General features: G+C 53.3%; 75 protein-coding genes. 44 read left to right on the forward strand and 31 right to left on the reverse strand.

The window, feature by feature from the left end:
• From IG627_RS15985 to IG627_RS16045, 13 genes are all read right to left on the reverse strand, one after another.
• Nucleotides 1-352, reverse strand: a 352-nt coding sequence (locus IG627_RS15985; protein ID WP_193193439.1) for a TubC N-terminal docking domain-related protein, incomplete at its 3' end; no start/stop codon positions are given.
• On the reverse strand, nucleotides 349-8,577 hold the full coding sequence (locus IG627_RS15990) for a non-ribosomal peptide synthetase (RefSeq protein ID WP_193193441.1): 8,229 nt from the start codon (nucleotides 8,575-8,577) through the stop codon (nucleotides 349-351). The genes IG627_RS15990 and IG627_RS15985, both read right to left, overlap by 4 nt.
• A 127-nt stretch (nucleotides 8,578-8,704) precedes the next feature.
• Nucleotides 8,705-9,682: a TauD/TfdA family dioxygenase gene (locus tag IG627_RS15995; protein WP_193193443.1), complete on the reverse strand. Its 978-nt coding sequence runs from the start codon at nucleotides 9,680-9,682 to the stop codon at nucleotides 8,705-8,707.
• 172 nt (nucleotides 9,683-9,854) lie between these two features.
• Nucleotides 9,855-26,204 (reverse strand): non-ribosomal peptide synthase/polyketide synthase, encoded by a 16,350-nt coding sequence (locus IG627_RS16000; protein ID WP_193193445.1) that lies wholly within the window; start codon nucleotides 26,202-26,204, stop codon nucleotides 9,855-9,857.
• A 37-nt stretch (nucleotides 26,205-26,241) separates the two neighbouring features.
• Nucleotides 26,242-27,840: an MBL fold metallo-hydrolase gene (locus IG627_RS16005; protein ID WP_193193447.1), complete on the reverse strand. Its 1,599-nt coding sequence runs from the start codon at nucleotides 27,838-27,840 to the stop codon at nucleotides 26,242-26,244.
• Between the two features lie 72 nt (nucleotides 27,841-27,912).
• Nucleotides 27,913-28,917, reverse strand: a complete 1,005-nt coding sequence (locus tag IG627_RS16010) for a sulfotransferase domain-containing protein (protein WP_193193449.1) — start codon at nucleotides 28,915-28,917, stop codon at nucleotides 27,913-27,915.
• Nucleotides 28,889-30,682, reverse strand: coding sequence for a cyclic peptide export ABC transporter (locus IG627_RS16015; RefSeq protein ID WP_193193451.1), 1,794 nt, complete (start codon nucleotides 30,680-30,682; stop codon nucleotides 28,889-28,891). Before IG627_RS16015 ends, IG627_RS16010 begins: the two co-directional genes overlap by 29 nt.
• 1 nt (nucleotide 30,683) lies before the next feature.
• The gene (locus IG627_RS16020; protein WP_193193453.1) at nucleotides 30,684-33,161 is read right to left on the reverse strand and encodes a penicillin acylase family protein; all 2,478 of its coding nucleotides are present in this window, start codon (nucleotides 33,159-33,161) and stop codon (nucleotides 30,684-30,686) included.
• Between the two features lie 108 nt (nucleotides 33,162-33,269).
• The gene (locus tag IG627_RS16025; RefSeq protein ID WP_193193455.1) at nucleotides 33,270-34,481 is read right to left on the reverse strand and encodes an aminotransferase class V-fold PLP-dependent enzyme; all 1,212 of its coding nucleotides are present in this window, start codon (nucleotides 34,479-34,481) and stop codon (nucleotides 33,270-33,272) included.
• A complete protein-coding gene (locus tag IG627_RS16030) occupies nucleotides 34,472-35,773 on the reverse strand; it encodes a phenylacetate--CoA ligase family protein (protein ID WP_193193456.1) in 1,302 nt (433 codons plus the stop codon). Before IG627_RS16030 ends, IG627_RS16025 begins: the two co-directional genes overlap by 10 nt.
• A gap of 225 nt (nucleotides 35,774-35,998) precedes the next feature.
• Entirely contained in the window at nucleotides 35,999-36,718 is a 720-nt protein-coding gene (locus IG627_RS16035) for an ABC transporter ATP-binding protein (protein ID WP_193193458.1), read from the reverse strand.
• Nucleotides 36,719-36,756: 38 nt separating this feature from the next.
• The gene (locus IG627_RS16040; RefSeq protein ID WP_193193460.1) at nucleotides 36,757-38,013 is read right to left on the reverse strand and encodes an HlyD family secretion protein; all 1,257 of its coding nucleotides are present in this window, start codon (nucleotides 38,011-38,013) and stop codon (nucleotides 36,757-36,759) included.
• A gap of 76 nt (nucleotides 38,014-38,089) precedes the next feature.
• Complete coding sequence (locus IG627_RS16045; protein WP_193193462.1) at nucleotides 38,090-40,510, reverse strand: ABC transporter permease; 2,421 nt, start codon at nucleotides 40,508-40,510, stop codon at nucleotides 38,090-38,092.
• A 1,144-nt stretch (nucleotides 40,511-41,654) separates the two neighbouring features.
• Here IG627_RS16045 and IG627_RS21320 point away from each other — a divergent pair.
• The 5 genes from IG627_RS21320 to IG627_RS21330 all read left to right on the forward strand — a co-directional run bounded on the left by IG627_RS21320 (nucleotide 41,655) and on the right by IG627_RS21330 (nucleotide 43,583).
• On the forward strand, nucleotides 41,655-42,227 hold the full coding sequence (locus IG627_RS21320) for a hypothetical protein (protein WP_377483178.1): 573 nt from the start codon (nucleotides 41,655-41,657) through the stop codon (nucleotides 42,225-42,227).
• Nucleotides 42,228-42,263: 36 nt separating this feature from the next.
• Complete coding sequence (locus IG627_RS21325) at nucleotides 42,264-42,617, forward strand: hypothetical protein (RefSeq protein WP_377483175.1); 354 nt, start codon at nucleotides 42,264-42,266, stop codon at nucleotides 42,615-42,617.
• On the forward strand, nucleotides 42,604-42,816 hold the full coding sequence (locus IG627_RS21205; protein WP_319024590.1) for a hypothetical protein: 213 nt from the start codon (nucleotides 42,604-42,606) through the stop codon (nucleotides 42,814-42,816). Before IG627_RS21325 ends, IG627_RS21205 begins: the two co-directional genes overlap by 14 nt.
• A 123-nt stretch (nucleotides 42,817-42,939) precedes the next feature.
• Nucleotides 42,940-43,314 carry an ATP-binding protein gene (locus IG627_RS21210; RefSeq protein ID WP_377483208.1) on the forward strand — a complete coding sequence of 125 codons (375 nt, stop codon included), beginning with the start codon at nucleotides 42,940-42,942 and terminating at the stop codon, nucleotides 43,312-43,314.
• 161 nt (nucleotides 43,315-43,475) lie between these two features.
• Entirely contained in the window at nucleotides 43,476-43,583 is a 108-nt protein-coding gene (locus IG627_RS21330; protein ID WP_193193464.1) for an antitoxin Xre/MbcA/ParS toxin-binding domain-containing protein, read from the forward strand.
• Nucleotides 43,584-43,955: 372 nt separating this feature from the next.
• Here the strand turns inward: IG627_RS21330 and IG627_RS16065 are convergent, their stop codons facing one another.
• The gene (locus tag IG627_RS16065; RefSeq protein WP_193193466.1) at nucleotides 43,956-44,639 is read right to left on the reverse strand and encodes a spermine/spermidine synthase domain-containing protein; all 684 of its coding nucleotides are present in this window, start codon (nucleotides 44,637-44,639) and stop codon (nucleotides 43,956-43,958) included.
• A 136-nt stretch (nucleotides 44,640-44,775) separates the two neighbouring features.
• On the opposite strand from IG627_RS16065, the gene IG627_RS16070 reads away from it, so the two are divergent.
• Entirely contained in the window at nucleotides 44,776-45,573 is a 798-nt protein-coding gene (locus tag IG627_RS16070; RefSeq protein WP_226865286.1) for an alpha/beta fold hydrolase, read from the forward strand.
• A 156-nt stretch (nucleotides 45,574-45,729) separates the two neighbouring features.
• On the opposite strand, the gene IG627_RS16075 is transcribed toward IG627_RS16070, so the two are convergent.
• On the reverse strand, nucleotides 45,730-47,586 hold the full coding sequence (locus IG627_RS16075) for a cation:proton antiporter (protein ID WP_193193468.1): 1,857 nt from the start codon (nucleotides 47,584-47,586) through the stop codon (nucleotides 45,730-45,732).
• A 272-nt stretch (nucleotides 47,587-47,858) separates the two neighbouring features.
• On the opposite strand from IG627_RS16075, the gene IG627_RS16080 reads away from it, so the two are divergent.
• Both IG627_RS16080 and IG627_RS16085 read left to right on the forward strand, forming a co-directional pair.
• Nucleotides 47,859-49,247, forward strand: a complete 1,389-nt coding sequence (locus tag IG627_RS16080; RefSeq protein ID WP_193193470.1) for a glutamine synthetase family protein — start codon at nucleotides 47,859-47,861, stop codon at nucleotides 49,245-49,247.
• A gap of 450 nt (nucleotides 49,248-49,697) precedes the next feature.
• On the forward strand, nucleotides 49,698-50,201 hold the full coding sequence (locus IG627_RS16085; RefSeq protein ID WP_193193472.1) for a DUF4124 domain-containing protein: 504 nt from the start codon (nucleotides 49,698-49,700) through the stop codon (nucleotides 50,199-50,201).
• A 191-nt stretch (nucleotides 50,202-50,392) separates the two neighbouring features.
• Here IG627_RS16085 and IG627_RS16090 read toward each other — a convergent pair whose 3' ends face one another.
• Nucleotides 50,393-51,604: an acyltransferase family protein gene (locus IG627_RS16090; protein WP_193193474.1), complete on the reverse strand. Its 1,212-nt coding sequence runs from the start codon at nucleotides 51,602-51,604 to the stop codon at nucleotides 50,393-50,395.
• A 150-nt stretch (nucleotides 51,605-51,754) separates the two neighbouring features.
• On the opposite strand from IG627_RS16090, the gene IG627_RS16095 reads away from it, so the two are divergent.
• From IG627_RS16095 to IG627_RS16125, 7 genes are all read left to right on the forward strand, one after another.
• Nucleotides 51,755-52,666: a LytR/AlgR family response regulator transcription factor gene (locus IG627_RS16095; RefSeq protein ID WP_193193476.1), complete on the forward strand. Its 912-nt coding sequence runs from the start codon at nucleotides 51,755-51,757 to the stop codon at nucleotides 52,664-52,666.
• A 171-nt stretch (nucleotides 52,667-52,837) separates the two neighbouring features.
• On the forward strand, nucleotides 52,838-55,003 hold the full coding sequence (locus IG627_RS16100) for a TonB-dependent siderophore receptor (RefSeq protein ID WP_193193478.1): 2,166 nt from the start codon (nucleotides 52,838-52,840) through the stop codon (nucleotides 55,001-55,003).
• 81 nt (nucleotides 55,004-55,084) lie between these two features.
• The gene (locus IG627_RS16105) at nucleotides 55,085-55,354 is read left to right on the forward strand and encodes a hypothetical protein (protein ID WP_193193480.1); all 270 of its coding nucleotides are present in this window, start codon (nucleotides 55,085-55,087) and stop codon (nucleotides 55,352-55,354) included.
• 2 nt (nucleotides 55,355-55,356) lie between these two features.
• Nucleotides 55,357-56,979 carry a PepSY-associated TM helix domain-containing protein gene (locus tag IG627_RS16110; RefSeq protein WP_193193482.1) on the forward strand — a complete coding sequence of 541 codons (1,623 nt, stop codon included), beginning with the start codon at nucleotides 55,357-55,359 and terminating at the stop codon, nucleotides 56,977-56,979.
• A complete protein-coding gene (locus IG627_RS16115; RefSeq protein ID WP_193193484.1) occupies nucleotides 56,976-57,344 on the forward strand; it encodes a DUF3325 domain-containing protein in 369 nt (122 codons plus the stop codon). The genes IG627_RS16110 and IG627_RS16115 overlap by 4 nt, the downstream gene beginning before the upstream one ends.
• A gap of 120 nt (nucleotides 57,345-57,464) precedes the next feature.
• Entirely contained in the window at nucleotides 57,465-58,004 is a 540-nt protein-coding gene (locus tag IG627_RS16120) for an NlpC/P60 family protein (protein ID WP_193193486.1), read from the forward strand.
• Between the two features lie 82 nt (nucleotides 58,005-58,086).
• The gene (locus IG627_RS16125; protein ID WP_193193488.1) at nucleotides 58,087-58,473 is read left to right on the forward strand and encodes a DUF2750 domain-containing protein; all 387 of its coding nucleotides are present in this window, start codon (nucleotides 58,087-58,089) and stop codon (nucleotides 58,471-58,473) included.
• A gap of 81 nt (nucleotides 58,474-58,554) precedes the next feature.
• On the opposite strand, the gene IG627_RS16130 is transcribed toward IG627_RS16125, so the two are convergent.
• Together IG627_RS16130 and IG627_RS16135 are read right to left on the reverse strand one after the other, a co-directional pair.
• Nucleotides 58,555-61,710, reverse strand: a complete 3,156-nt coding sequence (locus IG627_RS16130) for an efflux RND transporter permease subunit (RefSeq protein WP_193193491.1) — start codon at nucleotides 61,708-61,710, stop codon at nucleotides 58,555-58,557.
• A 3-nt stretch (nucleotides 61,711-61,713) separates the two neighbouring features.
• Nucleotides 61,714-62,778, reverse strand: a complete 1,065-nt coding sequence (locus IG627_RS16135; RefSeq protein WP_193193493.1) for an efflux RND transporter periplasmic adaptor subunit — start codon at nucleotides 62,776-62,778, stop codon at nucleotides 61,714-61,716.
• A gap of 123 nt (nucleotides 62,779-62,901) precedes the next feature.
• Here IG627_RS16135 and IG627_RS16140 point away from each other — a divergent pair, with 123 nt between their 5' ends.
• The 6 genes from IG627_RS16140 (at nucleotide 62,902) to IG627_RS16165 (ending at nucleotide 67,463) form a co-directional block, all read left to right on the forward strand.
• Nucleotides 62,902-63,513 carry a DTW domain-containing protein gene (locus IG627_RS16140; protein WP_226865288.1) on the forward strand — a complete coding sequence of 204 codons (612 nt, stop codon included), beginning with the start codon at nucleotides 62,902-62,904 and terminating at the stop codon, nucleotides 63,511-63,513.
• A 44-nt stretch (nucleotides 63,514-63,557) separates the two neighbouring features.
• A complete protein-coding gene (locus IG627_RS16145) occupies nucleotides 63,558-64,481 on the forward strand; it encodes a polysaccharide deacetylase family protein (protein WP_193193495.1) in 924 nt (307 codons plus the stop codon).
• A 36-nt stretch (nucleotides 64,482-64,517) separates the two neighbouring features.
• Nucleotides 64,518-64,847: a hypothetical protein gene (locus IG627_RS16150; RefSeq protein ID WP_193193497.1), complete on the forward strand. Its 330-nt coding sequence runs from the start codon at nucleotides 64,518-64,520 to the stop codon at nucleotides 64,845-64,847.
• 46 nt (nucleotides 64,848-64,893) lie between these two features.
• Nucleotides 64,894-65,817 (forward strand): alpha/beta hydrolase, encoded by a 924-nt coding sequence (locus IG627_RS16155; RefSeq protein WP_226865290.1) that lies wholly within the window; start codon nucleotides 64,894-64,896, stop codon nucleotides 65,815-65,817.
• Between the two features lie 34 nt (nucleotides 65,818-65,851).
• Nucleotides 65,852-66,556 carry an alpha/beta hydrolase gene (locus IG627_RS16160; protein WP_193193499.1) on the forward strand — a complete coding sequence of 235 codons (705 nt, stop codon included), beginning with the start codon at nucleotides 65,852-65,854 and terminating at the stop codon, nucleotides 66,554-66,556.
• Between the two features lie 136 nt (nucleotides 66,557-66,692).
• On the forward strand, nucleotides 66,693-67,463 hold the full coding sequence (locus IG627_RS16165; RefSeq protein WP_193193501.1) for an SIMPL domain-containing protein: 771 nt from the start codon (nucleotides 66,693-66,695) through the stop codon (nucleotides 67,461-67,463).
• A gap of 105 nt (nucleotides 67,464-67,568) precedes the next feature.
• On the opposite strand, the gene IG627_RS16170 is transcribed toward IG627_RS16165, so the two are convergent.
• Entirely contained in the window at nucleotides 67,569-68,210 is a 642-nt protein-coding gene (locus IG627_RS16170) for an SOS response-associated peptidase family protein (RefSeq protein ID WP_193193503.1), read from the reverse strand.
• Between the two features lie 396 nt (nucleotides 68,211-68,606).
• On the opposite strand from IG627_RS16170, the gene IG627_RS16175 reads away from it, so the two are divergent.
• From IG627_RS16175 to IG627_RS16220, 10 genes are all read left to right on the forward strand, one after another.
• Nucleotides 68,607-69,956: a site-specific integrase gene (locus tag IG627_RS16175; RefSeq protein ID WP_193193505.1), complete on the forward strand. Its 1,350-nt coding sequence runs from the start codon at nucleotides 68,607-68,609 to the stop codon at nucleotides 69,954-69,956.
• Complete coding sequence (locus tag IG627_RS16180; RefSeq protein ID WP_193193507.1) at nucleotides 69,956-70,879, forward strand: hypothetical protein; 924 nt, start codon at nucleotides 69,956-69,958, stop codon at nucleotides 70,877-70,879. Before IG627_RS16175 ends, IG627_RS16180 begins: the two co-directional genes overlap by 1 nt.
• Before the next feature lie 172 nt (nucleotides 70,880-71,051).
• Complete coding sequence (locus tag IG627_RS16185; protein ID WP_193193509.1) at nucleotides 71,052-71,264, forward strand: helix-turn-helix transcriptional regulator; 213 nt, start codon at nucleotides 71,052-71,054, stop codon at nucleotides 71,262-71,264.
• An 8-nt stretch (nucleotides 71,265-71,272) separates the two neighbouring features.
• A complete protein-coding gene (locus IG627_RS16190) occupies nucleotides 71,273-73,192 on the forward strand; it encodes an AAA family ATPase (RefSeq protein ID WP_193193511.1) in 1,920 nt (639 codons plus the stop codon).
• 856 nt (nucleotides 73,193-74,048) lie between these two features.
• Nucleotides 74,049-74,393, forward strand: coding sequence for a hypothetical protein (locus IG627_RS16195; protein WP_193193513.1), 345 nt, complete (start codon nucleotides 74,049-74,051; stop codon nucleotides 74,391-74,393).
• 3 nt (nucleotides 74,394-74,396) lie between these two features.
• Complete coding sequence (locus tag IG627_RS16200) at nucleotides 74,397-74,975, forward strand: hypothetical protein (RefSeq protein WP_193193515.1); 579 nt, start codon at nucleotides 74,397-74,399, stop codon at nucleotides 74,973-74,975.
• Entirely contained in the window at nucleotides 74,975-75,235 is a 261-nt protein-coding gene (locus IG627_RS16205) for a hypothetical protein (RefSeq protein ID WP_193193517.1), read from the forward strand. Before IG627_RS16200 ends, IG627_RS16205 begins: the two co-directional genes overlap by 1 nt.
• Nucleotides 75,217-75,687, forward strand: coding sequence for a hypothetical protein (locus IG627_RS16210; RefSeq protein ID WP_193193519.1), 471 nt, complete (start codon nucleotides 75,217-75,219; stop codon nucleotides 75,685-75,687). The genes IG627_RS16205 and IG627_RS16210 overlap by 19 nt, the downstream gene beginning before the upstream one ends.
• Nucleotides 75,688-75,792: 105 nt before the next feature.
• Nucleotides 75,793-76,098 (forward strand): hypothetical protein, encoded by a 306-nt coding sequence (locus IG627_RS16215; RefSeq protein WP_193193528.1) that lies wholly within the window; start codon nucleotides 75,793-75,795, stop codon nucleotides 76,096-76,098.
• Nucleotides 76,099-76,297: 199 nt separating this feature from the next.
• Nucleotides 76,298-76,507 carry a hypothetical protein gene (locus IG627_RS16220; protein WP_193193530.1) on the forward strand — a complete coding sequence of 70 codons (210 nt, stop codon included), beginning with the start codon at nucleotides 76,298-76,300 and terminating at the stop codon, nucleotides 76,505-76,507.
• Between the two features lie 144 nt (nucleotides 76,508-76,651).
• On the opposite strand, the gene IG627_RS16225 is transcribed toward IG627_RS16220, so the two are convergent.
• Complete coding sequence (locus IG627_RS16225) at nucleotides 76,652-77,557, reverse strand: hypothetical protein (protein ID WP_193193531.1); 906 nt, start codon at nucleotides 77,555-77,557, stop codon at nucleotides 76,652-76,654.
• Nucleotides 77,558-77,734: 177 nt separating this feature from the next.
• The gene (locus IG627_RS16230) at nucleotides 77,735-78,622 is read right to left on the reverse strand and encodes a dienelactone hydrolase family protein (protein WP_193193533.1); all 888 of its coding nucleotides are present in this window, start codon (nucleotides 78,620-78,622) and stop codon (nucleotides 77,735-77,737) included.
• 358 nt (nucleotides 78,623-78,980) lie between these two features.
• On the opposite strand from IG627_RS16230, the gene IG627_RS16235 reads away from it, so the two are divergent.
• The gene (locus tag IG627_RS16235; RefSeq protein ID WP_193193535.1) at nucleotides 78,981-80,768 is read left to right on the forward strand and encodes a C1 family peptidase; all 1,788 of its coding nucleotides are present in this window, start codon (nucleotides 78,981-78,983) and stop codon (nucleotides 80,766-80,768) included.
• Nucleotides 80,769-80,814: 46 nt separating this feature from the next.
• Here the strand turns inward: IG627_RS16235 and IG627_RS16240 are convergent, their stop codons facing one another.
• The 3 genes from IG627_RS16240 to IG627_RS16250 form a co-directional block, all read right to left on the reverse strand.
• Nucleotides 80,815-81,483 (reverse strand): DNA-3-methyladenine glycosylase I, encoded by a 669-nt coding sequence (locus IG627_RS16240; protein WP_193193537.1) that lies wholly within the window; start codon nucleotides 81,481-81,483, stop codon nucleotides 80,815-80,817.
• Between the two features lie 72 nt (nucleotides 81,484-81,555).
• Nucleotides 81,556-82,428, reverse strand: coding sequence for a MaoC/PaaZ C-terminal domain-containing protein (locus IG627_RS16245; protein ID WP_193193539.1), 873 nt, complete (start codon nucleotides 82,426-82,428; stop codon nucleotides 81,556-81,558).
• A 116-nt stretch (nucleotides 82,429-82,544) separates the two neighbouring features.
• Nucleotides 82,545-83,366, reverse strand: a complete 822-nt coding sequence (locus IG627_RS16250) for a metallophosphoesterase (protein ID WP_193193541.1) — start codon at nucleotides 83,364-83,366, stop codon at nucleotides 82,545-82,547.
• 198 nt (nucleotides 83,367-83,564) lie between these two features.
• On the opposite strand from IG627_RS16250, the gene IG627_RS16255 reads away from it, so the two are divergent.
• From IG627_RS16255 to IG627_RS16265, 3 genes are read left to right on the forward strand one after another with little or no spacing between them, the layout of a single operon-like run.
• Nucleotides 83,565-84,095: a helix-turn-helix domain-containing protein gene (locus IG627_RS16255; RefSeq protein WP_193193544.1), complete on the forward strand. Its 531-nt coding sequence runs from the start codon at nucleotides 83,565-83,567 to the stop codon at nucleotides 84,093-84,095.
• A complete protein-coding gene (locus IG627_RS16260) occupies nucleotides 84,092-84,823 on the forward strand; it encodes an AzlC family ABC transporter permease (RefSeq protein ID WP_319024588.1) in 732 nt (243 codons plus the stop codon). Before IG627_RS16255 ends, IG627_RS16260 begins: the two co-directional genes overlap by 4 nt.
• Nucleotides 84,816-85,163: an AzlD domain-containing protein gene (locus IG627_RS16265; protein WP_193193546.1), complete on the forward strand. Its 348-nt coding sequence runs from the start codon at nucleotides 84,816-84,818 to the stop codon at nucleotides 85,161-85,163. The genes IG627_RS16260 and IG627_RS16265 overlap by 8 nt, the downstream gene beginning before the upstream one ends.
• A 32-nt stretch (nucleotides 85,164-85,195) precedes the next feature.
• On the opposite strand, the gene IG627_RS16270 is transcribed toward IG627_RS16265, so the two are convergent.
• Nucleotides 85,196-86,572, reverse strand: coding sequence for an SLC13 family permease (locus IG627_RS16270; protein WP_193193548.1), 1,377 nt, complete (start codon nucleotides 86,570-86,572; stop codon nucleotides 85,196-85,198).
• A gap of 244 nt (nucleotides 86,573-86,816) precedes the next feature.
• Here IG627_RS16270 and IG627_RS16275 point away from each other — a divergent pair, with 244 nt between their 5' ends.
• From IG627_RS16275 to IG627_RS16285, 3 genes are all read left to right on the forward strand, one after another.
• A complete protein-coding gene (locus IG627_RS16275) occupies nucleotides 86,817-88,166 on the forward strand; it encodes a Na+/H+ antiporter NhaC family protein (RefSeq protein ID WP_193193550.1) in 1,350 nt (449 codons plus the stop codon).
• 83 nt (nucleotides 88,167-88,249) lie between these two features.
• A complete protein-coding gene (locus IG627_RS16280) occupies nucleotides 88,250-88,834 on the forward strand; it encodes a DUF4231 domain-containing protein (protein ID WP_193193552.1) in 585 nt (194 codons plus the stop codon).
• A gap of 20 nt (nucleotides 88,835-88,854) precedes the next feature.
• Nucleotides 88,855-89,376 (forward strand): TrmH family RNA methyltransferase, encoded by a 522-nt coding sequence (locus IG627_RS16285; protein ID WP_193193554.1) that lies wholly within the window; start codon nucleotides 88,855-88,857, stop codon nucleotides 89,374-89,376.
• Between the two features lie 7 nt (nucleotides 89,377-89,383).
• Here the strand turns inward: IG627_RS16285 and IG627_RS16290 are convergent, their stop codons facing one another.
• Both IG627_RS16290 and IG627_RS16295 read right to left on the reverse strand, forming a co-directional pair.
• Nucleotides 89,384-90,682, reverse strand: a complete 1,299-nt coding sequence (locus IG627_RS16290) for a type II toxin-antitoxin system HipA family toxin (protein ID WP_193193556.1) — start codon at nucleotides 90,680-90,682, stop codon at nucleotides 89,384-89,386.
• A gap of 2 nt (nucleotides 90,683-90,684) precedes the next feature.
• Nucleotides 90,685-91,029: a helix-turn-helix domain-containing protein gene (locus tag IG627_RS16295; RefSeq protein ID WP_193193558.1), complete on the reverse strand. Its 345-nt coding sequence runs from the start codon at nucleotides 91,027-91,029 to the stop codon at nucleotides 90,685-90,687.
• Between the two features lie 346 nt (nucleotides 91,030-91,375).
• Here IG627_RS16295 and IG627_RS16300 point away from each other — a divergent pair, with 346 nt between their 5' ends.
• The 5 genes from IG627_RS16300 to IG627_RS16320 all read left to right on the forward strand — a co-directional run bounded on the left by IG627_RS16300 (nucleotide 91,376) and on the right by IG627_RS16320 (nucleotide 97,393).
• Nucleotides 91,376-92,419, forward strand: coding sequence for an XdhC family protein (locus IG627_RS16300; RefSeq protein ID WP_193193560.1), 1,044 nt, complete (start codon nucleotides 91,376-91,378; stop codon nucleotides 92,417-92,419).
• A gap of 7 nt (nucleotides 92,420-92,426) precedes the next feature.
• Nucleotides 92,427-93,002, forward strand: a complete 576-nt coding sequence (locus IG627_RS16305) for a nucleotidyltransferase family protein (protein ID WP_193193562.1) — start codon at nucleotides 92,427-92,429, stop codon at nucleotides 93,000-93,002.
• On the forward strand, nucleotides 92,999-93,487 hold the full coding sequence (locus tag IG627_RS16310) for a (2Fe-2S)-binding protein (RefSeq protein WP_193193564.1): 489 nt from the start codon (nucleotides 92,999-93,001) through the stop codon (nucleotides 93,485-93,487). Before IG627_RS16305 ends, IG627_RS16310 begins: the two co-directional genes overlap by 4 nt.
• A complete protein-coding gene (locus tag IG627_RS16315) occupies nucleotides 93,487-95,730 on the forward strand; it encodes a xanthine dehydrogenase family protein molybdopterin-binding subunit (protein WP_193193566.1) in 2,244 nt (747 codons plus the stop codon). The genes IG627_RS16310 and IG627_RS16315 overlap by 1 nt, the downstream gene beginning before the upstream one ends.
• A gap of 76 nt (nucleotides 95,731-95,806) precedes the next feature.
• Nucleotides 95,807-97,393: a PQQ-dependent sugar dehydrogenase gene (locus IG627_RS16320; protein ID WP_193193568.1), complete on the forward strand. Its 1,587-nt coding sequence runs from the start codon at nucleotides 95,807-95,809 to the stop codon at nucleotides 97,391-97,393.
• 121 nt (nucleotides 97,394-97,514) lie between these two features.
• Here the strand turns inward: IG627_RS16320 and IG627_RS16325 are convergent, their stop codons facing one another.
• The 4 genes from IG627_RS16325 to purL form a co-directional block, all read right to left on the reverse strand.
• Nucleotides 97,515-97,838, reverse strand: a complete 324-nt coding sequence (locus tag IG627_RS16325) for a TfoX/Sxy family protein (RefSeq protein ID WP_193193570.1) — start codon at nucleotides 97,836-97,838, stop codon at nucleotides 97,515-97,517.
• 10 nt (nucleotides 97,839-97,848) lie between these two features.
• Nucleotides 97,849-98,199, reverse strand: a complete 351-nt coding sequence (locus IG627_RS16330) for a DUF1801 domain-containing protein (RefSeq protein WP_193193572.1) — start codon at nucleotides 98,197-98,199, stop codon at nucleotides 97,849-97,851.
• Nucleotides 98,200-98,302: 103 nt separating this feature from the next.
• Nucleotides 98,303-99,034 carry a carbonic anhydrase family protein gene (locus IG627_RS16335; protein ID WP_193193573.1) on the reverse strand — a complete coding sequence of 244 codons (732 nt, stop codon included), beginning with the start codon at nucleotides 99,032-99,034 and terminating at the stop codon, nucleotides 98,303-98,305.
• Between the two features lie 168 nt (nucleotides 99,035-99,202).
• Nucleotides 99,203-103,072 (reverse strand): phosphoribosylformylglycinamidine synthase, encoded by a 3,870-nt coding sequence (purL, locus tag IG627_RS16340; protein ID WP_193193575.1) that lies wholly within the window; start codon nucleotides 103,070-103,072, stop codon nucleotides 99,203-99,205.
• Between the two features lie 423 nt (nucleotides 103,073-103,495).
• Here purL and mltF point away from each other — a divergent pair, with 423 nt between their 5' ends.
• Nucleotides 103,496-104,974 (forward strand): membrane-bound lytic murein transglycosylase MltF, encoded by a 1,479-nt coding sequence (gene mltF / locus IG627_RS16345; RefSeq protein ID WP_193193577.1) that lies wholly within the window; start codon nucleotides 103,496-103,498, stop codon nucleotides 104,972-104,974.
• Nucleotides 104,975-105,137: the final 163 nt, after the last annotated feature.

A 105,137-nucleotide genomic window follows, 5' to 3' on the forward strand; every position in this document is an offset into this window, starting at 1 on the left:
TGGGCAGATTGAGATGGCCTGTCACCTCAAACGCCATCGGCATGTTGTATTCTGGTGAACCACCCTGCAGGTTATCGATAAACCAAAGGCGTTGTTGGGAAAAACTGAGAGGTAGGTGATTACAGTCAACAGAGTTAGGTTCGGCTCTGGTAATGGCCTGTATTGACGGCATCCTGTCTGTTGCAGATATTTCTTGTAAAAACGCAATGATGTCAGGCTTACTGCTAACAAGTTTTTCTCGAAGATCAGCAGTTAATGCTCCTTTCGGAGCCTTCACTTTGAGGTCGCCGTTCTCATGCCATAGCTCTATTCCTTTGGTATTTAATTCATTGATTAATGCAAAAGTCGTCACAGTGAAAATTCCTCGAATTCACCTTCAGTGAGCTCTGCTTTTAACGAGAGCTTTTCATGCTGCGCTTTAATAGCCTGACAAACTTCAGACACTCTAACTATGGTATTAGCGCTAAACAATGCTTTCAGGGAGACCTTTATTCCCAGTTGGCTTTGAACTTTCGAAACCACCTGAATAGCCGACAAAGACTGCCCACCTAGTTCAAAAAAGTTGTCATTTACCCCGACGTTTTCCGGGTCGAGTTTTAATACCTCACTCCATATAGCCACCAGCTGACGTTCGGTTTCATTGCGCGGTGCAACGTAGTCGGCATCCGACTCAGCACTCACTTCCATTGCTGCCAGTTTAAGCTGATCGACCTTACCATTGGGCGTCAATGGAATGGCCGCCAGGCTCAAATACAAAGCCGGTATCATATGCTCAGGTAAGTTTCTCCGAAGGTGTTCTGTCAGCTGCGCATTACTTAGTTTCACGACCTCACCCTCTTTACTGTCCTTGGCAACATAACAGGCCAATAACTGCCTCTCAGCCTCCGGCCCTTGGGCTACAATCACACAATCCCTGACGTCAGGATGGCGTTTCAGCTGACTCTCAATCTCACCAATTTCAATACGGAAGCCACGAATTTTCACCTGCGAATCAATACGGCCCAGGTACTCAATCGTTCCGTCTTCCTGCCATCGAGCCAAGTCCCCACTTCTATACAACTTACTTCCAGGCGTAAACGGATTAGCAATAAACTTCTCTGCAGTCAGCGTCGGTTGATTGAGATAGCCCCGAGCCAGACCGTCCCCGGCAATATGCAACTCCCCGGGCACTCCCACTGGTACAGGCTGTTGATACCGGTCAAGAATATAAACCTGTGTATTGGCAATCGGTGAACCTATGGGTAAGGAGCTTATTCCTTCATTTAATCCGTCTGATACCACATAACAACTGGTAAATGTAGTGTTTTCTGTTGGGCCGTAACCGTTAATAAAGATACTGTCTCGAGAGTGCTCTAAAAATTCTCTGGCGGTTTCCACCGGTACCACATCACCACCAGACAGTAACACCCGGAGACCGGCCAGCTGCGTCACATTCTCTTTTACAAGCAATTGGAAAAGTCCCGACGTTAACCATAATACGGTTACATCATGTCGGCCTATCAGTTCACCTAAACGGTTAACAGCATCCTTGCCAGGAGGTGCAACCACTAATTTCCCGCCATTTAACAGGGGCGCCCAGATTTCCAGGGTGGCAGCATCAAAGGACAATGAGGCAAACTGTAAGAAGGTATCTTCCGACGAGACAGCCATAAAGTTAGTGTTCTTCACCAGACGGTTGACCGCCTTATGGCACACCATCACCCCCTTGGGTTGGCCGGTGGAGCCAGAGGTATAAATTACATAGGCTAGGTGACCTGAATTCACGTCCTGAGCCAAAGTCACGCCTGCGACCTGAAAATCTGAAGCTCGCTGCTCAATCTCAGGCCACTGCTTATCCAGCGCTATCAGTTGCGTGTCCTTCGCCACCAGCTCTGTCAGCTTAGGTATCAGTGCTTCCTGAGTCAGCACTATTGCCGACTGACTGTCAGCCAGCATGTAGGTCAGACGGTCCTGAGGATAATCCGGATCCAACGGCACATAAGCCCCTCCGGCCAGCAATATCGCCAGTATGCCTACTATCATCTCCAGTGACCTATCAACACTCACTCCTACCGTAGCGTCGGGAGTCACACCCAGAGATTGCAGATATAGCGCGAGCGCGTGGCTTCTGTCGTAAAGCAGCTGATAGCTGATGGATTCGTCTTCAAAAACCACTGCGGTCTTATCCGGATAACGCGCTACCTGCTCCATAAAGAGGTCATGGATACACTTATCCTCAGGATATTGAGCTTGGGTGGCATTAAAATCAGCAATAACCTTTTGCTTTTGCTGTGCTGTCAACAAACTTATGTCTTTAATTAATGCATTAGGCGCTGCCAACAATTGCATTGTCAGCCTCTCAAACTGCTCTGCGAGACTACAGATAGTAGATTTGTGGTAGTAATAACTATCCCAGGTCAAGGAGATATCCAGTGTCTCACGAGAGACTGCTACTATCGATAAGGGATAACTTGGGGCTTCATTACTAATGAAATCCTTAACCAGACTGTTCGCTTCAGAGATTTTTTGTACCGGATAATTTTCGTAGACAAACAGGGTTTGGAAAAGGTCATCATTGGCAATACTTCCTAATAACTCCTGGATATGAGACAGTGGGGTAACTTCATAACTTAATTTTTCTGACTCTCTGCGCTGCATCTGCTTCAGTTGCGCCAACAAGCTATGCTCTGCTTCAAACCGAATGCATGTTGGAGTGGTATTAATACACAGTCCAACGATCTGATCACTGTGATTAATATCAAGTATGCCACTGCGCCCCGAGCTAACACTGCCAAAAGTTACCGATTTATTGCCGGTGTGAAGGTGCAATAACAAGCCCCAAATAAATTGCAAGACTGTATTCATGGTCAGCCTGTGCTTTTTGATGAACTTCTCAAGCTGAACCGTGTCTTCCCTGGATAGGCTAAAACAGGTTGTCTCAAAAAAATTCCTTTCCTTAGTCTCCGCTAAACTGCTCTGCTGAGGTGACAGGTGCTTCATCGGTAAAGGAGTTCTTTGTTCATAATGGCTTAAATAGTTGCTCCAATATAAAGTTTCCTCCTCATAGTTACGGTTGAGTAATGTTTGGACATAGGCACCATAAGCAGGGCTTTTTGGCAGATGATAACCCTGCCCACGAATCAATGCTTGATAGAGCTTAAACAGATTAGAAAGAACAATATTCTGAGACCAGCCATCCAACATAATATGGTGTTGTTCAAACAGTAAGTAACTGGTCTCATGCCCTGTGAAAAGACTCATACGCATCAATGGCCCCTGTTGTAATCTGATGCCTGAGCGCTTGCTTTCCTGCATCCAGAGTTCACAAGCAGATTTAAGTTCCGAATCTTTTTTATCAGTCCAATCCACCTCGGTGATCTCTACATCTACCTGCCTGAGAATAACCTGTAAGGGCGTATTGCTGTTGGCAACATCATCGATAACAACCCGCATCCGAAGGGCATCGTAATGGTCCACTATTAACTGCCAGGCATGTTGCAAAACCTTAGTATCCACTTGTCCATTAATACCAATTGCAACTTGCGTCAGATACATTCCTTTATTGTCTTCTGTCTGGGAAAATAATGTTTCAAATAGGATGCCGGACTGAAGAGGTGTTAATGGATACATATCCTGGATATTATCCAGCGCCAGTTGCTGTTGTTGCTCCAACACAGGCATAATTTCGTCGAGCTGCTCTAACGAGGCTTTTAATAGTGGGAAATCGTCTGGTGTATAACCAAGCCTTGGCGCATCGCCGCAGTGCTCAACTATTGCTTCCAGCATGTTGGCAAACTTGTTTTGCCACTCAGAGATGGTCTCTCCTAGCCAGGCTTGAGGATAACTAAAATTGAACGACAGTTGATCAAAGACCACCATTCCGTTTATGGTCACCAGTTTGCTGACTTCCCGGTTTCCCGAACTATTTGCGCCGGTGGGGCTTTCGCTAAAAGCAAAATGTTGTTCGGATGCTTTGGTATTCTTTGGCTGAAAATCTCCTAAAAAGTTAAATAGCACCTGTCCTTCTGGCATCTTACCGCTTGCCGGGTGCTGATTTATATAACGGAATATTGGATACCCTACACCTTTATTGGGGATGGCATGCAATGCGTACTTAACTTCCTTAATGCTTTGTCCAATATCACCCGGATTGGACAAAGCAAGGCTCACAGGATATAGGCTGGTAAACCAGCCCACTGTCCTGGTGATATCAACGCCCGGATATATTTGCTCACGGCCATGCCCTTCCACATCAATGATCAAGCTCCGGCTACCTGTACTTTGGTAGTAACTCAAAATTACTGCGGTAAGCAATAAATCATTGATGTAAGTGCCATAAGCTTGATGGCATTGTTTTAGCAATTTTTTTGTCGTCGCTTTGGACAAACGCACATTGGTGTTCTGAATATCTCGCTGACAATAGCTTTTGGAAGTAAGGAAAGGGTTAACGGAAATTTCAGCCGCTGCCTTTGTTTTTTCGCTTTGCGCAATCCAGAATGCAAGATCTTCTTGCCCCTCTTCAGTATCGTACCAGAGTGCCAGTGAATCCACCCAATTACGATAAGAGCTGCGTTTCTGCGCTAACTTTAGCGTCTGATTACTTTGCTGCTGGCTGATTAGCAGGTTTAAGTCTTCCAGCATAATTCGCCAGGAAACGCCGTCAATAATCAGGTGATGGATGATAATGGCAAGTTGATCACCTTCGTCGCTAGTAAAATACGCCCATCTTATCAAAGGACCATTTTCCAGATCCAGACTGGCCTGCAGCTGTTCACAAACTTCCGTAACATACTCTACAACCGTTGCATCACATCGGCTTTCAACTTCAAAACAGGCGATACCCAGCATATCAGTCGAAATCTGATCCTCACCGAGATACTGCTGCTGCCAACTCTGCTCATTTCGGGTAAATCGAAGTCTCAAAGCGTCGTGATGTCGCGCCAAAAAATCCACTATTTCTCGGAGGCTTTCCTCTGAAAGGCGGGTATTCAGGTTAAGTAGCACTGATTGGTTATAGTAATGGGTATCCGTATGACTATGTCCAAAGAAGTGCTGTTGAATGGGACTTAACGCTACATCGCCCACCAGAATCCCGTCTTCCTTTATAATCTCTTTTGATTTACTGGTTTCACAATTTTGTAACAGTTCAGAAATACTCTGGTAATTGAACATATCGCGGGTATCGAAGTGAATTCCCTGCTCAATGGCCTTGGCAACAATCTGAATGGTTTTAATAGAATCGCCACCCAATTCAAAGAAGTTATCACTGATCCCGATCTTCTCTATCTCGAGATCCAGTACTTCAGCCCATATAGCAACCAATTTTCTTTCAGCCGCATTACGCGGCGCAAGGTAAGCTTGGCTTGACTCCAGGCTAACTTCCATACTTGCTAATGCACGGCGATCAGCTTTACCGTTAGAGGATAGTGGAATTGCACTAAGACTCACAAAGGCTGCTGGCAGCATAAAGTCAGGCAAGGTTTGTTGAAGATGGGCTCTTAAGTCTTCGTGTGCCAGATCGACAACCTGGCCTTCATCAGTATCCCTCGCCACATAATAGGCAATGAGTTGTTTATTACCTTCCTGACCCTGAGCTATCACGACACTGTCTTTTATCGCAGGAAAACGATTCAACTGCGCTTCAATCTCACCAAGCTCAATCCTGAAACCCCGAATTTTAACTTGAGCGTCGATTCGCCCTAAGTATTCGATATTACCATCATCCAGCCAACGGGCTAAGTCTCCACTTTTATACATGCGAGAGCCTGGATTAAACGGATTTGGAATAAATTTCTCAGCCGTGAGCTCGGGGCGATTGAGATAGCCCCTGGCCAGTCCGTCACCCGCTATATGCAGCTCACCCGGGACCCCCAATGAGGTCGGGTTGTTATAGTGATCCAGGATGTAAATCTGAATATTCGATATGGGCGTACCGATGGGAACCACTGAAGACTCTAACAACGCACAATTATATGCTGTGACGTCTATTGCCGCTTCTGTTGGTCCATATAAATTATACAATAACGCCTGTGGGAATTTTTTTCTGCAATCATACACAGCCTGACTATCTAACGATTCCCCACTACAAAAAATTCGTCTAACGCTACTACAATTGGTTTCTGCATGACTCAAATAAACATGAAACATGGACGGCACAAAATGCAATGTAGTAATATTTTCTTGATTTATTAGATTCTCCAAATATTGAGCGTCTTTATGGCCTCCAGGTTTAGCAAAAACAACCGAGGTTCCCGACATCATTGGCCACAAAAACTCCCAAACAGAAACATCAAAAGTAAATGGCGTTTTCTGTAATACAGTATCTTTTATACTAAGAGGATACTGCTGTTGCATCCAGTAAATTCGATTTGTAAGTGCCTGATGCCCTACCATCACACCTTTAGGTTTACCCGTAGAGCCAGAAGTATAAATTACATAAGCCAAGTGATCGGGTTTAACCGCCTGCTGCAGTTTGACTTGTTGATCTTCCAAATTAGCAGAGCAATCAGTAATCTCTACCCATTGCGCATCTAGCGCAATGAGCTGTGTATCTTGTGACACTAAAGAAATCAGCTTCCACTTGAATTTCTCTTGAGTTAGCACAGTAGTAACATGACTGTCTTCCAGCATATAAGTCAGTCGGTCGTCTGGGTACTCCGGGTCCAGCGGAACATACGCACCTCCAGCTTGCAATATGCCCAGTATACCCACCATCATACTCGGCGACCTTTCTAAACATAATCCAACCAGACTATCCGGTTGAACACCCAGGCTTTGTAGGTAAATCGCCAACGCATGACTCTTCTCATATAGCTGCTGATAACTCAAAGATTCATCTTCATACACCACAGCAGTTCGATCAGGATGAACTGCCACTTGCTCCATAAACAGTTCATGAATACATTTTTCTCTAGGATAATCAGCTCGAGTATAATTGTAGTCTTTCAGTAATTTTTGTTTTTCTTCCTCTCTTATAAACTCTATCTCACTAATATTAGCCCCAGGCCTAGTGGAGATAATCTGGCTTATCGCTCTGAAGTTCTCAACGAGACGCTCAATAGTTTGTTGTTTGAACAGTGTGGTCCTAAATTCAATTGAGCCATCTAACCCTTCGGGTGTTTCATTAAACTGAAGAGTAATATCGAATTTACTAATAGGCATATCGAGAGGGTAAGCGCTAACTCCTTTTCCCAGCGCATCCCGAGGAGTGTTTTGTAGGATAAACATGACCTGAAATAATGGACTAATCGCAGCATTTCGGTGGGGTTGCACTAAGTCTACAATTTTTTCAAAAGGCACGTCTTGATGTTCAAAGGCTTCCAGACAGGTTTTTTTTACACTGGAAAGGAGAGAAGAAAAAGTAGCACTCCCGTCTACCTTGTTTCTTAACACCAGTGTATTAATAAAAAGGCCGATTAAACTTTCTGTTCCCTCATAGTGGCGATTAGCAACAGGCGTACCTATGCAAATATCTTCCTGATTACTGTAACGGTAGAGTAATATCTTAAAGGCAGTTAAAAGCACCATAAACAACGTGCATCCCTCTTGTTCTGCGATGCTTTTTAACTGCTTAGTAAGTTGACCATCGAAACTGAATAAATATTTGGCCCCTGAAGAGCTTTGCACAGCGGGTCTTGGAAAGTCAGTTGCAAGATTGAGGCTCTCAGGCACACCATCAAGTTTTTCTCTCCAGTAAGTCAATTGCTGCTGAAGAATGTTCTCCTCTCCTGCCTGGACATAACTCAAGTCGCTCGCGTTATGATCCGCACTTAACCATTTTCTTTGCCATATGCTGTAATCAAGATACTGAATAGGCAATGGTGGTAATTGTGGTTGCTTGCCTTGTCGAAAAGCCTCAATTATCGACACAAACTCTTTAACCATGACGCCCATAGACCAGCCATCACTGATAATGTGATGTATATTGAGTATAAGGACGTGCTCATAGGAGGTAAGCTTACAAAGCTTAACTCTGAGAAGGGGCCCTTTAGATAAATCAAAGGGAGTTCTTGCTTCTATTTGGCAAAGCCTTTGGAATTCCTGATCGCGTGCCTCCTCGGATTCAACGTGTCTCAGATCAACGCATTCCAACATGAAGGAAACGTTTTCAAGAACCAGTTGTTGCGCCTTTCCGTTACTACTGGGAAAGATAGTTCGCAAATTCTCATGACGAGTAATAATCACGTTAAACGCTTGTTCAATCTGGCTAATGTCGAGTGTCTGGCGTGCTCTATCGCCATCAACCTCGCTTCGGATGGAGACAGCAATAGGAATATTGTAGGTAGCACTATCGGGATCCAGTTGATCAATGAACCAAAGCCGTTCCTGGGCGAAGCTAAGAGGGAATTGATCTGAAGATTCATCATCCGCGACTCTGTCAACGAAACTCCCCCTTTTGACTGGCCGGATGGAGGGAGGCTGTCTTTCTCCTGAAGCCTGTTGCAAAAAAGCAATCAACTTTTCCTTATTGGCAATCAGCTCATCACGGATTTCGTCCGTCCAGGTTCCTTTAGGCGCTTTGAACTTAAGTTGCCCATCTTCAAGCCACAGTTTTATACCTAGAGTATTCATTTTTTTTATAAACGTCACCATTGGCATAATTTGAAGTCCTTAAGTTCTTATTATCTTACTCAGTGTTTATACAGGTTATATTCAACCAGGCCAGACCGGGCTCGCCTTATACTATTTTGCTATTTTCTTTTCTGGGGTCGGAACCTACATTACTTTAGGACATTGCAACCAGGATCTTACGATCTCCGGAATAGGGGGCTCGCCCATGAGCCATTAACATATTATCTATGATTAACACATCTCCTTTCCGCCACGGAAAATATACGGTCAGTTGTTTAAAGGCATTTCTAATGCTGTCTAATACCTCATCAGACATTTCACTACCATCGCCAAAGCAAGCGTGTTGTGGTAACTCATCTAGTTTCCCTCCGCACATATCTACCATGGCTGCATAATAATCAGGTGGATGATTGGAAGCATGAAACTGATCTGCTTGATTGAACCAGACCTTTTCTTTGGTTACAGGATGAGTTGCGACGCCTAAGCCCAGTTGCATGGTTCTTAAGCCTCCGTCTTTCTTCCACTCAAAATCGATATTGGATTTTTTACAAAATTCTGTGACTTCATCTTTGTCCTGAGTTTCAAAAGTATCCTGCCAGGACGCGCCAAAAAAACCAGTGCCATCGTGCAAGTTTCGGATATAGGTGACCTTACGTTGTTCGAACATCTCGACAACTTCCGGATCCAGTAGCTGCAGGATCTTACGGCCATCCGCAATCAGTGTATTCCCATATTGCTCAGGCGCTGTAACACAACAGAAAAACAGATGATCCGGCCATTGGTCAGTGTAGGAAAGCTCATTGTGCAAAGAAATGAAGTACTCTGGAGGGTATTCAGTGGAAGTATAAATTCCCGTTGATAATTTGGTCCTGGGGGAATTCCCCCCGGTATAGTCCAGCAATCCAGATGTCTTAAACTGTTGCAGGGACTCATCAAAGCGCTCCACCGTATCTACACCAAAATTACGAAGCCATACTGCGCCATGAACTAGCAATTTTTCCTTAAAGAAATCGTTATTGGCCTGCTTCCATTCTTTTAACTCGGATAACCTGAAATCGCCGGGTGGCCCTTCAGCCTCAATGATAAAAGGGGATCCTGCCAGTTCGTTGTAGATTTTCGTCGTAATTGACATTTAAACGTTCTCTATTTGATTTATCTTAATCCAGATACGGCCGTCGTGTGTTTGTTCCAGAACGGAAAGTCAAAATAAAATTTCAACTTTCCTCATCCTGGATGAGCGTCTTCACTTTAGGACTTACACTAATTGGGCTGATACTCCGTAGCGGCTATTCCCAGCGCCAACCTCAAAGAGCACCCGCAACAAACTCATCTTCATCGATCGCTTCCTCTAAGGGTTCTTCTAACTGGTTCTGAGCAGTTTCAATAAACCCTGCCGTGCCACTAATCGTTTTCAAGTTAAAAAGAGCCTGCAGTGGAAGAGAAATTCCAACTTCCCTCTTGAGCTTGGAAACCAGCAAAACAGCCAATAATGAGTGTCCACCCAGGCTAAAGAAGTCATCATTCACGCCTATCTTTTCAGGCGCCAACTGTAAGATTTCAGACCAGATGGCCACAAGTTTCTCTTCCAGCTTGTTACGTGGCGCAACATAAACCTGGCCAGATTCCAGACTGATATCCATCTGCTCTAACTTGCGCCGATCAACTTTGCCATTTGGCATCAGTGGAATAACCTCTAAGCGCACAAAAGCTGCAGGTAACATATATTCAGGCAAAGATTGCTCCAGCCAGCTTCTAAAATCATCGTTGGATACTCTGATTGCATCGTCTTTAGCTACATAATATGCAATCAGTCGCTTATGACCGTTGTCCCCTTGCGCAACAACCGCACTGTCTTTAACTTCCAGATGCTTTTCAAGGCGCGACTCAATCTCTCCTGTCTCAATACGGAAACCCCGAATTTTAACCTGGGTATCGATGCGCCCCATGTACTCAATATTACCATCATCTAACCAACGTGCTAGATCTCCAGTCTTATACATGCGAGCTCCCCCAGCGACTTGCCCTGTAACAAAGGGGTTAGGGATGAACTTCTCTTCAGTCAGTTTAGGACGATTGAGATAACCTCTAGCTAAACCATTACCAGCAATATGTAATTCGCCAGGAACCCCCATCGGAACCGGATTATTTTTGCTATCTAGGATGTAAACCTGGGTATTATTCAGTGGCTTTCCTAAATAAACACTTGTCACTTTAGCAGTATTTAAATTAGTCAACTCCGAGGATGAGATCTTCGAAATTGTCGTTTCAGTGGGCCCATAGTTGTTAAATACATTACAACCAGGGTTCAGCACGTTGACTAAATCCACGATATTCTTTGTTAAAGGTTCCCCCGCAAAAATTAGAGCTTTAGATACTGTCAGTATTTTCTCATCTGATACTTTGAACATCTCAAAATGTGATGGTGTTACTTTCATGCAATCTATCGGCTGGCGATCCATATAGCTGTGCAGTTCAATCGGATTATTGACATATTCATTAGAGAATAGATGCAACGTTTTGCTAAATAGCATCGGAACATACAATGCCAAATTGCCTAAATCTGAGGAAAAGCTGGACACCGCACCAAAGGTGTTGCAATGATGCAAATTCATTCTCTCAACGACTGAATAGCAATAGTCAACAACCATTCTATGTTCAATCATTACTCCTTTGGGTTTCCCTGTAGAACCCGAGGTATAAATGACATAGGCTAAATTAGCCGGCCCAACGTCTTCCCGTAATTTTATGTCCTTAGCAATTAATTCAATAGTGTGATCTGCGCCGAGGCTACCATTATCATCTAGCGCGATGATCTGAGTGTGTTCGTTGACTAATGCCTTTACTTTGCCTTTAATACAATCTTGAGTAATGACTATGCCCGCTTGGCTATCTTCAAGCATGTAAGCCAGCCTGTCTTCCGGGTAGTCCGGGTCTAGCGGCACATAAGCGCCACCAGCCTGCAATATTCCCATTATTCCCACAATCATTTCCAGAGACCTTTGTGCACAGAGCCCAATTAAGGTATCTGGTTTCACTCCCTTCGATTGCAAATATAAAGCTAGCTGACAACTTTGATCATAGAGTTGTTGGAAAGTAAGCTGCTTAAATTCATGTTCACATGCGTTTCCAGGTAGTAATGCTTCTACAACAGCTATTTGATTAGGATTCTTCACTACCTGTTCAGCAAATAGCTGGTGAATAGTTTTTTGATTAGGGTATCCTGACTGGTTGTCATTATATTCTACTAACAGCCTATGCTTCTCTTCCGCTCCCAGAAAATCCAGATAGCAGATCTTAGTCTCTGGCTCGGCAACGATAGAGTTACATAACGCGATAAAGTGGGTCACCATACGCTCTATTGTCTGCTGCTTATATAGTGCCGTTTTGTAGACAATCATGCCCTCCAATCCTTTGGGGGTTTCTGTGAAATGTACGATTAGATCAAACCGACTCGAATTGACTTTCAGTGGATAGTCTTGGATATCTTCTTCGGATAGATCCATTGGCACATTATGTAAGACAAACATAACCTGGAATAGCGGACTAATACCGACAGTTCTTTCCGGCTGCACGAGATCAACTATTTTCTCAAAAGGCGTATCTTGATGTTCATAGGCTTCTAAACATGTTTTCTTTACCTGTGCCAGTAGAGACGTAAAAGAATCTTCGCCTTCTATTCTGTCCCTAAAAACAAGTGTGTTGGCGAACATCCCAATCAGGCCTTCGGTTTCTTCATTCTGCCGATTTGCAATGGAACCACCGAAACAAATATCCTCCTGTCCTGTGTATCGATAGAGCAACGACTTAAATGCTGCTTGTAGGGTCATATAGAGCGTACAACCCTGTTTTTCAGTTAACAACTTCAGCTCATTGGTTAGTCCAGCATCGAGCCTAAACACTTCAGTGGCGCCGGCAAAGTTTGGTGTATCCGGTCTTGGGTAATCAGTTGCCAGATTAAGTCGTTCTTCAACACCAGTCAGTTTGTCTTGCCAATAGTCCATCTGCTTCTGGAGTAGCCCGCTTTCTTCCATATACTTTCTCTGCCAGATACTATAATCCAGATATTGGATAGGTAACGGTGGCAGAGCAGGCGTTATCCCTTGCTCAAAGGCTGCCATTATTAGCCGGAACTCTTTAATCATGACGCCCATTGACCAGTTATCACTGATAATATGATGCATATTGAGCATAAAAATATGCTCATTCTCGCAGAGCTTTATCAATTTACCTCTAATCAGCGGTCCCTGGCTTAGATTAAATGGAGTAGAGGCTTCATTTTGACAAAGCTCTTGAGCTTCCTGATTACGTGCTTCTTGGTTTTCAATCCAACTCAAATCAACGGATTCAAGTTTGAAATCCAATTGGTCTAAAATCACTTGCTGAACGTTACCATCAACACTAGGGAACACTGTACGTAGATTATCATGTCGGGCAACAATTAAATTAATTGCCTCCTCTACCCTGTCGATTGTCAAGGGATGCTTTGCATCACTTTTGATAGTAACCGCACCAGGATTATTGTAGTTAGCACTACCGGGGTCTAGTTGATCAATGAACCACAAACGTTCCTGTACATAGCTGAGAGGTAGAGATTCTTTCCCCTGCTCCACCAATTCAGCTCGATCAGCAGGCAATATCTTTGGCAGCTTACCTTTTTCTGAATTTCGAATTAACTCAGCTAGGCCGGCGATACTATCCTTTTCAAAAAGCGATCTCAGATGCAAGTCTACTTTAATTTGGCTTCGGACCTTGGTAACAACTTGAGTCGCCAACAAGGAATGTCCACCAAGCTCAAAAAAGCTGTCATTTATCCCTATTTTTTCAGATTCCAGTGTCAATACTTCAGCCCAGATCCGGATAAGCTGTTTCTCTATGTCGTTGCGCGGAGCAACGTAGGCTCGAACTGATTCCAGATTCACGTACGTATTTTCCAGCGCGAGACGATTCACTTTTCCGTTTGGCGTCAACGGGATTAAATCTAGTCTGACGAAGGTTGCCGGCAACATATACTCAGGTAAAACCTGCTGAAGATCTGATTTAAGATCATTGTGATTTATCTCTACAGGCCTACCGCCATTGGCATCCTTAGGCAGATAGAAGGCAACAAGCTTTTTGTTCCCCTCCTCTCCATGAGCAACAACCACACTTTCCTTGATTTCAGGATTTCTATTTAGTCGGGCTTCAATCTCACCAAGTTCAATACGGTAACCCCGAATCTTTACTTGGTGATCAATACGGCCGATATACTCCAAACTACCATTGGAGCCATCAATCACTGCAGACCAGCGCACTAAATCGCCAGTTTTATACAAACGTGACTCACCGTCGACCGCGAATGGGTTATTAATAAACCTTTCAGCCGTTAGCTCTGGTTTATTGAAATAGCCTCTGGCCACACCCGCGCCACCGATATAAAGCTCCCCTGCAACACCGACAGGAACCTGATTCAGGTGCCTGTCCAAAACATAGAACTTAGTATTTGCAATGGGTGCCCCCAGAGAAATCCTGCTTTCAATTCTTTGGGTGGCGGACCACACTGTCGTCTCGGTGGGGCCATACATATTCCAAAGTTCAACGGACTTAAGCCCCATTAAAGCATCTTTTAGATCCTCAGTTATCGCCTCACCACCACAAAGTACTTTCACCTTTTTTTGCGGCTGCCAGCCGTTATTTACCAACATTTTCCAGGTAGCAGGGGTTGCCTGCATGATAGTGATACTATGTTCTTGTAGCAAAGCCTCCAAATCATCCGGTGACGTTACCGCTTCATTTGCGGTGATCACCACACGTCCACCAAAAGATAATGGTAGATACAATTCCAGCACATGAATATCAAATGACAGTGACGTTACCGCCAGTAAAGTATCTTCAGAGGTCATCCCTGGCGCTTTTTGCATAGAGAACAGGAAGTTAGTAGCGTTCCGATGCTCAACCATGACACCTTTTGGATTCCCCGTTGAACCCGAGGTGTAAATCAGATAAGCCAGATTGCAGGATGTGAGCGCCAAACCCGCCTTCGGCAGATTGCTATCCTGTAATTGGCTTAGTTTAGAAGCGAAAACTGCATCATCCAGACAAATGGCCTGCTCAACCGCAAGCAAAGATCGCATGTTTTTATGGGTAATGACCCATTTAACCCCTGAGTTTTCCACCATGTGGTCTAAGCGAGCTTTTGGATAAGCTGGGTCCATTGGCAGATATGCCCCTCCCGCTTTCATAACGGCAAGGGTTGCCAACAACGTATCCATTGAGCGCTCAATACAAACGCCAACTACAGAATCAGGCTTAACTCCCTGAGCCACCAGATAGTGAGCTAACTGATTAGCGCGGCAGTTTAACTGTGCATAAGTAACCTGTTCCTGTCCAAATATTGCTGCGACAGCATCAGGTTGTTGTTGTACCTGTTGCTCGAACAATTCATGGAGACATTTCTCGTGTGGGTAATCAGAATCTGTATCGTTCCAGACAGACAGCCGGTGTTCATGATCTGGACTGAGCACTGCCAACTCACCAACAGACTGCGTGAATTGGCCTGACAGCATCTTTAAAATCAACTCAAACTGCAATAGAAAACTGGCGACTGTATCTGAGTCAAACTGTTCATGGCGATAGCCAAGTTCAAAACTGAGTTGGCCATTTAAGTTCTTGCCTTCTGGCAACACCATCAAGGTTAATGCGTAGTTTGTTCTTTCTTCATTCTTGATATCAGAAACAATTAAATCTGAACCTGCAACTATGTTCTGGATCTCCTTATCCACAGGATAATTTTCAAAGACGACCAGGGTATCAAAGAGATTACGCTCCTTGCCACCAGATTGACCTAACGGGCTCAGACTTTGGATTTCAGAAAGCGGCAAGTATCCATTTTCAGCTCGGTCAATGCTGGCCTGATGTAAGTCGCGTAACCAGGTACCTATATCTTGTGCCGGGTCAATATTCACCACAACCGGAAGACTGTTGATAAAGAGCCCTACGATTTGGTCAACGTCTTTGAGTTCTGGAGGGCGCCCTGAAACCGTCTCGCCGAAGACCACTTGCTGGTCACCATTGTGTTGGTGAATTGCATACGCCCATGCAGCCTGGACCAGGGTATTTAGCGTCACCTGATGTTGTCTTGCCAGAGATTGTAGCTCCGCAGTCATTACTGACGTCAGGCTTAAAGTTTGTTTAGCTGGTCCAGCTACTTCACCATCAAATACGTACTCGAGATGAATTTGGGTAGGCGATTCGATGCCCGCCAGAGTGTCTTTCCAGAAAGCCCGCGCTTTTTCTTTGTCCTGCTGTTGCAACCAGGCAATATAGCTTTCATAGGCAGGTGCTGCAGGCAACACCGAGGCCAGTGAGCCCATATTTGAATTATTGTAAGCCACCTTGTAGATGGACATCACTTCCTTCATCACCAGCGGCAATGACCAGCCATCAGATAAGGCATGATGGTTTGACCAGATTAAACAATGGTGTTGCTCAGAGAAAGCAATCAGGGCAACCCGCGTCAATGGCACTTGATGCAGGTCGAAACCTGATGCTCTGTCCTCCTGTAGAAAACGGGTTAATTTTGTCTGCTGTTCTGGTTCACTGAATTCAGACCAGTCGAAATGGGTAAAGGGCAGTGCCACTTCTGGTAGCACGATTTGATGGCTATGATCTTTAACAAACACAGTACGAAAAACGTCATGACGACTGATCACCGCTTGCCATGCCTGTTGCATAGCAACAGCATTCAGCGGGCCTTCGATATCAACAGACAACTGGGTCAAATAGGCAGAAATATCCATGCTGCTGTGGAACAGCATGCCTTGCTGCATGCCGGTTGTCGTATAGAGCTTTTCCATATCAGGCCATGCCTGATACCACTCATCTAATTGCCCCTGATTAACCCGGCTTAACGGGAAATCCACCGGCGTGACACCACCGGCTTCTTCGCTCTGGCAATACTCGATGATTTCGTATAGCGCTGATTCGATACCCTGCACCAGAGACGCCATTGTTTCGTGCTGATATTGCAAAGTATTAAATCGTAATGAGAAGCTTAGCTTTCCTCCCTTCACCATGCCATTCAGCTCAATCATATGGTCACGCTGACGAGCTAAGCTGACATCGTCTCCAGAAGACTCAGGTGCTTCCTGGAACGGACTTTCATTGCCAACAACCTGATCAAATTGCCCCAGGTAGTTAAACAGGATCTGCGATACGCCTTTAGTCTGATTATAGGCTACCCGTTGGGTATCGTCTTCTAGCACCCGTTGTAGCAGACCGAAACCAATACCATTGTTTGGTACGCTTCTTAACTGCTGTTTGACAGACTTGATCACAACGCCTAATGAGGCAGCTGAGGGTGAGGATAACGTTATCGGGAACACGCTACTGAACCAGCCTATAGTCTGGGTTAAATCTAACGTATTTGTTAGCTCTTCACGACCATGACTTTCCAGATCTATGCGGAAGACATTGCTACCCGTCCATTTATGCAACGCTAAATAAAGTGCCGACAACAACAGGTCATTAACCCCGGTACGATACGCCGCATTACAGGAGTTCAACAAAGCCTGGGTTTCTGTTTCTCTTAATTGGAACTTAAGGATGTCAGCGCTAGCTAAACGATTATCGACAATACCTTCATGATCGACAGGTATGGCCGGCACCGGCTCCTGAGATTGCGCCAGCCAATAGTCTTTCTCTGATTGCAAAATCTCGCTGTTGGCATATTCCAATAAGAAGTCGCCCCACTGTTGGAAAGACGAGGTTTTTGGCGCCAGCACCATAGGTTGCTGTTGTTGCCACAGCTCAAATGCTGAAGCCATATCCTGGAGCAAGATACGCCAGGAGACACCATCTACAACCATATGGTGCATCGTCAGCAACAGACGGCGATGTTCAGCCTTGCCGTCAAACAATACCGCTCGAAAAACGTCAGCATCAGTAAGGGATAAGCCTGCCTTCTCCTCAGTACCACGTTTTACCAGCTCAGCCTCCCAGGCATCACCATCTAACTGACTGAGATCAACTTTCTTAACAGCACGCTCTGCAAGCTGCTCACTAAATGGGATATACGTCGCGCTACTTCCTGCTACGCATAAACGCAGCACGTCATGGCGTTGATATATTGAGGAGACGATGCTCTGCAAAGCATCTATCGAGAACGCTTTCGGTAATGTTAGGAGAACAGATTGGTTATAATGATGTTGGTCAACCAAATCGCTGGACAAAAACTCCCTCTGAATCGGAATTAAGGTCTGCTCACCAGAAATAGCCTGCTGTGGTGCCACAACCTGAATTTCTGAATTTACCAAAGGGGCAAGCTTTTCTATCGTCTGGCTTTCGAAAATCTGCCTAGTTGTCAGCACCAGGCCCTGTCTACCAGCCTGAGTTACTACCTGAATAGCGAGGATAGAATCACCACCAATGGCAAAGAAGTTTTCTGTAATACCTACTTTTCTAAGCTTCAGAAGGTTTTGCCAAATTTCACATAGTTGCTTTTCAATATCCGTTTTAGGAGCAATATACTTCTGTGACAATTGTGTCGGTACGGCCCTGGCCTGTAAAACTGCACGATCAACCTTGCCGTTCGGCGTTTTTGGTAGTTTATCCAGAAGCACGAACGCCGAAGGTATCTTGTGATTCAATAGCGTCTTTGTCAGTGCAGTTTGTAATGCCTCGCGGAACTCTGATTCATCAAGACCTTTCTCGTTGTAAAAACTTTCGCAGCTTGCTTCATTAGCCACCACATAAGCCACTAAGTGTTGCGTAATTTGAGCAGGATCAAGGGCTTTTGCCAGTACCACTACTTCAGACACCAGTTCACTAGCCACAATAGCCGATTCAATCTCGCCTAACTCAATCCTAAAGCCACGAATTTTAATTTGATGATCAAGACGTCCGATATACTCCAAGACACTAGGTTTGCCATCTTTTTTAGCAAGGCAACGCACAAGATCGCCCGTTTTATAAAGGCGTTGTCCCTGTTGGAAAGGACTCTCAATGAATTTTTCTCTGGTGAGCGCCGGAGCATTATGATAACCGCGGGCCAGGTTTTCACCGCCAACGTAAAGCTCACCGATTACACCTGGGGAACAGAGCTGTAAATTATTGTCCAGTACGTATAATTCGGCATGGGGAACAGTCGTGCCAATTGGAACCGTGCCACCTGCGTGATGTGTACATTCGTAAAAACTACTCCAGACGCAGGCTTCAGTAGGGCCATATTCATTGAACAATCGACAATGTTGCCAAGCTGAATTTACTTGGTGTCGTTCTACCAGACTCTGCTCACAGGATTCGCCCGCAACAATCACAGTTTTCAGGGCGTCCCCCGGCTGCAGTTCTGCCATCAGTATGGTTTTATAGACGCTGGGTAAAGTTAAGAAGTGGCTGATCCGCTCCTCTGTCAGCAAGGTCTCGAAGGATTTAAGGTCAAGGCCCTGTTTAATGTCCAGAATGCAAAGCTTGCCGCCTGCCACCAAGGTCCAGAAAATACCTGCAATAGAGCTATCAAAAGCAAAAGAAGAGAACAGCGCAAAGCCTTCCGGAGACTCCTGATAAACCTCAAAGCGAGATAATGTTGATTGTGCCAGTGCTTTGTGTTCAACAGTTACCCCTTTTGGTAATCCTGTAGACCCTGAGGTATAGATCACATAGGCCAAATTATGTAACGTTAAACCAAGTATCTCTCTGTCAAGGTTTTCCTCATCATAATCCCCTAAGAAGCGGTCCCACAATTCTTCATCAAGAAGTAGGATTTGCAGATCCTCAAATGGTAATTCCGAAAGTAACTCTGCACTGGTAAGCACGATGTCAATTCCAGAGTCATCCAGAATATGTTCGATGTGCTTTTCCGGATAATCCGGATCAATTGGCACATAGGCCGCACCTGCTTTTAAGATTCCCCAGATTCCAATCACCATTTCGAGGGAACGCTCTATACAGAGCCCCACCAGCGTATCAGGCTTGACCCCTTTTTCCACTAGACAGTTAGCCAACTGATTGGCTTTGGCATTTAACGCGTGATAGCTGATTTTTTCGCTAAACTGCCCAGACTGTTCAATGACAGCAGCAATACTATCCGGATTCTTTGCAACCTGCTGCTCGAACAATTCGAGGATAGAAATGTCTTTCTTATCTACCGTTTGCGGGGACCATTTTGACCAGGTTAACAGCTCATCAATTTCTTCATAGGATAAAGACGGAAGTTCGCTCACCTTCGCTTCTGGCGTTTTGATAATGCCTTTTAGCAACACCTCAAAGTGAGTAGACATACGCTCTACTGTTCCAGCATCAAACAAAGCTGTCGCGTATTCCCAGTCCAGTTTAAGTCCGCCAGCCTGACCGTCTTGCTCCAATTCGTAGATATCGACACTTAAGTCATGCAATGCCACTGAATGAGATTGCTCAATTTTATGAGCGGATATTCCCGGCAAATCGAACCAGCCTTGTTGGTTATTCTGCAAGGCGAATTTAACTTGAAATAATGGTGAATAAGCGAGATTACGTTCCTGCTTCAGTTCATCTACTAGCTTCTCAAAAGGTAACTCTGTATGTTCGTAAACATCTAGCAAATCATGTTTACTGCGTCGCAATAAATCCGAAAAACAGGGGTTACCAGAGAGGTTGGTCTGTAACACAACACTGTTAGTGAAAAAACCCACCAGGGGGGCTAGCTCTGCCTGCTTACGATTGGCGACAGGTGATCCGATGACAACATTCTCAGAATCCTCAGTGTTATCGCCGTTGTGAGAATGCCTGGCTAATAAAATAGCAAGTGCAGTTTGCAGCACCATAAAAGGCGTGGTATCCGTTTCTCTTGCGAGATTATATATGCCTTCCTGGACCTCTGCGCTGATAGTCTGGAGATGATGGGCGCCTTCATAGTTTTGCACTGGTGGTCTTGGACGATCCGTCGCCAAACTATGAACTTCCGGTAAATTCCGTAAGCGTGTTTTCCAGAAAGTAAGATGGCGATTCAACACCTTGCCCTGGAACTCATCTTTTTGCCATTGCGCATAATCACCGTATTGAACCGTAATCTCTGGTAATTCCTGTTCCGGTGAACGATATAAGCGGTTAAATTCATCAAATATAATACTGACTGACCAACCATCAACAGCAATGTGATGCATAGTTACCAGCAGAACATGGGCATCATCAGCCAGTTTCAGTAACTTTACCCTAATCATGAGATCGCGGCTGAGGTCAAAAGGTCGCGACGATTCTTCCGCAATGTTATCGGAAATGGCATCATCTTGTTCAGATTCTGACAAATCGGTTAAATCCAGACATAGCATCGCAAAATCCCAGTCTTTAGAAACCTGCTGAATGGCTTCCCCAGAAACTTTGGTCTGAATGGTAGTTCGCAGTACGAGATGACGCTTAATAATGGATTTAAAAGCTGCGCTCACGGCAACAGTATCCAGCTCACCTGAAAGCCGGAACGCCTGGCACATATTGTATTGGTTAGTGCCACTTTCAATCTGTTCTATCAGCCACAAACGCTGTTGTGCAAAAGACAAAGGCGTTGGATTATCGCCGACAGCTGGAAGAATCTCGGACACATCCTGCCTGACGGATTCGTCAACAATACTCGCCAGTTTTCTAACCGTTTGCGAAGAAAACAAGTCGCGGATGGGGACTTCTACCTGCCATCGTTTGCGGATCATAGACACCAATCGAGCCGCCAACAGAGAATGACCGCCTAAATGGAAGAAATTACTCTTGACACTGATATACTGATTTTGTTCTACCTCCAAGTTTAATAGGTGCTGCCACATTTGGCATAGTTGCTTTTCAGTTTCCGTGATAGGTGCGACGTACTCCGATCCCACTGTAACTTGTGGTTTAGGCAGAGCATTACGGTTAATTTTACCATTTGGCGTAAGTGGGATTTTTTCCAGAGTCATAAAGACCTCTGGCACCATATATGCCGGCAAGATCGCTTCAACGTGTTCGGTTAGTTTTTGCTGTAGGCGTTCTTCAATATCAGTACTGTTGCTGGTCACGTATGCTACCAGAATAGAAGTACTATCTTCTGTCCAAACCTGCGCTACGGCATCAATAACGTCTGATTGCTGTTTTAATGCTGATTCAATTTCTTCAAGTTCTATTCGATGGCCCCGTACTTTTACCTGAAGGTCAGCGCGGTGCAGGTACTCTAAGGTTCCGTCATGCAACCAACGAACCAGATCGCCAGTTTTGTATAGTCGAGTATCTGAGAATGGACTCTGTACAAATCTTTCCGCAGTCAACTCAGAACGATTTAAATAGCCTCTCGCAACACCCTCACCGCCGATATATAATTCTCCGGCAACGCCAACAGGCACCGGGTTGAGGTGACTGTCCAATACGTAAAACAAGGTATTAGCGATTGGCCCACCTAAGGAGATCGTATTATCAATCTTGCGGGTTGCTGACCAGACTGCGGTTTCGGTGGGGCCATACATATTCCAAAGCTCAAGCGATTTTCGCGCTAATAAGGACTTTTTAAGATCTTCACTTAGCGCTTCGCCACCACACAAAGCTTTTATATTACTATGTGGTTGCCAGCCATTATTTACCAGCATTTTCCAAGTGGCGGGTGTCGCCTGCATCACTGTCACTTCATGCTCAACCATTAAGGTTGCTAGTTGCTCAGGAGACATCACATCGTCGGATGATGCGAGCACCACTTGGCCACCAACTGTTAACGGCAGATACAACTCCAGAACGTGGATATCAAAAGACAGCGACGTTACGGCTAGTAAAATATCTTGCTGTGCCAAACCTGGTTCAGTTTGCATCGATTTCAGGAAGTTCACAGCATTTCGGTGTTCCAGCATAACGCCCTTTGGCTCGCCGGAAGAACCCGAGGTATAAATCAAATAGGCAAGATTTTTCGACGTCAAACCGAGGCTTTCTTTAGAGAAATTGGTATGCTCCTGTTGCATTACCTCGGCAGATAGAGTTTCCTCATCTAAGCAAATGCTTTGCTTTAGCTTAAGTTGCTCTGCCAAATGCTTTTGTGAAATGATCCACTGCACGCCAGAGTCTTCAATCATATAATCTAATCGCGCCTTGGGATAGCCTGGATCCATTGGGAGATAAGCACCACCTGCTTTCATAATAGCAAGCGTCCCTACCAGCATTTCCAGAGAACGCTCAACACAAATGCCCACTACGGCATCTGGTTTGACCCCCAGTTGTACCAGGTAACGTGCCAATCGGTTAGCGCGCTGATTTAACTGTTCGTAAGTTACAACTTCGTCGCCAAATGCCACAGCGACCGCATCAGGTTGTGCTTCTACCTGCTGTTCAAAAAGTTCGTGGATACAGTCGTCTTGCGGAAATTCTGTAGCTGTATCATTCCAGCCATTTAGTATCTGTGAAGACTCTTCCTTCCCAAGCAGTGGTAACTGGCTCACTTTGGTGTCAGGTGCTTTGATAATACCCTGAAGCATCACTTCAAAATACCTGACCATGCTTTCAATGGTGGACTGCTTAAAGATGTCTGTAGCGTACTGCCATTCCATTTCCAGCCCGTTATCGCTCTCCTGCAATGTTAGTGTAAGGTCATACTGGGTAGAGGAACTAGTTGGTATCAGATGTCTCACTTCAAGGTCGGGCAGGCTCAATGTATCTATTTCCCGACTTTGCAGGACCAACATCACCTGGAATAACGGACTGTGGCTTAGATTTCGCTCGGGTTTTAGCTCATCGACCAACTTTTCAAAAGGTAATTGCTGATGCTCATACGCGGCAAATGTCCGCTCTTTGCTTTGTTTCAATACGTCGATAAAGGCAGGATCACCGGACACATCGGTACGGAGTACAAGGTTATTGATAAATAGACCAATTAATGGCGCGACCTCTGCCTGTTCTCTATTGGCACTAGGCGAGCCTATTACGATATCGGTATCACCTGAATAACGGCTTAGGAAGCTGGCAAATGCTGCATTTAACAACATAAATAACGTCGCCTCGTGCTTTCTAGCGAGGCTGCGCAATCCTTCCTGAAGCTCTCCAGGAAGAGTATGGTAAACTGAGGCTCCTTTAAAAGTCTGTACAGCAGGTCTGGCATGGTCTAAGGGTAAACCATGGACAACAGGTAAATCACTTAAATGGGCTCTCCAATAATTTAAGTCCTTTTGTTGCAGACCATCCGTCAGCCATTCACGTTGCCAGTGGGCGTAATCTGCGTATTGAATTTCGAGTTCGGCAAGCGGGCTGCTCGAGCCATAAATCTGTGCTGTGTACAGCGCGTTAAGCTCCTTGGTCAATACACCCAAAGACCAACCATCTGCAGCAATATGATGCACAGTCAGTAGCATAATATGAGACTGGGGATTGAGCTTTAATAACGAGACTCTTAGCATTAAATCTTCGGCAAGATTGAAGCCTCTTGAAGCTTCGTCGTTACTAAGAGCATTAATTCGACTTTCCTGTTCATCCTTAGGGAGGTTCGTCAGGTCAATAGTAGGTATATTGAACGCAACGGTTTCCTGAACTTTCTGGTACACCTGCCCATCATGCTCATTGAAGGTGGTTCTTAGTGCCTGATGGCGGGAAATAATATCTGTGAAAGCCTGGCATAGGTAACTTTCATTGAGCTCACCGTAAAGGCTTAAGGAGAATGAAAGATTATATTGGGCTTGCTCGGGTTCGAATTGATTCACAAACCACATTCTTTCTTGGGCAAAAGAAGGTAATGAGGTAACAGCCTTAGCAACAGGATTAATCTCCGGAATCTCTCTGGTAGAGGCTTTCTCAACAACCTTTGCCAGCCTACGGATTGTACTAGCCGTGAAGAACTCGCTGATAGACACTTCCACCAGCCATTTTTTTTGGATCTGAGCGATTAACGTGGTGGCCAGCAGGGAGTGGCCGCCAAGGTTTAGAAAGTTGTCTTCCACACCAATGCTATCCAGTCCAAATACTTCCTGCCATAAAACACAGAGTTCTGCTTCCAGTTTCGAAACAGGCACTGTAGTTTTACCATACTGCTGATTGCTTTGTGGCTCTCCTTTTTGGGCACAGTACAGGCAGTCAATATCTTTAGCTAGATAACGATCTTTCGATAACGAACGTTGAATTTTTCCGCTGGATGTTCTGTTTATTCTCCCCGTTTTTAGAAAAAGAATATCTTCCAGCACTACTTCAAATTGTTCGAAAACGGCTGCCTTAATGATTTCACTGGCGTTCGCATAATCAAAGTCTCTCGTTTCATTACGACTGACTTCCAGCAGTAAAACGGCATTACCATTCACTTCAAATGCCGCCGCGCCATTTTGATTTAATCCCGGATAGACGTTGTAAGCCAATTTTTCAAAATCCTGCGGATGGAAATTTCGGCCCTTAATAATGAGTACATCTTTTATCCGCCCTGAGATATACAACTCACCGTCAAGAGTAAAACCCAGATCACCGGTACGAAGATAACTCTGATCGTCATTTTCCAATTTAAAACCAAAATTGGCTTTTGTTTTCTCCTCATCATTCCAGTAACCTTGAGCGAGGCTTGGACCAGCAAACCAGATTTCACCCACCTGACCATCCGGTACCGCTGTCAGAGTCTCAGGGGAAACAATCTTAAGCTGATGTTCCGCCTGAACATGACCATGACCTACAAGGATTTGTTGTTTTTCTAGGTCTTCCCGGACTTCCGCCTTGCCTTTTTGTAGCTCGTCACTACCGAATGGGTTAGCGGTATATGGCGCATTGTGAGTACCACCACAAATGAAGACTGTCGCTTCTGCCATTCCATAAGCCGGGAAAATGGCTGATTCTTTAAAGCCAACTCGCGCATAGCGGTCACAGAAACGCATCAACGTATCGGCGTCAACAGGTTCCGCCGCATTAAACGCAATGCGCCAGGTTGAGAGATTTATCCCTGATAACTGATGTGACTTAATGCGCTCAAGGCAGTGATCAAAAGCAAAGTTCGGTGCGCCACAAATGCTGGCTTTGAACTCAGTAATAGCCTTAAACCAAGCTAAAGGATTCTTAATAAATCGCACAGGAGCCATTAAGACGGAATGTGCCCCCAGGAAAATAGGTAACAACAGGGTATTAACCAGTCCTAAATCGTGGAATAAGGGTAACCAGTTGCAGAAAACATCCTGTTCATTGCAAAGGGTGGCCTGTTGTAATGTCCTCAGGTTAGCGATGATATTACCGTGAGAGACCACAACTCCTTTCGGTGTACCTGTGGAGCCTGATGTGTATTGTAAAAACGCAATCTGATCTGCTGTAGGCTGGATAAGGGGGATGCTTGTATCAGGGTTTAAGAGTTTTTCAAATCCCCTGACAGAAAATGGCGATATTTCTGCTTCCAGTCGCTGTTTTAGCGTATCGTTAGTAAGTACCAAACCCGCTTGGCAATCATCAATCACCGCTAACACGCGACCTGCGTGTTTTTTACTTTGAGGTGGGTATAAAGGCACAGCGACAACACCTGCATACAAACAGCCCAAGAAGGCTTGAATATATTCAAGACCAGGTGGGTACAACAAAACTACTCGAGAGCCTGCTTCCGCCTCTGCCGACAGGGACTGCGCGATTGCCCAGGCTCTTTGGTGCAGCTCCTTAAAGCTTATCTGCGATTGTTCATCATTATCTTCAATGAACGTGAATGCGAGGCTGTCTGTTTTAGAGTTAGCGTGAGCTTCAAGAAAGTCCTGAATAGTTTTCATCGGTATACCTTAGCTACAATTATTTTTATTTTTTGTGTTATTTAAGATGGATGGTTTTTTTACAAAACAGCATTTCTGCTGGAACATCGATCTGTTTACAGGCCTCGAGGAACTTTGTTGATTCCTGAACCTGTCTGGAATCTTCTTCATGCTCAAGTCCGTTGAAGTATTTAAAACATTTTTCCAGCCCAATCGCATAAACACAAACGTGCTTTGCATTGAAGGCTTCTACCATCGGCACAGCCTGGTCGCAATCAGAGCCGTCTAAGCGTCTTGAATTTTTAATAGCTTTAGGCACCTTTTTGGTATGCAAAGCACCATAAGCCCATGTGTATGGCGCACCAACACATTCCATACCAATGGCCAGCACGTCCAGGTTATTAAATATTTTGCCCAATTGCTCGTATAGATTGCCGTCCGGATTAGATGAGTCAGCGCCAAAAAAGCACTTCTTGCCATAGGCTTCCACATACCAGGCGGTTTTTGAGCGAATATTCAGATCGCCATGTTCACCCAGAAAAGGCAAGCTGACAATTCGGCCGTCAGGAATTTCAATTTCTTCAAGATCATCCACTTCCATCACGTCAAAATTCAGTTGCTGCAACATCAGACGCAATGAAGGATCTGCCAGCGTTCCACCATTGTTTTTTGGCACGACGACCTTTTTCGTTTTGTAGCGTAACTGCAATAGCGTTTCGATGTTGGCGTGATCCATATGAGTGTGAGTGATGAGAATATAATCTATGGTTTCAGGCAACTCGCTATAGCCAATCATAGTATCGTCATCATTGTATTCACGGGAGGCAATGATGGGATCTACCATGATGCTCACATCTTTTGTTTCGATTAGAAACCCAGCATGTCCGGTATAGGTCAACCTGACGCCTTGCCTTACCGGGACATGGTTTAAGATTGGTTTTTCCGTGGTAAACAAATCTCTGTAAAACAAACCTCCAGACTGCTCATAGTCTTTTAATAATTCGTCGATCTCTGCAGATGAGATTGGCTTTTCCCTGGCACGAAAAATCGTATCAACAATTGGCGCATTGAAATCAGCCTTTACCTGTAGGTGATTTTCGTCAGGTAAACGCGGAGTGCTCAGCACAAATGGTCGCTCCCCAACTTTGGAAAGCAGTCCAAAAGAGAGGCTTTGCAATGTAGGTTTGTAATAGGAACTTTTATACATCAAAGGTTCAATGATGCGATATGAAGGGCGGTGCTCCATATCCATAAAAAGCTCAACACAACCTTTGAGTGGGTCAGGTACTTCCGCGTAAAGATACTCGATACTTTCGCCACTGGTATGATTGTAGAGCAACTCATCCAGATGTTTGACTGCATCTGATAGCTCAATTAAGTCACCGCATTTGTTATCAAGTTCATCTATCAATTCCTGGATGTCGCTGACCTGATCTTCCGTACAATTCAAAAATTCACCACCAGTTAGTACCGACTCCTTTGAGGCAACGATATGTAATTTGTAATTTTTGACAAACGATTGCATGATTCGTCGATGAGTATTAACTATATGCCTCGCGCCGGTAACCGGAGGCAGTAAATATGGCCATGCATACCAATTATTCAATAAAGGCTCAAAGTATACTTCTGATTTAAGATAAAACTTTTCACTCTTCATTTTTAACTATTCTCTATGCATTCAAAAATAGGTAAACCCGATACCCCCTGGAAGCGGGCACCTGCTTGTTTATTACCAGTCGAATTCAAACCCTATTAACTTAAATAATTTTTTATTGTAAGGTTGATAAAACTTTGCAAGCTTTGATTTGGTTTTTGGATCTGGAGGCGGCAACTTAATTGGATTCTCGTTTGTTTTTTTGCCGTACTCTGGAATACTAATAACCGGAATCCCTAGAAATTTCTGAATTTTCTCGAGTACTGGTTGTCTATCCTGAAAGTATTCAGCGACATCCAGAACCAGTACATTTTTCCTGCCGAAGCGATTGATCCATTGTTCAACGGCTTTGTAGTAGATTCCACTTTCCAAGACCTGCGGTCCACAAACAGTTTCCATCTTAATACTTGGGAATAAATCAAGAGCACGTTCAATATACTTTGAATAATCTTGAAAATACGCCATTTTCTTGTTCTGTTTGAGCCGGCTTCCCCCAACAAAAATCTCCCACTTCCAATATGAATATGCTCTAGCAACGGGGTCTCTTAGAGTGATGATGACTTTACAATCTGGGTTTACATCGTGAAGTCTTTCTAAGACCTTTAGATTACTCAGCGTCGGTTCGAGATAACCACACCTTGCTGGCCCGACAATATTCCTCTCTAGATTTTTTTTCTCTTTCACAGTCGGATAGTACAAACGCCAATCTTTGTTCGCGTACAACCTTAGCTCTTTTGCCAGAGGATGCAGAATATTTGGATGAAGCAATAGATGACTTACCAAATCACTAGATCCACTTTTACTGGGGCCGGTCATCACATAGTCTGGCGCAATACGCTTCGCCGAAAGAAGTTTTCGCGCCAACACTCTCCATTTAGGCACAGAGCCAAAGTAATACGAAAGGAACTGATACTCGATTCCGGCTTTTATCAATCGTGGAAGGTGATGGAATAACGATTTATCGGAAAACTTAATCCTTCTAAATTCCGTAGAAAGTTCAAATGCCTTAAAGTATTTGGCCAGTTCTAAATCACTTTTTAGTTCTTCTTTATTAGATAACACCATCTGCTTCCTGGCCATGGTTCTCGATAGATGACTCTGAAGTTCCAGCACCAACTGCTGAATGTGCCTGCGATAATTGCACATTTTCCCCGGTGACTTCCTCTAGTATTTTCCCGTTTTCCATTTTCACCAACTTGTCGGCCAAATGAAAATAGCGATCGTCATGAGTGATCACGATAACCATCTTGTTGCGCTTTTTTAACTCGGGCAGAATGTTGTAATAAAATATCTCTTTAAAGCCAGGATCCTGGTCAGCCGCCCACTCGTCAAAAACATAGATAGACCGATCTTCAAGGTATGTGACTAACAATGCTAAACGTTTTTTCTGTCCCGCAGATAGATCGGTACTAGAAAATTCTCCATCCTTAATAGTCACTTTTCCCTCTAAACCTAATTGTTTCAGGCTGAGCACCGCTCGAGCATCCAATTCTTCGGATGAAAGACCAAATAGCTTAGTAAAAAGATAGAAATCAGAGTAAATGGCAGAGATTTGCTGGCGACAAGCTTGCCGATTGTCATCATTCACAACTTGATCGTCAAAATAGACATGGCCTTTCTCTGGTATGTAATGGAGGGATAATAGTTTTGCCAAAGTGGTTTTTCCTGATCCGTTGCCACCTACCAAATAAGTCACATCTCCGCGATGAATCGTTAAATCAATGGGGCCAAGATGAAACGCATGATCCTCACTTTTTAAACCGGAATAAGTATATTCCACGCCTGTCACCCTCAACTGCTGACAATCAGCCACCTCAGTTACTTTTCCTGAGGCCTCAATTGGCATTTCACTTAACAAGGCGTCTAATTTTCTTGCGCCAACGCGTGCCATTATTATGGAGCTCATTAAGTTCATAACTGTCGAAACAGGGCCCGTAAGATAAAGCAACACCATTACCACGCCTAATAAGCTTTGCTGGGAAAGCACATAATAATTAGCCATTACGTAAGTCACTATCCCGATAGCAAAAAAACTTATCAGAGTCCCGTAATTCATACCTAAACTCAAAAGAGTTCGTCCGTGTTTTTGCGCAACACTAAACCTATGTTCAAAGCTGTGGATATTCTCTGTCAGGTAAGCGTGTTGTCTGTGTTGATTTAGCTTCAACTCTTTAGCACCATACACGAGCCCTCTCATTCCTTCCTGTATACCATCAAAACTATTTCGGGCCTTGGACATATACTTCCGTCCAAATAGTAAAGGAATTCTGTATGTTAGTGCTCCGAATACAATAACCCAGATAATGAATAGGAATACTTCCAACTTTAAATAAATTAAAAAACCAAACATTCCAAATATCGTGGTAGAAGCAACCAAGATATTCGGCATTACCGAAGCACCCACTGATATCTGGCCAATATCATTATTTAAAGCTGTCAATAAACGTGATGGCCCAATCTGTTCCAACTTTTGAATAGGCAGCTGTATAATTCTCGCATAGAGCATCTTTCTTAGCCCTACAGTTGCATCTATAGAGCTTTGGGCAATCAATGATTCAGATATTACCCGGCAAAGGAGGACAAACATAACAACAGAGAAAAAGAATAAAGCCTGAGCGGGATTCGATATTTCAAATACGCCTAATAGCCAATAAGAAGACGAAAATTCAGGTTGCATCAATCGACTGAGTTCGGGCTGTAAAGACAATAGTATTAGCGGGACTATGATCGCGTATGCCAACCCGGCAAGAGAACCAAGTAGAATGGCAAAAAAGATTTTATTCGGGGATGTCGAACTTAGGAGACCAAACAATCGTATCGATGACTTCGTATTGTTTTCGACCACTTTATGGCTCCTTCTTCTCACGCGTCTGCTTTGCTGGCTCTAGTTTCAGTATTGACAGTGACTCCGAATCTTCAATAGCCTTGATATGCATTGGCCATAACTTTAGCTCCTTAAAGGGCAAAATATTATCGTCGTAATGCCTACTTATGATATTGCCACTCTGACCTGTATCGTTAATGAAGCCACTATTACTCCAATCATTTAAGTCGATTACCTGTCGAAAGTTGGCTGTTGTGTTTACTTGATATCCTTCATCGTCTAAGTAGGCCCAATTAGCACTATTTATGGAGAAACGATCCCCTCCTTTGCCGATAGATCGATTAAAAATAAAGTCTAAAAATTGGATATTAGTAAATGCCTGATGCGTGTAATTAACTGTGAGCACCTCGCCCCATGAGGTATCGGTTCCAATTTTTCGATCTATTTCCTTTATAGCTTCATCTAATGCACTCAAAGCTAGATCTTCGCATGTCTCATGTATGTTTGTATCAATCCTATCGCACCAATCGAACTGAAGGTCCTCGGCTTGATTGATAACACGCGAAATAAACTTTGGATTTCGAAGGCCAGTGAGAAATTGCAGTCGATTTGCACGTTCTTCATGTAATACACTCCCTCTTAAATCATCTCCGATTAATAATCCACGGAAATGCCTCAACCAAACCAAATAAATAACAGCTTCCGTGCTGTCAATGGATAGTGATCCTTCCCACTCTTTCAATCGGGTGATCGTAGCTCGCTGTGCCGATGTTGTAGGAGTTAAGTTTTGTAGGAATGTAAGTAATTCTTTTACTTGTAAACTTTCGGTATTCCCTTGTAGTTCGATAAAATCTTGAGCCGTCAGCTTCCGGCCATTTTGTATATGGTCTTCTAATTTTTGACTAATACCCTCGAATCGATAAGGAGCAGCCCAGAGATGCGAGACCATAAAAGGATAGTCTTCAGAATGGTTTTTGTTATTCGAGTTAGCAATGTATCCTTTATCAGGGTTTATGGTCTGCGGCGTTAATTCCAATGGAATATATCCTTCCCAGTCATAGTTTGACTGCCAGCCAGGTACGGGTAACCTGCCATCACTACTAGTTCGAATGGGAATCTTACCTCCCGCAAATAAACCTATATCTCCATGTACATCAGCATAAATGAAATTACTCGCTGGAACCGCATAGCCTTTAAAAGCTGACTTAAAGCTTGACCAATTTTCTGCATAATTAATCTTGAGAAAACTCTGATACGATTTGTCCGAGTCATCAAAACCAGTCCACCTTAGCGCTAAAGGATGCTCAACTCGCCCAATAGCATCACTTACTAATGGACCGTGTGTGGTTCTACGAACTTGCCACTTAATCGGTGGAATTGGATCAGTTAAAAACCCAGGAAAATCGGATTTTACATGAATTAGCTCCTCTTCAACCTTCATGTCTAACCACTGGCCATCTACTTCATATTGATTGTCATCTAACGGATTTGTGCGTACAACATAAATATCTTGCACATCTGCGATCATATTAGTGGTACCCCATGCTATGGATTCATTCCGTCCAGCCAGCACTACAGGAATTCCAGGAAAAGTAGCTCCAGAAACATGTAGCCGATCCCCCTGAATTTCAGCCAAATAAAACATTGTCGGAATTTGAACGAGTAGATGAGGATCACTTCCCAAAAGCGGCCGACCGCTTTCAGTAAATCGACCTGAAACGGCCCAAGCATTACTACCTAACGCGTTGTCAATAAATCCAAATCTACGCTGAAGTTGATCATTTTGTGCCAATAGCCCTAGCTGGGTTTGCCTCTCTACGAGTCCTGTAACTTTTATAGTAGAGTTGGCTTTCGCATTGACGTCCGGGAACATTTCAAACGCTTTAGCTACTCCAATCTCTTTAACTAATAAATCGAGCGCGACTTCAAAATTTAAATTGTTTCGCCCTAGATTAAAGGCCATCCATTTTGAGATTAGAAGCGAATCTGACGGCTGCCAAAGTTCGGGTTCCGTATCATGTATATAAAATTCGATCGGTAGTATATTACCTTCATTTATCCACGCATTGACGCCATTCGAATAAGACATCAAAGCTTCACGCGCGGCCAGATCTAAAGATTGCAAATCGGATTGGGCAGCATGTGAAAAACCAAGCGTTCTCATAAACTTATCACTTTCCAGTGACTCTCGCCCCTGAATCTCACTTAAGCGGCCCTGAGCTAATCGGCGATTGAAGTTCATTTGCCAGAGGCGGTCTTGTGCGTGTACGTATCCTAATGCAAAGAAGGCATCCTGATCCGTATCTGCAACAATGTGTGGAATCGCTCGCTTATCACGAACGATTTTTACAGGCGCGGTCAGTCCTTCATGATAAATTGATCCACTTGATTTGGGTAGACTTTGCAACAGAATTCCATATCCCACACCACAAGCGAGCATGATTGGGAGGAAAATCCAAGTTAGTAAACGTGATATAGTTGGGTAAGAACGCGCTAACATTTCGTGTGTTCCTTGTTGCTACTGGTTCTATTTTCGAACAATTTCTTAAATATTATTAGAGAAATTTATGCGTTCTTGATTTCAAGTTATGATCTGAAATAATTTGAGCTATATTCCAAGAAAAGAAACCAGTTCATCAAGTGATAGATAAAATCTTTCGATCTCTTCTTTCGTATTATAGATATAGGAAGAAATCCGTAGTATTTCTCCACCCATTTGGTTATCGACTACAGGCTGAGCACACATATGGCCGGTTCGGCACATGATGCCGTATGAGTCGCTCAGCGCTCGCGCGATATCGGACAAGTCATCGCAACCTTTGATTCTCAGGCTACCAATAGCACACCGATTCTCAGTTGTTTTTGGTCCTAAAATCTGAAGGTAGTCCCTATCCATAGCGCCTCTGATAATGGCTGCTGCTAACTCTTTTGTGTGTTCACGGGAGTCCTGTTCACTGATCTGATTCAAATAGGATAGAGCTGCCCCCAAACCCAACGTGGCGGCAATAGGAGGCGTTCCAGCTTCAAACTTATGTGGTATTTTGCGCTCTTGAGAACCTTCAATATCCACCCAGTCAACCATGCCTCCGCCTAACATAAGTGGACGTAGCTGATCGAGCATCTCACTTTTTCCATACAAGCATCCCACACCTGTGGGCCCTAACATTTTATGTCCTGAAAATGCTAGAAAATCGACTGGAATCTTTGATACATCTATGGATAGGTGTGGATGGGGTATAGACTGAGCGGCATCGACAATGACAATAGCGTCACAAGCTTCTTTCGCAGCTATCGCCATTTGTTTAATGGGTGCAATGTTTCCCGTAACATTTGAACAATGAGTAAGTACTACAGCTTTCGGCTTCAACTTCAACAATTCGAAATAGTGCTCAAGATTGATTCCACCATCACTATTGAGGCTGACAAGTTTCACATCAGAAACTCTTCTCCAGGGAAGTAACTGAGCGTGGTGAGAGTCAAGAAAACCAACTACAACATCTTCCGACTTTAGATTTAGGCCCTGAGCTACCAGGTTTAATGCTTCAGTGGTTCCTTTAGTGAAGACGATTTCGTTACCATAAGCTCCCAGATACTGGGCGATCGAATATCTAACTCGTTCATAGGCATCAGACGCCTCCTCTGAAAGATAATATTTTCCTCTGTGGATATTCACACCGTTCTGGGAGTAATATTCTGAAATGGCGTCTATCACCGAATGTGGCTTTAACGAGGTTGCAGCACTGTCGAGATAAGTAATACTCTGCCCGTCAATCTTACGAGCCAGCACAGGAAAATCTGCTCTACATTCCGCTATACCCATGACAATTCTCTCCTTTTCTCTTCTAGAACAGCGACACTCGACATACAAGAGATAAATTTTCCTCCTCGATCAGCAGGAAGGTACTGTGTTGCAGAGCATATAACGTTTTTGGTCTTCAATACTTCCTGAAGATCTCGAGTAAGGTTAATTTCCTGTTGCTGTGTCCATGCCTCATTACGTAAATATCGAAACACAAACTCACCTTCTTTGATCTGATTCATCTGATACATATCAATCCATGGTGCTGGTCCGACAACTTCATCGATTTCTCTCGGGGTCACCACTGAATGGTCCGACAACCAAAGCACATTTTTTACTCGACCTTCAGCGCGTGCCGATGGAGCTGGATTACCACATGGACACTCACTTCCACTCAATCGATACAGGTCTCCAGTTGCATAACGAATATGTGGAGATAATTCATCGCCAAGTGTGGTAATGACCAACTCTGCAAGCTCTCCCGGCTCAGCCGGTCGACCATCACAAATAAACTCAAGGTAATAGTCTTCGTTATTCATATGTTGATGCCCATGTGGACATTCAAAGCCGAGGTATCCTAACTCTGACATTCCGAGCATATCGGCAAAAGCTACATCCTCTCCAAAACATTCTTTTATCTGGCGTCTGGCGACCTGGGTACAAAGGGTATAGCCAGACATGATGCAGAAACCTTCTGTTTTATGAGGTGAGCGACCAGCCTTCTTCATGGCTCTTATCAAAAACGCAAAGTGGGTAGGGTCAACAAACAATAAATGAGGGTCATATTCTTCAATTTCGTCTAGCGCCATATTTACCATGTGTTCAGGTGTTGTGAGCAAATCGTGGTAAACAGGAAGTACCAGTGTTCCATCTGGTAGCATCCGGCTTTCCATTGTGCTATTTGGATTAGCACATTCAACGTCGGAACAGTTGGGGGCGGCAAATCGACAGGTTCGTAATTTTAATCCGGGCTTCCAGAGCGATGAAAATTTTGGATTTACAGATATACAACTAGCCTGACGACGGGCGAGATCATATGAAAGAACAACACTAACCAGTCTATCTCCTTCTGTGCCGGAGCTTTGGAAACGCATAACATATGGGCTTTTAAGATTGTATCCAGAAGCGATAACTCCGGCAGGGAAGGTCTGGCGGTAATCCTTTTTAACTGTTGGTGGAATTCGGGCTACGTCTGTGAGTGTTGCTATATCTTTAGGATTCAGCCCGGCCTTCTCAAGGTGCTTACGGAAAAAACGAGTGTTCTCGTAAGCATAAATTATTTCATTTTTTACTTGTTCAAACTTCCAGTTCATTACCTAAATCCAATATGCCCGAATACTTTTTTGAGATATAACTTACCCTCTGCACTTACCTCAGTGCAAAGAACATACGTGTTTACAAGGAAATTGCATGGTAAATCACGACTACCATGCGATAGTGAGTAATTAAGTACTAGTATTGAGTATCATTGTTTGTACCAAGGCAGCGATAATTTAGTTTTCATATCATTTAACGCTTGAATTGAGAAAACAGTGATATCACGCATTCAATAGATGCTTACTTTCTTGTTGTATCGGAGTTGATGATATTTCACCATCCAATAGCTTTAGCTGTGTACGGGCTCTACATGCATATTGTGATTCATGTGTCACCATGCAGATGGTTGTACCCTTTCGGTTCAGCTCATCCAAGAGGTCCATGATTTGGTCACCTGTGGTTGAATCTAGGTTTCCAGTCGCTTCGTCAACCAGCAAGATCGCTGGATCAGCAACTAGTGCACGTGCGATGGCAACACGTTGCTGTTGCCCACCAGAAAGTTGATTAGGTTTGTGTTGAATACGATGACTCATGTTAACTTTGTCCAAGCAATTTTTGACACGTTGCTCAATTTCTTTTACGCTGAGCTTGTCACTTCTGTATCGAAGGGGAAGTGCAACATTGTCAAAGACTGATATATCATCAATAAGATTAAAAGACTGAAAGACAAAACCAATCTTTTTGCATCTGATTTCAGCCGCCTCATCAAGTGATAGATTAGCTACATTCATGTCTTCAATTATATATTCACCTCTAGAAGGCATGTCCAGTAGGCCAAGGATCGATAATAGGGTAGATTTTCCACACCCGGAAGGCCCTGAAATTGAAACATAGTCACCGGTTGAAATAACCAAGCTTACGTTCTTTAGTGCGTAAGTTTCCATTTCTTCAGTTTCAAAAACTTTAGATATGTTTTCCATTTTAATTTTTATATCGGCCATGGTGCGTTTCTCCCCTACATATAATCGATTAAGTTTTCTTAAGGTTTGATAGCCAGCGTAGATTCGGTATTCGTTAAATTAGATAAATCTGAAATAATAAACACATCATTCGTACTCGCACCGGATAAAATTTCTATATAATGACCTGATTGCCGGCCAAATTCTAGTGTCTGGAGTTGTGCAGTGGAGTTTGTGTTATCCAAGCGGTATAGAGACATCTCACTGTATGGTTGAACGTTGGCAGGACGCTTGATGTAAAAAATTTGCTTTAACGTGTCTGCACTAATTGTTGCATCTACATTTAGCTGCGGTCTCGCACTAACCGGTAAATTAGCCGGCAATGAAATTTCGACCTCGACAGTATTATCCTGCACGATAGGATCAATGCGCGTAACCGTACCCGGAATTCGGTCTTGCCGGGTGTCAATCATGGCAACTTGGCCGACTGCCACCTGTTGTACCTTACGCTGAGGAACTCTGATTAGGGCAATCAGATCAGTTGAACTACCTATCAAGGCAATTTCCTGCCCAGGCGCTAGACTTTGACCAAGCCCCACAGACAATCGCTGCAACACACCTGTGAAGCTCGCTTTGACGACAAGACTATCTAAACGAGACTGGGCAATATTCAACTCGCCTTGCTGTTGCTTAAGCCGCTCCTGCTGGATATTGACAGACTCTTCATGCACAAGCTTCAGCTGCTCAATGCCTCGTTCAAGTATCTCGATACGCTTTGCCAGCTGATGTTCTTCCAAAAGCGACTCCTGATACACGAGCTGAGGGACGATGCCTTTTTTAACCAGCTTTTCTTCCGCTTCACGTTTTAGTATTGCCGCCTCATAACGAGCGTTCATTTCCGCAAGAACTGCAGTTTCGCCCAGAATCTCACGTTGATTATTTAACTTTAATTGACGTAAATTAGCATTAGCCTGAACTAGCCCCTGCTGTGCACTTTCTAATTCCTGCATCAGCTCAGGATTTTCCAAACGTACGATAACGCTTCCACTAGTGACCTCGGCCCCCGGCTTCAGTAAAATCTCCTTTACTGTGGCCGGAGTTAATGACGTTAAAAGCTGCTGTTTATTCGAGCTTAAGACCCCATAGCCCTCAGTGATAACTTCCAGATCTCCCCTCTCAACACGTTCAAACAGAATATCGCTCCGAGATACTGATACTGTACTGGAGGTAAATAGCATCCATGCAATCAAAATTATAGCAAAGACTGATACTGCTAAAAAAAACTGATACTTTCGTATGAGAAGCTTATTTTTTGACTTCTTTTTAATTACATCCATTTACCATAGGTCCCTAGTTGCCTTACTCGATCAGCAGAGGCTAAACCAATTTGAAATAGTCCAAATTTTCAAACTACTAACTTCCTCTGAGGGAATGGATTGGTCGGGCATTGATAATGGTGCGCAATGGCCAGTAGCAAGCAAAACATGTCATGAGAGTTATTAGTACAATAGTGCAAACAAACAGTGGGATAAGCTGCGCATTAATATAATTGACCAACTCTGCTGAAAAACCTAGATATAGCGCGAACACAATCACAAAACTAATAACAAAACCAATTGCCATTGACCCAACATTGTCTTTTACAACCAAATGAATCACATCCTTCCGTTGTGCACCAATGGCTAAGCGAGTCCCTAATTCAAATCTACGCATCTGGGTTGCATAGGCGAGAATGCCATACAGGCCGATTGCAGCCAGGAAGAAAGTCAACAGCGCCAATACAGAACTTGTAATTGCCGTTGTATACTGAGTGAATAATAACTTGTCGCGTTGGTCATCCAAGCTCTCTAGTTCCGATACGAAAAATTGACTACCAATATCTTGTACTATAGTTGCTGCTAACTCGCGAGATACAGACTGGTTAGATTTCAGCTTCAGTAAAAACTGTGGCCTGGAGTCTGCCATTGGCAGGTAAGCCCGCATTGGAATATCCCTTTCTGTCGGCATTTTCACACCTTTTACGACACCGCTTACGGTATACACGACATTTGCTAGCGATATTTTGGCACCAAGCACACTGCCTTCAGAAGCCAATTGTTCGGCGTAAGTCTCATTAACAATGATCAAGTTATTTTCATTTCTATAATCGGATTCGCTAAAAAAATCCCCCTGTGTCAAGGGTTGCTCTATTAATTGAAAATACCGGTCATCAATGTACTTGGTTCGCACCAACGAACGCTCTTGCGTGCCCTCAATCCCTTGATTGATGCGCCTCGCTGCACCAAGTGGAAGTACAGACTGAGACACATCATCAACTTGTGGTAATGCCAGCAATCTTTCTTTGAGTTCGAGCAAAAGTGATTTACTTTCCTCGTGCGACATATCACTTGCAGAGTTTATTTTTAAAGTGAGAGCAATGATATTTTCGGTTCGAAAACCAAGTGGTTCGTTGATTATTTTCAGTGAGTCTCGCAGCAAACCTAAATTCACAAACACAATCAACGTTACGATACTAACTTGAGAAATAATCAGCCATCGCCGAACCTTGTTTGAGACCTGAATACCGGTGCCCTTACCACTGGACTGTAAAGTATCATTAAGTGCACGATAATTGATCATACCTGCACTTATACGGGCAAAAAACAGCCCAAGTAAAAGTGCAATAAGAAGCGCACAGCTAAGAGTGAAACCATTAATTGCTACCTCATCGACACGTGGCAATCGTGATCCCAAGTAGTGCTGTAGTAATGAAAAGCCTCCACTTGCAATTAGGAGAGCAAAGATCGTAGATATAAAGACCAGCAAACCAGACTGAGCAAAGAGATTATGGAATATATGTTGCTTACGTGCTCCTAGCGCAGCCTGGATGGCCAGCTCTCGTTGCTGGTCCGCAGTGCGCGACATAAAAAGATTAGTAATATTTGCACAAGCGATAAGAACTAACCCTGCAATGCCAATCAAAAGCAACAAAACTGTATTTCTACTATCACCTAAAATAGCATCCTTGAATGGCTGTAATTCAAGCTCTAGTGTCCAGTTTTCGAAAGCAGAATCATTGACATTTTCTCTCCAGAAACTATTAAAAGGAATCGTCAGGTCTTGCTCGATCTGGGAACTGCTAAATTTACTATCAAGCCTCCCAACCAAACGTGAACTCACGCTAAACGACCCAAAACTCTCTCTACGAGGAGCATCAAGAGTATTGAAATCCCAGGGCAGAAAGATGTCAGTTTTCACTCCGATACCAGCGAGCTGGGGCTCAATGAAACTCTCAGCCAGTACACCAACAACTTTGAAGTTGGTGCCTCCTAGAGTAACAGTCTCCTGTAAGATATCGCTGTTACCGCCAAATTCATCCTGCCAAAAATCGTAGCTCAAGATTGCCACTGGGTTATAGCTATCTTTCTCTTCGGTTCCTTCAAACGTACGCCCGATGGTAACCTTACTATTCAGCAGAGAAAACCAGCCTGGCGTTACATACGTGCTTCTTACGCTAGGCTGTGTCGGCTGTGAGCTGAGGACCCCATCTTCATAGCGAACTAATGCAGACTGAGAGAACACATTTTGGTTTTCAAAAATTTGAATCAAGCTAGGATAACTATAAGCACGTGCAATCACGCCTTTATTCTTATCAACTATAACTGAGTTTAGTTGATACAAATTCTCCTGGTCGGGGTAAGGCAGAGGTTTGAAAGTCACCACATAAGCTAGAGTAATAATGCATAGCAAAGCACCCAGGGCAACTCCCAATGTGGCCACCACCGTTAGCAAAAATCCTTTCTTGCCATTAAGCCCAGCCCATGCTTGCTTGAGCAGATAGACACCATAGCTCATCGAGTTATTCCTATCTTTATTATTCAAATTAAAAACTTATAAAACCAACGTATTACAAACTGGTTTTCAGACTAACTGATCACAATAGCGACATGGGTAACTTGGGCGAATTACAGGAGCTACTCCACATTTCCGCATGACTTCCCCCCTGAAATGGCGGAGCTACTCCAGCCCTTCGGAATCTATTTAAGCGATTCATCGTGTGCGGATTCTGCTTGGTAAATTTCCACGATTCACTTGCAGCAAAGTAATGATTCCCTAACTAAATTTTTTTTATTTTTCTTAACACCATGACCCACCATGGCTGAACGTTCACGCTAGCACATAATTCATCCTCAAACAAGCCCATCAAAAACGCCCTCCATGAATTAAGTCACACTTTTTCGTTGAAAGCAGCAGGTTTGTCTGTTCTGAGAATGCCGAGCTTCTTTGTAGACAGTTGGCTCAGTGCGATTTCTTGTCCGCAACAATTAATTCGAAAATCTTCTGAATGTCAATTACACCGCATTACACTTCTGACTTTCAGTTGCTGAGGGCGATTCGCGAACACAAGACTTTTGTTACTTTGTATCTGTTAATGGCCATCTAAACTGACCCGCTTCGGCCAGTAATTTTGACCTACCCCAGGTGGCCCCCGGCCACCATATCCTGTAACCCTCCCCACCTTAAAAACAGCCAGGGGAACGATCATTGAAGGAGCGGGTTGTGATTTACAAAATCAAAGGCCTGCACGATAGGGGCCAGAGACTCTCAATCCGGGCCATTGCCCGGGAGGTGACCCCTCCTATAATACCGGCCGCAATTACCTCGCCATGGACGAGGCCGCCATCGATGTGGCTCAAGCCAATCCGCCTCGCACCAAGCGGCTGGACGAGCACTGCGACTACTGATTCATCAGCTCAAGGCTTACCCAAATTCAGTGCAGCCAAGCTGGCTCGCCATTTGCGCGACAAGGTCGGTGCCTTCCCCGCCTCCGAGGGTAGCAACTGCCGCTATGTCCACGCCCTGAAGCAGAAAGTCGCCGCCGGTCAGTGACGCTACTACGAGCCGGTGTTCGACGCCGTCCCCGGCGTACAGTGCCAGCTAGACCCCGGTGAGCTTCACGGAGTCTGGGAGGGGCGACCAGGAGCGTACGCTGCACTTCGTGTTGTTTGTACTTTCCGGCTCGCGCCTGATGTATGTCGGCCTGTCGTTCCAGCCGCTGGACACCGAGACCTTCATCCAGCTGCACGAAGAAGCCTTCCGCTACTTGCGTGGCATTATCAAGGAGTCCATCTACGACCAGACCAAACTGCTGGTGATCGATGAACAGTACCGGGAGCTGAACCTGAATCAGCGCTTCCACCGATGCGCCACCAGTGCCGGTTACTGTATCCACGCTTGCGTTGGCTACGGCCCCGTGAGCAAGGGCAAGGTGGAAGCCGGGATCAAAAACGTAAAACAGGATGCCCTCTACGGTGGGAGTTTCGCCGATAAGGTCGTCGTGTGCGCGACCTGTACGACTGGCTTGCGGCCGCCGCCAATGCTCGCGTACACGGCACCACTGAACGCACCCCCCTGGCAACAACACTTCGACACCGACGAGCGGGCGCAACTGCGCCCGCGCCTGATGCCGGACAGCCTGCTGCGCAAGCCGCCGGCCACCGACACACGACGGGCTGCCAAAACTGGGCTGATCACTTGGAAAGCCAACAAATACTCCATCCCAATGCCATGACGATAAGCGCAGGTGGGCGTCTAGGGGCGGGTCGAAGTGCTGCACCTCCACGATCTGGAAACCGGTGACGAGATCGCCCGCTATCGTCTCTGCCATGAAAAACGTCGTATCATCAAAAGCAACCACCACTACCGCGGTCCAGCACAGCGTATCACCGACCTCGAAAAGGCCTTCGGTGACCTGATCCTTGGGGAGCTGGCCACGGCGCTCTGTCGCCTGCTCAAGGAATCCTCACCGCGGATCTACAAAGACCTGTTGAAAGCCCACGGCCTCACCGATCCGGATCGCCTAGCAGATCTGCTGCAACACTCCCGGCTCAACGGCAGACCTGAGTGCGTGCGCCCAACATGGCCGCCCCAGCGGACAGGAGGTGCCCTTGCGTCTGCTTGAATGCACCACCGCACAGTACCGATCCCTACGTCTGACCGCCCCCAACGGCCTGCCGAACCTACTCGCGGAAGCGGAACAACAGGAGCTACACTACCTGGACTTCGCCCAGCGCCTGATGAATTACGAGATCGCCGTGCGCTCCGTACGCGCATCGAGCGCCACCTCAAGCAGGCCCAGTTCCCGGCGGAGAGGCCGCTAGAGAGCTTCGACTACCGGCACAGATCACCATCAACAAACGCCAGGTGGACGCCCTGGTGGACTTCAGCTCTATCGACCAGCGCCATAACCTCGTGTTCATCGGTCCAACCGGCGCAAGGCCCCTCTGGCCATTGGCATTGGCCAGAAAGCGAGCCAGGCAGGCTTCAAGTTCCTGTTCCGCACCGTCCTGGCACTGATCCATGAACTGGAGCTGGCGGAAATGAAAGGGGAGCTGAAAAAGCGCCTGACCCAGCTGGTGAAGTACGACGTACTCGTTAGCGATGAACTAGGCTACTTACCCATGACCCGCCAGGCCTGCAACAAGCTGTTCCAGCTAATCAACAGCCTGTATGAGTACAGCTCAATCATCCGGAACACCAACAAGGACTTCACCGCCTGGAGTAAATTCTTCCACGATGACAACGTGGCTGCGCCATTATCGACCTGGTCATCCACCGCTCACACACCTTTATGCTGGGAGGAGAGATCTATCGACTAAAGCAAAAAAAACCAGTTAGACCGCACCGGGAGGGTCAATTTTATTGGCCGATGGTGGGGCAAAATAGATGGCCATTGACAACAGGTAATGAACTCCCGCAGTCCGATCAAAACCGTGAACATAAGGAGGTGTGCACGATGTTTGATGTTTGAACAGCCGTCTTGCGAGTATTCGATGATGTAGATAAAGCTAGGGGTTGGGTCCGAACTGTCGTACCTGCTTTAGGGGGCGCACCAAGCACCCTGCTCCTCTCCGAACATGGGCGCTAAGAAATACTAGATGTACTAAATCGAGTCGAGCGAGCTGACTTTGCCTAAAAGGTAGTAGATCCGAAAGGGGCCCACTGAAAATCTATTGTGGCACTGGAAAGTCAATACACCAGATACTAAGTTTTTCACCGGCGTCTCCGCGGTAAGTATCCAGGAAGTGGCAATCTCCCATAACGGCAGGCATTGGCACGTAGGAATGCCCCATATACACAGAGTCAATGCCCTCGATCTTGAATGGACGAATAGCAGAGGGGTGAATTGCTGCTACGATTTCAGGTTCAGCCAATGAGGCTCCGATTGACCACGCATTATCTAAGAGATGCCAAAATCTTGATCTGACGCATCCACTCTCATATCTCGGCTTATTGCGCATCACGCGGCCGATTTCTTTGCCAGAAATATTGTATGTCGCGCACCCTTGCCCGGGCGCTCGCGCACTGTCTTGACCTCAACTTCAAAGCCGGTCTTCTTCAGTCTGTGCACGTACATGCTGTCGGGCCCAGCCGACCACACCGCCAGCATGCCACCCGGCGTCAGGCTGTTGTAGATACAGCTGGTGCCGTCGAGGGAGTAGAGCCAGTTGTTGTCGCTGTGAGTCAGCCCCTCGGGGCCGTTGTCGACATCCAGCAGCACGGCATCATAGTCACTGTCGTGCTGTTCCAGTAGCTCACGCACATCACCGATATGCACGGCGCAGCGGCTGTCGTCCAGGGGCCGACCGGCGCAGGCCCCCAGAGGCCCGCGGTTCCACTCCACCACCTCGGAGATCAGGTCGGCGACGATGACCTTTGCATCAGGCGGCAGTACTTCGAGGGCCGCGGCCAGCGTGTAACCCATGCCCATGCCGCCCACGACCACCCTGGCCTTTTTGTGCTGCTTCAGGTGGGCGCAGCCCAGCAGCGAAAGCTCCCGCTCACTGTTAAAGCGGCGACTGTTCATCAATTCGCCACGGGGGCCGGAGAGGGAGATGGAGAACTCCTGGTCGCGCTGGCGCAGTTTGAGCAGGCCGCCGTTATTGGGAATCTGGGCGGTACCGAGTTCGATCCAGGGTTTCATGACGCTTACTCGCAGTGGCGCTGGGGAAAGGGCGAGCAATGTAACATAAAGCCTCGCTGATGGAGCGGGCTCTAGGTCTACTATCATTCACTTCTAGCCACACCATTGACCTGCCCTGCTTAGAGGTGCCAGAGTAATGCCGAAAACCCCCATCAATGGCGTTGATCTCTACTACGAGTGCCACGGCAAGGGCCAACCGCTGATGCTGGTCGCCGGTCTCGCCAGCGACTCCCAGAGCTGGTTGCCGATGCTGGAAGCGCTCTCGCGACACCACCTGGTTATCGTTCCGGACAATCGCGGTGCCGGCAGAACGGTGCCGCAGGATTGCGAGAACAGCATCCGGCATATGGCCGACGATTGCATGGCGCTGCTCGACCACCTGCAGCTGCCCTCCGCAACCCTGCTCGGGCATTCAATGGGCGGCTTCGTGGCACAGGATTGTGCCATCCGCTATCCCGCGCGCGTGCCCCGGTTGATTCTGGCCGCCACCGCGCCCTGTAATTCCGAGCGGAACAATATGCTGTTTCGCGACTGGGCCCGCTACCTGAAGTCGGGTATGGACCCCGAACAGTGGTTCCGGAATCTCTATTACTGGATATTGTCCGGGCACTTTTTTGAAGACCGGGAAACATTGAAGGGGGCATTGCGGTTTGCATTGGACTACCCCTGCCCGCAGAGCGAAACGGCCTTCGAGAAGCAGGTCGAGGCCATCGCCGCATTCGACTGCCGGGACAGGCTGGAGGATATTCAGGCAGTGACGTTGATCATCTGTGGCAAGGAAGACCTGCTTTTCCCACCGGAAGTCAGCATCCGTGATTTCCAGGCGATCGGAAATAGTAGTATCAGCGTTATCGAGGATGTGGCGCACTCCATACCTATGGAGAGCCCCGGGGCGCTTGCGGATTGTATCCTGCAGTTCCTGGACGATGACTGACTGCAACGCACGGCACTGCGCTCGGTGCCACTCCAACCCCCTGGAAATACGATGGTCCCGGTTTGCGATAACTGCGGAGGTCAGTACCCGTAGGCGCTTTTCCCGAGCACCTCCGGGTGCGCTACCAAGTAAGGTGGGCGACGGGCTACTTCTACACTACCCCAGCGAAACCTCCCCGTCCGGCAGTGGCGCGCCGTCCGCGGCCTTCTCCGCCCCCTCCTCCGGCGCTATCAGGCTGACGACCTGCCAGCCGGCCTCGAGCGCAAATTCGTGCGTGACAGTACAGATATGGATCTTGCCCTGCGGGCCGAGCGCATAGAGTGGCGTGGCGCGGTTGCCGTAGGTTTCCCGGTAGTCCTCGATGGTGAAGGTCTCTGTCAGGCCCGTGGTCCTGATGGTTGCCCCCTTCGCTACCAGGCTGGCGAGGCGACTGTAGGTGGCGCTCTCGGAAAACAGTGCCAACTTCCTTGCGTATTCCTCCGATACCCGGTGGCTGGCCCGCCCCTCTTGTGCGCCCTGGCTCAGCCCGAACACCGAGCCACCGCCGAGTAGGTGCTCGAAGTGGTAGGTCACCAGCGGGTTCAGCTGCTTGTAGGGTGACAGCACCAGCACCTTGCCCACCGCGGAAAGATCCAGGGTCAGGCTGGCGTGCTCCGAGATAGGATTGCCGTAGTAGGTGGGAATGCCTTCCATGCGCGCCTCGCGTATGGCGTCCCAGTTGGTATCCGCAATGATAACGGGAACCTCCTTATCCACCAGGTCTTTTGCCAGCAGGCGCGCGAACCTGCTGCCGCCGAATATAAGGTAACCGTTGGGATAGGGAGCGCGGACGCCCAGCAGTTTGGCAATGGTCTTGGAGGTGAGGCTCTGCAGGACCACGGTGGCAATAATTACCAGAAACACCATCGGCACCAGCAGCTCGGAATTTACCAGCCCAAACGACTCCAGTTTCAGGGCAAACAGGGCGGACACCGCGGCGGCGACTATGCCCCGCGGCGCAATCCAGCTCAACATGGCCAGCTCGCGCCAGTTCAAGCCCGACCCGGGTGATGACAGGAACACGGACAGCGGCCTGGCGATAAACATGATCGCCGCCAGCACCACCAGCGCGCCCCAGCCCAACTGCGCCAGCGTGAACAGCTCCACCCGCGCCGCCAGCAGTATAAACAGTGCCGAAATCAGCAGTACGCTGAGGGTTTCCTTGAACTCGAGAATATCGTCGACATCCAGGCCCTTCATGTTCGCCATCCAGATACCCATCACGGTCACCGTGAGCAGGCCGGATTCGTGGGACATCAGGTCGGAGGCGGCGTAGGCACCGAGCATCAGGGTGAGCACCGCGGTGTTGCGCAGGTAGTGCGGTACCCAGTTGTTCCTGAGCAGCGTGCCGAGGAAATACCCCATCAGGGAGCCGAGCCCAAAGCCGATGGCCACGACCTTCAGCAGAATCACCAGCGTATGCTCGAAGGCACTCTGCGCGGCGACAACATACTCGTACACGAGGACCGCCAGCAGCGCGCCGATGGGATCGATAACAATGCCCTCCCAGCGGAGGATATTGGAGATACGGGTGTTGGGGCGCACCGAGCGCAGCATGGGCACTATGACCGTCGGCCCGGTGACCGTGACAATGGCCCCGAACAGCGCCGCCAGCTGCATGGGCATGCCGAGCACATAGTAGGCGGCGGGCGTGGCGACCAGCCAGGTCACCAGCGCGCCCAGCGTACACAGGTTGCGCACCATGGTGCCGTGCCCGGCGAGATCGGAGAGCTTGAGTGTCAGCGCTCCTTCAAACAGGATAATCGCCACCGCCAGTGAAACGAGCGGGAACAGCAGGTCGCCGAACAGGGCATCGGGGTCGAGTACGCCGCTTATGGGCCCGAGGGCGAGTCCGGCCAGGAGTAACGGCAGTATCGCCGGCAACTTGAGTCTGTACGCGAGATACTGACATGCAATCGAGACGATGCCCACCATCACCAACAGGGCCATTGGGTTAGAGAGAATCTGTTCCATAGTGATGAGCAGCCGATTGCAGTTTGTATGGGGGCGCGCGTATAAGTTAGTGAATCGCCACTGAAATTCAGCGCCTCGGGCATGGTAGCACGCGATACTTTACGAGTGCCCTCTCCCGCTTGCCACTGCACTCAAGCGCGCCTGCCCGGCAAAGCGGCGCAGACAGCTGGAAGTTGTCGTGGGCACCGGCGCCATTGCCCTGTAAGATTGCCTTTGCCAGTGGCCTCTCTGTGGGGCCGGGGCCTTCATCAAATCCCTTTGTCGGAGTCACCATGAGTCAGTCTGATCGTCGTTCCTGGCTGGACAATTTACCCGCGGCCTTCCAGGCCTACCGCAATGGCCGCAGACTGGATGAAGTGGAATGCATAGTTCCCGACCTAAACGGTATGTCCCGCGGCAAGGCAATGCCAGTGAAAAACTTCTCACCGGACAAACCCATCTTCCTGCCGATTTCCATTTTCTACCAGACCATCACCGGCCAGGATGTGGAGATGGACATAGTCAACCAGTGGGCCGAGAGCGACATGGTACTGGTGCCGGATATGTCGACGGCGATGGCGGCCCCCTGGGCCAAGCAGCCGACGCTGCAGATCATCCACGACCTGCAGGATTTCGACGGCAGGCCTGTTTCCTGTGCGCCGAGGAATATCCTCAAACACGTTATCGGCCTGTACGAACAGCGGGGCTGGAAACCGGTAGTCGCGCCCGAGCTGGAGTTCTACCTGACCCAGCCGAACACCGACCCCAACGAGCCGATACAGCCACCGGTCGGTCGCAGCGGACGTTCCGGTACGGCGCTGCAATCCTACTCCATGTCTGCCGTCGATGAATACGGACCGGTAATCGACACCATTTACGACTATGCCGAGGCCGCCGGCCTGCATATCGAATCGGTGATCCAGGAGGATGGCGCCGGGCAGGTGGAGTTCAACCTCACCCACGGCGACCCGCTGTTACTGGCCGACCAGGTCTTCTATTTCAAGCGCATCATCAAGGAGGCCGCACTCAACAACGGCATCTTCGCCACCTTTATGGCCAAGCCCATGCGCGACCAGCCCGGCAGCGCCATGCATGTGCACCAGAGCGTGGTGGATATTGCCAGCGGGCGGAATATTTTCTCCGATGAGCGCGGCAATGCGACCGACCTTTTCCGCCATTTTATCGGCGGCACCCAGAAACACCTGATCGAGGTGATGCCGTTTATTGCACCGAACGTCAATTCCTATCGGCGCTTTGAATCGGCGGCCAACTCCAGTGCGCCGACCAACCTCGCCTGGGGCCATGACAACCGCGCCACGGGATTGCGGGTGCCGCACTCGGGCGCCCAGGATCGCCGCCTTGAGAACCGCGTGATCGGCGTGGACACCAACCCCTACCTGTCGATTGCGGCGAGCCTGGTTTGCGGATACCTGGGGATGGTGAACAAAATTGAACCGGGCGCGCCGGCAGAGGGTGAGCTGGATGACGAACAGCAGGCGCAATCCTACATTCCCACCACCTTCGACGAGGCACTGCGTATTTTTGAGGATGCGGATGAGATTCACCAGGCGCTCGGCGGGGACTTCTGCCAGCTGTATGCGGAAGTCAAAAAGGAAGAGCTGCGCCAGTTCCACCGGGAGATATCACCGTGGGAACGGGAATACCTGTTGCTGAATGTGTGAGGGATTTCTTGGATACTACATTGTACCCGCAGGCCATGCCCAAGCAATACACTCGATCAATAGCATAGGCGCTTTCAGAGCGATTCTTAAACCAGACATATTTGATGCCGACTCCAAATTCATGTATGAATGGTATTACTAACGGAAGCGCCCTCAGTGATAAGGGCTCCCAAGGCGCTGTAGCCGCCAGCCATGAGAAAGGCGAACTACAGGTTTTTCAGATAGAGCGATGAGTAGTTACTGAACCGTTAAGAAGTCCAACAGGATACGCAAGCCGACAGCATAGGCATACTCAACCATTGGCCCTGCGGTCCCGGAATTTTGTATCAGCTGGCACAGAAATCTAAGAGTGACCAATTCCAACATAGAACAAATAAAATTTCTGGTAGCCAGCAACTGCTTGATGAACAATCCCATCTGAAGTCAATTAACAGATACTCTATAAATCATATGGAACAGGTTAACAGGATATTATTTCGCATGCTTCTTGCCTCATTTATGCTCGTAGCTGTTGGGGCAAAATCAGATATCTATTCATGGGTAGACGAGGACGGAAAAAAGCATTTTGGTGATAAGGTTCCGAAGAAGTACCAGAATCAAGCCAACCCTGTTGCACTGAGTGTTCACAAGCCGAGCAGTGAGGAAATAAAGGCTGCGGAAGACCGATACAGGGAATCCAGAAAGGTAACGAGAAGAATCGAGCGTGGCCGGAAAGCGGCCGATCTTCAGCGGCAGCTACCGGTACTGCCAAGCAGAAAGGCGAAAACAGAGACAGCCCCAAAAACACAATTCCAGGACGAGCACGAGCAAAAATTGGCAGAGTACAATGAAAGCGTCAAGTGCTTTGAACTCTGCCGAGTTGAAATTCCAAAATTCCCATCCGGAACTACCTTCGATATGTCCTATTGTGGACACTGCAAGGATTTACCCAAGCCGAAGAGGGATCCTGACTAACATACACTCACGCGCAGAGTATGAAGATCAATGGAATGAAGGGGGCGACAAGACGTAGAGGAATAAAGTGTGTAGCCCCCTGCCACTACTTTCTGGATGCCTTGCATGATGGTTGCCTGGAAGCAGAAGCGGTACAGAATCGTCTCTTTAACCAGGTTTTAGTCACTGCCCCGATCACATGCCTTAAGAGATCAGTGAGCGAGCACCGGCCTCTGCGCCGTTTCCCGCCCCCCGCCGACGGACATGCCGCACAGCCAGCGCAATATATTCACCCGCTGAATTACTGCGTAGCCACCGATACATCCCGCCACCGTCAGCACCAGCAACACCAGCGCCTCTAGCCCGATTGGCAGCACAAAGGGTTTCAGCCACCAGGCGAAGACGATAATCAGTGTCTGGTGCAAAATGTACCAGGGCAGTATGGCCGGGTTGCTGTAGCGCAGCACCGGGCTCGGGCGGTTCAGGTAGCGACCGGCCAAGCCCACCACGCAGAATATCCACGCCCAGTGATTCAGGGCCACCAGGGTGCCGACGATAAGCCGCGTGCCCAGGTGCGCCTCGAGATCGGCCTCCAGGTTCGGGAAGGCGCCGTTGCGTTCGGCCAGTATCAGCAGGTAGCAGGCGACACCCAGGCACAGGAAGACCCGGCGCCGGTCAATCACAAACTGCCACCAGCGCGGCTGCAGCGCGAACAGGTAGCCGAACACGAATACCAGAAAGTAGCGCCCGTGGTTGTACCAGTCGTCCAGCAACGCGTGGGTCGACGGGAAGCGTGCGCGCAGGAACAGCCACACCAGCATCAGCGCGAGTACCACCGCGGCAATGACCACCAGCGGCGGCAGTCGCTGCAAGCCCCCGCCCTGTGCCAGCCGCTGTAGGGGCCCGCTCAATAGCAACAGCAACAGGCTGTACAGCCACAGGTAGGGCAGGAACCAGAGGTGATTCCAGGTCAGCAGGCCGATGGGCGTGTGGTGCCCGGTCAGCAGGTCGGTGCGCGGGTTGATGTACTGGGCCCAGAAGCGGAAGTAGCCCGGCTCTATCAGGTCCTGGCTGAGCGCCTCGAAATACACCTGGGGCACGACTATCACGAACATGCCGAACAGCAGCGGCACCAGCAGGCGCCGGCTACGCAGCCGGGCCAGGTGCAGGCTGTTTGCGGAACCGCCGCCCCGCCGCTGTGCCAGGGCCAGCGCCATCGCCGAGATAAAGAACAGCAGCGACATGCGCCAGGGCGAGGTCAGCATCATCAGGTTCTGCAGCCACACCGAAGTCTGCTCGCTCTTGATATGCCAGCCCCAGTCGGCCACGTAATACATGCCCAGGTGGTACAGAATCAGCACCGCGAATGCCAGGGTGCGCAGCCAGTCGATATCGTATCGACGCTCAGTGCCGGGTTGTGTCATGATTTTGCTCCGTCGTTTTTACGTTGGCGGCATTCTGGCAAAGCAGTGCCCGGCGGGGCGCAAAGGAGGCCATACCGCCCGGTCCCGGGGACAAGCGGTGGCATACGGGGATGAAATTACACCGGATAAGGGAGCGGTGACAGCAGCGAGATGAGCAACGGATACCAGAATCAGGCGATTGAGCGGACGACACCACCGCTCACCCGGTGGATCGAGCGGTTTGACCGGCACCGGACGCTGTACATCTATCTGGCGCTGGCCTCCCATATTTTCATCAGCAACACCATCAATGCGCTTTCGGTCTGGGCAGATCACAACCGCGGCGGCGCTGCCGCTATCCAGTTGTGGGAGCCCTTCGCCTGGGAGTACACCAGTGCCCTCAGCGTCTTCGCCCTTTTTCCATTCCTGCTGCTCGCCTTCCGGCGCAGTCCGCCACGCCTGACCCATATCGGCCGGCAACTCGGCTGGCACCTGCTCGCAACCATCCTCTTTGCCGCGGCCCATGTCTCCCTGATGGTGCTGCTGCGGGAGCTGCTATATGCACTCGACGGCGGCAACTACGACTTCGGGCCCTGGCTGCCGGAGTTCTGGTACGAATACCGCAAGGACGCCTGGGGTTATTTCAGCTACTTCTGCGTCTACCACGTATGCCGCCTGGCCTACGGCCGCCTGAAGGGTGAAGCCAGTCTGATAACGGAAAGTGAACCAGCGGCGGGGGCGGCGACAACACAGACGGTGCCGGAACACTTCCTGGTCAGGAAGCTCGACAAGGAGTTCCTGGTGCGAGTAGCGGATATAGACTGGATCGAATCGGCCGGCAACTATGTCAACCTGCACAGCTGTGGGCGTATCTACCCCCTGCGGGGCACCTTGACCAGTATTGCCGAGCGCCTCGCCCCGGCTGGCTTCAGCCGCATTCACCGCGGGCTGGTGGTCAACCACAACGCCATCGAACATATCAGTCTCCAGTCCAGCGGCGACGGCGAGGTGCAGTTGCGCTGCGGCAAGTTGCTGAACCTGTCGCGCAGCTACCGGGATACTTTCAAGCAGGCGCTGGCCTGACCGGTGCCAGGGTAAAAGGGCGGCCGAATACAGACACCAGCAGGCAGCGTCCGCGGCTTGACCAGCCCCCAGGCAATTCCACGTTTGTGTCCCCGGACTGCCGTCCCGCCTTGCAAACGATAAACATTCTCATTAGTATCCGCACCCTAACACCAACCAGGGGGATACAGGATGTACAGCACATCACCCAATCGCGTTCCGTTTGCCCGCCGGGGTCTCGCCACCGCCATCGTTTGCGCCGCTGCCAGCCCGCTGGCCCTTGCCCAGGCTGCAGAAAACAGCAGTGTCGACAGGCAGGAGCCAATCGAGGAAGTGGTGGTGGTCAGCCGCTACATCACCAATGACCGGCTGGATACCGCTACCGGCCTGGGACTCACGCTCTACGAAACGCCGCAATCCGTGAGTGTGGTCACCGCGCAGCGCATCGCCGACCAGGACCTGGACTCCCTGACCGACGTGGTGAACAACGCAGCCGGCGTGTCCGCCCGGGCCCAGGACAGCACCCGCCACACCTATTCCTCCCGCGGCTTCGCCATCAACAATTACCAGGTCGACGGCATTCCGATTTACTGGCAACCGGGCGGCAACGCCGGCGAAACCCAGTCGGACATGAGCCTGTATGAGCGTGTGGAAATCGTGCGCGGCGCCACCGGCCTGCTCACCGGCGCGGGCAACCCGTCCGCGTCCATCAACCTGGTACGCAAGCACGCCGACAGCAAAGAATTTACCGGTTCACTGGACGTGTCTGCCGGTCGCTGGAATACCTACACCACCACGGCCGATATCAGCACGCCGCTCAATGCGTCCGGCTCGGTGCGCGGCCGCTTCGTCAGTCACTTCCAGGACGGAGAGTCCTTCCGCGACCTGGCGGAAGAGAACAAGACCGTGTTCTACGGCGTGATCGACGCCGACCTCACCGAACAGACACTGTTGCGTGTTGGCGCCAGCCGCCAGGAGAACGAGCCCAGCGCCTCCACCTGGGGCGGACTGCCCACCTGGCACGCGGACGGCAGCCGCACCGACTGGGACCGAAGCAAGACGCTCGCCGCAGACTGGACCTCCTGGTCCTCCACCGTAGAGCACTACTACCTGGATCTGGTGCACGACTTCGGCGACTGGCAGGCCAAGTTCAGCGTCAACAACAACATCAACGCCTCCGACCAGAAGCTGCTCTACCTCTACGGCACACCGGACAGGGAAACCGGCTTGGGTATGGGCGCCTCTCCCCGCAATGCGGCCACCGAGCGCGACCAGACCAGTGTCAGTTTCCAGCTGAGCGGCGCCTACACGCTGCTGGGCCGCGACCACGAATTGACCCTGGGCGTCGTGGACCACAAAGACGACAGCTTTGCGACTTCCCACGCGCGCAGCGAAATTGCCGCTGTGGGCGATTTCAATAAGTGGGATGGCAGCTACCCGCAGCCCACCTGGGGCGAAAACAATGTCGATATCGACCAGACCACCGAGCAGTTCGGCGTTTACGCCGCGACCCGCCTGAGCGTTACCGACGCCTTCAAGGTCATCCTCGGTGGGCGCGTCGCCGACTGGGAACAGAGCGGTCTCTACTACGGCACACCGCAGGAATTCGGCGATGAGGAGGTATTTATTCCCTACGCCGGTGCAGTCTATGCGATCGACGACCAGCACAGTGTCTACGCCAGCTACGCGGAAATTTTCCAGCCGCAGAACCTGCAGGATCGCTACGGCAACTTCCTCGACCCGATTACCGGCAAGAGCAAGGAGCTGGGCCTCAAGAGCCTGTTCTTCGACGGCGCCCTGCAGACCACCGTGTCCGTATTCGACATTTTGCAGGATGACCTGGGTCAGCCCGACGGCAATTTCCCGGTGCCGGGTATCGACAACAGCCAGGCCTATTACGCCGCCGAAGGCGCCGGCAGCCAGGGTTACGAACTGGAAGTGGTGGGCGAGCTGATGCCCGGCTGGGACCTGAGCTTCAGCTACACCAACTTCGACGCGGAAGACGCCAACGGCGAGGCGGTCAACACCAGCCAGCCGAGCGAATTGCTGAAATTCTTCACCACCTACCGCTTCTCCGGGGAGCTGGACGGCCTGACACTGGCCGGCGGTATCAACTGGCAGGGCCGCAACTACACGGATACCACCAACCCGGTCACCGGGCAGCCGGAGCGTCTGCAACAGGATGCCTACAGCCTGGTGAGCCTGATGGCCCGCTATCAGTTCACGGAGCAACTCTCGGGCCAGCTCAATGTGCACAACCTGCTGGACGAGGAGTACTACAGCCAGATCGGTTTCTACAACCAGCTGGAATTTGGTGAGCCGCGCAACTTCACCGCGTCTCTCAACTACCGTTTCTAAGCGGTTCCACTTCCGATCCGGTAAACGGCCCCGACACCCGGGGCCGTTTTCCATCCTTCCCCATTCAATCGAGCTGCAACCATGGGTTTACACGGTTGGCGACTGGTTTCACTGATTGGCGCCGCCCTGCTGGGCGGCTATCTGCTGGCGACCTCTGCAGGAATATTTCTCGGCAGTATCCTGCCCCATTCCCGCAGCGAGGCGACGCTGATCGCTAACCTGCTGAGCTTTGCCATCTACACCGGCGCCATCATCTGGGTATTTCATCTGCGCAAACCGGGCGTCGCCTGGCTGGCTCTTTCCCTGGCCAGCGCCGCGCTGTCGCTCGCCGGCCTGGCACTGAGAGGATAAGGATGGCCACTCAAAATAATACACCCGAACCCAGGGGCGGCTTCCGCCAGACAATGGCCTGGCTGCACACCTGGGCCGGGCTCAGCCTCGGCTGGCTGCTGTTTTTTATGTTCGCAACCGGCACCGCCGGTTATTTCGATACCGAGATCGACCGCTGGATGCAGCCGGAACTGCCGCCGGCACAGATCAACCGGGACAGCCACCGCAGCGCTGCGGTACTGCTGGAAAAGTTGCAGGCGGAAGCGCCGGGGGCCGACCAGTGGCTGCTGTCCCTGCCCACCGATCGCAACCAACCCTACGCCGGTGTTTTCTGGCGCGGTGCCGACATCGAGGCCGGGGCGAGTGCCGCTGGGGGCAGACACCTTGTCGACCTGAACAACGGCGATACCCTGCAGGCCCGCGAAACCGGCGGCGGCCAGAAGCTCTACCAGATGCACTGGCTGTTGCACTACACCAAGCGCGCCTACTCGGATTGGATTATCGGCTTCGCCACCCTGTTTATGCTGGTGGGGCTGATCACCGGCGTGATCATTCACAAAAAGATCTTCAAGGACTTCTTCACTTTCCGGCCGAACAAGGGCCAGCGCTCCTGGCTGGACGCCCACAATGTGCTCAGCGTGATCACCCTGCCCTTCCAGTTGATGATCACCTACTCCGGCCTGATTTTTATGGGCTTTTCCTTTATGCCGCTGGTCGTCGCCGCCCAGTATGGCGCCGACGGCCGCAGCCAGTTTTTTGATGAAGTGTTCAGCCCGCCGGGCCTGGTGGAAAGCGCCGGCGCGCCCGCATCCCTGGCACCATTAACGGGACCGATTGACGAAGCCGAGCGCCGCTGGGGACAGGGGCGTATCCGCAGCATCGATATCCGCCACCCGGGCCACAGCAACGCGCGCATCGTCATCTCAGAGGATACCGGCCGGAGCGTCGCCGCCGGCGCGGGGCGCCTGATCTTCGACGGCGTCAGCGGCGCTCTGCTGCACGATGCACCCTCCGCCTCCTCCACCGCCAAGGGTGTGCGCGATGTGTTCCTCGGCCTGCATGAGGGGCTATTCGCCCCGCCCGCAATGCGCTGGCTGTATTTTTTCTCCGGCCTGCTGGGCACGGGCATGGTGGCCACCGGGTTGATCATCTGGTCCGTCAAGCGCCGCCAGCAGGCCGCCCGGAAAACCGGCAGCGCCCGGCGCGGGCTGGTACTGGTGGAAAAACTCAATGTGGGGACCCTGGCCGGCCTGCCCGCTGGCATCGCCGCCTACTTCTGGGCCAACCGGCTGTTGCCGGCCGATCTGCCGACCCGCGCCGACTGGGAAGCCCACGCCCTCTTCCTTACCTGGCTGGCCCTGCTGATACACGCGGCACTGCGCCCCCGTCAAAGCGCCTGGCGCGAACAGCTCTCCCTGGCCGCGATGGCCTTTGCGGCCATACCGCTGATCAATGCGCTCACGACCGATCGGCACCTGGGGCACAGCCTCGCCTCCGGCGACTGGGTCTTTGCCGGCTTTGACCTGACCCTACTCGTCATAGGGGCACTGTTCGGCTGGGCGGCCTGGTTTGCCGGCCGCGGGGCGCGAAAGGCCCGCAAAGCCCCGGCAACGGTTTCGCCCGCGGCCATCGGAGAGGCATCGTGAGCGCGACCGCAACATCCCTGCCGTCGCTGTGCCTGCTCGCACTGGCCGCATTCGCGAGCCTGTACTTGGCCACACAGCGCCGCAATCTCCGGCTCGTCCGGGACATAGACCTGCCGCGGTGGCACACTCCATTGCGCTGCCTGGGCTGGGGCCTGCTGGCTACTGCCGCCGTCACGGCGGTAATCACTGGCGGCTGGGGCCCGGGACTGGTCGCACTATGTGGTGCACTGACCCTGGCGGCCTTTGTCGTAATCGGCCTGGCTAGCTACAGGCCCGAGGGACTGCTTTTTGTTCTGGCGATGGGATGCACCGGCGGATTCTGGGCTCTGGGAAAAATAGTGGTCAGTGGTATAGGCGCCGGTTAACTGCAGGGGGGCAGGCCAGACGCCAGCAATCAGGCATTCAGTTGCCAGTCAGGTTGAAATTGGTACTCTGCCCCTTCGACTGACTACTCGATACGCAGGCAACTGCGCCGGGCATATCGCATGAACAAGCAACTGCTGTTGATTCAAATCGTGCTCCTGGCAAGCACAGCAGCAGGCTGCAGTCTCGCCCCCTATCAGCCCACCCGGTCCACCAATGAATCCACTCTGCCTGAAACCCAGTCAGCAGAGCGCACAGATACCGACCCGGTAATGGAGCGGATCTACGCTCAGTACCGGGAATGGAAAGGCACCCGGTACGCACTGGGAGGCCTGAGCAAGCGGGGCATCGACTGCTCCGGGCTGGTATATACCACTTTCCGCGATCGGCTTGGCATTCGTCTTCCCCGCACCACCGAGTACCAAGCCAGGGCCGGCAAAGCCATCAAGCGCAGCCAGCTCCGCGCAGGGGATCTGGTGTTTTTCAAAACCAGCCGCAAAGTCAGGCATGTGGGTATCTACCTGGAAGACGACCAGTTTTTTCACGCATCAACTTCAAAAGGCGTAACCATTTCGAGGCTGACCGATTACTATTGGCGGGACAAATACTGGCATGCGAGAAGGCTGGACCTGGATACCTACCCCGCGCCGATGGAAAAATAGCGCCCCATACAGGCTGCGGCGCATGAGATCGGAGGTCCCCCGGCCATGGCGGGCACGCTCCCGGACCAAACAGAATCAAGCAATGAATAATGACGAACTACAGGCCATACTCGGCCTCGACACCGAAGACCGCTTTGAGTATTTCCTCGACCTGGTGGGTGAGGAGAGAGAGGTATGGATACTGGTAAACAGCCAGGAGCACTTCCTGAAACTCCATTCCGACGAGCACGGCGGCTTCGAGTACCTGCCGGTGTGGCCCGCGGCGGAATTCGCCGCGGCCTATGCCGGCGACGACACCGAGCTCAAGCCGAGGAGTATCCCCCTGCCCCAATTCCTGAAACGCTGGCTTCCGGGGCTGGACAGGGATGGTATCGAGATAGGGATATTCCCGGGTGGGGATAAAAGTGTGTGGATCACCGAGCCGTCAGACCTGGAGCAGGATCTCCGCGACGAGCTGTCCCGCTTCTGAAATAACTGCAACGCCCCCTCGACCAGAGGGGGCCAACGCGCAGTCCCTTTTCCTGCAGCCCCCTTTTCCTGAAGCCCCAGGCTATCGCCCCGCGGCCGCGCGCAGCTCTTCATCGAGCCTGTCACTTTCCACCGAGCGCGGCTTGTGGAAGCGCCCCAGCCCCAGGTACACCACCGGTGTCAGGTAGAGCGTAAACAGCGCCGCCAGCCCCAGGCCACCGAACATGACCCAGCCGATGGCGGAGCGCGCCTCGGCGCCGGGGCCGCTACTCAGGATCAGCGGCAGGCCGCCGAGCACGGTGGACAGCATCGTCATGGCAATGGGCCTGAGGCGCACCTGCGCCGCTTCGGTGACCGCATCGTAGACACTGTAACCGCGATCCCGCAGCTGGTCGGCAAACTCCACCAGCAGGATACCGTTCTTGGCCATCAGGCCGATCAGCATGACCAATCCTATCTGCGAGAATATATTGACCGTGGTGTCGGTGAAATACAGGGCGTAAATCGCCGCGGCGAGGCCGAAGGGCACGGTGATCATCACGATGACGGCACTGCTGATACCCTCAAACTGCGCGCACAGCACCAGGAATACCACCAGCGCCGCGATGGCATAGGTCATGGCCACTTCCTGTGAACTCTCTTCGAGGGAATCCGCCTCGCCCAGGAAGACGATGCCGATATCCCCCGGCAGTATTTCCCGGGCCAGCTGGCGCAGGTCATCCACGGCACTGGCCAGCGGGTAGCCGGGCTCCAGGCCCGCACTGATTTCGATGGCGCGACGCTGCCCGTGGCGATCCAGTTCCGCGGCGACACTCTCCTCGCGCAGGGTCACCATGCTCGACAGGGGCAGCAGCGCGCCGCTGTCGCTTTTCACGTAGAGGTTGACCAGGTCTTCCGGGGAAGACACCGTGGTGTTGGCGGTTTCCAGCATGATGGGCACCGCCTGGTCGCCCACATTCAGGTCCACCACGTCGAGCCCGTCGACCACGGTGCGCAGTGTGGTGGCGATATTGTCCAGCGACACGCCCAGGTCCGCCGCGCGGCGGCGGTCGATTTCAATCGACAGCTGAGGCTGGGTGGGGCGATAGCTGATATCCGGCTGGTGGAGATGCGGCAGGCGGTCTTCGATGGCCCGCGCCATCTGTCGGGATGCGGTGTAGATGCGCGCGTAGTCATTACCCACCAGCGCCACCTCGATACCGCCGCCACCGCCGCGCAGGGACAGGCTGTTGGGGCTGCTGACCCGAATACGCGCACCGGGAATGGATTGCAGCGGGCCGAGTATCTCCTCGGTCAGCGCCTGCTGTGAAACGGCGCGCGCATCCCAGGGCGCCAGCGGCAGTGTGACGCGGGCGCGGTTGGGGTCGTAGCGGCCTATCTCGGTGAGAATATCGCTGCCGTCGCCGCGGGCCACCAGGGGCCGCACCACGTCTTCAATATATTCCGCCTGGCGGCGGATATAGTTCTGGCCAACGCCGTCCGGGCCCGTGGCATCCACACGGATCACACCGCGATCTTCCGGGGGCAGCAGCTCCTTGCCCAGTAACAGATAGAGACCGCCCGCCCCCACGGCGAGCAGCATGGCCACGGCAAAACTCAACCAGCCGTGGCGCAGGCAGGCGACCAGACTGCGCTGGTAACCGCCGGCAATGCGCGCGCCTATCCGCGCAAGGCGATCGTACACGGGGTTCTCGCGCGCTGCGCTGTGGTCGCGGGTGATTCTCGCGGTCAGCATGGGCACCAGGGTCAGCGCCACTACCGACGACAGTGCCACCGCCGTCGCCAGTACCAGGCCGAATTCGCGGAACATGCGCCCCGCGGTGCTGGGCAGCAGGGCGATGGGTACAAATACACTCACCAGAACCGCCGTGGTGGCCAGTACGGCGAAGATCACCTGACGCGTGCCCAGTACGGCGGCGGCGCGGGCGCCCAGCCCCTGGCCGCGCAGGCGCTGGATGTTTTCCAGCACCACGATGGCATCATCCACCACCAGACCGGTGGCCAGCACTATGGCCAGCAGCGTGAGGATATTGATGGAAAAACCCATCAGCCAGATACCCGCCAGCGTGCCCACCAGGGCAATGGGGATGGCGGTGCTGGGCACCAGGGTGGTGCGGAGATTGCCGAAGAAGAGCCAGATGGCGGCGATGACGATCAGCACCGTGTAACACAGGCTGGTGACCACCTCTTTCACCGACCCCTTGATAAAGACCGCGCGATCTTCGGTGACGGTGATCGAGAGATTGTCGAATCGCTGGTTGAGGGCCTCGACGGCCCGGCGCACACCGGCGCTGATCTCGATGGTATTGCTCTGCGCCTGGCGCACGACACCCAGGCCGATCACCGGCCGGTCGTTCAGGTAGACCAGCGACTGCACATCTTCCGGACCGAAAGCCACATGGGCGATATCGCCGATGCGCACGTCGCCATCGATAATGATGTCGCGGATCTGCTCCTCAGTCACCGTCGACGCGTCGGTGCGCACCAGCAGTTGCTGGTCTTCGGAATTGAAACTGCCCGAGGGCACGTCCAGCGGCGCCTGCTCGAGCGCATCGGCGACGTCGCTGACGGAGAGCCCGAAGCTCGTCAGGCGCAGTGGGTCCAGCACCACGCGCAACACCCGCTGGCGCTGGCCGTTGATGGGCACATCGGCGACGCCGGATATCGAGATCAGCTCGGGAATGATGTCTTTTTCGATAATGTAAGTGAGTGCTTCGTCGCGCAGGCTGTCGCTGGTGACCGCCAGGTGCATGACAGGCTCTGGCCGGTCGGCCGCCTTGACCACCACCAGCTGTTCCACGTCGTCGGGCAGTTCCCGTTCGGCCTGGCTCACGGCCTCGCGCACGTCGGCCGCGGCGGTGTCCAGGTCTACATTGGAATTGAACTCGATATGGATGCGGAAATTGTTTTCCTCACTGGAGGACTCGATATGGCGAATGCCGGAGACCCGCGCCACGGCCCCCTCGACGATACTCGTCACTTCCGAGTCCATGGTCTCCGGCGATGCGCCGGGCATTTCCCCGCGCACGGACACTATCGGCACATCCACGTCCGGCAGCTCGCGCACCTCCACCGCGCTGAAAGCGGCGATACCGGCGATGGCGATCAACAGGTTCAGCACCAGCACCAGCACCGGTCGGCGGATCGCCATTGAGGCCAGGTCGGCCCGACCGGCCTGCTGCGGGGCGCTGCCTGTGGAACTGTCCGCGGAACTGGCGGCGGTATGCTTGTCACTCATGGCTTACAGCTCCGCAAGGCTGCTGACCGGCAGCCCCTCGCGCATGCGCTGGGTGCCCTCCGTCACCACAGATTGCCCCTCGCCCAGGGGCGAATCCACCAGTATCACCCCCTGCAGGCGCTGCACGACGGTGGCGGGCACCCGCTTCGCCGCGCCCTGCTCCACCGCCCATACAAAGGCACCGTCGTTACCCCACTGCAGTGCCACTTCCGGCACCACCGGATAGCGTCCGGCGACCATGGTCAGGGTGACGCGGAAGCTCATGCCCGGGCGCAGCCGGTCTTCGCTGTTGTCCACCCGCGCGCGCACGGCGAAGGTGCGTGTCCGGGGATCGACACGGCTGTCGATATCCAGCACTTCTCCCCGATGTTCAGGACTGCCGTTGGCCCAGGTGGAAACCGAGACCGCCTGTTGTTCCTCTATCTGCCCGAGAAACAGTTCCGGCACCTGGAAGGTGACCAGCAGGCTGGTGCGATCATCGATGGTGGTAATCGCCGTGGAAGGGGCCACCTGGGCACCGGGGTCTAGATCGGTGATGCCGACAAAACCGTCAAAAGGCGCCTCCACAGAGCGGTAATCCAGTGCCACCCGGGCCCGGTCGAGGTTGAGTCGGGCGCGCTCGACCGCACTGCGCGCGTCGTCCAGCGCGCTCTCGGTAATCGTGCCCGCGCCCTTGGTGCGCTGGTAGCGGCCGTGCAATCGCTCGGCGTCCTGCAACTCGACCCGCGCCAGCTCTAGGGCCAGGCGCTGGTCGCGGTCGTCCAGGCGCACAATGGTCTGGCCGGCCTCGACCCTGTCACCGGTCTTGAAGGCAACCTCCACGACTTCGCCGCTCACCTCCGGGTAGAGCGTCACGCTCTTGCCCGCCCGCGACGTACCCACCGCCTGAATCTGCACCCTGCGCGGCTGCCAGGTCACGGCCTCGGTCACCACCGCCTGCGGCGTGGACACCGAACGCGCCGAAACCGCGCTTTGCTCCGATTCGCAACCGGCGAGGAGGCTCAGGACGGCACAGACAGCGCCAAAGACCGCGCCGCGGCAGAAATGCCCGGATATTACTGCTTTCAAGGTGACTCCAGTCTACTCGAGGTGTCGATGCCAAAGGGGATGCTCCCAAGCTTACTGGTTCGCATTTGCGATTGCTATTGAGCGGGAATGCAAGACGCGTAAAGATATGTAACTTCCATTGCCATGACACTGATAACGCGCTCGATCGGCTCCAGCGCCGAAGTCGCGGCGGCCGACAGCAGGAACAATACATTGCCTCAAAAGTACCTCCGCACTGGCCCCAACCAATCCGGCGGGGGATTGAAAATCACCCTGCTCACACACCAGCGCGAACTCGACCGCAAGACCAATACCGGCGCGCTGGCCCTGCAGCTCTGCGGCGACCTGGTGGAGCGCCGGGTCTGGGCGCGCCGCGAACCGGACCGGGCACTGCTGGACAGCATTGAACGCGGCGAAGCCGCACTGGTTTACCCCACTGCGGAGTCGACACCGGCCCCGCCGGAAGACTTTGCACAGCTGATACTGATCGACGCCACCTGGCAGGAGGCGCGCAAAATCTATAACCACAGCCCCTACCTGCAGACTGCACCCCGCGTGTCCCTCGAATCCGCCGCCTCCAGCTACCGCCTGAGACGCAACCAGCCGGATGGCGGCCTGTGTACCGCCGAGTGCGTGATCGAGATATTGCGCAGCCACGGCGAGGACACTGCGGCGGAGCGGCTGGAAGCGGCCTTTATGGAGTTCAACCTGGACCCCGGACTCAAGGCTGACAAGGGTAGGCATTCACCCGAATAGCCTTCCCTGTACAATACCGCGATACCAATAAAAGCGAGCCGACCATGCGCTGCAAAACCGCTCTGGCACTGCTGCTGGCCTTCTCCTCGATTGCCCAGGCGAAAGAGCTGGCAATCACCTTCGATGATGCACCCAGGTCAGCCAATGGTTTTTTTGATGGCCCCACACGCGCAAAGACGCTGCTGGCAGAGTTGCAGAGGCACAAGATAGCGCAGGTGGCCTTTTTCTCGGTGAGCCAGAAGCTGGACCGGGAGGGCATGCAGCGACTGCAGGCCTACAGCGACGCAGGCCATATCATTGCCAACCACACCCATTCACACCCCGACTTCAACCAGCTGAGCCTGCTGGAATACACGGACAACGTCGACAGAGCCGACGAGCTGCTGAGTGACTTCCCGACTTTCAGGAAGTGGTTCCGCTACCCCTATCTGAGAGAGGGCGATACCCAAGTCAAGCGGGACGGCATGCGGGCGTATCTGCAGGAAAACGGCTACCTCAACGCCTATATCACCCTCAACAACTACGACTGGTATATCGAAACCCTGTTCCAGGAAGCGATCGAAAAGGGGCTGCATGTCGATATGGAAAAACTGAAAACTTTCTATATCGACGTAATCAGTGCGGGCGTAGACTACTACGACCAGCTGGCCGTGACTCACACCGGGCGCTCCCCCAAGCACATTTTACTCTTGCATGAGATGGATATTACCGCCCTATTCGTCGGCGACCTGGCCGATGCACTCAGGTCGAAAGGCTGGCATATCATCACCCCCGAACAGGCCTATACCGATGAGATCGCCGGCTACCGGACACAGGGCGTGATGAAATATAACCCTGGCAGAGTGGGCGAAATCGCCCGCGATAAAGGGCAGAAATCCAGGCTGTGGCACGAAACCCTGGATGAGGGCTACCTGCGCAAACGCTTTAAGGCCGAAGTTTTGGAGGAGAAAGAATCCGCGGAGTTTTGAGCCGCGCCATAGCTTGACTGATTAAGGAGACTACAAATGGAATTCATTATCCTGCTGATCGTAATCGTGGCCGTGCTGGTGCTGCCACTGAAAATGGCCGCGGCGATGCTGGGTGCACGCAATACCGGTGCCTTCCACTGCCTGTTCGCGCTGTTGTTGGCGGTCATTATCCAGCGCTTTGTCGGCGGCCTGATTCCCGGGGTGACCGAGGAATACGGCATGCTGATCACCATACCGCTGGCGGCCATCGCCTATATGCTGGTGCTGGGAACCGGCTTCCTGAAAGCCGTACTGATCGCCATAGTCCAGGGTCTGATACTGATCGGCGCGACCCTGCTGCTGGGCACTTTGCTCGCGGCGGTCTAATCACCCCTTCCCTGCCAATAATTCCAGCATCAAAAAGGAGGCACCCTTGAAAAAAAATCTCATGCTATCGCTCCTGGCACTGCTTCTCGCCGGCACTCTCGCAGGCTGCCACTCCGGCGAGAGTCCAGGCGAGAGTGCAGGCGAACAGGAACGGGGCGGCCAGATTCCGCTGGACTTCCTGCCCGCACTGTATGGGGACTACTTCAAGCTGGATTCCCGGATAGTCGGGCGCCCCTACCATATCTATGTGCGCTTTCCCGAGGGCTACGACGAGACTTCGGACAGGCGTTACCCGGTGATCTACCTGCTCGACGGCGACTCCATGTTCCCTATTCTCGCCGCCAATCATCTGTTCCTGCACTACGATGACCAGATACCCGAGGCGATAGTGGTAGGCGTCGCGTACGGCTCCTTCGATCCCAGCATCAACTATCGAGATGTCGATTTTTCCACAGTGAGTGCCGATAGAGAGCGCAGCGGCGGTGCCAAGAAATTTCATCGTTTTCTCGAGAAAGAACTGCTACCGGAGGTGGAAGATCGCTATCTCACAGACCCGGAAAGACGTATTCTTTACGGACAGAGCCGCGGCGGCTTTATGGTGCTCTACTCTGCGTTCATGTATCCGGATCTGTTCTGGGGCAGAATCGCCGGCAACCCGAGTTTCCTCCCAAACAAGGAACAGTTCTTCGACAAGCCGGCTGAGGCAACCCGCGACGACCTGACTCTGGCTGTCGCCAGTGCGTCGGACGACCGATATCAGATAAAGATAACTTACGCCCTCGACTGGCACGATAGTTGGAAAGAGCGCAGCAACGCCCCCTGGTCAATCAGGTTTTCCACCATACCTGGCGCCACTCACGCGGCCAACAGCACGGACATTTATCGCTTTGGCCTGCGGCAGATTTTCGCTGAGGAAATTCAGTCGGCTCGCGGAATGGCCGCCGAGGAAGCTTCCGCTTCCGCGCACTGAAATAATTCGTTGCGGCCGGCGTATGGCAGGGCGTATGTCCAGTGCGCATCGGGAAGCCAGCCGTTTACTCAAGGAGAGTTCATTGAAAAAGTTACTCGCGCTCCTGTTTTCAGCCGGGTCATTGGTCTCAGTGGCGGAAACCGTCCCATCGATGGCAGAGATCCCCGTCTCAGCTGAGAAGCCCTATGTATTCTTCTACCACGGCGCCATTGCGGAGGGCACCAGGGAAAACCCGGTCTCGGAAAAGTACGGCGAATACGATTTCCGCGGCCTCAAGCGGGCCCTGGATTCGGACGATAACTACCTGATCGCCGAAATCCGCGAGAAGAACGTCAGCGTCGAGAAGCATGCGAAAAAGCTGGCGGAGGTCGTATCAATGCTACTTCGCAAGGGCGTTCCAGCGGAGAATATCAGTCTCGTCGGCTTCTCTCGAGGCGGTGGCATCGTCGCCACGGCGGCCGGCCAACTCGATAATCAGGACATTCGCTACGTCCTGCTGGCCAGCTGCCCAAAGAAGACCGACACCCCACACTGGCCGCCTTTCCGGGGCAGGCTGCTTTCAATGTACGAAAAAGACGACCTGTTGGCGGGCTCCTGTGCCTTTCTCACCGAGGGACCCCGGACGGTGAACGAATTCAAGGAAATTGCACTGGAATCAGGTCTCGGCCACGGCGAGTTCTACCGCCCGCAGGAGCGCTGGCTGGAGCCCGTGCGAGCCTGGATTTCACCAGGCAATTGAAATGCACTTCTCTCGCAACAAATTAGGCGCAAATCTCTTGGAACGGCAGTCACGGTTCCGAGACAGAGTTTGTTACAGCAGCTCAAACAGTAAGCTGCGGTCAATAATCAGCTGATTGCAACAAGGAAAATGCAATATGAATAGGTTCCTTCTCGCCCTTTTGGTCGCACCATTGTCCAACCTCTGCGTTGCGACACCCGAAATAAAAGGCACACCCCAGGACCTGCGCGGCCTCCTTTATCCGACAGCCAACACCGTCACCATCCACGGCAGTGCCGAAGAGAAAGCCTATTCTGACCGCGCCATCGTCAGCCTGGTGGTCACCACCGAGGATAAACAACTGGCCGACGCCATTGCCGGCAACAGCACTTTGCGCGACAAACTGACTCGCGCCCTGAGTGGCGCCGGCATTCCGCAAGAGGACATCAGGAACTCCAAATTCTCTTCCTCCCCCCAGTACAGCTGGCTGGGCAAGGCACCGAGCAGTTACAAAGTCATCAACCGCGTGGCGATCACTATAGAAGAAGAGGGCCAGCTGGAAGCCATAGCCCGCCTGGCCGACCAGAATGAGGAAGTGGAACTGTCGGATACCTCTTTCGAGCATTCGCAGGAACAGGCATTCAACAAGAAAGTAAAATCCCAGGCCCTGGCGCGTATCATGGAGCAGAAGGCGGATTACGAGCAGGTACTGGGCGTAAAACTGAGTCCTATCGGAATCCGCACGAGCAACATAGGCCACCGGGCAACCCGAGGGGCCATGGCTCTGGAGGAGGTGATCGTTACCGGTGCGCGCAGAGCGCGGGATGACTACGCATCGCAATCACTCGAGTCATCGGCACGGGCATCGTCATTTGACGAAATCCAATACGAGGCCGAGTTGTTGGTGGACTTCAAGATCCAGCCATAAGCAACAGCCAGGTGATCATGACCGCCACCGGTCAAATTGGACATAATAACCTGCGCGCCCGTAAGGGCATGCTTCCCGCACACCTATTTACTTGCACCCGGACAGCTAAACCCGCACAGGCACCCCGATATACTCGGTGCCCATTGCCCTTTTTAGCGGCCGCACCATCAACCGCGCCCCGCCCAGGGCCGTATGCGGGTGCAGGTGGGGCTCGAAAGCATCGGTACCCTCGCCGCCGCCCAGCCACTGCTCGACAAATCCCGCATCCGCCGGCGCTATCATCGGAAAGCTCTTCTCGTGAAATTTGGCTGTGTCCGGGTGGGCGGCCAGGGTGATGATGGCACAGCTCAGCAAATCGCCCCAGGTCTTGTAGAGGCCGCAGAAAAAGAAGGGCCGGCCGAAACTGAATTCCACCGGATTGTCGCCGCGCTGGCTCTCCACCCAGGCGGTCGCCGGGATCAGGCAACGGGATTTTCTATACTCGGGGCGCTGGCCCAGCTTCTTCCAGTTGCTGTTGATGGACCAGTACTTTTTGTGGGGCTTCCACTGTCCCCCCACCTTCTCCAGGTATAGATGCCAGATGGCGCTCTCGACCTCCGGAGCCCCGTGACGGGCCGTCACTATACTGACCTGGGAGGTCGGGCGCCGGCGGCGGCCGAAAATCATACGCTGAGGGTGATGGACGCCGTACTCCTCCAGAAAACGCTCGACGCCGGCGTCGTCATTCACATCGAAGACACTGCACAAGTTTCCCCGCCTCTCATTGTTGAGGAAAGCATTGCAGAAAGAATAGCAGTGAATCTGTGACCGCCACCGACACTGGTGCACGCACCGGGAGCCTCTGCCGCCGGCCGGAGCCACGGCGAAAATACTCAATGCATCAAGCGAGATTGCGCTCGAACAACGCCAGTAACCGCTCCCAGGCGCGCTGCGCCTGCTGCGGGTGGTAAACCGCAGAATCCGTCGGGCACCAGCCGTGCACGCGTAGCACATACTCCCACCTATCGCCACCCATTCGCACATAGGTAAATTCCTTTTATTATCAGTCACTTAGCACCTATACTTGTTAGGTGGCGCCTTGTGGGGGCAGGTGGCACCATACTAAACCCATTGCACAGGCTTTGCACCGAGAGGAAAACAGCCATGGCCGACACTACACCGGCACCCGGGGGGAAGCGGGGCGCTGCCAACAAGGTAAAATTGACTGATCACTATTTACGCAACCTAAAGCCAAAAGCGTCCGGTCGGTACAAGGTATGGGACACCGACAACCCGCGCCTTGTGGTGGATGTACTAGCATCTGGGAAGAAGGTTTTCCGCGCGTACTATTTGCACAACGGCAAGCCAAAGTTCTTCACGATTGGTCCCTACGGAACCGTCACCCTTGCGCAAGCAAGAAAACATGCCGGTGAGATTCACTCCAAAACTATTAGCGGTAGTGACCCCATAGAAGAGAAGCGGCAAGCCGCGAAGCAACAAGAAGCCGCGAAGCAACAGGCCGAGCTTAGTAAACAACTTGTTCTGAAAACCTTTTTGGAAGAAGTTTATGAGCCATGGGCAAGGGAAGACCAGGGTCTAAAATCTGTAAGCCATACCCTCAAAAATATACAACGGGATTTCTCATGGCTACTAGATCAGCAGATGGATAGCCTACAACCTGAAGAAATTGATAAATGGAAAAAGAGGGAACTTGAAAGGGGGTTATCAAAGCATTCTATTAACCGCCGCCTCAACTCACTCCGGGCGCCCTACTCCATGGCATATAAGAAACGATACCTTCAATTTAACCCCCTGAGCCAAGTTGAGAATGTAAAGGCACGAGAAAATAAGCGGGTTAGACATCTATCCGTAGATGAAGAGGAAACTTTACGCAAGAAATTGAGAGAGCGCACGGAACAGCAAACCAAGAGCCCTAAGCCAAGCTTCTCCTACTATTTGGAGCCAATGGTATTATTAACCCTGAATACTGGGATGCGACTAGGGGAAGCTCTTCAGCTGGAATGGAAAAATGTAAACTTTGAGCAAGGTATAATTACCCTTACTGATGACACAACCAAATCTAAAAAGACCCGTCACATTCCAATGAACGACGAGGCGAAACAAATCCTAACGGATTGGGGTAAGAATCGTACCCGGGGTAACTTGGTATTTCCCAGCCCGAGAACAGGCAAAAGGATGAATAAGATTAATAGCTGGCTTCCGTTTATTCGAGGCACCGGGATAGAAAATTTTAGGTTTCATGATTTGCGTCATACGTTCGCCAGTAAATTAGTCATGAGGGGTGTTCCTCTCTACGACGTTAAAGAATTGCTTGGCCATGCAAAATTAGAAGAGACTGAGCGTTACGCGCACTTATCTCCGGAACACCTTAAAAAGCACGTCCAGAAGCTGAACAAAAAACAAACCCAACCGGGCGCACTGGAAAAATTATTGAAGAATGCTACGGAAGAGCAGCGGCAAATGATTGCGGCGATACTAATGGAGGGAAAATAATGGAAATTGGAATATGGAATGATATTGAATCTATCAATGTGCAGCGATTGATAGATTTATACCTACCATCGCCAGAACAAGCGTTTTTGAATAAATTCACTATTAATGGGGTTATTTATTCAGCAATGAATCCGGGTGAAACCGCAAAACTTAAAAGAATAGTTGCACATGCCTACCACAAACGAGCTGAAGCAATCTGCGAATATTTATTAAAACACTCAGGTAATCCAACAAGTGAAACTCTTCACTTTGGGCCACCAAACGATGACGACGAAGAACGAGGTTATTCAATATCAGCCACTTACCGCGCGCTTGACTTTGAATTTTATGCTGAATTCTTTAATCTTGATATTAGATATAAAAACCTTACCCAAAAACTTGTCAAAGAAAATACAAGCAATTTTATATGGGAACAGTTTATTATCGATTGCGCACACGAAATAACAAATGGATTCAAGGGGGATAAATTACCCCTAAATGGAACTGAAATAGAATGGCTGCAAAAACAATTTATTAACCGCAGAAAACAAGGATTGCCGATAAGTAAAAATCTGCAAGACTTCGTAGATGAGGATGCAATGCGCAGCTCTACCAAAGAAAAATGGCCGACTGAATCTAGGGGGGAGTTAAAACCCTATTACCTTGTTATCTACCTATTAAGCAAAGCGATAAAAGAACACAACAAAAAATATCCGAGGGATAAATTATCACTAAAAGATTTCAAGGGAAATATACCGCGAGCTAGCCCGGACGAACCGGGCACGAAATCCAAAATAGTTGATCGGATAATCCAGACCATTAACGATTGGCAAGTGACTATGAGTGTACGACGCACCAAAGGCGGCACCCACAAACCGTACGTATCTCTAAAGGACTGCGTAAAGCGCTACTTAGAGGAAACCGGCGCCACCATGCAGCAATAGTGCCCGCCGCTCTCCCGCAATTACTGGCTTTGCGGGCGCCCGGGGTAACTGTACAAAGCCCGCACAAACTGTGCCGCGCAATTTGTGCACTACCCCCATAACGCCGCACAAAAATCCAACCCCGCCCCCGCCATGCTGTACCTGTAAGCCCGCAACCCAACAGGTACACAACATGGAACCCCGCTTTCTAGACACCAAACAAGCCGCTCAATACCTGAGCCTGTCCGCTGTCTGGCTCAACGAATTACGCATCAAAGGTGGTGGCCCGAAATTCTACAAGCTCGGTCGCGCTGTCCGCTACAAGGTGGAAGACCTTGACGCGTGGGTAGAAGAACGCGAACCAGTTTCCTCACTCGCAGAGTATTACAGCAAAAATGATAAGTGAGCGCGCAGATGGATGCAGTAACTCTAAAGAAGCTGAAAAGCGAAGAGCGCTGGCTTTTATGGAAGACCATAGATGGTAAGAAAATCCCCTACTACACCAACGGAGACCCCCGGGGGCGAATAGGCAATAAGGAAATTAAAATTGACAGTCCGGAAGATCATGACCGGCTTGTTGACTTTAAGACGGCACAGAAATCCTATCGCGATAGCAAGGGTAAGTATTCCGGCATCGGCCTTGCGATATTTAAGCCGCTGATTGGCATTGACCTGGACAAATGCTATACGGAAGACGGTGAACTGATACCGCAAGCGGCAAACATTGTTGAGCGCGCCGGTAGTTATACAGAGAAATCACCCAGCGGTAAGGGAGTTCATATTCTCTGTTTTGGCTATCCCGGCGGGCATACCAAAAAGCCAACTCACGACGGCTACGAATATGAATTCTATTCTGGTGGTCGGTTCTTCACTTTCACTGGTGAACACGACAAAGCCAGCCCACCAGACCTCAAATGGGTAGACCTAAACAAATTCCCGGAGCTGTACCCAAACAGGGAGCAACCACTACCGGGCGCCCGGGGGGAGTGGAAGCCTGAGGACTACGACACCGAGGAAAACCACTACAGAGCGGAACGGACGCTTCAAATAACCTGCAATGCGGCCAGAGAGGCTAAAGCTGGCGGCGGTGGATGGCCCTACACAGAATCTCGCTCCAACACACTTAACAAATACGGGCATATCGTCGGACAGTTTATTGCAGCCGGCTTACTGGACGAAGAAGACGCCAAGCGCCAGGTAATAGAGGCAGCAAAAGAAAACGGCGAACCGCTACCCGATTCTGAAATTGAACGGAATCTAGAAAGTGGATTAAATGCTGGTAAGGCCATAGGGCCGCCCGACGACCTAGATATGAAGGGGGATAGCAGCTCTAAACGCAAGCCTTTGCGATTGATAGCAGTCAGCGACCTGATACAAAACATTCGGCCTGTGGAGTGGCTAGTGGAAGGGTTTATAGAGCAGCAGTGCCTCGCACTTATGTTCGGTGACCCCGGGTGCGGCAAGTCCTTCATCGCCGTGGATATCGCCTGCTCTGTTGCTACTGGTAGGCCGTGGTTCGGAAGGAGAGTCAGCGTACCCGGGGGTGTAATCTACATCGCCGGTGAAGGGCTCAGCGGCCTGACGCGCAGATTCAAGGCATGGGAAATCTATCGTCAGTCTCCCCTGGATACCGCGCCACTATACCGAACCGAGAGTGCGGCCGACTTAACAGATAAGAAAAATATAAGAACCCTGATTACCGAAATCCGCAATAGTGACATAAAACCCTCGCTCATCATTGTGGACACAGTAGCGCGCAACTTTGGCACTGCCGATGAGAATGACACCGCGGCGATGAACGGCTTTGTGAACAACATGGACATGCTAAAGGATGAATTCAGCTGCTCCGTGCTATTGGTACACCATAGCGGCCACAGTGAGAAAAGCCGTGGGCGCGGGTCTTCAGCGCTGAAAGCGGCGCTTGACGCAGAGTACCGAGTTGAGAAGCAACAAAATGGTTTTATCCACCTACATAACACCAAGATGAAAGAAGCTGAACTTGCACTGCCCATGACGTTTAGACTTGAAAGTGTGATTCTAGATTGGGATGGCGACGATGATGCAAGTTCGGCAGTTCTGTTAGGAAACAATGGCGGGGGGACATTTTTAGATGAGGATGGTATGAGCCTAACAGCGAAGGAAAAAGAAGTAATCGCAATTGTTGAAGAGTGTGCGGATTTTGGAGAAACGCTAACAGTAAAAGACTTGAGAGCCGAACTTAAAGAAAATGGTGGTGATAAGTCTAATATCCATAAGATTGTAAAACGCCTACTTGAAAAAGGGGTTATTGCAGAAAATTCAGATGGGAATTTAGAGTTACGGCGCCCGGGGTGAGATTTTAAAAGCAAAGGTGGTAGTGGTGGTAGTACCACCGCAATTACCACCACTACCACCGGTCATTTAGGGTGGTAGTGGTGGTAGTGCCCCTAAGGGGACTACCACCCTACCACCTGACCTGACCCAAAATTTTTATTTCTGAAAATTCACATTCTGAAATCCCCCGGGTGCCAATTGTTCGGATTGGATTTTCTGCTAATTGCGGTTGGCTCGGTTGTTCTGCCAGTCGCTCCCCTGGTCAACCCCCGGGTGCACTCACTACCCTGCGCCGCTACCGCCAGCACACAGTCCCCCACACGCCCTATTGCCTACCCCACTCCACTCCCTACCCCAGCAACCGACAGCAAGCCGACTGCGCCGATCGCTGCTGGTCGTTAGGGGGAGTGGCAATGCCTACCTACTGCCCCACCCCCTAAACCGAGCCAGCGGTCCGCATATCGGCTGGTAGGATCGTTGGGCACTGGTGGCGGGTATACCGGGCGTCGCCGTGACCGACCACAAGGCCGATACGTGGTCCGCTGTTGGCAGTTAGGGGGTAGGGGTATGCCGTAGGGCGCCCTGGTCTGTGGGCGCTGTTGTGGTGTCCCACAGGCGTCGCTTCTGTAGCACGTCGTTCTTGCAAAACTAATACGGCGGGCACAGTAGCTGCCGCCTGCCATGCCATGTAACTCCCTGCCCCGCAAGGATTAGCGCCTATCTAATGGGCGAAAACCGCCGATCGTACAAAGGGGGTGTAAAAGCCACCGGAAACCAGCTATCGGGTAATTTGTGCACTACCCCCACAACGCCGCACAAAAATCCAACCCCCGGGCGCGCACACTTACCGCACCGACATAAACCACAGGAAACCCAGATGCATTCGTTCAAGCGAGCCGAGCAGCTCATTTCCGACCAAAGGGAAAGAGCCGAGGAAATAAAGTCAATTGAAGCCGCCTTGGAATCCGCCCTCTCTCGGGTAAGGAGGCGAGCCAAGTTGGATAAACAGGAAACTGAAGAATTGCTGGAGGAGCTGAATAAAAAAGCGAACCCCGACATTATCGATAGGTATGGAAATGATGTTTCTGGTCAGGTTCAGGCGAAAAGATACATCGCTGAAATTAAAAATATTATCAGAGTCTATGGTGTGGCTCATTCTGCGAATAAGGCCGACAGCACTGTCGTGAGCCCTTCAACTCACAAGTTCATTAACAGAGGTTAAGGCATGGATATCGAACGTGAACTAGAAAGGTTGCGCAACTCAAAGGACGAGTTGACTTCATCAACGATAGAAAAACTGAGCGACCTTGAAAAGACCCACTTAAAAGGAGAGGCCGAGATTTGCGCAGATCATAACAACCTCCGGGAGCAAGTTGTTAAGCAGCTGACCGATGTTAATCAACGCATAGATGATTGGTTTTCATCTGATGAGTTTATGAAAGTTACGGACCCGGAAATGGTTCAGTACGACTCCGAAGTTCGCGCGGAACTATCTACGGATATGCAGTGGTTTCCAAAGATGGGATGTGATGTGGTTCGGTTTAGCGCATTCGATTGGAACCCCAAGAAAGCCAGAGCCGCACTTCGACAAGACCCGGATAAACATCTAAAGATTGTACATTTCATGCCCCAAGATATAGAGAGTCTGCGTGAAATCGCCATTGAGGACATGGACCTGGATAGCGAAATCAACGACCTGTGTGACGAAAGAAACAGCCTGCAAGAAGTGCTTGACACTATGGGGCCGGAGAAATCAGTCGGCGAACATGACTTTCTAGCTTTGATTCTTAAGGAGATCCAGTAATGAGTAATCAGAAATACTTTTTCACTGATCGGGGAAGGCTGATAGAAGGTGACGAGTACGACATTGATTTTACCCCACTCTTCAAAGAGCAACTGGAAGAAAAGTGTCGAGAGAAAGGTTTGACCGAGGAAGAATTTGAAGAGAAGTACGGGCACATCTTCGCAGACACCACCCCGGGCGCACCGCAACAGAACCCGTCCCAGGTCGCCCGTCAAAAATTTGTTGAGGATATGCGCAAGGCATGGCGAAAAGAGAGTTAAAACGCAACAGGGCCGGTCAGTTCGTCAAGGGTAATACCGGTGGTGGAAGGCTCCATAGAGCAAAAGTCACAAAGGACGCTGTTCTGAGAGCACTACGTCGCAAGGGTATGGATGAGAATGACTGGTATGACTTTGTTCTCAAGCAGGCTTACAACTTCAATGACAAAACCTGCCTGGACCTGATTAATGGAATCATGTTCCAGAAATACAAACCGGAACAGAAGCCAATCGCGTTCAAGATAACCGGCGAAACCCTAGTGGAAAAGGCCGAAAACATTCTGGATGAAGTTGCGCGGGGCCGCCTATCCATTGAGAACGGAACTCAACTAATCCGTAGCCTTAAAGAACTGGGTAGCCTTATAGAGTTCCACGAACTTTCAGTAAAGATAGATCAACTGGAAGAACAATTGCGGAGGTATCATGAAGAAGCGCAAAATCGTGAAGACTGGTAATCCTCCACAGAAACCAAAGCTGTATAGACCAGACCGCCACTTGAATACGGGCAAATATGGCTTACCGATGAAACAACTTCGCACTGGCGTAAAGAGGAAATAGTAATGGAACACGAGATTGATGCAACCAGAATCAACAGATATCTGAAATGCGCCAAACGTATATTTACAGCTGAACTAATCAAAGATGACGACGATATCCCATGGTCAGAATTTGAGAAACAAATCATCAAGGACGATACACCCCTAACCAGAAGGGATGAAAAGCTCATCGTTTTTGTTGCTCAGATGCTTGAGAAAGAACTTACCTTGGCGCTCTCAAGAGTTGAAGAATTAGAAAGCGCAATGGAACGGATGCACGAGCGCATTAATGAGCTGGAGCTGGCCAAGTGTCAAAAAGGCTCGCGCTAAAAAGGTTATCGGACCTTGAGTCGCAACTCTGCGAATTGAGCGCTTCCATTCCTGAAGAGGGGGAGCGCGAAATTTCCATGGAAGAGTTCCACGCTTACTATAAGTGGTCCGCCAGCAACCCGGGGGCATACTATAAAAAAGATCCAGACCTTCAATGGGACGTAGACTATTTCTTTGAGAAATTTAACAGGGACTTCTGATGGGAGATGTCATCACATTCCAGCCCAAACGACGGAGTCGCAGTCTTGCTGAATTCCATGCTTACTGTGAATGGGCCGCTAAGGAGCTTTGGACAGAGGGTAACTACAATCCCGAGACCGGGGAGTTTTATAAATTTGTGACCTACAAGAAAGACCCGCATCTACAGCAAATAGCGGAGCTGTTCTTACGCGAATTGGAAATTGGTTGATTCGCGCCCGGTGGGTGAGCCGGTCTCTTCGGTAACCTTTAATCCCCCGAAGGGATTACCAGTTAAGAGGCACCTACCGGGCGCATCCGTCACCTGGGTGAGTGGTGAGGCAGCCGGGGCAGACCGGCAACTTCCAATTGCAATTCAATATAGAACAGCCACTGCCTCGTAAACTGAAAACCCTTTCATCTCACAATATTTTTCCAGACTTTCCCTAAAGCGTATCTTGAGAATAAGGAAATCTGGAACAGCCTTTCCGTCAACCACCCCCATAGAATCTTTTAAGTCAGAGTCAAGCATTTTAAGTATCTCACCAATATTTTCCCTCCCCTTCTCAGAGGCCCAAAGGTTTTCCAAACTGGACATTACTGAAGCCAAGGCTCTTTGCTGACTATTCAGGCATCCACGGGTTAGATCAGCACTATAAGGGTATTCTGTTTTGCAGATATTAAGCAGTGCATTAGAAGCTGATAACTTGCGAAGGCTGCCTACTGTTTCTAAGTATACTTCGGAATCAGGGAGCGGGCTTTCCTTTTCCAGCTTAACCGGCTTAGAATTTTTCTGAGTAATTCTCTCTTCCCTTTCCATTGCCTCGAAAACTATTTTGTCAAGCGCCAAGTTGTAGTTTTTAAACAGCGAGTGGTTATCAGATAAGTCCCGCGCGCATTCATCGATAACTTCGTAAAATGTTTTCCTGATATAGCTAGAGCGCCTCTTCGGGTAGATTTTTGATTCGTAATCAACGGGCAATTCCCTACCGGTTTCAAGAATTATTTTGCAGGTTAATGGAAAAGCACTTACCCCATCACTCCAATGACCGTCAATAACCCCTACCCGCTGCTGTTTCTCGTGCAACCCTACAAATAGCGACTCTCTTTTTATTTCTGGATCAGCGTCAGAAAATACCGGCTCTGTACCAAATGTGAGCTTTAGGAAGTATTCTTCGTAGAGGGAATCTAGCTGCTTTTGCGCCTCTTCACGGGATGGAGTAAACAAGGCTACAGCACTGTTACAAAAAAGCAGCAGAGATAAAAGTAATAACTTTTTCATAGGAATTGTTCGAATTGGTTTGTAAGCGCCCGGGGGTAGGATATTCGATACTGAGCCAATTGTAGCCGCTTACTCGCCACCGGGCGCCAATGTAGGTCGCAGTCGTCGGACCAAAGGGGAGATTTCAGCAAAGGGGAACCCGGTCAAAACCTTTGCACAGGCTTTGCACGAGAACCACTAACCCAAGTGACGTTCGAACAGTGCCAGCGCCCTATTCCAGGCATGGCGGGCCTTTGCGGGGTTATGGACCGCGGAATCCGTCGGGCACCAGCCGTGCAGCGTTCCCTCGTAAACCTCTATTTCAGCCGGTACTCCGGCACTGTCGAAGGCCTCGCGTAAAGCGACCTTGGCCTCGGGATCCCGCTCGTCATCATTCTCCGCGATTGCAACCAGGAAGCCGGCCTTGATTTTAGGCACCAGGCGGTGTGGACTGTCTTCACCATCGGTCACCAGTCCGCCTCCGTGAAAGGAGGCGCCGGCGCCGATACGCTCCGGCATATCCGCAGACAGGCGGAACGCATAGGATCCGGTCATGCAAAAACCCATGGTGCCGATTTTCTTGCTGTTATCCACCGAGGGTTGCCGATCGAGAAACTCGACGAAAGCGCGTCCATCCACGACACTGGTTGCCGGCGACAGGGTGCCGGCCAGCTCTTTCGCCCTGGGCCAGATCTTCTTGCGCAACTCTGGATCTATCGTCTTCGCCTCGTCGGGAATCAGCTGCGCCCTGGTGGTGCGGTAATAGGGATTGACCACCAGCACCGAATAGCCGGATTCCGCCAGCCGCTTGCCCATCTGGCGAAAGGCCGGGCGCATGCCGAATATATCCGGCCACAGGATAACCCCGGGATGCCGCCCCTCAGCCGGGTGTACGAAATAACCATCGGCCTCACCATCTGGCGTCGGCACTTTTACCTTCTCTTCCACCACGGCTTCCGCCCGCGCCCCTATCGGCAATACCGCCGCCAGGGCCGCCCCCAGGCCCGCCTTACCAAAACTGCGGCGGGTTATGCCACGGCGGCGAAAATAGGATTCCACATCGTTGTTGGTCAAATCATCACACATTGTCCGGTCTCCTGAGACTCTTCCCACACGGTTAGCTTCTTTTTTTGGGGCTTCTCGCGCATGCTCCACCCCCAGCGGCTGGCCCAGTCTGTTTATAACAAGTGCTGACTGCATGGGCCAGAGCCGGCAGCAGGAATGGGCCTAGCATCGACGGTGAAATCAGGGCGCCTTTGGGCATACCGGTACCGTTTGCGGCGTTTTGGCGAATCTGACAACTGCTTTAGCTTCGGCTTTTTTAGAGGCACCAGAATGAACTCCTGCTGTCGGCAGACTCTTGGAGGCACGATTCAGATCAATTACTCTCAATGGCACCCAAAACCCGCCGGACACAGGGGCCAATATCAACAGGGACAACAGCATGGAAGAGCCGAAGACGCAATTTGATGTAGTCGGTGATGCACCCGACCTCCGCGACCGTTATTACGAGCCCCGCCTTTCCCCCCTGCCCGCGGAAATGCACCCGCCCCAGGACCTGATCATCCTCGACCAGGGAGAGGACGGGGCCTGTACCGGGTTTGGCCTGGCAGCGGTGATCAATCGGCTGTACCAGCAGCAGAGCCAGGATGCAATGGTCAGTCCATGGATGATTTATCATATGGCGCGCCGTTACGATGAGTGGCCCGGTGAGGATTACGAGGGCTCCAGTTGCCGCGGCGCCATCAAGGGCTGGCTGAATTCCGGCGTCTGCCACGACTCCCTGTACGGCAGGGACGACGGCGACACACCCAACTTTGATCAACTCGAGGATGCAAAGTCCCGCACCATCGGCGCCTATTACCGGGTGCGCCCGGAAATTACCGAGATGCACTACGCGATTCGGGAAACGGGCATCATCTACGTTTCCGCGACCATTCACGAAGGCTGGTTCAAACTCCGCAGGAACCACGCCGGTGAATTTGTCATAGCTCCCAACAAACATCAGGTGGGTGGGCACGCCTTTGCGATTGTCGGATATAACGCAGACGGCTTCTGGGTGCAGAATTCCTGGGGCAGAGACTGGGGCAGCAATGGGCTGGCGCTCTGGCCCTACGAGGACTGGCTGGATTCAGTCTACGACGCCTGGGTGGTACAGGTGGCTCTGCCCACGCCGCAGATATTCGACCGGCTGCGTCGGGCGGGCACCCAGTCCAGCGCCAATCTCGCCGCTGCCGGCACCCCGAGTCGCAATGAAATCTGGCGGCACTTCGCCCACTTCGACGACGGCAGCTTTCACGATCACGGCAAGTACTGGAGTAACGAGACTCACATCCGTGCAATAGCCGACAATTTGCGCCAGCACAGAGACAGTTTCGACCACCTGCTGCTCTACGCACACGGCGGGCTCAACAGTGTAAAGACTTCGGCGCGTCGCATCGGGGCGATGAAGGAGATCTTTCTCGAAAACCGCATCTACCCCTTTCATTTCATGTACGATACCGGCCTTCTCGAGGAATTGAAGGATGTGCTGTTTGGCAAGTTCTCCCGCGCCGAACGCATTGCCGGCGGTATCCGCGACTGGTTCGACCGCCGCATCGAGAATATGATCCGCATCCCCGGCCGGGCGGTATGGCGCGAGATGAAGCGCGGCGCTACCAGGCCCTTCGAGCGCCAGGACAGCCACGGTTCACGCACACTGAAGCTCCTGCTGGAAACCGTCGCCGACATCGGTGACAAAAAGGTACACATTGCCGGACACAGCACCGGCGCTATATTGCAGGCACACCTGCTGCAGCGCTTGTTCAAAGACAACTTATTCAACAGGGTGGCCAGCTGCTCCCTGTTCGCCCCCGCCGCCAGCTATGAGGTCTACCACCACATGTATCGGCCGCTGATCAAGAACGGTCGCGTCGCGGAGGCTACTGTCTACAACCTTTCGAGCCAGCAGGAGGAGGACGACCATGTTGCCGGCGTTTACGGTAAATCCCTGCTGTACCTGGTCTCCAATGCCTTTGAGGATCAGCGCGGCGAGGCATTGATGGGCATGAAGGTCTTCAACGACAGGTTTCCGATGGGTGACGTCACCCTGCGCTACAGTCCGTCCTCTGCTACGGCCAGCAGCTCTCACGGCGGCTTCGACAATGACCCGGTGACAATGAACCACCTACTGCGCCGGGTTCTGGGCAAGAAGCCGCGGCGACTGTTTACTGCGAGCGATCTGCAGTACTGAGTGGCAAGGATAACGGCTGCGCGAGTGCGCAATTCGCTGGAGCCGGTTACCCGATCGAAAATGCCAATATCTGACTTATCTCGTTCAGGCTGCGCCCGCTCTGTGTCTGCCAGCCAGTCATGGCCTGCTGCAGCGCGGCCCAATCCTTTTTCGACGAGGGCGACTTCTGCACTACACCCTCGCGGACCAGCGCCCGCACCATGTCGTTGGAGAAAACCAGCGTATCCACCCCCATGCGGCGCAGGAACACCTGGGCTGACTTGCCTCCCAGCCTGTCGCCGCCCTTCTGCAACCCGCGGAGATTATCGGCGTAGCTTTCACTGTTCCAAACGGCAAAATAATTGCCCAGTCCGCCGTGCTCTTCGGAAAGTCGCCAGAAAAAGTCTGCGTTCAGCTGGATGGACTTGGTCTTTTTCCAATGGCGAATCATGCCGTCCCGCTTCAGCAGTTCTTCCAGCGCCTCATCGGACAGGAAACGGCAGTAGGACAGTTCAAAGCCTTGGAAAATTTCTTCTATGCGCGGCCACTTGCTGTCTACCACCTTCCAGTTGAAGCCGGCCTGGAATACGGCCCTGGAGGCCTCGGACAACCAGCGGTTGTCGGGGACTTTGCGGAGGTTGGCGGCGGACTCTGGTCTGGTCAGGCGCGCCTGCAGTTCTGATTTCCCACCAAACCGCTCAATGACTTTTTCTTCTATTTCTTCAAAATTCCGCATGGCTTTCCTGTAACAGGTATCAATCAACCGGGCCAAATGCATAAATCACGCTGCCGGTGCACCGACGGCGAATCATAGAGGTTCAATCGTACCCGCCAGGTGCGGTTTTTTACCCGCGCCATCTTTCACCTGGAATTCAACGCGCCCGCCCTCGGTCACGCAATACTGGAACTGCACGTCAGACGGCAGCAGTATCGGCAACTTGAAGAAAACGTCTACCTTGAATGGCCCGCCGGGCAGCAGGCTGTCCAGCTGCGCCAGGCTGCGCGCCTTGGTCCACATGCCGTGGGCTATGGCGCGGCGAAAACCGAACAGCCGGGCAGTGATTGCGGACAGGTGAATCGGGTTGCTGTCGCCGGAGACGCGGGCATAGCGGCGGCCGGTATCGGCGGGCACATGCCACCGCGTCACTGAGACAGGGTTAAATTCCCCCTTTCTTCTTTTTCCGGCGACCCTGACCGCCGATCTGCTCCCCCTGCCGCGCCGCAGCATGGTGGTCACACATTCCCAGGCCAGCTCCCCTCCGATGGAGACCCGCGTGTGCAGATCGAATTCCAGCCCCTTGGGGGCGGGGCGCGGGCCGCTCAGGCTGCAGTCGATATCGAGCAGCTCTCCGCCGCCGATGCCCCGGTATTGGGTGATGCTGTTGCGCAGGTGCACCAGTCCCAATACCCGGAAGGGAAAGGCATCGGAGACCAGCAGTTCCATATGCAGGGGTGCGGCCAGCACGAATGGATAGGTGACCGGCAGGCTGTCGCCGGCGGGAAAACCGCACAATTTGCGATAGGCGCTCAGGGATTTTGCGTCGACGCGCCTGCCTTTCAGCACCACCCTGCCCAGCTCGCGCTCCTCGGCCGGCGGCTGCCCGGACTTTCTGGCGGTGAGGGCGCGCAGGTAGTAGGACGGGACTGAGGGCGCGGATTTCAGTTCAATTGTCTTGGACATGCTTTACCTTGAAACGGCAGGCTCGCTACAGAAACCAGTTGCCGGGATAAGACCGGTCGAACTGGATTCTGGCAGAAAGGTGTTGCTATTTGTACCCGGCTGCCGCCCGAGAACCCCTATTGAAACTGGGGGTTGACACAGACGATACTCAGCGTCTCACCCGGCTCCTCCCGATAGGTGTCCAGGAAGTGACAGCTGCCCACATGAATAGCCGCGGGCACATAGGTGTGCCCCATATACACGGCATCCATGTCGGAAATATGAAAGGGGCTCAGCCGCTCCGGGGATGCCCGGGCCACCCACTCCTCGCCCGGCTGGCGGGACAGCAAATGGTCGGCGAGACTCTGCCGATTCTCTTCCGACACCAGAATGTCACTGTAGAGCATGGATACCAGGCCTCTGTTCCACAGAAGCTGTTTCGCCACGCAGTCGACGGCCTGATCGGAAAGCGAAATACCGGATTGCCACAGTGCATCGATGGAATCCAATTGCTCAGTCACCCGCCCCCAGCTGCTACCGGGCACATTGGCGTGAACCAGGCCGGCGCGCCCCGCGCCGGTATCCATCTCTATCGCCCAGGGCCAGGAGCGCACCCGGTCGACTGTCTGTGCCTGCCGCTCTGCGGGCAGTCGGTAGAACCATTCGCCCCCATTCATCCGGTGCAGCAGGTCAGCGCCCGCATCTTCCAGGCCCGCGATCATCATCGCCTCGTGATTGCCGATCACGCTGAAGCAACTGCGCTGGTCGACCATTGAGAGCAGGTCCTCGCTGTCGGGCCCACGGTCTACCAGGTCGCCGAGAAAGAACAGGCGGTCGATGCCCGGATTGAACTGGATGTCCTCCAGCTGTCGCCGCAGCTGGGAGAGATGGCCGTGCAGGTCGCCGACCACAAGGTCCCTGCCCTTTGTATTCCGACGCACCTTGAGCAGTGTGGCCATCGGGCACCTCTGCAAACTTCCCGCCCTGTAACAAGCCTAGCCCTGCATGCCAATCGATAGCGAGCTCGACCTAAATTCCGGTGTCGTCGATACCACACCACGGATTGATTAATTTGCCATCCGCGCGTGATAAACGGTTGACACGCAATCGTTCCTTATATAGAACGTTCTCTATATAGAACAACCGGATACCCCCCTGTGGACAAACCCTCTCTCGATACCCTCGGGCGCCATCTCCAGAGTTTGCGGCTGGACCGCGGCCTGTCGCTGTCCCAGCTCGCCTCGGACGCGGGTATGGCCAAGTCAAACCTGTCGCGCCTGGAGCAGGGCAATGGCAATCCGACCCTCGACACCATCTGGCGGCTGGCGGCCCGCCTGAACGTGCCTTTCGGGAATCTGGTGGCGCCGATCAGTGTCCCCGTCGGGGACGAGGGGGTGCAGGTACGACTGATTGACCAGGGCAAGGACACTCCGCAAGTCGATGCCTACTGGATGTCCTGCGCCCCGGATACGCTGCGCGAGGCGGAAGCCCACTCTCCCGGCACAAGCGAATCAATCACCGTCATCAGTGGTCAACTCGAGGTCGGCACTGAGGGGAATATAAAACGTCTTTCCGCCGGGCAAAGTCATACCTTTGCCGCTGACCAGCCGCATGTTTACCGGGCCGGTGACACCTGGGCCACTCTGCTGGTTACTATCGTCTATGCAAAGGAAGGGGAAGCGCCGTGAGTTCGCAGACCGCAGTATCCAGAAATTACCCGTGGATGGTCGGGACCCGCGATGCCATTCCCCTGTTGGGCGGCTATATACCCGTTGCGATTTCCTTCGGGCTGATTGCGGTACAGGCCGGTTTCAGTATCTGGGAGACGGTCTTCATTTCGACCCTGATCTACGCCGGCGCCTCCCAGTTCCTGTTCGTGGCGATGGTCGCTTCGGGTGCACCACTGTGGTTGGTGGTGGTGATGACACTGCTGATCAATGCCCGCCATGTCGTTTACGGTCCAAACCTGGCCCCCTGGCTACCGGTGAGCCGCTGGTGGCCGTGGCTGATGCACGGGCTGACCGACCAGATCTTTGCCCTGGCCCACACCCGCCTCCCCCAGCTCGCGGCGGCGGAACGCCTGGGCTGGTTCACCGGCGCCATGCTGCTGGCCTGGTTCAGCTGGATCGGCGGCACAGCCCTGGGCGCAATAGCGGGCGAGGAGCTGACAGAGCGCTGGCCGCTGCTCGGAGACGTTATGCCATTCGCCCTGCCGACGCTGTTTCTGGTGCTGCTGGCACCGCGCTTTAGCTCCAGGCTTTGGTCCATAACACTGGGATTCACCATTGTGGTTGCACTGCTGCTCAAAGTGAATGGGCTGCCGAACGCCGCCATTCCCCTGGCTGCGCTGTGCGGAGCACTGATTTTTTACGCGATGAGAACCAATATCGCGGCGGGAGGAAGACGGGATGGATAGTGCAATCTGGATAGCCTTGCTGGCGACGGCTGCCGGGACTCTCTTTATGCGTGCACTGCCACTGTTATGGATGCAACGCCACCTCGATCGACAGAATGATAAAAGCACGGTTGAAGCCATGCCGGTCTGGCTCAGCGTGCTCGGCCCGACGATGATCGCCGCAATGTTCGGGGTGTCGCTGGTACCGACGACAGCCACTCCGGCATCCTGGCTGGCCACCGCCTGCGGTGTGCTGGTGACGCTATTTGTCTGGTATCGGACCAGGTCCCTTGGTTGGCCGGTTTTTGCGGGTGTGGGCACCTATGGTGCGGTGATATTTCTGGCGAATATCGCTTCCTGACGGGCCGCCGAAAAGTCATTGCCTGCAACCAGCTAAACCAGTAACAGCCAGCTCATTCCGGCAATGACCAGCGATGCGATCACGCTGAGCACAGCGCCCTCGCGCACCATATCCTGCATGCGCACCTTGCCGGTGCCGTAGGCAATGGCGTTCGGCGCCGTGGCCACCGGCAGCATAAAGGCGCAGCTGGCACACATGGCGGCGGGGATCATCAGCACCATGGGATCGAAGCCGGCGGAGCTCGCGGCAACGGCGAGTATCGGCATCAGCAGTGTCGCGGTGGCGGTATTGCTGGTGATCTCGGTCAGGAAGGTGACCGCCAGGCACAGCAGCACCAGCATCAGCCACAGGGGCATGGTGGTGAGGAAAGAGAGGCCGCTGCCGAGCATGTCGGAAAGCCCTGAGGCGGTGAAACCCTTGGCAATGGCGATACCGCCGGCAAACAGCAGCAGCATGCCCCAGGGAATATTCTCCGCAGTCTGCCAGTCCAGCAGGCGCCCGCCCTTACCGTTCGGTACCAGGAACATCAATACAACGGCCCCCAGGGCCACGGTGCTGTCGCCGGCGGCACCGATGCCGAGCCAGTCGCTCCAGCCGCCGAAGGGCTCGTTGCGGGTCACCCAGAAGAGTATCGCGATGGCGAAGACTGCCAGGGTGCGGATCTCCTCGGGGCGCCATGCACCGACGGTGGGCGGCTCTATGGAGCTGTCCAGGTGGACATTGCGCGTCAACCACAGGGCCATAATCGGCAGCGTCACCAGCACCACGGGCAGGCCTATTTTCATCCACGCGACAAAACTGAATTCGCGCCCGGTCACCTCCTCGTAGATGCCCATAAAGATCACATTGGGCGGCGTGCCCAGCGGGCTGCCGACGCCGCCGAGACTGGCCGCATAGGCGATACCCAGGATCAGGGCGATATTCAGGCGCTGGCTCTTTGCGCGGGACAGTATCGCCAGGGCGATGGGCAGCATCATCAGCGTGGTGGCGGTGTTGGAGATCCACATACTGAGCAGACCCGCCGCCAGCATAAAGCCCAGCACCAGACGCCGGCCACTGGAGAGACCGACCAGCTTCAGCATAAAGAGGGCCAGCCGTTCGTGCGCGCCGCTCTTCTCCAGCGCCTTCGACAGCATAAAGGCACCCATCAACAGCAGTATCACATGGCTGCCGAGTGACGAGGCCACCAGCTTGTGATCGGCCACGCCGGCGAGCGGCAACAGCACGAAGGGCACCAGCGAGGTAGCGGGAATCGGCAGCGCCTCGGTTATCCACCAGATCACCGTCAGCAACGTGATCGCCGCGGTAATGGCCGGGGGATGGGCCATGCCCAGGGCGGTCAGTGCGGCGTAGAAGGCGGCCCCAAGCAGCGGGCCCAGGACAATAAAGTGCTGCCGCGCTAACGACATCGGCGATTCCCCCGTCAGACACCGGGCCGCGAACGGCCCTTTATTATTTTGAATTCAGTTGTCAGCGCATTTTACGCAGTCGGGGAGATGTTGGAAGCGCAGTCCGAAAAACACAGGAAAAGTGCAGCGGATTTTCTTATAACTGATACCCGCAAGCACTTAACAAAGAATTATTGGTTACCTTCTGGGCGATCCCTATAATCCGTCCCCCTTTCCGCCCCAGTCTTTAGTCGAAGTTGTATCCATGACCAAAGCCTCGCCCCTGGCACTGCTGCCACTATTGCTGTTCCTGGCCCTTTTTGTCGGCAGCGGCCTCTGGTTTCAGGCCCGGGGCGTGGAGATGGCCTTCTACCAGATCTCCGCCCCGGTCGCGATACTGCCGGCCATTGCCCTGGCGCTGCTGCTGGCCCGCGGCTCGCTGAACGGCCGTATCGAGACCTTTATTCGCGGTGTGGGCGATCACACCATCGTCACCATGGTGCTGATCTACCTGCTGGCCGGCGGCTTTGCCAGTGTGGCCGGGGCCGTCGGCGGTGTTGAGGCGACGGTGAATTTCGGCCTCAGCGTGATCCCCCCCGCCCTGGTGCTGCCGGGGCTGTTTGTGATCAGCGCCTTCGTCGCCACTGCCATGGGCACCTCCATGGGCACCGTTGCCGCAATCGCACCCATCGCGGTGGGCGTCGCGGACGCGGCCGAGTTGCCGCTGCTGCTGACAATCGGCACCCTCGTCGGCGGAGCCATGTTCGGCGACAACCTGTCGATCATCTCCGACACCACCATCGCCGCCACCCGCACCCAGGGTGTGGAGATGCGGGACAAGTTCCGCATGAACTTCCGCATCGCCCTGCCGGCGGCACTGTTGACCATGGTTTGGCTCTACTACCAGGGTATCGGGCAGGACACAGCTGCCCAGGTGAATGCGCCCGGGGACTACCAGCTGATTCGCGTGCTGCCCTATATGGCAGTGCTGGGCCTGGCGGTAATGGGCGTAAATGTACTGCTGGTACTTTTTGCCGGCATACTGCTGGCCGGCGCCATAGGCCTGGGCCTGCAGCCGGACTACAGCCTCGCGCAGCTGTCGAAAGACATTTATGCCGGCTACACCGGCATGCAGGAGATACTGGTACTGTCCCTGCTGATCGGCGGCCTCGGTGCCATGATGAAATCCGGCGGCGGCCTCGCCTGGCTCGCCAGTGCGATCGATCGTCTCGGCAGCCGGGGTGAGCGGAGCCCCTGCACCGGCGAGCTGGGTATCGGTGCCGCAGTGGCCTTGACCAACGCCTGTACCGCCAACAACACCGTGGCCATATTGCTCACCGGCGGTCTGGCGAGGGATATTGCCGACCGCTACGACGTCGATCCGCGCCGCAGCGCCAGCCTGCTGGATATTTTCTCCTGCGCGGTGCAGGGCCTGCTACCCTACGGCGCCCAGGTGCTGCTGGCCTCATCCCTGGCCGGCGTGTCGCCGCTGGAGCTGGCGGGCAGTATTTACTACTGCTGGCTGTTGGGCGCCGCCGCGCTGGCATCCATCTTTGTAGGCCTGCCGCAAAATCTCGGCCGGCTTGCCGAGCGCCCCGCCACAGACCTCTCCTGATATTTTCATCGGCCCTGTACATCTCGCCGCCAATCGGCAAACTATAGCTCCGATAGTCTGATGCCGACGGGCCGAATGGATTCATGAGCAATATCCCCAACACGATAGAAGTCCTGGAAAAACTGCGCTGGAACGCCCACCTGTGCAAACACAGCCACTTCCGCGCCTCCATGAGAGGACGCAATATGCACGTGCTCTGCGGCGTACCCATTGTGGTGATCAACCTGTTCCTGGGCTCGCTGTTCTTCTCCCTGATCAATGCCGAACTGCCGGACTGGACCAAGTGGACCGGCGCCGGCCTGGCACTGGTCACTGCGCTGCTCGGCGGCGTACAGACATTTTTCAATTTCAAGAAAAACTACGAGGGCCACCGCGAGGCGGGCAACGAGTACCTGGCCATAGCCCGCGAGTGCGAGCGCCTGATCGCGCTCTACTTCGACGGCATCCTGGACCTGGAGCACCTGTCACAGAAAATCGAAGCGATGAATAGCCGCTACAGCGAAATCAACCAGCGCGCCGAGGAATATATCGTCTCCGACAAGGTCTACCGCGAGGCGCTGCGGGTACAGAACCAGAAGGCGGAGCGGGAACCATCCCTGGTGGAGCGGATGCGGACAAGAGTTACTGCGCAGAAAACCGCAGCTGCCGATGCCATCTCACCGGCGTAACCGGGCCAGCTACTGACGCCATGCAGAAAGATCACGGCCAACACAGCCCCGGTGCCGACAAGTACCCTCTGTGCCTTCTGGCAATCGATATCGGCACCCCCACCAATGTCGGCGGCCTGTTCAGGATCGCCGATGCACTGGGAGTCGAGAAGATCTACCTGACGGGTAAATCCATAACGCCGCCCAATTCCAAGCTGCGGAAAATTTCCAGGTCGACAGACAAGCTAGTGCCCTTCCACTACGAGGAGAGCGCGCTGGAAGCGGCTGAGAGATTGAAAGTCCTGGGCTACAGACTCGTATGCCTGGAAATCACATCCAACAGCGTGGATCTGGAGCGGCTCTCCGTCTGTCGCGACGACAAAATCTGCCTGGTGCTCGGTTCGGAAAAGGATGGCATTCCAGTTAATTTACTGCAGAAGGCCGACACTGTGGTCCATATTCCGATGCGCGGCACCAATTCTTCCATGAACGGGGCGGCCGCCTGCGCCATCGCCACCTACGATATCACTCAAAAGCTTCGCTGCGCAGGTTTGCCACAGTAAACCCGGGCTACGGCAGCAACCGTCGATGATTCCGGGAGATTTCATCGACCAGGGATTCTGCCACCCCCGCCCGCCCGGCAAACTCCGGCCAGCGCGCCACCGCGGCGGCCACTTCTGCAACAATTTCCTGCGGCTTCTTGATACTGATGGACCTGCCCACCGCCAGCAGATCTTCCAGCTCGAAGTGATCGCGCTTGCCGTTGATGCTCATCTGATGGCGGTTGGTCCACTGGCCGCCGGGATTGTGGGCGTAGGTGAGGTCGAAGGCCGGGGAGAGCGACCAGTTGCCGCCGCGGTCCATCAGGAAGGCGACATTTTTTGTATGATCGTCCTGGTTGCGCGCCAGCACATTGAACACCAGGCGGTGGTACTGCTGTATGGCCTCGCTCTTGGGCAGGTGCAGTTCGCGCATAACGGCAAAGATCTGCTCGTAGGCGTGGGCGCCGGCCTGATTGAAATCCAGATGTGCCATTCCGCACATGCTGAGCATATGCAGCTTGCCACTATCGGTTCGGTCGAAGCGCCGGGTCATAAAGTGCGCGCGGCCATTTTCCTCCAGCAGGCGGGATTCCATCATCCCGATACCGGCGGCCAGCGCCATCAGGTAGTAGGCGTACTCGATGCGACCGAAACCCTGGGATCTGCCCAGCTCTATATCGTCCACGCCGTCGAACTTCAGCAGCCAGTAATCGTAGCCCGCTGGCGCCGGCACCTGGCCCGAGCGCACATCGCCGGTGCCATTCATCGCGATCACCGCCTTGGCGCGGGCGCCGCCGGCGCTGGTGCCGACGCGCAGGATATCGCCCAGGGCCCCGGCGCTGTCATCGCCGCCGCCAATATTCGAGGCGAGACTCTGCTGGCGGTGGGTGACAGATTGGGCCAGCTGCACCAGCTCGGCGATTTCCACCGGCGCGGATTCCCGAAAGCGCCCATCCACCGCCGGCTGGAATTCCAGCGCACCCATTCCGCGGTTGCCGGTGTAGCAGAGGCGCTCTATGGGGCTGAAATCCCCCGGCGTGCGCCCCTGTCGCGCCAGCCAGGCATCGATGATGGCGTTGCCGAACTTGTCCGGCAGCGAGTCCGCCAGCAGGCCGGGCAGGCCTTTATAGGTCTCCCGGTTGAGACCGGGAAAGGAGAAGAGCCTGTTGCCACCGTAAATCGACATTTGGATCGGAGACAGATCCAGGCCGCGCTGCACAAACCCGGGGTCGTATTCGAATACACCGTAGCCGTCCGGGTGCCAGGATACAGCGCCCAGCCGCTCTCCCCAGAGATTGACGCTCGCCGTCTCGATACGCTCTGCCATGGTTACCAGTCCGCTTCAGGTTTCTTTTTTCTCGGGGCCGCACTCTTTTGCACCTTGCCACTGGCGCGCTGCCGCGGCCTGCCCTGCCGCTCAGCCAGCTGCAGCGGGCTGATGCCCGGGTCCGGCAGGAAGGCTTCCAGGCCATCCAACTGCTGTAACTCCCGCAATACCGCCACCAGGCTGTCCAGCCGCCCGCGGCCGGACTCCAGTCCCTTGATGGTGGAGACAGACAGGCCGGCCCTCTCCGCCAGCTGCTCCTGGGTGATATCCCTGCGTAGCCGGTGGCGGCGCAGACGCTCGCCGAGGAGCTGCAGTATCTGTTGATCTGACTTCCCGGAAACACTCATAAAGGCCTTAAAACCACCTATTAAGTTTTATTAAAACCAATTATAGCTATATTTTCACCCATTACATGAATTTTATACAATAGCTGCATTTCTATCTTTTAACAACCTGAAAAATCAATTATAGCTGCATTTCCATCTATCATAACCATAATCTGTTTTCGGAGCAGCGACCCTGCGATTCCCGACACCCCGCCGCAGATAGCCCCGGCCGGGGACACGAACCGGGCCAGCGAGCCGGGGCTCCTCGCACCGGGACTATCGCATCTCTTTATGCCATTTATGCAGGCTCCAACTTATTGGGTTAGTATCCCGACAGCGCCGAAAAATAACCGCAGAGCGAGCCCCTATGGCGAATCAGCTCCAGGCACTGCTGGAACTCTGGCACGAGCATAAAAATTCCCGCAACTGGGTACTGGGCACTGTCTACAAAACCGCCGGCCCCTGCTACCGCAAAGCCGGTGCAATGATGCTGTTTGACGATTTGGGCAGGCACTACGGCCTCTTGAGTGGCGGCTGCCTCGAGGCGGACATCCAGCGACACGCACAGCAGGTGCTCAACGCAAAGCAATCCAAAATCCTCTGCTACGACGGCAGCGACGAGGACGACTTCTCCTTCCAATTGGGTATCGGCTGCGGCGGCACCGTGCATATCCTTCTGCAACCGATTCTCGAGGAGAATGATTACCTGCAGCTGGTGCAGCTGCGCGACCACCTCCTCGAGCGCCGGCCCTGCCACTACTTGCAGAAAATCCCCCAAACCGGCGAAACCCTGGCACAGATCTCATCATTGAAAACTGCGGATTTCCACTCCAGGGCCCGCCTGCTTCGCCTCGATGGCGGCGACTGGCTACAGACGCCGATCGCACCCGCACCGCACGTCCTGATCCTGGGGGCCGGAGTCGACGCACGCCCCATGGCACAGCTGTTCCGCACCCAGGGCTGGAAAGTCAGCCTGTGCGATCCCCGCCCCGCCAATGCCCGCGCGGCCTATTTTCCCGGCTGCGACTGCTACCCGCTTCACCCCGACGGGCTCTCCACTCGGCTCGACTTACAGCAGGTCGATGCCGCCATTGTGATGGGGCACAATCTGGAGCTGGACGCCGCCGCTTTGCGGGCACTCTATTTGCAACCGCTGCAATACCTGGGCCTGCTCGGGCCATTAAGCCGCAGGGACAGGGTGCTGAAACTTGCCGGCCTGACGCTGGAACAACTGAACACAGCCCTGCCGACACCGCTGCGCGCGCCGGTCGGACTGGACCTGGGCGGCGAGCTGCCGGAGAGTATCGCCCTGGCCACCTGCGCCGAACTGCACGCAGTACTGCACGGCGCCGAGGGGCGCAGCCTCAGCCCCGATACTGAACAAAAAATAAATGCGGACGAACTCGCATAAGCCACAGATGGCAGACATTCAGCCCATTATTCTCGCCGCCGGCGCCTCCAGCCGCTTCGGCGCCTGCAAATTGCTGTTGGAGCACGGCGGCAGAACACTGCTGCAACACTGCGTCGATAAGCTGGTTTCTCTGGACCTGCCGACGCCACTGATCGTCAGCGGCGCCTGGCACGCACCGTTGGTCGACGCGCACCCGGGGCTGGACCTGCGACAGAATCGCGACTGGCGGGCGGGCATGGGCAGCTCGCTGGCCTTCGGTATCCGGCAACTACAGGCAGACTGTGAAGCGGCGCTGATTGTGCTGGCGGATCAACCGGCGGTAACCGGGGCGGATATCCGCAGCCTGCTGGATACCTGGAAAGAAAATAGGAATATTGTCTGCAGTTTCTACGAAAACCGGCGGGGTGTCCCGGCAATTTTTCCCCGCAGTGTTTTTGCCCAGCTGGCAATTCTGGACGGCGACAGGGGAGCGCGCGAGCTACTGCGCGGCCCGCGCGACGATATCACCAGCGTACCCTTGGCCAGCGCCGTCATCGATATAGATACACCACAGGATTGGAAAAACTTCGGAGAGAGCCGATGAAAATAAATGTAAACGGCACCGCACACCAGATCGAAGTGGAAGAGGATATGCCGCTGCTCTGGGTCCTGCGCGATGAACTCAGGCTGACCGGCACCAAATTCGGTTGCGGTGGCGGCTTCTGCGGCGCCTGCACCATACACCTGGACGGCCAGCCGATGCGTGCCTGCCTGACACCGGTCAGTCTTGCCAAAGGCAAACAGATCACCACCATCGAAGGCCTCTCCGAAAATGGCGACCACCCGTTGCAGCAGGCCTGGATAGAGCACAATGTGCCCCAGTGCGGCTACTGCCAGAGCGGCCAGCTGATGTCCGCCGCCGCATTGCTGGCACATAATGCCAGCCCCAGCGACGGGGAAATCGATCAGGCGATGACCGGCAACCTGTGCCGCTGCGGCACCTACCCGCGCATCAGGTCGGCGATAAAGACAGCCGCTGTTAAATCCGCGACATTTGAAAATGCCGCAGCCAGGGAAGGAGAAAATTGATGAGCGATCGCAGCGTAGAAAATATCGACCGCCGCCGCTTTCTCAAGCTCACCGGCCTCAGCGCCGGCGGCCTGGTGTTGGGCGCCACCCTGCCCGGCTGGCAGCCATCCTGGGCCGCGGGATTGGATAAAGGCGGCGAGCTGAACCTGTTTGTCAGCATCGACGGCGACGACACAGTGTCGATCGTCTGCCACCGCTCGGAAATGGGCCAGGGTATCCGCACCGGCCTGCCGCAGGTGGTGGCCGACGAACTGGAAGCGGACTGGCAGAAAGTAAAGGTCGTCCAGGGTCTCGGCGACAAGCGTTACGGCAGCCAGAACACCGACGGCTCGCGCAGCGTGCGCCGCTTCTACGACACCATGCGCCGCATGGGTGCCAGCGCCAGGACCATGCTGGAGCGGGCCGCGGCTGAGCGCTGGAATGTGCCGGCAAAAGAGTGCGCGGCCAGGAACCACGTGATAATCCATATTCCGACCGATCGCCGCCTGGGTTTCGGAGAACTGGCGGCTGCCGCGGCGAAACAGGCGGTGCCGGATGAAAAAGACCTGCGCCTGAAGGACAGTGCGCAGTTCAATTATATCGGCAAGCCGGTGGACACAGTCGACACGCCGGATATGGTCACGGGCCGGGCCAACTACGGCCAGGATGTGCACCTCGACAATATGCTGATCGCCAGCATCGAGCGGGCACCGGTGCTGGGCAGCGGAATAGCAAAACTCGATGACAGCGCCGCGCGCAAGGTCAGGGGCCTGGTGGCCGTGGAGCGACTGGATGGCGGCGCCGAGCCGCCGCTGTTCAAGCCCCTGAGCGGCGTGGCCGTACTGGCTCACAATACCTGGACGGCACTCAAGGCCCGCAAGCTGTTGAATATTGAGTGGACCGAAAGCCCGCACGAGCAGCACGATAGCGACGATTATCTGGAAACTTTGAAGGACAATGTGCGGCAAACCGGGAAGACAGCAGTCGCCGAGGGCGATGTGGATATCGCCCTGGAGACTGCCAGTCGCCAGCACAGCGCCATCTACACCCTGCCCTACCTGGCCCATGCCACCATGGAGCCGCCCAGCGCCACCGCCGTGGTGGGCGAGGAGGGCTGCGAGATATGGTCCTGCGTGCAGGATCCGCAGTCGGTGCAGCAGCATGTGGGCCAGGCCCTGGGACTGCCGCCGGAAAAGGTGAAGGTCAATGTCACCTTCCTCGGCGGCGGCTTCGGGCGCAAGTCCAAGCCGGACTTTGTCGTCGAGGCGGCGCTACTGGCGAAAAAAATGCAGCGGCCGGTCAAGGTGGTCTGGAGCCGCGAGGACGATATTCGCCACGACTACTACCACGCTGCCAGCGCCGCCTACTTCCAGGCCGGACTCGACGAACACGGCAAGGTGGACGGCTGGCTGCAGCGCACCGCCTTCCCCTCCATCGGCGGCACCTTCCAGCCCGGCGTCGATCACCCGGCCAATTTTGAGCTGGACCTGGGCCTGACCGACCTGCCCTTCGCCATTGCCAACCGCCGCACCGAAACCCAACAGGCGGACTACCACGCGCGTATCGGCTGGCTCAGGTCCGTGTCCAATATCCAGAATGCCTTTGGCGTGTGCAGCTTTGCCGACGAACTCGCCCATATCAATGGCCGGCGCCCGGACGAATTCCTGCTCGACCTGATAGGCCCGGACCGCAAGATCGATCCCAGCCAGGGGGATTACAAGTACGGCAACTACGGCGAAACACTGGAAAAATTCCCGATAGATACCGCGCGCCTGAAGAATGTATTGCGACGCACGGCCGCCAGGGCAGACTTCGATACAGACGGCGGCGAGGGTTGGGGTATCGCAGTGCACCGCAGCTTCCTGTCCTATGTGGGCATCGCCACCCGGGTGCAGGTGCGGGACGAACAACTGAAAATCCTGCAGATGCACTGTGTCGCCGACGTGGGCCTGGCGGTCAACCCGGACAGGGTGAAGTCGCAGATGGAGGGCGCCATGATTTTCGGTATGAGCCTGGCGCTGATGGGCGAAATCAAGATGCAGAATGGCGCCGTGGCAAACAGCAACTTCCACGACTACCCGCTGCTGCGCATGCACCAGTGCCCTTCCCTGACCGTTGAGCTGGTCGCCTCGGGCGAACCGCCGGCGGGCGTCGGTGAACCGGGTGTGCCACCGGTGGCGCCGAGTATTACCAACGCGATATTTGCTGCGAGCGGGCAGCGGATTCGGGAACTGCCGATTAACAAACATCTGAAGATCGGTTAAGTTGCGTCCCCTCGATTGCCCCGGTACCCGGACTGCCGGGGCAATCCACTCCCGCAGTTTGTGAGTTTTCAGATTTATGGAATTAAGCAGCAAATGGATTGCCGGCCTGCTGTTCGGCCTCTACGCAACCGCCTCCGCCGCCAACTACCAGCCTCTCCCCGATAAATTCTGCGACGGCCTGCCCGGACTCCCGGTGGGTACCATGGCCGGTACCTGCCTCGGACTGGTGGCCAGCGCAGACAGCGGTATCGGCTTTCGCAAACCCCGCAAGGCGCTGGAAATTGCCGCCGACAACCGGATCCTGGTCACGGATATGGGCGGCTGGGGTGCCGGCCGGGGTATCCTGTGGCTGCTGGAATTTGGCGACGACCGCTACAGTGAGCTGCGCAGTGTCAGCAAACTGGCCACCGGCCTGAACCTGCCCCACGATATCAAGCTCGGCCCCGGGGGCTATATCTATCTGGGCGAAGCGCACAGGATCACCCGCTTCCGGCTGCAGGGCGGGCGGATAACGGCACCGCAGACGGTGGCCGACGGCCTGCCATTTGCCCCGGGAAATCACCTGCACCCGCTGACCAGCTTCGTCTTCCTGCCCAATAATGACCTGCTGGTAAACGCCGGCTCCAAAACCGACGACTGCGGGCGCGCCGCCGGCCGCACTCGGTGCGATGAGATCGGCTCCACCGGACTGAGACGCTACGAATACCTGCCCGGGGAAAAGCGCTGGAAGGATACATTCGAACTCTATGCCAGCGGGCTGCGCAACTCGATGGCACTGGCGATCCATTCGAGCGGCACCGTTTTGCAGGGCGAGAACAGCACCGACCTGAAAGACGCCGAAGAACCCTATGAGGAAATCAATGTGATCCGGCGCGGCGGCTTCTACGGCTGGCCCTATTGCGCCAATCGCGCACTCGATACCGGCTATATCGAAAACGGCTGCGACCGCCCCGACTATGTCGAGCCCTACAGCCTGATGCCGCCCCATGTGGCGCCACTGGATATGATTTATTACAGCGGCGATCGGCTGCCCGGACTGCGGGGCCAATTGCTGGTCAGCTGGCACGGATACCGGGTGGTGGGCAACCGGCTGGTGAGCTATCCGACATCGGGCGAGGGACTGCCGCTGCTATCCGAAGACGTCGTTTTCAGGCGCGATCCCATTCCGCCGGCCACAGATTTTACCGATCACACCATGGCACCCCGCGGCGGTTCCGCCGCCGATGCACAGCATGCGGAAGTCATAGGGCGCTGGAACAAGGTAGAGGGCCTGAGACCGGAAGGGGCGCCGGTGGGACTGCTGCAATTGCGCGATGGTTCGCTGCTGATTGTCGACGACAAGAACAGGGCCCTGCTGCGTCTGTCCCGCGGCGAGGCCTACGCAGACGAGGCCTTATCCTTCGCCTCTGCGGCAGTCGACGGCTTTGACTTCGGCGGCGAGGCCCGCCACCTGCTGCTGGATAATTGCGCCGACTGCCACCGGGAACTGCACAGCAACCCGGGCGAACTGCTGAACCGGGGCAGCGGCTGGCTGCAGCGCAAGGACGGCGTCACCCTGCTGGAGCAGAGGCTCACCAGCCAGTCCGGGTTTATGCCGCCGATGGGCAAATTGGAAGAACAGTCGATCGATCTGATTCTGGGGGCTCTCAAAGCCCCCGAATAATCTCCGTCTCAATCAACTGCAGTGGGCGCTTCGCGGAATCCTTTTTGATATTGGCAAACGGCCTGAAGGTACCGGGCGAAGCCCTGCGACAGGCCGGGCCTTTGTGCACCGGCAAAGGCTGTCATTTCGGTGGCAGGGAGCCGGCAAACTCCGCACCGCGGCTGACCCAATCGCCCAGGTCTGCGGCCACCGCATCCTCCTCCACATATACCATGCCCTTCAGCGGCCTGCCGGTGTAATCCATCGGCCGCGTATAGCGCTCGGCCAGCGCATCCTGGTAGTTATCCGGGCCGACGCGCACCATCAGCTCCTCACCCACCACACCGCAGGCCATGTTGCCGTTCAGCATAAAGGCGAGGCCGCCAAACATCTGCTTTTCGGTCAGTCCCTCGTTTACCTGCAACAGCTCGCGCACTTTTTCTGCCAGTTCTTCGTTGTATGTCATAACAACCTCCTCAGTGACCTTTGCTGAATGCGGACGCGAGCACCGGTTCCAGATCCGCCCAGGCGATCTCATCGCCATCGCGGAAGTTCAGGCAACCGGTGCCGCATTTAACCTTGGGGTGACTATCGATATAGGGTTGGATATGTTCCCTCGCGCAGGTGTAGAGGGAGACGTAGTTTTTCTGGTTCGCGATTGCGACCCAGCCCTTGTCCACCTCGTAGGTGGGCATTTTGTATTTCAGGGAAAGCTGCGCCCGGGGATAACGCTCGACGATAAAATGATGCAGTGACTGAAGCCGCTCACTGCGCTGTGGGGGGAGCGGGCTGGTGTATTCGGCGACTGGTTCCGGAAGCTGCACCATATTTAAAAAGTTATTGTGAGTAACTTTTTAAGTGTAGCAGGAAATATCGATTTTTCCTTAGCGCCCGAGATAGAAGTGCGCACCGCACCGTCCAAAGGAAACTTCAATCCAGCAATTCCAGCCGGCCGTCTCCCAGGTGGTAGATGGCGCCGACAATTCTCAGGTTTCCATCTTTTTCCAGCTTCGCAAGCACTTCACTGTCTTCCCGGATCTGCGCCATGGAGTGCCGTACATTGTTGGCCGCCACCAGGTCGACAAACTCCGCGTTCTCACCACTGCGCTCGCCGGTATATTCTGTGGCCCTGATTGCGGGCTTGATCTCCGCCAGCAATCCGGTGAGCTGGCCCAGCTCGACACCGTCGATAGCCCCCCTCACCGCCCCACAGGCGGTGTGGCCCATTACCAGAATAACCTTGACGCCGGCCACCGCAGCGGAGAATTCGAGACTGCCGACAATATCGTCGTTGCAGATATTCCCGGCGATGCGGGTATTGAACACCTCGCCCAGGCCGGTATCCAGCAATATCTCCGCCGGTGTTCGCGAGTCGATACAGCTCAATACTGCCGCCGCCGGAAATTGTCCCGAAGCACTGGCGCGCTTCTGTGCCAGATAGTCGTGGCGTTGCATCTCGCCGCTGCGAAAACGCCGGTTGCCGGCTTCGAGCATCTCGATAATCTGGTCCGCACTCATCGTGTCGCGCTCGGCCCTGGTCAGGGCAGCTGCATAGCTCGCGCAGCTAAAGCGCATAGCGCCACCTCCCAAGAGCCCCCCGGCGAGCGCGCCTTTCAACAGGGCGCGACGGCTGAATATACGGTTGCCGGATTGATCGCACATATACTGACTCCTCAAGACCACGGGTGGAACTATCACTGTCAGTCTAGCGGGGACTGCCTGAGCGCAGAACTACACGCCAAAGGTGGGAGTGCTCTGAGGGAAGGAGGCATCGTCGGAAACGGCGCCGGAACGGAACCCCGGCGTTGCACCGGGGTTCCAGAGCGGTTATCAGTCGACAAACACCCGCGCATTGCGGAACAGCCGCATCCAGCCGGAGTCCTCCTGCCAGTCGTCCGGGTGCCAGCTGTTGCTGACGGCGCGGGCGACCCGCTCCGGGTGCGGCATCATGATGGTCACGCGACCGTCCTCGGAACAGAGTGAGGTGATACCGTTGACCGAGCCGTTGGGGTTGGCCGGGTAGGTCTGGCTGATTTCGCGGTCGTTGTTCAGGTAGCGCATGGCGATGGTGCCGGACTGCTCGCAGGTCTCCAGCGCCTTCTGGTCCGCGAACTCCACCCGCCCCTCGCCGTGGGCCACCGCCACCGGCATGTAGCTGCCGGCCATGCCCTTGAACAGCACCGACGGGGAATCCTCGATACCCACAAGCGCGAAGCGCGCCTCGTACTGCTCGGACAGGTTGCGTACGAATCGCGGCCAGTGGCCGGCGCCGGGAATCAGCTCCTTGATCACCGAGAACATCTGGCAGCCATTGCAGACGCCGAGGCCGAAGGTTTCTTTCCTGTTGAAGAAGGCCTCGAACTGGTCGCGGGCGCGGTCGTTGAACAGGATGGTCTTGGCCCAGCCCTCGCCGGCGCCGAGTACGTCGCCATAAGAGAAGCCACCGCAGCCCACCAGGCCCTTGAAGTCGTCCAGCACAACGCGACCGGCGAGGATATCGCTCATGTGCACGTCGACGGCATTAAAGCCGGCGCGATGAAAGGCATGCGCCATCTCCACCTGGCTGTTGACGCCCTGCTCGCGCAGTACCGCCACCTTGGGGCGCACACCTTTCTTAATGTAGGGCGCGCTAATGTCCTCGTTGATGTCGTAGGTCAGCTGCACCGACAGGCCCGGATCTTCCTTGGCGATGGCGGCGAACTCCTGCGCCGCGCAGTCGGCGTTGTCGCGCAGGGACTGGATGCGGTAGCTGGTCTCGGACCAGATCTGCTGCAGCTCGGCGCGGGAGCGCCTGAAGATCTCCACACCGTTGTTGGTGATGCACAAATTCTCGCTGTTGTTCAGGTAACCGATCTGGTGCGCCGGTACGCCGACGGCGGCGAAGCGCTGCACCAGCATTTCCGCGTCGCAGGCCGGCACCTGCAATACCGCGCCCAGCTCCTCGCTGAACAGGGCCGCGATCGGGTCCTCGCCCAGCTCGTAGACCTCGATATCCATGCCCACGCGACCGGCAAAGCTCATCTCCGCCAGGGCGACGAAGAGGCCGCCGTCGGAGCGGTCGTGGTAGGCGATGATCTGGTCTTCGTGCAGCGTCTGCTGCACCACCTCGAAGAAGCCCTTCAGGCGTTTCGGGTCGTCCAGGTCCGCCGGCGTACTGCCCAGCTGGTTGTACACCTGCGCCAGACAGGAGCCGCCGAGGCGGTTTTTGCCGGCGCCGAGATCTACCAGGATCAACTCGCTCTCGCCCTTCCTGGTGCGGCGCAGCTGCGGCGTGGCGGTCTTGCGCACGTCGGTGACCGGGGTGAAGGCGGAGATGATCAGCGACAGGGGCGCGGTCACCGACTTGTCCTCGCCGCCGTCGCTCCAGGCGGTGCGCATGGACATGGAGTCCTTGCCCACCGGGATGGTGATACCCAGCGCCGGGCACAGCTCCATACCGATGGCCTCGACAGTGCGGTAGAGCTTTTCCTCCTCGCCCGGGTGGCCGGCGGCGCACATCCAGTTGGCGGACAGCTTGATATCGGACAGCTTCCCAATCGGCGTACAGGCGATATTGGTGATGGCCTCACCCACCGCCAGGCGGCCGGAGGCGGGCGCGTCCAGCAGCGCCACCGGTGTGCGTTCGCCCATGGCCATGGCCTCACCGGCAGTGCTGTCGTAGGCGACGGTGGTCACGGCGCAGTCCGCCACCGGCACCTGCCAGGGGCCCACCATCTGGTCGCGGGACACCTGCCCGGTCACGGTGCGGTCGCCGATGGTGATCAGGAAGCTCTTGCTGGCCACGGTGGGCAGGCGCAGCACCCGCTCGGCAGCCTCGTTCAGGTCTATACCCCTGGTGGTGAATTCTTTCGTTTCCACCACGCGCTTCTCCGCCTCGCGGTGCATCTTCGGCGGCTTGCCGAACAGCACCGACATGGGCAGGTCCACCGGTTTGGCGTCAAATTTCTTGTCGTTCAGCAGCAGGTGCTTGTCCTCGGTGGCCTCGCCGACCACCGCGAAGGGCGCCCTCTCGCGCGCGCAGATCTTCTCGAAGCGCGCCAGGTCCTTCGGCATCACCGCCAGCACGTAGCGCTCCTGGGATTCGTTACACCAGATCTCCAGCGGACTCATACCCGGCTCGTCGCAGGGCACATTGCGCAGCTCAAATTTACCGCCGGTACCGCCATCCTTGACCAGTTCCGGGAAGGCGTTGGACAGGCCGCCGGCGCCGACGTCGTGGATAAAGGCGATCGGGTTCCTGTCGCCCAGCTGCCAGCACTGGTCGATCACCTCCTGGCAGCGGCGCTCGATTTCCGGATTCTGGCGCTGCACCGAGGCGAAATCCAGGTCCTCGGAACTGGAACCACTGGCCATAGAGGAGGCGGCGCCGCCACCGAGGCCGATCAGCATGGCCGGGCCGCCGAGCACAACCAGCTTGGCCCCGGGCTTGAATTCCGGCTTCTCGATATGCTCCTCGCGGATATTGCCGTAGCCACCCGCGATCATGATCGGCTTGTGGTAGCCGCGGCGCTCGTCGCCGAAATTTTCCTCGAAGGTGCGGAAGTAGCCGCAGATATTCGGGCGGCCGAATTCGTTGTTGAAGGCGGCGCCACCGATGGGACCTTCGATCATGATGTCCAGCGCAGTGACGATGCGCTCCGGCTTTCCATAGTCCGCCTCCCAGGGCTGCTCGTAGCCGGGGATCTGCAGGTTGGAAACGGTGAAGCCGGTCAGGCCCACCTTGGGCTTGGAGCCGCGGCCCACGGCGCCCTCGTCGCGGATCTCGCCGCCGGCGCCGGTGCCCGCGCCCGGGAAGGGGGCAATGGCGGTCGGGTGGTTGTGGGTCTCCACCTTCATTAACAAGTGGATGGCCTCGTTGCTGAAGCCGTATTCCCTGGTTTCCGGATCCGGGTAGAAGCGGCCCGCCTCGCTGCCCACCACCACGGCGGCGTTGTCCGCATAGGCAGACAGCACATTGTCGCCGCCCTTCTGGTAGGTGTTCTTGATCATGCCGAACAGGGAGTGCGGCATCTCTTCGCCGTCGATGGCCCAGCTGGCGTTGAAGATCTTGTGGCGGCAGTGCTCCGAGTTCGCCTGGGCGAACATCATCAGCTCCACGTCGGTGGGATTGCGCTCCAGCTCCTGGAAGCTGGTGAGCAGGTAGTCGATTTCATCTTCCGCCAGGGCCAGGCCCAGAGTCACATTGGCATCTGCCAGCGCTTCACGGCCACCGTCGAGAACGTTGACCGCGGTCAGCTGGCGCGGCTTCTCCTCGACGAACAGCTGCTCGGCCTCATCGAAGTCGGAGAACACCGCCTCCACCATGCGATCGTGCAGCTGGCTGGCGAGTGCCTGCCGTTCAGCCTGGGTTAATTCGACACCGGCAACATAGTAGGCAATACCGCGCTCCAGGCGGTGAATCTGTGTCAGGCCGGCGTTGTGGGCGATGTCGGTGGCCTTGGAGGACCAGGGCGAAATGGTGCCCGGACGTGGCACCACCAGCAGAAACTCGCCCTCGGGGCGGTGCTTTTCCTCGGTGGGGCCGTACTGCAGCAGCCGTTCGAGCAGCGCCTGCTCCTTCTTGTTCAACTTGGGAGCATCGGCGAAGTGGACATACTCGGCGTAGATATCGCCGATCGCCGGCTGCAGCGCGCGCAGTTGGTTGAGCAGTTTTTGATGGCGGAATTTCGACAGTGCGGGAGCACCACGCAGAACTAGCATCGCGGGAGTTTGCCTCTTGTCTGAATGTAAACCTGAATCAGGTTGGGGACCCCGCGCGGCAGAAGTTCGCGCAAAGCCCCGGGAATTGGAGAGGGCGCAATTGTACCTGAAGCATCGCGACTCCAACACTGTCCTGCGGCACTTGTGCCCCCATTGTGTGGTCCAAAATTTCATGCCGCCCCGAGGCGCAGAAATTGGCGCAGGATTGATGCCAGCGCCAACCCAGCCTAGCGGGCCCTACTAGAATTACCGCATAGATGCAACTCCAGAAGTCACATCGTCAAACCGCAAAATTGGGCAATCTGTCACCAAATACGGTAAAATTGGCGATCTTTTGCCGGCCCCGCCGCTCAGGATGAGCAATGCCGGTATCCGCTGAGATAAAAGCGACAAAAAGCTAATGGACTAGAGGGGACTGTCTATATGATCATGAAAAGCCGACTGCTGCGCTACAGCCGCCGCCTGGCCAAGGGCCTGGTGCTGGCCTGTTGTGCCTCGCTGATGGTGGCGAGCAAGACGCCGGATATGCTGGAGCGGGTCAAGACCTCCGGCAAGCTGGTCGTACTGTCCCAGAACGGTCCCACCACCTATTACGAAGACGCCTCAGGCCACCATACCGGCTTCGAATACGGCATGCTGAAAGCCTTCGCCGACGAGCTGGGCGTGGAACTGAAGATCCGCGATGCCCACGACCTGAACGAAATGTTCACCCGCCTGCGGGATCCCCAGGAAGGCGCCCACCTGGCCGCCGCCGGTCTCACTGTCACCCCGGCCCGTCGCGAGCAGGTGCGCTTCACCCCCTCCTACTTCGAGATTCGCCAACAGGTCATCTACCGCCTCGGTGAAGAGCGCCCCCGCAAGGCCAGCGACCTGGAAGGCAAAAAGGTGGCGGTAATTGCCGGCAGCGCCCACGCCGAGGAAATGCGCGAACTGGCCCGGCGCTATCCCGACCTGATGTGGGAGGAGATTTCCGACGTCGACGCCATGGAGCTGGTGGAGATGGTGGACCAGGGCAAGCTCCATTACGCAGTCGTCGATTCCAACGCCTATGCGGTACACCGCGGCCTCTACCCCAACACGGGCATCGCGTTCAACCTGACCCAGTTTCAGCCGGTCGCCTGGGCCCTCCCCCAGGGCAGTGACGACAGCCTCTACCGGGCCGCACGCCGCTTTATGCTGCGCGCCAATACCAACGGAATGGTTGCGGAGCTGCGCGAGGAATTCTTTGGCCATGTCAGCAAGCTGAATGCCGGCGGCGCCCAGGCCTTTGCCAAGAGCAGCCGCGAGCGCCTGCCCCGGTGGCGTGAGACGATGCAGAAAGTGGCGGACGACTACCAGCTCGACTGGCACCTGCTGGCGGCGCTCAGTTACCAGGAATCCCACTGGAATCCCCGCGCCAAATCCCGCACCGGCGTGCGCGGCCTGATGATGCTGACCCGCAGCACTGCGCGCGACCTGGGCGTCAACCGCCTGGATCCGGAGGAGAGTATCGAGGGCGGCGCCCGCTATATAGTGCAGATCCGCGACAAGATCCCCGAGCGCATTCGCGAACCAGACCGTACCTGGATGGCACTGGCGGCCTACAACGTCGGATACGGCCACCTGGAGGACGCGCGCGTGTTGACCGAGAAGATGGGCGGCAATCCGGATCGCTGGACCGACGTGCGCGATCACCTGCCGCTGCTGGCCAAGCGCCAGTATCACAAGAACACCAAACACGGCTACGCCCGCGGCTGGGAGCCGGTCACCTATGTTCAGAACATTCGTCACTACCAGGCGCTGCTGAGCTGGAGCAGCCGCATCGAGGAGCAGCGCCTGGCTGCGGCCGATGCGGAAGCGGCTCAGGAACTGGCGGACAGCACGCAGATTGATGTGGAGGCGGCCGCAGCCTCGGCGCTGTAATGGGACTGGGGACTTTCGTAGAGTGCGCCGTGCGCACCGCCCGACCAATGGCGCGAGGCCGCCATTGGCCGCTCCTACAGGGTGCAGTCGTCATTCCGGCGGAGGCCGGAAGCCAGGGGCCTCCCAACCGGAGAGCGGCCCTCGCCGGTATGACGCGACAATA

This window comes from Microbulbifer taiwanensis (assembly GCF_014904815.1).
In the GTDB taxonomy this organism is placed as follows: Bacteria; Pseudomonadota; Gammaproteobacteria; order Pseudomonadales; family Cellvibrionaceae; genus Microbulbifer; species Microbulbifer taiwanensis.

What these genes read in the sequence shown, in the direction of transcription:
- IG627_RS16010 (WP_193193449.1), bottom strand. Translation starts at nt 28,917, where the DNA reads ATGGCCAGGAAGCAGATGGTGTTATCTAATAAAGAAGAACTAAAAAGT.
- IG627_RS16100 (WP_193193478.1), top strand. Translation starts at nt 52,838, where the DNA reads ATGTACAGCACATCACCCAATCGCGTTCCGTTTGCCCGCCGGGGTCTC.
- IG627_RS16065 (WP_193193466.1), bottom strand. Translation starts at nt 44,639, where the DNA reads ATGAAACCCTGGATCGAACTCGGTACCGCCCAGATTCCCAATAACGGC.
- IG627_RS15990 (WP_193193441.1), bottom strand. Translation starts at nt 8,577, where the DNA reads ATGCCAATGGTGACGTTTATAAAAAAAATGAATACTCTAGGTATAAAA.
- IG627_RS16150 (WP_193193497.1), top strand. Translation starts at nt 64,518, where the DNA reads ATGGAATTCATTATCCTGCTGATCGTAATCGTGGCCGTGCTGGTGCTG.
- IG627_RS16070 (WP_226865286.1), top strand. Translation starts at nt 44,776, where the DNA reads ATGCCGAAAACCCCCATCAATGGCGTTGATCTCTACTACGAGTGCCAC.
- IG627_RS16285 (WP_193193554.1), top strand. Translation starts at nt 88,855, where the DNA reads ATGCAGAAAGATCACGGCCAACACAGCCCCGGTGCCGACAAGTACCCT.
- IG627_RS16165 (WP_193193501.1), top strand. Translation starts at nt 66,693, where the DNA reads ATGAATAGGTTCCTTCTCGCCCTTTTGGTCGCACCATTGTCCAACCTC.
- IG627_RS15995 (WP_193193443.1), bottom strand. Translation starts at nt 9,682, where the DNA reads ATGTCAATTACGACGAAAATCTACAACGAACTGGCAGGATCCCCTTTT.
- purL (WP_193193575.1), bottom strand. Translation starts at nt 103,072, where the DNA reads ATGCTAGTTCTGCGTGGTGCTCCCGCACTGTCGAAATTCCGCCATCAA.
- IG627_RS16030 (WP_193193456.1), bottom strand. Translation starts at nt 35,773, where the DNA reads ATGAACTGGAAGTTTGAACAAGTAAAAAATGAAATAATTTATGCTTAC.
- IG627_RS16195 (WP_193193513.1), top strand. Translation starts at nt 74,049, where the DNA reads ATGCATTCGTTCAAGCGAGCCGAGCAGCTCATTTCCGACCAAAGGGAA.
- IG627_RS16240 (WP_193193537.1), bottom strand. Translation starts at nt 81,483, where the DNA reads ATGCGGAATTTTGAAGAAATAGAAGAAAAAGTCATTGAGCGGTTTGGT.
- IG627_RS16230 (WP_193193533.1), bottom strand. Translation starts at nt 78,622, where the DNA reads ATGTGTGATGATTTGACCAACAACGATGTGGAATCCTATTTTCGCCGC.
- IG627_RS16200 (WP_193193515.1), top strand. Translation starts at nt 74,397, where the DNA reads ATGGATATCGAACGTGAACTAGAAAGGTTGCGCAACTCAAAGGACGAG.
- IG627_RS16295 (WP_193193558.1), bottom strand. Translation starts at nt 91,029, where the DNA reads ATGAGTGTTTCCGGGAAGTCAGATCAACAGATACTGCAGCTCCTCGGC.
- IG627_RS16035 (WP_193193458.1), bottom strand. Translation starts at nt 36,718, where the DNA reads ATGGCCGATATAAAAATTAAAATGGAAAACATATCTAAAGTTTTTGAA.
- IG627_RS16210 (WP_193193519.1), top strand. Translation starts at nt 75,217, where the DNA reads ATGGCGAAAAGAGAGTTAAAACGCAACAGGGCCGGTCAGTTCGTCAAG.
- IG627_RS16330 (WP_193193572.1), bottom strand. Translation starts at nt 98,199, where the DNA reads ATGGTGCAGCTTCCGGAACCAGTCGCCGAATACACCAGCCCGCTCCCC.
- IG627_RS16080 (WP_193193470.1), top strand. Translation starts at nt 47,859, where the DNA reads ATGAGTCAGTCTGATCGTCGTTCCTGGCTGGACAATTTACCCGCGGCC.
- IG627_RS16075 (WP_193193468.1), bottom strand. Translation starts at nt 47,586, where the DNA reads ATGGAACAGATTCTCTCTAACCCAATGGCCCTGTTGGTGATGGTGGGC.
- IG627_RS16180 (WP_193193507.1), top strand. Translation starts at nt 69,956, where the DNA reads ATGGAAATTGGAATATGGAATGATATTGAATCTATCAATGTGCAGCGA.
- IG627_RS16300 (WP_193193560.1), top strand. Translation starts at nt 91,376, where the DNA reads ATGGCGAATCAGCTCCAGGCACTGCTGGAACTCTGGCACGAGCATAAA.
- IG627_RS16140 (WP_226865288.1), top strand. Translation starts at nt 62,902, where the DNA reads ATGACACTGATAACGCGCTCGATCGGCTCCAGCGCCGAAGTCGCGGCG.
- IG627_RS16270 (WP_193193548.1), bottom strand. Translation starts at nt 86,572, where the DNA reads ATGTCGTTAGCGCGGCAGCACTTTATTGTCCTGGGCCCGCTGCTTGGG.
- IG627_RS16160 (WP_193193499.1), top strand. Translation starts at nt 65,852, where the DNA reads ATGTCCAGTGCGCATCGGGAAGCCAGCCGTTTACTCAAGGAGAGTTCA.
- IG627_RS16290 (WP_193193556.1), bottom strand. Translation starts at nt 90,682, where the DNA reads ATGGCAGAGCGTATCGAGACGGCGAGCGTCAATCTCTGGGGAGAGCGG.
- IG627_RS16190 (WP_193193511.1), top strand. Translation starts at nt 71,273, where the DNA reads ATGGATGCAGTAACTCTAAAGAAGCTGAAAAGCGAAGAGCGCTGGCTT.
- mltF (WP_193193577.1), top strand. Translation starts at nt 103,496, where the DNA reads ATGATCATGAAAAGCCGACTGCTGCGCTACAGCCGCCGCCTGGCCAAG.
- IG627_RS16310 (WP_193193564.1), top strand. Translation starts at nt 92,999, where the DNA reads ATGAAAATAAATGTAAACGGCACCGCACACCAGATCGAAGTGGAAGAG.
- IG627_RS16090 (WP_193193474.1), bottom strand. Translation starts at nt 51,604, where the DNA reads ATGACACAACCCGGCACTGAGCGTCGATACGATATCGACTGGCTGCGC.
- IG627_RS16305 (WP_193193562.1), top strand. Translation starts at nt 92,427, where the DNA reads ATGGCAGACATTCAGCCCATTATTCTCGCCGCCGGCGCCTCCAGCCGC.
- IG627_RS16000 (WP_193193445.1), bottom strand. Translation starts at nt 26,204, where the DNA reads ATGAAAACTATTCAGGACTTTCTTGAAGCTCACGCTAACTCTAAAACA.
- IG627_RS16280 (WP_193193552.1), top strand. Translation starts at nt 88,250, where the DNA reads ATGAGCAATATCCCCAACACGATAGAAGTCCTGGAAAAACTGCGCTGG.
- IG627_RS16320 (WP_193193568.1), top strand. Translation starts at nt 95,807, where the DNA reads ATGGAATTAAGCAGCAAATGGATTGCCGGCCTGCTGTTCGGCCTCTAC.
- IG627_RS16130 (WP_193193491.1), bottom strand. Translation starts at nt 61,710, where the DNA reads ATGAGTGACAAGCATACCGCCGCCAGTTCCGCGGACAGTTCCACAGGC.
- IG627_RS16020 (WP_193193453.1), bottom strand. Translation starts at nt 33,161, where the DNA reads ATGTTAGCGCGTTCTTACCCAACTATATCACGTTTACTAACTTGGATT.
- IG627_RS16225 (WP_193193531.1), bottom strand. Translation starts at nt 77,557, where the DNA reads ATGAAAAAGTTATTACTTTTATCTCTGCTGCTTTTTTGTAACAGTGCT.
- IG627_RS16265 (WP_193193546.1), top strand. Translation starts at nt 84,816, where the DNA reads ATGGATAGTGCAATCTGGATAGCCTTGCTGGCGACGGCTGCCGGGACT.
- IG627_RS16245 (WP_193193539.1), bottom strand. Translation starts at nt 82,428, where the DNA reads ATGTCCAAGACAATTGAACTGAAATCCGCGCCCTCAGTCCCGTCCTAC.
- IG627_RS16025 (WP_193193455.1), bottom strand. Translation starts at nt 34,481, where the DNA reads ATGGGTATAGCGGAATGTAGAGCAGATTTTCCTGTGCTGGCTCGTAAG.
- IG627_RS16175 (WP_193193505.1), top strand. Translation starts at nt 68,607, where the DNA reads ATGGCCGACACTACACCGGCACCCGGGGGGAAGCGGGGCGCTGCCAAC.
- IG627_RS16220 (WP_193193530.1), top strand. Translation starts at nt 76,298, where the DNA reads ATGGGAGATGTCATCACATTCCAGCCCAAACGACGGAGTCGCAGTCTT.
- IG627_RS16120 (WP_193193486.1), top strand. Translation starts at nt 57,465, where the DNA reads ATGAACAAGCAACTGCTGTTGATTCAAATCGTGCTCCTGGCAAGCACA.
- IG627_RS16235 (WP_193193535.1), top strand. Translation starts at nt 78,981, where the DNA reads ATGGAAGAGCCGAAGACGCAATTTGATGTAGTCGGTGATGCACCCGAC.
- IG627_RS16325 (WP_193193570.1), bottom strand. Translation starts at nt 97,838, where the DNA reads ATGACATACAACGAAGAACTGGCAGAAAAAGTGCGCGAGCTGTTGCAG.
- IG627_RS16275 (WP_193193550.1), top strand. Translation starts at nt 86,817, where the DNA reads ATGACCAAAGCCTCGCCCCTGGCACTGCTGCCACTATTGCTGTTCCTG.
- IG627_RS16105 (WP_193193480.1), top strand. Translation starts at nt 55,085, where the DNA reads ATGGGTTTACACGGTTGGCGACTGGTTTCACTGATTGGCGCCGCCCTG.
- IG627_RS16145 (WP_193193495.1), top strand. Translation starts at nt 63,558, where the DNA reads ATGCGCTGCAAAACCGCTCTGGCACTGCTGCTGGCCTTCTCCTCGATT.
- IG627_RS16040 (WP_193193460.1), bottom strand. Translation starts at nt 38,013, where the DNA reads ATGGATGTAATTAAAAAGAAGTCAAAAAATAAGCTTCTCATACGAAAG.
- IG627_RS16125 (WP_193193488.1), top strand. Translation starts at nt 58,087, where the DNA reads ATGAATAATGACGAACTACAGGCCATACTCGGCCTCGACACCGAAGAC.
- IG627_RS16215 (WP_193193528.1), top strand. Translation starts at nt 75,793, where the DNA reads ATGGAACACGAGATTGATGCAACCAGAATCAACAGATATCTGAAATGC.
- IG627_RS16250 (WP_193193541.1), bottom strand. Translation starts at nt 83,366, where the DNA reads ATGGCCACACTGCTCAAGGTGCGTCGGAATACAAAGGGCAGGGACCTT.
- IG627_RS16315 (WP_193193566.1), top strand. Translation starts at nt 93,487, where the DNA reads ATGAGCGATCGCAGCGTAGAAAATATCGACCGCCGCCGCTTTCTCAAG.
- IG627_RS16095 (WP_193193476.1), top strand. Translation starts at nt 51,755, where the DNA reads ATGAGCAACGGATACCAGAATCAGGCGATTGAGCGGACGACACCACCG.
- IG627_RS16085 (WP_193193472.1), top strand. Translation starts at nt 49,698, where the DNA reads ATGGAACAGGTTAACAGGATATTATTTCGCATGCTTCTTGCCTCATTT.
- IG627_RS16005 (WP_193193447.1), bottom strand. Translation starts at nt 27,840, where the DNA reads ATGAAGAGTGAAAAGTTTTATCTTAAATCAGAAGTATACTTTGAGCCT.
- IG627_RS16335 (WP_193193573.1), bottom strand. Translation starts at nt 99,034, where the DNA reads ATGTGCGATCAATCCGGCAACCGTATATTCAGCCGTCGCGCCCTGTTG.
- IG627_RS16205 (WP_193193517.1), top strand. Translation starts at nt 74,975, where the DNA reads ATGAGTAATCAGAAATACTTTTTCACTGATCGGGGAAGGCTGATAGAA.
- IG627_RS16110 (WP_193193482.1), top strand. Translation starts at nt 55,357, where the DNA reads ATGGCCACTCAAAATAATACACCCGAACCCAGGGGCGGCTTCCGCCAG.
- IG627_RS16045 (WP_193193462.1), bottom strand. Translation starts at nt 40,510, where the DNA reads ATGAGCTATGGTGTCTATCTGCTCAAGCAAGCATGGGCTGGGCTTAAT.
- IG627_RS16185 (WP_193193509.1), top strand. Translation starts at nt 71,052, where the DNA reads ATGGAACCCCGCTTTCTAGACACCAAACAAGCCGCTCAATACCTGAGC.